The sequence below is a fragment of the Nocardia sp. NPDC102475 genome (assembly GCF_055584605.1).
Genome location: NZ_JBVJLS010000004.1, coordinates 115344 through 230686, shown reverse-complemented (window position 1 = coordinate 230686; position 115343 = coordinate 115344). Strand labels below are relative to the sequence as shown.

The 115343-nt window shown below is 65.9% G+C and carries 102 protein-coding genes and 1 pseudogene (1 of these 103 only partly in view); 43 read left to right on the top strand and 60 right to left on the bottom strand.

What is annotated here, in order from left to right; translation table 11 throughout:
• Positions 1-121 precede the first annotated feature (121 nt).
• On the bottom strand, positions 122-520 hold the full coding sequence (locus ACZ60G_RS09260) for a hypothetical protein (protein WP_465809160.1): 399 nt from the start codon (positions 518-520) through the stop codon (positions 122-124).
• Between the two features lie 199 nt (positions 521-719).
• Here ACZ60G_RS09260 and ACZ60G_RS09255 point away from each other — a divergent pair, with 199 nt between their 5' ends.
• Both ACZ60G_RS09255 and ACZ60G_RS09250 read left to right on the top strand, forming a co-directional pair.
• The gene (locus ACZ60G_RS09255) at positions 720-1163 is read left to right on the top strand and encodes a pyridoxamine 5'-phosphate oxidase family protein (RefSeq protein ID WP_465808730.1); all 444 of its coding nucleotides are present in this window, start codon (positions 720-722) and stop codon (positions 1161-1163) included.
• A gap of 828 nt (positions 1164-1991) precedes the next feature.
• A complete protein-coding gene (locus ACZ60G_RS09250; protein ID WP_465808729.1) occupies positions 1992-4508 on the top strand; it encodes a midas domain-containing protein in 2517 nt (838 codons plus the stop codon).
• On the opposite strand, the gene ACZ60G_RS09245 is transcribed toward ACZ60G_RS09250, so the two are convergent.
• Complete coding sequence (locus ACZ60G_RS09245; RefSeq protein ID WP_465808727.1) at positions 4495-4653, bottom strand: hypothetical protein; 159 nt, start codon at positions 4651-4653, stop codon at positions 4495-4497. The genes ACZ60G_RS09250 and ACZ60G_RS09245 overlap by 14 nt on opposite strands.
• Positions 4654-4956: 303 nt before the next feature.
• On the opposite strand from ACZ60G_RS09245, the gene ACZ60G_RS09240 reads away from it, so the two are divergent.
• Positions 4957-5397, top strand: a complete 441-nt coding sequence (locus ACZ60G_RS09240; protein ID WP_465808726.1) for a hypothetical protein — start codon at positions 4957-4959, stop codon at positions 5395-5397.
• 257 nt (positions 5398-5654) lie between these two features.
• Here the strand turns inward: ACZ60G_RS09240 and ACZ60G_RS09235 are convergent, their stop codons facing one another.
• Positions 5655-6032, bottom strand: coding sequence for a nitroreductase family deazaflavin-dependent oxidoreductase (locus ACZ60G_RS09235; RefSeq protein ID WP_465808725.1), 378 nt, complete (start codon positions 6030-6032; stop codon positions 5655-5657).
• A 77-nt stretch (positions 6033-6109) separates the two neighbouring features.
• Here ACZ60G_RS09235 and ACZ60G_RS09230 point away from each other — a divergent pair, with 77 nt between their 5' ends.
• On the top strand, positions 6110-6619 hold the full coding sequence (locus ACZ60G_RS09230; protein ID WP_465809158.1) for an NUDIX hydrolase: 510 nt from the start codon (positions 6110-6112) through the stop codon (positions 6617-6619).
• A gap of 214 nt (positions 6620-6833) precedes the next feature.
• Here the strand turns inward: ACZ60G_RS09230 and ACZ60G_RS09225 are convergent, their stop codons facing one another.
• The 11 genes from ACZ60G_RS09225 to ACZ60G_RS09175 form a co-directional block, all read right to left on the bottom strand.
• On the bottom strand, positions 6834-7514 hold the full coding sequence (locus tag ACZ60G_RS09225; RefSeq protein WP_063037160.1) for a TIGR00266 family protein: 681 nt from the start codon (positions 7512-7514) through the stop codon (positions 6834-6836).
• A gap of 27 nt (positions 7515-7541) precedes the next feature.
• Positions 7542-7916, bottom strand: coding sequence for an arsenate reductase family protein (locus ACZ60G_RS09220; RefSeq protein ID WP_465808723.1), 375 nt, complete (start codon positions 7914-7916; stop codon positions 7542-7544).
• A 13-nt stretch (positions 7917-7929) separates the two neighbouring features.
• The gene (locus ACZ60G_RS09215; protein ID WP_465808722.1) at positions 7930-9357 is read right to left on the bottom strand and encodes a glycosyltransferase family 39 protein; all 1428 of its coding nucleotides are present in this window, start codon (positions 9355-9357) and stop codon (positions 7930-7932) included.
• A gap of 70 nt (positions 9358-9427) precedes the next feature.
• The gene (locus ACZ60G_RS09210) at positions 9428-10735 is read right to left on the bottom strand and encodes an aminotransferase class III-fold pyridoxal phosphate-dependent enzyme (RefSeq protein WP_465808720.1); all 1308 of its coding nucleotides are present in this window, start codon (positions 10733-10735) and stop codon (positions 9428-9430) included.
• A complete protein-coding gene (locus ACZ60G_RS09205) occupies positions 10736-11878 on the bottom strand; it encodes an ABC transporter substrate-binding protein (RefSeq protein WP_465808718.1) in 1143 nt (380 codons plus the stop codon).
• A complete protein-coding gene (locus ACZ60G_RS09200; RefSeq protein WP_465808717.1) occupies positions 11875-12651 on the bottom strand; it encodes an ABC transporter permease in 777 nt (258 codons plus the stop codon). The genes ACZ60G_RS09205 and ACZ60G_RS09200 overlap by 4 nt, the downstream gene beginning before the upstream one ends.
• Positions 12648-13556, bottom strand: a complete 909-nt coding sequence (locus ACZ60G_RS09195) for an ABC transporter ATP-binding protein (RefSeq protein ID WP_465808715.1) — start codon at positions 13554-13556, stop codon at positions 12648-12650. The genes ACZ60G_RS09200 and ACZ60G_RS09195 overlap by 4 nt, the downstream gene beginning before the upstream one ends.
• Complete coding sequence (locus ACZ60G_RS09190) at positions 13553-14443, bottom strand: ABC transporter permease (RefSeq protein ID WP_465808713.1); 891 nt, start codon at positions 14441-14443, stop codon at positions 13553-13555. Before ACZ60G_RS09190 ends, ACZ60G_RS09195 begins: the two co-directional genes overlap by 4 nt.
• A gap of 79 nt (positions 14444-14522) precedes the next feature.
• Positions 14523-15560: a TIGR03842 family LLM class F420-dependent oxidoreductase gene (locus ACZ60G_RS09185; RefSeq protein ID WP_465808711.1), complete on the bottom strand. Its 1038-nt coding sequence runs from the start codon at positions 15558-15560 to the stop codon at positions 14523-14525.
• A gap of 57 nt (positions 15561-15617) precedes the next feature.
• The gene (hydA, locus tag ACZ60G_RS09180) at positions 15618-17039 is read right to left on the bottom strand and encodes a dihydropyrimidinase (protein WP_465808709.1); all 1422 of its coding nucleotides are present in this window, start codon (positions 17037-17039) and stop codon (positions 15618-15620) included.
• Positions 17040-17055: 16 nt separating this feature from the next.
• Positions 17056-17892: a nitrilase-related carbon-nitrogen hydrolase gene (locus ACZ60G_RS09175; RefSeq protein ID WP_357475590.1), complete on the bottom strand. Its 837-nt coding sequence runs from the start codon at positions 17890-17892 to the stop codon at positions 17056-17058.
• A gap of 123 nt (positions 17893-18015) precedes the next feature.
• Between ACZ60G_RS09175 and ACZ60G_RS09170 the strand changes: the two genes are divergently transcribed.
• Positions 18016-19467, top strand: a complete 1452-nt coding sequence (locus tag ACZ60G_RS09170) for an aminotransferase-like domain-containing protein (RefSeq protein WP_465808707.1) — start codon at positions 18016-18018, stop codon at positions 19465-19467.
• On the opposite strand, the gene ACZ60G_RS09165 is transcribed toward ACZ60G_RS09170, so the two are convergent.
• A complete protein-coding gene (locus ACZ60G_RS09165) occupies positions 19464-21206 on the bottom strand; it encodes a CocE/NonD family hydrolase (RefSeq protein WP_465809156.1) in 1743 nt (580 codons plus the stop codon). The two genes, ACZ60G_RS09170 and ACZ60G_RS09165, sit on opposite strands and share 4 nt — an antisense overlap.
• Before the next feature lie 404 nt (positions 21207-21610).
• On the opposite strand from ACZ60G_RS09165, the gene ACZ60G_RS09160 reads away from it, so the two are divergent.
• Positions 21611-22330 carry a peptidylprolyl isomerase gene (locus tag ACZ60G_RS09160; RefSeq protein WP_465808705.1) on the top strand — a complete coding sequence of 240 codons (720 nt, stop codon included), beginning with the start codon at positions 21611-21613 and terminating at the stop codon, positions 22328-22330.
• Between the two features lie 50 nt (positions 22331-22380).
• Here the strand turns inward: ACZ60G_RS09160 and bla are convergent, their stop codons facing one another.
• Entirely contained in the window at positions 22381-23283 is a 903-nt protein-coding gene (gene bla / locus ACZ60G_RS09155) for a class A beta-lactamase (RefSeq protein WP_465808703.1), read from the bottom strand.
• A 168-nt stretch (positions 23284-23451) separates the two neighbouring features.
• Here bla and ACZ60G_RS09150 point away from each other — a divergent pair, with 168 nt between their 5' ends.
• Positions 23452-24327: an LLM class F420-dependent oxidoreductase gene (locus tag ACZ60G_RS09150; RefSeq protein ID WP_465808701.1), complete on the top strand. Its 876-nt coding sequence runs from the start codon at positions 23452-23454 to the stop codon at positions 24325-24327.
• A gap of 142 nt (positions 24328-24469) precedes the next feature.
• Here ACZ60G_RS09150 and ACZ60G_RS09145 read toward each other — a convergent pair whose 3' ends face one another.
• The 4 genes from ACZ60G_RS09145 to arc all read right to left on the bottom strand — a co-directional run bounded on the left by ACZ60G_RS09145 (position 24470) and on the right by arc (position 29384).
• Positions 24470-24907 (bottom strand): VOC family protein, encoded by a 438-nt coding sequence (locus ACZ60G_RS09145; protein ID WP_465808699.1) that lies wholly within the window; start codon positions 24905-24907, stop codon positions 24470-24472.
• A 114-nt stretch (positions 24908-25021) separates the two neighbouring features.
• Positions 25022-26542: an ArnT family glycosyltransferase gene (locus tag ACZ60G_RS09140; RefSeq protein ID WP_465808697.1), complete on the bottom strand. Its 1521-nt coding sequence runs from the start codon at positions 26540-26542 to the stop codon at positions 25022-25024.
• Complete coding sequence (locus ACZ60G_RS09135; protein WP_465808695.1) at positions 26520-27170, bottom strand: TetR/AcrR family transcriptional regulator; 651 nt, start codon at positions 27168-27170, stop codon at positions 26520-26522. The genes ACZ60G_RS09140 and ACZ60G_RS09135 overlap by 23 nt, the downstream gene beginning before the upstream one ends.
• Positions 27171-27623: 453 nt before the next feature.
• Entirely contained in the window at positions 27624-29384 is a 1761-nt protein-coding gene (arc, locus tag ACZ60G_RS09130) for a proteasome ATPase (RefSeq protein WP_465808693.1), read from the bottom strand.
• A gap of 179 nt (positions 29385-29563) precedes the next feature.
• Here arc and ACZ60G_RS09125 point away from each other — a divergent pair, with 179 nt between their 5' ends.
• Complete coding sequence (locus ACZ60G_RS09125; protein ID WP_465808692.1) at positions 29564-30085, top strand: WKL family lipoprotein; 522 nt, start codon at positions 29564-29566, stop codon at positions 30083-30085.
• A gap of 1 nt (position 30086) precedes the next feature.
• Here ACZ60G_RS09125 and ACZ60G_RS09120 read toward each other — a convergent pair whose 3' ends face one another.
• Positions 30087-30920, bottom strand: a complete 834-nt coding sequence (locus tag ACZ60G_RS09120; RefSeq protein ID WP_465808691.1) for a tRNA (adenine-N1)-methyltransferase — start codon at positions 30918-30920, stop codon at positions 30087-30089.
• An 80-nt stretch (positions 30921-31000) separates the two neighbouring features.
• On the opposite strand from ACZ60G_RS09120, the gene ACZ60G_RS09115 reads away from it, so the two are divergent.
• Positions 31001-31900 carry a RecB family exonuclease gene (locus tag ACZ60G_RS09115; RefSeq protein WP_465808689.1) on the top strand — a complete coding sequence of 300 codons (900 nt, stop codon included), beginning with the start codon at positions 31001-31003 and terminating at the stop codon, positions 31898-31900.
• A gap of 2 nt (positions 31901-31902) precedes the next feature.
• Here the strand turns inward: ACZ60G_RS09115 and ACZ60G_RS09110 are convergent, their stop codons facing one another.
• The 11 genes from ACZ60G_RS09110 to metH all read right to left on the bottom strand — a co-directional run bounded on the left by ACZ60G_RS09110 (position 31903) and on the right by metH (position 45113).
• Positions 31903-32052, bottom strand: coding sequence for a hypothetical protein (locus ACZ60G_RS09110; RefSeq protein WP_465808687.1), 150 nt, complete (start codon positions 32050-32052; stop codon positions 31903-31905).
• Positions 32053-32250: 198 nt separating this feature from the next.
• A complete protein-coding gene (locus tag ACZ60G_RS09105; RefSeq protein WP_465808685.1) occupies positions 32251-33414 on the bottom strand; it encodes a YeiH family protein in 1164 nt (387 codons plus the stop codon).
• The gene (locus tag ACZ60G_RS09100; protein ID WP_465808684.1) at positions 33414-33548 is read right to left on the bottom strand and encodes a hypothetical protein; all 135 of its coding nucleotides are present in this window, start codon (positions 33546-33548) and stop codon (positions 33414-33416) included. The genes ACZ60G_RS09105 and ACZ60G_RS09100 overlap by 1 nt, the downstream gene beginning before the upstream one ends.
• A gap of 146 nt (positions 33549-33694) precedes the next feature.
• Positions 33695-34546 (bottom strand): ATP phosphoribosyltransferase, encoded by an 852-nt coding sequence (gene hisG / locus ACZ60G_RS09095; protein WP_063037213.1) that lies wholly within the window; start codon positions 34544-34546, stop codon positions 33695-33697.
• A 121-nt stretch (positions 34547-34667) separates the two neighbouring features.
• A complete protein-coding gene (locus ACZ60G_RS09090) occupies positions 34668-34949 on the bottom strand; it encodes a phosphoribosyl-ATP diphosphatase (protein ID WP_174415078.1) in 282 nt (93 codons plus the stop codon).
• 88 nt (positions 34950-35037) lie between these two features.
• Positions 35038-36849 carry a choline/carnitine O-acyltransferase gene (locus ACZ60G_RS09085; RefSeq protein ID WP_465808682.1) on the bottom strand — a complete coding sequence of 604 codons (1812 nt, stop codon included), beginning with the start codon at positions 36847-36849 and terminating at the stop codon, positions 35038-35040.
• Entirely contained in the window at positions 36846-37685 is an 840-nt protein-coding gene (locus tag ACZ60G_RS09080) for a class I SAM-dependent methyltransferase (protein ID WP_465808680.1), read from the bottom strand. The genes ACZ60G_RS09085 and ACZ60G_RS09080 overlap by 4 nt, the downstream gene beginning before the upstream one ends.
• Before the next feature lie 10 nt (positions 37686-37695).
• Positions 37696-38559 (bottom strand): HalD/BesD family halogenase, encoded by an 864-nt coding sequence (locus ACZ60G_RS09075; RefSeq protein WP_465808678.1) that lies wholly within the window; start codon positions 38557-38559, stop codon positions 37696-37698.
• A gap of 202 nt (positions 38560-38761) precedes the next feature.
• Positions 38762-39433: an HAD family hydrolase gene (locus tag ACZ60G_RS09070; RefSeq protein ID WP_465808676.1), complete on the bottom strand. Its 672-nt coding sequence runs from the start codon at positions 39431-39433 to the stop codon at positions 38762-38764.
• 18 nt (positions 39434-39451) lie between these two features.
• On the bottom strand, positions 39452-41092 hold the full coding sequence (locus ACZ60G_RS09065; RefSeq protein WP_465808674.1) for a serine/threonine-protein kinase: 1641 nt from the start codon (positions 41090-41092) through the stop codon (positions 39452-39454).
• Between the two features lie 424 nt (positions 41093-41516).
• Positions 41517-45113 carry a methionine synthase gene (metH, locus tag ACZ60G_RS09060; RefSeq protein WP_465808672.1) on the bottom strand — a complete coding sequence of 1199 codons (3597 nt, stop codon included), beginning with the start codon at positions 45111-45113 and terminating at the stop codon, positions 41517-41519.
• A 136-nt stretch (positions 45114-45249) separates the two neighbouring features.
• Here metH and ACZ60G_RS09055 point away from each other — a divergent pair, with 136 nt between their 5' ends.
• From ACZ60G_RS09055 to ACZ60G_RS09010, 10 genes are all read left to right on the top strand, one after another.
• Entirely contained in the window at positions 45250-46152 is a 903-nt protein-coding gene (locus ACZ60G_RS09055; RefSeq protein WP_387293241.1) for a PAC2 family protein, read from the top strand.
• Between the two features lie 99 nt (positions 46153-46251).
• Positions 46252-48858 carry an AMP-binding protein gene (locus tag ACZ60G_RS09050; RefSeq protein WP_465808670.1) on the top strand — a complete coding sequence of 869 codons (2607 nt, stop codon included), beginning with the start codon at positions 46252-46254 and terminating at the stop codon, positions 48856-48858.
• A 477-nt stretch (positions 48859-49335) separates the two neighbouring features.
• Positions 49336-50529 carry an XRE family transcriptional regulator gene (locus ACZ60G_RS09045; RefSeq protein WP_465808669.1) on the top strand — a complete coding sequence of 398 codons (1194 nt, stop codon included), beginning with the start codon at positions 49336-49338 and terminating at the stop codon, positions 50527-50529.
• A gap of 47 nt (positions 50530-50576) precedes the next feature.
• Entirely contained in the window at positions 50577-54518 is a 3942-nt protein-coding gene (locus ACZ60G_RS09040) for a CHAT domain-containing protein (RefSeq protein WP_465808667.1), read from the top strand.
• Between the two features lie 61 nt (positions 54519-54579).
• Positions 54580-54792, top strand: a complete 213-nt coding sequence (locus ACZ60G_RS09035; RefSeq protein WP_433520686.1) for a hypothetical protein — start codon at positions 54580-54582, stop codon at positions 54790-54792.
• Positions 54782-55105: a type II toxin-antitoxin system PemK/MazF family toxin gene (locus ACZ60G_RS09030; RefSeq protein ID WP_465808665.1), complete on the top strand. Its 324-nt coding sequence runs from the start codon at positions 54782-54784 to the stop codon at positions 55103-55105. The genes ACZ60G_RS09035 and ACZ60G_RS09030 overlap by 11 nt, the downstream gene beginning before the upstream one ends.
• Positions 55106-55258: 153 nt before the next feature.
• Positions 55259-56746 carry a TIGR02677 family protein gene (locus ACZ60G_RS09025; RefSeq protein ID WP_465809153.1) on the top strand — a complete coding sequence of 496 codons (1488 nt, stop codon included), beginning with the start codon at positions 55259-55261 and terminating at the stop codon, positions 56744-56746.
• Positions 56746-58161: a TIGR02678 family protein gene (locus ACZ60G_RS09020; protein ID WP_465809151.1), complete on the top strand. Its 1416-nt coding sequence runs from the start codon at positions 56746-56748 to the stop codon at positions 58159-58161. The genes ACZ60G_RS09025 and ACZ60G_RS09020 overlap by 1 nt, the downstream gene beginning before the upstream one ends.
• Positions 58162-58164: 3 nt before the next feature.
• Positions 58165-62376, top strand: a complete 4212-nt coding sequence (locus ACZ60G_RS09015; RefSeq protein ID WP_465808664.1) for a TIGR02680 family protein — start codon at positions 58165-58167, stop codon at positions 62374-62376.
• Positions 62377-62392: 16 nt separating this feature from the next.
• Positions 62393-63697 (top strand): MFS transporter, encoded by a 1305-nt coding sequence (locus tag ACZ60G_RS09010; RefSeq protein WP_465808662.1) that lies wholly within the window; start codon positions 62393-62395, stop codon positions 63695-63697.
• Here ACZ60G_RS09010 and ACZ60G_RS09005 read toward each other — a convergent pair whose 3' ends face one another.
• The 4 genes from ACZ60G_RS09005 to ACZ60G_RS08990 all read right to left on the bottom strand — a co-directional run bounded on the left by ACZ60G_RS09005 (position 63698) and on the right by ACZ60G_RS08990 (position 67205).
• Complete coding sequence (locus ACZ60G_RS09005; RefSeq protein WP_465808660.1) at positions 63698-64300, bottom strand: M15 family metallopeptidase; 603 nt, start codon at positions 64298-64300, stop codon at positions 63698-63700.
• 292 nt (positions 64301-64592) lie between these two features.
• Positions 64593-64793, bottom strand: coding sequence for a hypothetical protein (locus ACZ60G_RS09000; RefSeq protein ID WP_465808658.1), 201 nt, complete (start codon positions 64791-64793; stop codon positions 64593-64595).
• 128 nt (positions 64794-64921) lie between these two features.
• Entirely contained in the window at positions 64922-65323 is a 402-nt protein-coding gene (locus ACZ60G_RS08995; protein ID WP_465808656.1) for a hypothetical protein, read from the bottom strand.
• Positions 65324-65528: 205 nt separating this feature from the next.
• Complete coding sequence (locus ACZ60G_RS08990) at positions 65529-67205, bottom strand: fumarate hydratase (protein ID WP_465808654.1); 1677 nt, start codon at positions 67203-67205, stop codon at positions 65529-65531.
• A gap of 256 nt (positions 67206-67461) precedes the next feature.
• Between ACZ60G_RS08990 and ACZ60G_RS08985 the strand changes: the two genes are divergently transcribed.
• Positions 67462-67932: a MarR family winged helix-turn-helix transcriptional regulator gene (locus tag ACZ60G_RS08985; protein WP_063037244.1), complete on the top strand. Its 471-nt coding sequence runs from the start codon at positions 67462-67464 to the stop codon at positions 67930-67932.
• 9 nt (positions 67933-67941) lie between these two features.
• Here ACZ60G_RS08985 and mftD read toward each other — a convergent pair whose 3' ends face one another.
• Both mftD and mftE read right to left on the bottom strand, forming a co-directional pair.
• Positions 67942-69135 (bottom strand): pre-mycofactocin synthase MftD, encoded by a 1194-nt coding sequence (gene mftD / locus ACZ60G_RS08980; protein WP_465808652.1) that lies wholly within the window; start codon positions 69133-69135, stop codon positions 67942-67944.
• The gene (mftE, locus tag ACZ60G_RS08975; protein WP_465808650.1) at positions 69132-69860 is read right to left on the bottom strand and encodes a mycofactocin biosynthesis peptidyl-dipeptidase MftE; all 729 of its coding nucleotides are present in this window, start codon (positions 69858-69860) and stop codon (positions 69132-69134) included. The genes mftD and mftE overlap by 4 nt, the downstream gene beginning before the upstream one ends.
• 67 nt (positions 69861-69927) lie before the next feature.
• Between mftE and mftR the strand changes: the two genes are divergently transcribed.
• The 7 genes from mftR (at position 69928) to ACZ60G_RS08940 (ending at position 75826) form a co-directional block, all read left to right on the top strand.
• Complete coding sequence (gene mftR / locus ACZ60G_RS08970; RefSeq protein WP_465808648.1) at positions 69928-70545, top strand: mycofactocin system transcriptional regulator; 618 nt, start codon at positions 69928-69930, stop codon at positions 70543-70545.
• Between the two features lie 108 nt (positions 70546-70653).
• On the top strand, positions 70654-71562 hold the full coding sequence (locus tag ACZ60G_RS08965) for an STAS domain-containing protein (RefSeq protein WP_040691747.1): 909 nt from the start codon (positions 70654-70656) through the stop codon (positions 71560-71562).
• A 12-nt stretch (positions 71563-71574) separates the two neighbouring features.
• Positions 71575-71961 carry an STAS domain-containing protein gene (locus ACZ60G_RS08960; RefSeq protein ID WP_465808645.1) on the top strand — a complete coding sequence of 129 codons (387 nt, stop codon included), beginning with the start codon at positions 71575-71577 and terminating at the stop codon, positions 71959-71961.
• The gene (locus tag ACZ60G_RS08955; RefSeq protein ID WP_063037252.1) at positions 71939-72364 is read left to right on the top strand and encodes an ATP-binding protein; all 426 of its coding nucleotides are present in this window, start codon (positions 71939-71941) and stop codon (positions 72362-72364) included. The genes ACZ60G_RS08960 and ACZ60G_RS08955 overlap by 23 nt, the downstream gene beginning before the upstream one ends.
• Positions 72357-72995, top strand: a complete 639-nt coding sequence (locus ACZ60G_RS08950) for a SpoIIE family protein phosphatase (RefSeq protein WP_465808643.1) — start codon at positions 72357-72359, stop codon at positions 72993-72995. Before ACZ60G_RS08955 ends, ACZ60G_RS08950 begins: the two co-directional genes overlap by 8 nt.
• A gap of 85 nt (positions 72996-73080) precedes the next feature.
• Positions 73081-75408, top strand: coding sequence for a SpoIIE family protein phosphatase (locus ACZ60G_RS08945; protein WP_465808641.1), 2328 nt, complete (start codon positions 73081-73083; stop codon positions 75406-75408).
• An 85-nt stretch (positions 75409-75493) separates the two neighbouring features.
• Entirely contained in the window at positions 75494-75826 is a 333-nt protein-coding gene (locus ACZ60G_RS08940) for an STAS domain-containing protein (protein ID WP_063037258.1), read from the top strand.
• Positions 75827-76011: 185 nt separating this feature from the next.
• On the opposite strand, the gene ACZ60G_RS08935 is transcribed toward ACZ60G_RS08940, so the two are convergent.
• Complete coding sequence (locus tag ACZ60G_RS08935; protein WP_465808638.1) at positions 76012-77052, bottom strand: LLM class F420-dependent oxidoreductase; 1041 nt, start codon at positions 77050-77052, stop codon at positions 76012-76014.
• Positions 77053-77169: 117 nt separating this feature from the next.
• Here ACZ60G_RS08935 and ACZ60G_RS08930 point away from each other — a divergent pair, with 117 nt between their 5' ends.
• The 3 genes from ACZ60G_RS08930 to ACZ60G_RS08920 all read left to right on the top strand — a co-directional run bounded on the left by ACZ60G_RS08930 (position 77170) and on the right by ACZ60G_RS08920 (position 80295).
• Positions 77170-77802: a cyclodeaminase/cyclohydrolase family protein gene (locus tag ACZ60G_RS08930; RefSeq protein ID WP_465808637.1), complete on the top strand. Its 633-nt coding sequence runs from the start codon at positions 77170-77172 to the stop codon at positions 77800-77802.
• A 164-nt stretch (positions 77803-77966) separates the two neighbouring features.
• Positions 77967-78719, top strand: a complete 753-nt coding sequence (locus ACZ60G_RS08925; protein WP_465808635.1) for a L,D-transpeptidase — start codon at positions 77967-77969, stop codon at positions 78717-78719.
• 133 nt (positions 78720-78852) lie between these two features.
• Positions 78853-80295, top strand: coding sequence for a DUF8176 domain-containing protein (locus ACZ60G_RS08920; RefSeq protein WP_465808633.1), 1443 nt, complete (start codon positions 78853-78855; stop codon positions 80293-80295).
• 3 nt (positions 80296-80298) lie between these two features.
• Here the strand turns inward: ACZ60G_RS08920 and ACZ60G_RS08915 are convergent, their stop codons facing one another.
• Entirely contained in the window at positions 80299-81207 is a 909-nt protein-coding gene (locus ACZ60G_RS08915; protein ID WP_465808631.1) for an NADP-dependent oxidoreductase, read from the bottom strand.
• Positions 81208-81274: 67 nt separating this feature from the next.
• Here ACZ60G_RS08915 and ACZ60G_RS08910 point away from each other — a divergent pair, with 67 nt between their 5' ends.
• Positions 81275-81691 (top strand): winged helix-turn-helix transcriptional regulator, encoded by a 417-nt coding sequence (locus ACZ60G_RS08910; RefSeq protein ID WP_465808629.1) that lies wholly within the window; start codon positions 81275-81277, stop codon positions 81689-81691.
• A gap of 5 nt (positions 81692-81696) precedes the next feature.
• Here the strand turns inward: ACZ60G_RS08910 and ACZ60G_RS08905 are convergent, their stop codons facing one another.
• Positions 81697-83457, bottom strand: coding sequence for an ABC transporter ATP-binding protein (locus ACZ60G_RS08905; RefSeq protein ID WP_465808628.1), 1761 nt, complete (start codon positions 83455-83457; stop codon positions 81697-81699).
• A gap of 81 nt (positions 83458-83538) precedes the next feature.
• On the opposite strand from ACZ60G_RS08905, the gene ACZ60G_RS08900 reads away from it, so the two are divergent.
• Together ACZ60G_RS08900 and ACZ60G_RS08895 are read left to right on the top strand one after the other, a co-directional pair.
• Positions 83539-84021 carry a MarR family winged helix-turn-helix transcriptional regulator gene (locus ACZ60G_RS08900; protein ID WP_465808626.1) on the top strand — a complete coding sequence of 161 codons (483 nt, stop codon included), beginning with the start codon at positions 83539-83541 and terminating at the stop codon, positions 84019-84021.
• 148 nt (positions 84022-84169) lie between these two features.
• Entirely contained in the window at positions 84170-84388 is a 219-nt protein-coding gene (locus ACZ60G_RS08895) for a WD40 repeat domain-containing protein (RefSeq protein WP_465808624.1), read from the top strand.
• 23 nt (positions 84389-84411) lie between these two features.
• Here the strand turns inward: ACZ60G_RS08895 and ACZ60G_RS08890 are convergent, their stop codons facing one another.
• Entirely contained in the window at positions 84412-85269 is an 858-nt protein-coding gene (locus tag ACZ60G_RS08890; protein ID WP_465808622.1) for a bifunctional 5,10-methylenetetrahydrofolate dehydrogenase/5,10-methenyltetrahydrofolate cyclohydrolase, read from the bottom strand.
• Between the two features lie 206 nt (positions 85270-85475).
• On the opposite strand from ACZ60G_RS08890, the gene ACZ60G_RS08885 reads away from it, so the two are divergent.
• Entirely contained in the window at positions 85476-86348 is an 873-nt protein-coding gene (locus ACZ60G_RS08885) for an ElyC/SanA/YdcF family protein (RefSeq protein WP_465808620.1), read from the top strand.
• A gap of 93 nt (positions 86349-86441) precedes the next feature.
• Complete coding sequence (locus tag ACZ60G_RS08880) at positions 86442-87242, top strand: putative protein N(5)-glutamine methyltransferase (protein ID WP_465808618.1); 801 nt, start codon at positions 86442-86444, stop codon at positions 87240-87242.
• A gap of 59 nt (positions 87243-87301) precedes the next feature.
• Here ACZ60G_RS08880 and ACZ60G_RS08875 read toward each other — a convergent pair whose 3' ends face one another.
• Positions 87302-88132, bottom strand: a complete 831-nt coding sequence (locus ACZ60G_RS08875) for an SDR family NAD(P)-dependent oxidoreductase (protein ID WP_465808616.1) — start codon at positions 88130-88132, stop codon at positions 87302-87304.
• Positions 88133-88175: 43 nt separating this feature from the next.
• Positions 88176-89747 (bottom strand): succinic semialdehyde dehydrogenase, encoded by a 1572-nt coding sequence (locus ACZ60G_RS08870; protein ID WP_465808614.1) that lies wholly within the window; start codon positions 89745-89747, stop codon positions 88176-88178.
• Between the two features lie 165 nt (positions 89748-89912).
• Here ACZ60G_RS08870 and ACZ60G_RS08865 point away from each other — a divergent pair, with 165 nt between their 5' ends.
• Positions 89913-90608, top strand: coding sequence for a TetR/AcrR family transcriptional regulator (locus ACZ60G_RS08865; protein WP_465808612.1), 696 nt, complete (start codon positions 89913-89915; stop codon positions 90606-90608).
• A gap of 2 nt (positions 90609-90610) precedes the next feature.
• Here the strand turns inward: ACZ60G_RS08865 and ACZ60G_RS08860 are convergent, their stop codons facing one another.
• Both ACZ60G_RS08860 and ACZ60G_RS08855 read right to left on the bottom strand, forming a co-directional pair.
• Positions 90611-91681 carry a PDR/VanB family oxidoreductase gene (locus ACZ60G_RS08860; protein ID WP_465808610.1) on the bottom strand — a complete coding sequence of 357 codons (1071 nt, stop codon included), beginning with the start codon at positions 91679-91681 and terminating at the stop codon, positions 90611-90613.
• Complete coding sequence (locus ACZ60G_RS08855; protein ID WP_465808608.1) at positions 91678-92547, bottom strand: metal-dependent hydrolase; 870 nt, start codon at positions 92545-92547, stop codon at positions 91678-91680. The genes ACZ60G_RS08860 and ACZ60G_RS08855 overlap by 4 nt, the downstream gene beginning before the upstream one ends.
• A 104-nt stretch (positions 92548-92651) precedes the next feature.
• On the opposite strand from ACZ60G_RS08855, the gene ACZ60G_RS08850 reads away from it, so the two are divergent.
• The gene (locus ACZ60G_RS08850) at positions 92652-93326 is read left to right on the top strand and encodes a TetR/AcrR family transcriptional regulator (RefSeq protein WP_465808607.1); all 675 of its coding nucleotides are present in this window, start codon (positions 92652-92654) and stop codon (positions 93324-93326) included.
• A gap of 7 nt (positions 93327-93333) precedes the next feature.
• Here the strand turns inward: ACZ60G_RS08850 and ACZ60G_RS08845 are convergent, their stop codons facing one another.
• Positions 93334-94827 (bottom strand): flavin-containing monooxygenase, encoded by a 1494-nt coding sequence (locus tag ACZ60G_RS08845; protein ID WP_465808606.1) that lies wholly within the window; start codon positions 94825-94827, stop codon positions 93334-93336.
• A gap of 196 nt (positions 94828-95023) precedes the next feature.
• Here ACZ60G_RS08845 and ACZ60G_RS08840 point away from each other — a divergent pair, with 196 nt between their 5' ends.
• Together ACZ60G_RS08840 and ACZ60G_RS08835 are read left to right on the top strand one after the other, a co-directional pair.
• Positions 95024-95413 (top strand): hypothetical protein, encoded by a 390-nt coding sequence (locus ACZ60G_RS08840; protein ID WP_465808604.1) that lies wholly within the window; start codon positions 95024-95026, stop codon positions 95411-95413.
• Positions 95410-95988: a DUF3558 domain-containing protein gene (locus ACZ60G_RS08835; protein ID WP_465808602.1), complete on the top strand. Its 579-nt coding sequence runs from the start codon at positions 95410-95412 to the stop codon at positions 95986-95988. The genes ACZ60G_RS08840 and ACZ60G_RS08835 overlap by 4 nt, the downstream gene beginning before the upstream one ends.
• Before the next feature lie 40 nt (positions 95989-96028).
• Here ACZ60G_RS08835 and ACZ60G_RS08830 read toward each other — a convergent pair whose 3' ends face one another.
• The 9 genes and pseudogenes from ACZ60G_RS08830 to recC all read right to left on the bottom strand — a co-directional run bounded on the left by ACZ60G_RS08830 (position 96029) and on the right by recC (position 107990).
• On the bottom strand, positions 96029-96541 hold the full coding sequence (locus tag ACZ60G_RS08830) for a mycothiol transferase (RefSeq protein ID WP_397047279.1): 513 nt from the start codon (positions 96539-96541) through the stop codon (positions 96029-96031).
• Between the two features lie 47 nt (positions 96542-96588).
• A complete protein-coding gene (locus ACZ60G_RS08825; protein ID WP_465808600.1) occupies positions 96589-97101 on the bottom strand; it encodes a methylated-DNA--[protein]-cysteine S-methyltransferase in 513 nt (170 codons plus the stop codon).
• Between the two features lie 63 nt (positions 97102-97164).
• Positions 97165-97419: an Ada metal-binding domain-containing protein gene (locus ACZ60G_RS08820; protein WP_465808598.1), complete on the bottom strand. Its 255-nt coding sequence runs from the start codon at positions 97417-97419 to the stop codon at positions 97165-97167.
• A 1-nt stretch (position 97420) separates the two neighbouring features.
• Positions 97421-98139, bottom strand: a pseudogene (locus ACZ60G_RS08815) (2OG-Fe(II) oxygenase).
• Positions 98140-98150: 11 nt separating this feature from the next.
• Positions 98151-98765 carry a methylated-DNA--[protein]-cysteine S-methyltransferase gene (locus tag ACZ60G_RS08810; protein WP_465809149.1) on the bottom strand — a complete coding sequence of 205 codons (615 nt, stop codon included), beginning with the start codon at positions 98763-98765 and terminating at the stop codon, positions 98151-98153.
• Positions 98765-99244 (bottom strand): RNA polymerase sigma factor, encoded by a 480-nt coding sequence (locus ACZ60G_RS08805; protein ID WP_433621443.1) that lies wholly within the window; start codon positions 99242-99244, stop codon positions 98765-98767. The genes ACZ60G_RS08810 and ACZ60G_RS08805 overlap by 1 nt, the downstream gene beginning before the upstream one ends.
• A 49-nt stretch (positions 99245-99293) precedes the next feature.
• Positions 99294-101174 (bottom strand): exodeoxyribonuclease V subunit alpha, encoded by a 1881-nt coding sequence (recD, locus tag ACZ60G_RS08800; RefSeq protein WP_465808595.1) that lies wholly within the window; start codon positions 101172-101174, stop codon positions 99294-99296.
• A complete protein-coding gene (locus tag ACZ60G_RS08795) occupies positions 101171-104521 on the bottom strand; it encodes a UvrD-helicase domain-containing protein (protein ID WP_465808593.1) in 3351 nt (1116 codons plus the stop codon). The genes recD and ACZ60G_RS08795 overlap by 4 nt, the downstream gene beginning before the upstream one ends.
• Positions 104522-104642: 121 nt before the next feature.
• The gene (gene recC / locus ACZ60G_RS08790) at positions 104643-107990 is read right to left on the bottom strand and encodes an exodeoxyribonuclease V subunit gamma (protein ID WP_465808591.1); all 3348 of its coding nucleotides are present in this window, start codon (positions 107988-107990) and stop codon (positions 104643-104645) included.
• A 263-nt stretch (positions 107991-108253) separates the two neighbouring features.
• On the opposite strand from recC, the gene ACZ60G_RS08785 reads away from it, so the two are divergent.
• On the top strand, positions 108254-108451 hold the full coding sequence (locus tag ACZ60G_RS08785) for a hypothetical protein (RefSeq protein ID WP_387292870.1): 198 nt from the start codon (positions 108254-108256) through the stop codon (positions 108449-108451).
• 234 nt (positions 108452-108685) lie between these two features.
• On the top strand, positions 108686-109402 hold the full coding sequence (locus ACZ60G_RS08780) for a serine hydrolase (protein ID WP_465808590.1): 717 nt from the start codon (positions 108686-108688) through the stop codon (positions 109400-109402).
• Here the strand turns inward: ACZ60G_RS08780 and ACZ60G_RS08775 are convergent.
• The gene (locus ACZ60G_RS08775; RefSeq protein ID WP_465808588.1) at positions 109389-110891 is read right to left on the bottom strand and encodes a cytochrome P450; all 1503 of its coding nucleotides are present in this window, start codon (positions 110889-110891) and stop codon (positions 109389-109391) included. The two genes, ACZ60G_RS08780 and ACZ60G_RS08775, sit on opposite strands and share 14 nt — an antisense overlap.
• Before the next feature lie 178 nt (positions 110892-111069).
• Here ACZ60G_RS08775 and ACZ60G_RS08770 point away from each other — a divergent pair, with 178 nt between their 5' ends.
• Complete coding sequence (locus ACZ60G_RS08770; protein ID WP_465808586.1) at positions 111070-112509, top strand: NAD(P)/FAD-dependent oxidoreductase; 1440 nt, start codon at positions 111070-111072, stop codon at positions 112507-112509.
• A gap of 162 nt (positions 112510-112671) precedes the next feature.
• On the top strand, positions 112672-113388 hold the full coding sequence (locus ACZ60G_RS08765; protein ID WP_465808585.1) for a hypothetical protein: 717 nt from the start codon (positions 112672-112674) through the stop codon (positions 113386-113388).
• Positions 113389-113532: 144 nt separating this feature from the next.
• On the opposite strand, the gene ACZ60G_RS08760 is transcribed toward ACZ60G_RS08765, so the two are convergent.
• The 3 genes in view from ACZ60G_RS08760 to ACZ60G_RS08750 are tightly spaced (at most 40 nt apart) and all read right to left on the bottom strand, a layout consistent with a single transcriptional unit that may run on beyond the window.
• Positions 113533-114183 carry an urease accessory protein UreD gene (locus ACZ60G_RS08760; protein ID WP_465808583.1) on the bottom strand — a complete coding sequence of 217 codons (651 nt, stop codon included), beginning with the start codon at positions 114181-114183 and terminating at the stop codon, positions 113533-113535.
• Complete coding sequence (ureG, locus tag ACZ60G_RS08755) at positions 114173-114889, bottom strand: urease accessory protein UreG (RefSeq protein ID WP_465808581.1); 717 nt, start codon at positions 114887-114889, stop codon at positions 114173-114175. The genes ACZ60G_RS08760 and ureG overlap by 11 nt, the downstream gene beginning before the upstream one ends.
• Before the next feature lie 40 nt (positions 114890-114929).
• Positions 114930-115343, bottom strand: partial view of an urease accessory protein UreF gene (locus tag ACZ60G_RS08750; protein ID WP_465808579.1) — the 3' portion only. The gene runs 243 nt beyond the window's last position; 414 of the gene's 657 nt are visible here — the last part of the coding sequence; its start codon lies off the right edge, out of view — the gene reads right to left on this strand; it ends in the stop codon at positions 114930-114932.

The window sequence follows — 115343 nt, the reverse complement described above, 5'->3', positions numbered from 1 at the left end:
CATGCGCCGAGGCCTGAGTTCCCCGCTGGGGCAACGCCCGTGCGAGCCTGCCGACTTACGGTCCTGATACGGCTATATCCGCCAGCGATGTACGTGGGCCTGCTCGCCTATTGCGCTGCCGTCAATCTGAGTTAGGCACCTGGGTGCCCAGCGCGGTTGTGGGGACACCGTAGGGCAGGAACCGCACGCGACGGCGTTCGTGGGTATTGTCGCGATGCGCACGCAAGGCCTCGAGCTCGCTCGGAAAAACCTGCTCGACCCTGGCCTCGCCGGCGTCATCGATGCTGTAGATGACCCACACTCCACTGCCGGTCTCGCCGGTGGTCTCGCCCTCCGGCTTCGGTGGCCGCGTGCGCTCCGGCTGAACAAACTGGCCCAGCAGCGACGCCAGGGTACTCCCGCTCGTGCGATCGATGTATTCGCCGGCCTTTCCGAGCAGGTCACGGAACTCGACCCCCACCTCCCGCAACGCGCGCTCGAATTCTTCCGGATCGAACCCAAAAGGCCTGTCGGGTGCCATCACATTGCTCCTGGAGTCGACTTCGGCGCTACGCCTTCAGTGTCCTCGCGTAATTCCGACTTCGCCACGTCCGGCGATGATCACCGCGCGACGCGGCGAACTCGTCCACCGGATCGGCTGTGCCAGGCCGTGTGTTCGAGGTTGCACGGATTTGCATCGGCACGCCCGCATTTCCGCCCGCGCTCCGTAGACTTCGGCCGTGACCGATATCGCGGACTTTGCTCGGCTGATCGCCGGCGATCATGGCCTTTGCGTCGTCTCGACCTCGCGGGCCGATGGCACTGTTCAGTCCTCGCTCGTCAACGCAGGAGTGTTGGCGCACCCGCAGACCGGTGAGCCCGTGGTGGGCATGGTGATCCGCGGTGGTACGCGCAAATTGGACAACCTCCGTGTTCGGGCGCGGATGGCGGTTGTCGTCCGTGTCGGGTGGGCGTGGGCGACCGTTGAGGGATCGGTGTGGATCGCGGGTCCCGACGACCCGATGCCGGACATCGACGCCGAACGGCTGCGGCAGTTGCTGCGGGAGGTTTTCACTGCGGCAGGTGGCACCCACGACGACTGGGACGAATACGACCGGGTCATGGCTGCCGAGCGCCGCGCAGTCGTTCTCGTCGTCCCGGATCGCATCTACGGCAACGGCTGAGGCGCCGAACGGACGAGCGGCTATCCGCTGCCGCCTCGGTACCCCGTTGATGGTCGCGACCGCGGGCGGCCACGGGCTGGTATCGACGAATTTCCACCGCTGCGCTTGCCCCTCGTTCAGGTTGTCGATATCGAAGAGCATGTAGATATTCGCGTCGATCCTGATAGTCGACGCCATTGTTCGACCACGCGACGCTACATACATGGTGCCGCTCTGTGTCGCCCACACCAGTACCAACTTGTTGTTGTATACCGTCAACGCGGGCGCGGCGATCGGCTGATCAGACGGCCACAGTGTGCGTCCTGTGAACATGAGTTCCCCCAATACATTTCCGGAGTCCGACCTCTAATGGGGCAGCGCAGGTTCTGCTGCATGCGAAGTCAGGATTTCGTGTCGGCCAGCGGACCGCATTCATGGAGAGAACGGTCGACATCGACAATCCGTAACGTCGGTGCGGTCGGCGAGCAGCAGAGCCATCGCTCGGATCATTCAGTCATGAGCGCGACCTTGCGGCTTGCAGGGTTGACCATGATCGGGTGCGGCCAGTTCGCGCCGACCGAGTTTTGCCCTGCCGCAGCAACATTCCAGCATCATTGGTTTGCATGAGTCGCGCGCGTGTGGTCGCGTGACGAGGTGCGGCCGCTCGGAACAAGCCAGCGCGACGTCACCGGCATTTCGGGTCACAGATTGGTGTCGACTGTGTACTTCTGCTGAATTGCGTACCAGCACCGCCGGATTCGGAGGCAGCAACCTCGATGCCGTGCGACGCTGTAGGCCCCCGAGGCTCGAGCCGGGGAACTATCGCAGTGTTCGAAAGGGCAGACAATTATGACAACGACCGACGACCGGGCGCGGACCACCGATGACGCCGAGGAGGAGACGACAGCTACCGACGGCGAGGTGGCGGTGACCGAGCCGGAAACGGCCACTGCGGCCGAGGTCGAAGCGCCGGACGCAGTGGGCGAAACCGCGCTCGGTGAGAGCGAAGCGGCGGCTGAGAGCGAAGCGACGGTTGCTGAAGCTGAAGCAGCCGAGGAGATTTCGGTACCGGTGGCTGAGCACGATTCGGCGGCCGAGTGGCCCGCAGTTGCGACCGAGGGTGCCGAAGCGCCGCGGGCTGAATCCGTATTTGCTGAGAGTGAACTGACGGAGAGTGAGACCGTCGCCGACGCTGCGGCAGAACCCGTAGCTGAGGCACCCGACGCCAGTGAATCCTCCGCCGAGAGCGATCCGGTTGCTGAGGGTGAGGCGGTCACCGAAACTGCGGCGGTCGAGGGTGAGGCAGCCGCCGAAGACTCGCTTACAGCCGAAGATGAAGTGCCGCAACCCGAGTCGACAGGCGAGGGTGGAGTCGAGGTTTCCGACTCGGTCGAGGAAACGGAGGCGACCGCGCCCGAAGGCGCAGCCACCGCCGAGGCTCAACCTGACGCTGAGGTTGAAACTGCGGCGCCGGTCGCGGAAGCCGATGCTGTTGCCGCCGAGGCCGAGGCCGAAACAGCAGGCGAAAATGAAGTGCCGCAAGTCGAGGCCGACGGGGTCGAGGCCGCGGATGCGGCTGAGGAAACGGCGGGGGTGGACGCCGAAGACGAAGTCGCTGCCGAGAGTGAAGCTGGCGAGGCCCAACCTGACGCTGAAGCCGAAGGATCGGCCGAAGGTGCGGAGTCGGTCGCGGAGACCGCTGCCGTTGCTGCGACTGAGGCCGAAGCAGTCGCCGAAGGTGAAGTGCCGGAAGCCGAACCGGCGGTCGAGGCCGAAGCCGAAGCCGAAGCCGAGATCACGGAGAACACCGGCGAAGGCGGAGTGCCGGTGGCCGACGAGGAGATGGTCAGTGCCCCCGGCGAGGTAGCTGAAGGCGGTGCGGACGTCACGACCGAAACTCCGGCCGAGGTGGGCGTCGCCGCAGAAGACGGCGATGCGGTAGTCGCCGAGGCGGAACCGGCCGTTGCGGAGGACGCGGAGGCCGAAGTGGAGCAGGTCGCTGCGGCGGAGGTGGCCACTGAAAGCGAGGCCCCTGCACACGATGAAGAGCTGCTCGAAGCTGAAGCAGTTGTGGGCGAAGCAGCGGACGCAGAACATGCGGCCATCGCTCCCGAGGCGGAAGCGTCCGACGTGACAGAGCCGGCGGCCGAGGCAGCTGCGGCGGAGCCGCCCATTGCCGCAGCTACAGGGGTCTTCGAAGCGGTTGAACAGGGGCAGGTAGTAACCGAGGGTGAGGCACCAGCTGCGACCGAACCCGAAGCGGAATCTGCGGCGGCGGGCGCAGAAGCAGACGAGGAATACGCAGCAGCTGACGATGAGGACGACGTCGAAACCGAAGCCACCGCCGAGGTGACCGCCGCCGAAAGCGACGCGCCAACCGAGGACGAGACAGTGACCGAGATCGGTGACATCGAGGTAGCTGAAGAAGAGAGCGCGGCCCAGTCCCCCGCAGTGGACGTGACCGCCGAAATACTCGCGACAGCCGAGGAAGTACCCGCGGTTACGGAGGCAGCAGAGCCGCAGACCGAACCGGTTGCTGAGGCTGAACCCGCGACCGAGACCGAACCCGAAGCGGAATCTGCGGCGGCGGGCGCAGAAGCAGACGAGGAATACGCAGCAGCTGACGATGAGGACGACGTCGAAACCGAAGCCACCGCCGAGGTGACCGCCGCCGAAAGCGACGCGCCAACCGAGGACGAGACAGTGACCGAGATCGGTGACATCGAGGTAGCTGAAGAAGAGAGCGCGGCCCAGTCCCCCGCAGTGGACGTGACCGCCGAAATACCCCCGACAGCCGAGGAAGTACCCGCGGTTGCAGAGGCAGCAGAGCCGGAGACCGAACCGGTTGCTGAGGCTGAACCCGCGACTGAGACCGAACCCATGGCAGAAGCCGAACCCACGGCAGAGACCGAACCCGTGACCGAGGCAGAGGTCGCGGAACGTGAAGAGGTGGCCGAGGGCGAAACCGCTGGTGAGGTCGAGCAAGAAGGTGAGGACGAGGGCAGTCCCACCGAGAGTGACGTAGCCGAAGATGCGATAGCGACCGACGACGAGACAGGCGTCGAGTCCGAACAGGAAGTGGGATTAGTGGCGGTCGGCGCAGAGGACCTGGTGACCTATTCGAGTTCAGTCGTCCTGGCCACCGAGAAACCGGCATCCGCCGGTGAGGGTGCAGCGGCGAGAATCAGCGATCATGCAGCGATCATCAGCGATCAGGCGAGGATCATCGCGAAACTTCGACGAAGGGTGACGGTTCTCGAAACCATGGTCAAAGCGCAGGAGGCTCAAGCCCACTCACTGGTCGGACTCGCCGCGACCTACAAGAACGAATTATCCAGTCTCGCAGCTGATCTCATGGATCTCTGACCCACCACCACGAAACGCCGGGAAGCGCCTGCACGCCGGAAAGCCCAAGGCGCTTCTCGACCGATTCGGCGAGGGGCAACACGATCTCCGCGCACACCACGATCAGGTGCGCAGCCGCCACCGGAGCGACATCCGCGGTGCCCATGAACACGGAATCACGGGCACGAGTCGATCCCAGGCGGGGTCAGCGCGTAGCGGTCGCGCCCCTTCCGAACCCAGTTCGACACGAAAGCCGTTGCACTGCAACGGCTTTCGCTCATCTTCCGGCCCGCCCGATTGGAACCGGTCACCGAATCGGACCCGCCAGGACGATCATCAGCCCCGGGCCGACCGAACCGGCGTCCCGCATACGGATCGACCGCTGCCTCGACTCCACTATTCCGAGCGGATCAGCCGAGTTCGAACCGCAGTCTTCCCATAATCGTACGCGCATGCTTACTATATGCACATGCGTACTATTGAGATTCCCGAACAGCCTTTCGCGGACGGCATCGTCCTCATGCCGTGGAAACCCGGTCCGCGCCAGGATGTTTCCGGGCGTGTGTTCGTCAGTGTGACCGACTTCCTGGCCCGGTCCGAGGAGGAAGTCCGCAGCATCTACGAGATCGGGCTCGAGCTGGGGAACACCTGGCCGGTCATGCAGGGCGCTGTGGGCCTGTGGCTGTGGGGCAGGCCCACAGCGCAGCGCGGCGGATCAATCACAGTGTGGGAATCGGAAGAGGACATGCGCCGATTTGTGCGATGGCCGGTGCACGCCAAGATCGTGCGGGCCTGGCGCGGCAAGGTGGGCATCGGCACCGACTCTTGGCAGGCCGACCACTTCGAACCGCGACAGGTACTGGAACGCGCGCGGAACACACTCGAACGTCCACATCGCAACGCCGCATAACACTCCATGCGTCCGTGCACCCGAACGTGAAACCCGAGTCACCGATGACGCGAGGCCTGACCACACGCAAGCCGACGCGTCACAACCCGATCATCCCGAATTGCCCTCGCTACAAGGAACGCCGAGCATGAGAGCGCTGCGCGCCATCACAACGCGGCAATGCAGGCACGCAGGTGGTGTTCGACCCGCGCGAGCGCGCGTGAATTGAAACCCCCTGTCCACTCGGACAAGGGTTTCAGCGTCAGATAGCTGGAGTGCTACGCCGGACGCGCCTGCAGGTAGTCCGTCGCCGACATCACCTTCAGAGCCTGCCGAACGCCGAGGGGCGCCCACGCTGCCGACGCATCGTGCACAACCACCGGATCGATGAGCAGCACGACGGTACCCCTGGCCTCGAGCTCGAAACCGCCTGCGGCCGTGATGTTTTTGACCCAGTCGACATCGCGGCCGTAGGTGAGCGCGATACGGTATACGCCGTCGTTTTCGAACGCCCACACCGGAGTTCTATAGGCCCGCCCGGATTTTCGTCCCTTGTGGACGACCATGCTCATCGGGGGCACTTTCCCGGCCAACCGGCCGAGGATCGGGTTCGTCAGGTGCCGGTTCATTTTCGCCAGTGTGCGCGGAAGCACCATCTGGGGCGGTCCTCTCTCAGAGCGGCGTGCGGAGATCAGGTTACTCTCGATCGGTGTTCGTGCACCCTCAGTCGGAGATGATCGCGGTCTATGACACCGCGGGCCGCGAAATCGGCGCGGCCGACCGGGCCACCGTCTATCGCGACGGCATCTGGCATGCCAGTGCGGGTGTGCTCGTTCGCTCCGGCGACGGCGAACGCGTCTATGTGCACCGCCGCACCGATACCAAGATGGTCTTCGCCGGTATGCACGACTGCCTGGCCGGTGGTGTCGTCGATCCCGGCGAGACACCGGCGCAGACCGCGGTCCGTGAACTCGCCGAGGAACTCGGCATCGTCGTGCCCGCCGATGCGCCACCGCTCCCCCTGCGGGCCGGCGCGTCCTGGGACGGCATCTGGCAGGGGGCGCCGATGCGCTGCCATCTGTTCGCCTACGAGTTGCGCTACGACGGGCCCATCCGGCACCAGCCCGAGGAAATCATGGATGGCTGGTGGTGGACCGATGCCGAACTGCGCGCACATCTGGCCGACCCGGCCTGGCCGTTCGTTCCTGATACCCGCATCCTCACCGACCAGTTGCTGGCTTGAAACGCCATCGGCCCACCAGGTCGAGGACCTGATGGGCCGATGAGCCTGCGTTCTGTCAGGCGGCGCTACCGCTCATAGCACCCATGACCTGGGTGAAGAGGTTCGCGACGACTTCGAGGAGCTCCATGTATATTCCCTTGCTGGACCCGATATGAAAGTTGCATTCTGCATGAGCTAGGTGTCCAGCAGGTAAGAGGGTCGTGAAAACCGGTGACTAACCCGAGGACGCCACCGACCCCGCCCACGCCGCGAAGGCGCCCGGATTGCGGGTCTGCAGCAGCACTCGGCCAGGGCCGGTGAAGTCGAAGACGAAGCCCTCGCCCGACTTCAGCGACTGGATGGAACGCCCGGATACCGCGCGCCGGATGGTGAAGTTCATGGCCAGGTCATAGGCCACCACATGGCCGGTATCGATGGTGATCGGCTCGCCCGGCTGCAGATCGATCACATCGATCGCGCCGAATACACCGACGACCACCTCACCCTCGCCGTGCGCGCGCAGACCGAAGCCGCCCTCGCCGCCGAACAGATTCGCGAAACCGCCCCATTTGCCCTCGACCTGCACGCCGTGCGAGTTCGCGATCCAACCGCCGCGGCTGATGAAGAACGGCCGATCGGGGGTGATCTGCAGGTTCAGCATGTCGCCGGGCAGCGCGGGCGCCACATCCACCCAGCCGCCCTGCGGCGGTGCGGTGAAGGTCGAGACGAAAAATGATTCGCCCGCCAGCACCGAACGCTTCAGCCCGGCGAGAATGCCGCCTTCGGCCTTGGCCTGCAACGAAACTCCCGCCGAATGCGCGACCATGGCGCCGCTCTCGACCCGCATCGGCTCGCCACCGGCCAGGAAGCACCGCGCGACCGCGGAGGCCGGACTATGACGCAGTTGTACCTTCATAAATGCCGACCCTACCGGCTATTTCGGCTACGAAGGGTCCAGCGATTCCAAGGTCTGCTCATCGCGCGCGACGACCGCGCCACCGTCGGGTGTGAGCACGATCGGCCGCTGGATCAGCTGCGGATTCGCCGCCAGCGCCTCGATCCAGCGGTCCCGGTCCGCGGCGGTGCGTCCCCAGCCGGATAGGCCCAGATCCTTGGCGATCTGCTCACCGATGCGGGTGATATCCCACGGCTCGGCGCCCAGCCGCTTCAGCACGGTCCGCAATTCCGCCGCCGTAGGCGGATCGTCGAGGTAGCGCCGGACCGTGTATTCCACGCCCGCCTCGTCCAGGTGTGCGGTGGCATTGCGGCTCTTGCTGCACCGCGGGTTGTGCCAGATCTCGGTTTGCCCAGATGTCATGGTCGCAGCGTACCTACAGGTGCATCCAGGTCGGCCACACCTGCGACCACGGGTGGCGCAGGCCGATGCATTTCCACACGGTGACGTTCTGGGTGTTGCCCGGATAGCCGATTCGGCTGTCCACCTTGGCAACCGGTTCGACGTGGTCGAAATCCCAGTGTAGAAAGGCATCGTTCACGCCGACGGCAATGACAGCCGAGGCATTGTCGGGTGGCCAGCCGAAGTAGCCGAAACCGCGGCTCGGGCTGTAGATCGGTGGAAGGCGATCGCGGTCGAATTGGTCGAGGGCGCTGGCCTGCCAGTAGGTGTCGGTCACGATGACGGCGTCGGCGCGTTCGGCCGCGCTGAGCGATTCATAGGCCTGCCGGACGGCGGAAGTCAGTTCGGGCCAACCGAATTCGCCGTACACACCGATATTGATGGCGGCCTCGGCGTCATCGGCGGGTGGCTCGACGTGCGCGGCATCGCGCCATGGCGTCGACCACAGCACATAGCCCGTGGCCACGGCGGCAAGCATCACACCCGCCACCGAGACCAAGCGTCTCGGTGCGGGATTCAGCCGATCCGCGAGTTCGACGAGACCGACCGCACCCGCCGCGAGCACCGCCCCGAACATTCCGGCGACGTAGTAGATCCGGCCACCGATCACCAGGAACACGGCGACGAGTATCAGCAGAGTCACGCCGAGGAACCGGTACGGCCGCAGCGAGGCATCGCGCAGCAGTGCCCATACGCCATAGACCAACAGCACCGCTCCCAGATACCCCGCCAGCAGCACCGCGAGCGGTACGAACAGCACCCGGCCGCCGAGTATGCCCTGTTCACCGCTGATCACCTCGCCCATCGACAGCTGCGGCCAATCGTGGCGCGCCTGCCAGATCAGTGACGGCGCGGTCGCCGCGACCACGATGAGCCCGCCGAGCCACAGCAGCGGCCGCCGGACCAGCTCGCGCGGCCCGAAGATCAGCGAACTCACCGCGACGCCGATCCAGAAGAACGGAATCAGCCATTTCACCTGCATATCGACCGCGGTCACCAATGCAGCGCACAGCAGCAGGCGGTCGCGGCGAGTCCGCACCCAGCGCACCACCAGCCAGGTGATGATCACCCAGAGCACGGTGTCGACCGCATTGGTGGTCAGCATTTTGCCTTGGAGCAGCAGAAACGGTGAGGTTGCGTAGCCGAGGGCGGCCAGCACCTGGGCCGCTGCTCCGCCGCCGAGTTCGCGCGCGATCGCCGCGCACAGCAGGATGCCGAGGACGGTCAGCGCGATAACGGGCAGCCGCAGCACGAAGAAGTTTCCGGGTGCGATCGTGTCCATCAACCGCGCCAGCATCGGCAATACCGGACCTTGATCGGCATAGCCGAACGACGGCCGCCGACCCGCCGCCAGAAAGTAGAGCTCATCGCCGAAGTAGTCATAGCGGCTGGTCGAGAACACCAACACGGCCGCGGACGCGGCGGCGATGACAGCGGGAAACGGCCATTTCCCCCGCCGGCCAGCAGGCGATTCACCCCACGTATTCGTCGGCGACCTCCAACACCTCGTCGACGATCTCCAGCCCCGTGCGAAGCTCGTCGGCCGAGGTGGTCAGCGGCGGCGCGATCTGGAAGCGGTTGCCCGCATTGAACGGCCACAGCCCACGTTCCTTGGCGGCGGCGGTGACCCGGTTCATCGGTTCAGCGGCGGGACCAGCGGCCGCGAACGGGATGAGCGGCTCGCGAGTGCGTGGATCGCGCACCAACTCCAGCGCCCAGAAGAACCCGATGCCCCGCGCCTCGCCCACGCTCGGATGCCGAGACGCCAACTCCGCCAAGCCCTTTCCGAGGACATCCGCGCCGACCGTGCGCACATGGTCGAGAATGCCGTCGCGTTCGAAGACATTGATCGAGGCGATGCCCGCGGCACAGGCGAGGGGATGTCCGGCATAGGTGAGTCCGCCTGGATACACCGTATTGTCGTAGCGCTGCGCGATCCGCTCGGCCATCAGTACACCGCCGAGCGGAACATAACCGGAGTTCACGCCCTTGGCGAAGGTGATGATGTCGGGCGCGACATCGAAGGCCTGGACCGCGAACCACTCACCGACCCGGCCGAATCCGACCATCACCTCATCGGCGATATAGACGATGCCGAATTCGTCGCACAGTTCCCGGACACCGGCGAGATAGCCCGGCGGCGGCACGAGCACGCCGTTGGTGCCGACCACCGTCTCCATGATCAGGCCCGCAATGTGTTGCGGCCCTTCCAATTCGATGACCTGGCGCAAGTGGTTCAGTGCCGCCGTCGTCTCTTCCTCTGGAGTGCTCGAGCCCCATGGGGATCGGTAGGGGTAGGGCCCGAAGAAGCGGACCACGTCGACATTGGTCGGCTCGGCACCCCAGCGGCGCGGCTCACCGGTCAGCCCGATCGCGACGCCGGTGCCGCCGTGATAGGAGCGGTAGGCGGCGAGCATTTTGGTGCGGCCGGTGTAGCTGCGGGCCAGCCGCACCGCATGTTCGACGGCCTCCGCACCGCCGGTGGTGAACAGAATCCGGTTCAGCTCACCCGGTGCGCGTTCCACGATCAGCCGAGCCAGTTCGCTGCGCGCCTCGTTGCCGACGGTCGGCGAGATGGTCGCGAGTTTCTGTGCCTGATCAATAATTGCCGCGACAATATCCGGATGTTGGTGGCCGATATTGACATTCACCAGTTGGGAGGAGAAGTCGAGGTAGCGTTTGCCGCTCTCCTCCCAGAACCACGACCCCGACGCGCCGACGATCGGTACCGGATTCAGTGTCGCCTGGGCGCTCCACGGATAGAAGACGTGATCGACCACCTATTTACCGCCTTCGGTCAGTGTCACCTGCTGCGGCGCGAATCCCGTTCCGGTGACGTCGATTCCACCGGATTTCAGTAGGTCCATTGCCTTGGTGACGTATTCGTTGGTGAACGCGCCCGCATCGGGATCCTGCTTCAGCACCGTGACGCCCTCCTGGTTCTTGGTCTCCTTGGCGATCTTCACGGTGCGGTCCCATGCGGACTTGTCGATCATGCCGATCCCGTTGGGCGAGGGCCAGATCAGCTTGTTGACCTCGTTGATCTGCCACTGCTGGTGGCTGGCGCCGAGCGTGCTGCCCGCGGCGACGGTGATATCGCGGCATTTGTCGACATTGTCGCGGCAGAACGCCCAGCCCTTCAGCGAGGCCGCGATGAATTTGACGGTCTGGTCCTGGTATTTCGCATCCTTCAGCTTCTCCGAATTCGCCCAGATCGCGTCCTGCAGCATGGCCACGCCCTCGTCGTTCCAGTCGATGGTGGCGAAATCTTCTGCGGTGTAGAGCTTCCCGGTGCCCGGATTCTTCGTCTCCAGCAGTTGGGCGTATTCGTTGTAGGACATGGCCTGGGCGGCAGTGATGTCCCTGGCGAGGAAGGCGTTCATATCGAACTGCTGCTGGACCAGCTTGACGTCCTTGGACGGATCGATGCCCGCCTTGGTCATGCCCGCGAACAGCTCGAATTCGTTACCGTAGCCCCAGTTTCCGACGGTTTTACCGCGCAGCGCGGCCGGGCCTGTGATGTTGTCGGACTTGAACGACACCTGCTTGGTGCCCGAGCGCTGGAACACCTGCGCCACATCGGTGATACCCGCCCCGGCCTCGCGCGAGGCCAGCGCCTTGGGTACCCAGGCGATCGCGTAATCGGCCTGTCCCTGGGCCAGCACCGTCTGCGGCACGATATCGGTTCCGCCATCGAGGATTTCGACGGACAGGCCCTGCTCCTTGTAGAAGCCTTGATCCACGGCGGCCAGATAACCCGCGAACTGCCCCTGCTTGAACCACTGCAACTGCAGGCGGACCTTGGTCAGGCCGTCCGCGGTGGTTCCTGAGCCACTGTCGGTGGTGCTGCAGCCGGTCAGCGTGGCCGCCGCCAACGCCGCCAGCGCGAGACAAGCGCGTAAACGCCCTGTGGCAGTTCTCATTTCGATCTCCCAAAGATGTCGCGGATCAGGATGGTCCGGGGTCGGCGGGTCAGTTGTTCGAGAATCAGGACGACGGTGAGGAAGAGCAGGCCGACGATCATGGCGCCGACCACATAGGCCCACGCCCGCGGATAAGCGGTATTCGCCGCGGCGGAGGTGATTCGGCTGCCGAGGCCGTTCTGCAGGCCGCCGAAGTATTCGGCGATAATGGCCGCGATCACCGCGCCCGGCGCCGCGATGCGCAGCCCGGTGAACAGGTAGGGCAGTGCCGCGGGCAACCGCACCGTGCGGGTGATCTGCCAGCCGCCCGCCGCATACGAAGTCATCAGATCGGCGTGCACCTGCGGCACTTGACGCAGGCCACGGGCGGTACTCACGAACATCGGGAAGAACACCACGATGGCCACGACCATGCGACGCGGGGTATCGGTGGTGGTCGAATACATCGAATTCAGCAGCGGGGCGAGCGCAACGATCGGCACCGCGGCGGCCGCGGCGGCCATCGGCGTCAACAGCCCCTCGACCAGCCGGAACCGAACCGCGACCATGGCCGCCACAATGCCGAGGACCGCACCGATCAGCAGGCCGATGAGAGCGTTCGTACCGGTCGCGGTGGCGGCATCGACGATGCGGTCGAAGTTCTCGGTGAACTGTTTCGCGATCGCGGTCGGCGCGGGCAGCAGGAAGGACGGCACACCCGCCACGACGGTCAGCACCTGCCACAGCGCCAATCCGCCGACGCCGAATATCACCGGTGGTAGCCACGTCTTCATTGCAGATCCTGTCTCGCCACGATGATGTCGGCGGTCTCGTGTCCGCCGCGCAGCGCGGTGCGGACGGCGGCGACGGCCTCGAAAAACGCCTCGCTGGACCGGATATCGTCACCGCTGACGCCCGCCTCACGGCCCCAGCCGCCGGTCGGCACGATCTCGGTGATGCGGCCGGGCCGCGGTGACATGACCACCACGCGATCGGACAGGAACACCGCCTCCGGAATGGAGTGCGTCACAAAAACCACTGCGGCACCGGTCTCTCCGGCGATGCGTAGTAACTCGCCCTGCATGCGTTCGCGGGTCATCTCGTCCAGCGCCCCGAATGGTTCGTCCATGAGCAGCAGCGAAGGCTTACGGGCCAATGCCCTGGCAATCGCCACGCGCTGTTGCATACCGCCGGACAGTTCCGCCGGATAGCGGTGTGCGAAATCGGTGAGGCCGGCCATCTCGAGGAGCTCAGCACTGCGAGAGCGTCTTTCGGCCTTCCGGACCTTGTGCAACTCGAGTGGCAGTTCGACATTGGCCGCAACGGTGCGCCAGTCCAGGAGTCCCGCCTGTTGGAACGCGATGCCGTAGTCCTGGTCGATTCTGGCCTGCCGCGCGGACTTGCCGTGCACGGTCACGGTGCCGCTGCTCGGTCGTTCCAGATCGGCGATGATGCGCAGCAGAGTGGATTTGCCGCAGCCCGAGGGACCGATCAGCGAGACGAACTCCCCCGCAAGGACTTTCAGCGAGACACCCGTGAGCGCGGTCACCGAACCCGCGTCGAAGATTTTGCCGACATCGGTGAGGTCGACCGCCGCCACGTCTTCGACCTTCGCCGCGACGAGACCCGGATCCGGCGCCTGGATCTGCTCGTCGGACGCATCGCTACCCGTGGTGGCCGATTCCACTTTCCCGGTCAACGGGTACCTCCTGAAGAACCGCGCGCCCCGGCGGGACGGCTGTAACGACGTAGTGCCAGTTCTGCCAAGCCGACGACGGCGGTCACGGCGACACCGAGCAGCGCGGCGGCGAGAACAGCCGCATAGAGCCGGGCCGCGTCGCCGGTGGCCTGCTGGGAGAAGACGATGATCTGGCGGCCGATGCCACCCGCGGTGCCGGTCGAGATCTCCGCGACCACGGCACCGATCACCGATGCCGCGGCAGCCAAGCGCAGGGCGGGCAGAAAGTGCGGCACTGCGGCGGGAAACCGTAAGTGCACCAACGTCTCCCACCAATTCGCGGAGTAGCTGTGCAGCAATTCCACCGATGCCTTGGACGGCGCCTGCAATCCGCGCAACATCCCGACCGCCACCGGGAAGAAGGCCAGATACGACGCGATGACCGCGATACTCATCCACGGCCGCCACGGCTCACCGGCAATGACGATCTTCCCACCCCACCCGGCCACCAGCGGCGCCAAGGCGATCAACGGAACCGTCTGCGAGACAACGATGTAGGGCAGTAATCCGCGTTCGACGAAGGAGAAACGCTGCATCACCACCGCGAGCGCGATACCGACTACCGTGCCGATCGCCAATGCCAGCAGCGCGAGCCCGAAGGTGAATCCCGCTGTGCGCAGCAGTGTTCCGCCGACCGTGCCTGCGCCGTCCTTGTCACCGAGCACGGTGATGACCGACCAGACGTGCGGTAACGCGGCGTCGCTCGTGCGCGGCAGAATCCGGGTGTCGCCGACACTCACCCCGCGCTCGGGCACGAAGTACTTGACGAGTTCCCAGACCGCGACCACCAGCACCAGCGCACCGACCGCGTAGCCGATCTGCCGCGCCCGCATAGCTCCCGCTCTCATCGATCACCCACCGAGACCGGAACCGGCTCCCAGAGACGCCTCTCGACCAGCTCATAGCACCCCGCCGCTGCCGAGGCGATCACTCGACACCCGCCGTCGCCGTGACCGGATGCGCCAGCCTGGGCAGCACCGACTCTCCGTACGCGTCCAATGTGGCGGTCTTGGCATCGTGCTGGAGATAGACCGCGAACTGGTCGACACCCAACTTCTCCAGCTCGTGCAGCCGAGCCAACTGCTCATCGGGCGTGCCGATGACACAGAAGCGGTCCACGATGGCGTCCGGCACGAATTCGGCATGCGTATTGCCCGCACGGCCGTGCTCGTTGTAGTCGTAGCCCTGACGGCCCGCGATGTAGTCGGTGAGCGCGGCCGGAATATCGCCGTCGATACCGTATTTCGCGACGATATCGGCGACGTGATTGCCGACCATGCCGCCGAACCAGCGGCACTGTTCCCGGGCATGCGCTGTCGCGGCATCGGATCCGTCGGTGACGTAGGCCGGTGCCGCCACACAGATTTTCACCGATCCGGGTGCGCGCCCCGCCTTCTCCGCGGCCGCCCGCACCCGGGCGATCGTCCACGCGGCGATATCCGGGTCGGCGAGTTGCAGGATGAATCCGTCGGCGACCTCGCCGGTCAGATCGAGTGCGCGCGGACCGTATCCGGCCACCCACACCTCGAGCCGCGACGCGCTCGCCCACGGGAAGCGCACCATGGTATCGCCGATGCGGGCACTGCGACCGTTGCCGAGTTCCCTGATCACCTCGATGGACTCCCGCAATGTCGCCAGCGTGGTCGGTTTGCCGCCGAGGGTGCGCACCGCGGAGTCACCGCGGCCGATACCGCAGATGGTGCGATTGCCGAACATATCGTTGAGCGTCGCGAAGGTCGACGCGGTCACCGTCCAGTCCCTGGTGGCCGGGTTGGTGACCATCGGGCCGACGACCACCTTGCGGGTGGCGGCCAGAATCTGGCTGTGGATGACGTAGGGCTCCTGCCACAGCAGGTGCGAATCGAAGGTCCATACATGCGAAAAGCCGTGTGTCTCCGCCTGTCTGGCCAGTTCGACCACCCGCGAGGCGGGCGGTGTGCATTGCAGCACCACACCGATATCCATGCGGCACTCTCCAATCAGGTCACATCAGGCCAATCAGGTCACATCAGGGCAGTCGGGTCAGATCAGGTTCTGCGACAGTTCGCGGGCGATGAACCGGCCGTGACCGGCAGTGCCCAGATACGAGCCGTCGTCGATGATCACTCGGCCGCGCGAGAGCACCGTGTCGACGTGTCCGTCGATCTCGAAGCCTTCCCAGGCCGAATGATCCATATTCATGTGGTGGGTCTTGCCGAACCCGATGCTGGTGTGCCCGTTCGGGTCATAGATGACGATGTCGGCGTCGGCGCCCGGACTGATGACGCCCTTGCGTGGATACATGCCGAACATGCGTGCCGGGGTGGTGCAGCAGACCTCGACCCAGCGCTCCAGTGAGATCAGCCCGTTTTTGACGCCCTGGAACATCAGATCCATCCGATGTTCGACACCGCCGATCCCATTGGGGATCTTGCTGAAGTCGCCGAGCCCCAACTCTTTCTGATCCTTCATGCAGAAGGGACAGTGGTCGGTGCTCACCGATGTGACATCACCTGTGCGGATATAGCGCCACAGCTCGTCATGATGCCCCTCCGCCTTCGATCGCAGCGGCGTCGAGCACACCCACTTCGCGCCCTCGAAACCCGGTGCGCCCAAATGCTCTTCGAGTGACAGATACAGATACTGCGGACAGGTCTCACCGAAGACGTTCTGCCCGTTACCCCGCGCGGCGGCGATCTGTTCCATAGCCTGCTTGGCCGAGACATGCACGACATACAGCGGCGCATTCGTCAACTGCGCCAACATGATCGCGCGATGGGTGGCCTCCTCTTCCATCTGCCACGGCCGGGAGACACCGTGGTAATAGGGCGAGGTCTCACCGCGGGCCAGTGCCTGCTCGACCAGCACATCGATGGCGATGCCGTTCTCCGCGTGCATCATCATCAGTGCGCCCAGATCGCCCGCCGATTGCATGGCCCGCAGGATCTGACCGTCATCGGAGTAGAAGACACCCGGATAGGCCATGAACAACTTGAAGCTGGTGACTCCCTCGGCCACCAATTCGCTCATCCCCTTGAGGGATTCGTCGTTCACCTCACCGATGATCTGGTGGAATCCGTAGTCGATCGCGCAGTTGCCCGCGGCCTTCTCGTGCCACAGACCGAGGGTGTCCTGCACCCGCTCCCCCGGCTTCTGCACCGCGAAGTCGACAATGGTCGTGGTGCCGCCCCAGGCGGCAGCGCGGGTGCCGGTCTCGAAGGTATCGGAGGCCTCGGTGCCGCCGAAGGGCAGCTGCATATGGGTGTGGCCGTCCACGCCGCCGGGAATTACATATTTTCCGGTCGCGTCGATGACCACATCGGCGGACTCGGCGAGATCCGCGCCCAATGCGGTGGCGCCGGGCTGCAGGACCGCGACGATGGTCTCGCCGTCGACGAGCACATCGAGCAATTGCGATCCGGTGGCCGAGACCACCGTGCCGCCGTGAATGAATGTCTTCGTCATATCGATATCACCAGCCTCAGGGAGCCACCATCGGTCCGTAGGCGTCGGGGCGGCGATCGCGATAGAACGCCCAGCGGTCGCGCACCACCTTGATCAGATCCATATCGAGGTCACGGATCACCAGCTCCGGATCGGTGTCCGAGGCGACGTCTCCGACGAATTTACCTTCCGGATCCACGAAATAGCTGGTTCCGTAGAAATCGTCATCGCCGTATTCCTCGATGCCGACCCGGTTGATGGCGCCGATGAAGTATTCGTTGGCGACCGCGGAGGCCGGTTGCTCCAGCTTCCACAGGTAGCCGGACAGGCCACGCGAGGTCGCGGAGGGGTTGAAGACGATTTCCGCACCGGCCAGGCCCAGGGCGCGCCAGCCCTCCGGGAAATGCCGGTCGTAACAGATGTAGACGCCGACCTTGCCGACCGCGGTATCGAAGACCGGCCAGCCCACATTTCCGGGCCGGAAGTAGAACTTCTCCCAGAATCCGTTGACGTGCGGAATATGGTGTTTGCGGTACTTGCCGAGGTAGCTGCCGTCCGCATCGATGACCGCCGCGGTGTTGTAGAGCAGCCCGGGCTGTTCCTGCTCGTATACCGGCAGGATCATTACCAAGCCCAATTCCTTTGCCAGGGCGGCGAATCGCTCCGTAGTCGGCCCCGGCACCGATTCCGCGTAGTCGTAGAACTTCGTGTCCTGCAACTGGCAGAAGTACGGGCCGTAGAACAACTCCTGGAAGCAGATCACCTTGGCGCCCTGTGCGGCTGCCTGGCGTGCGTAGTCCTCGTGCGCCTTGATCATGGACTCTTTATCACCCGTCCAGTTCGTCTGGACGAGCGCCGCTCGAACGATTCCCATGCTTTGTTATACTTCACCGAGATCCAATTCGGTTGTGTTACAAGATTGCGGAAACAGTTTCGTAGCCGTAAACCCTTGGGGCCGGTTTTCGTTCCGGCGCTGTGCCCGACGCAGAATGACGCTGTGAACTTCGATCCGACGACCGCGCCACAGGTGCCCGCAGACGACCTGCGAGACACCGCGCCCGCCACCGGCGCGGCCCGGTCCGGCCTGTTCAACGCGAATCTCGAAGATCGCACCCCCGCCGGAATCGCGGCCGCGGTGAGCCGCCGGATACGTTCCGGAGCAATCGAGCCCGGATCGCGGCTGCCGACCGTGCGTGAGGTCGCCCGCGAGTTGCGGGTGTCCCCCGCTACCGTCAACCAGGCTTGGCGCGCGCTGGCCGCCACCGGCGCGATAGTGGCGCGTGGGCGTGCCGGAACGTTTGTCGGCGAACGCAACGCCACCTTCGCCACCACGCCTACGGGCCGCTATCAGCGCCTGCACCCGCCTTCTAACAGCGCCTTCCGCATCGATCTGTCCCGCGGCACCCCTGATCCGCAACTCCTACCGGATCTGGTCGCCGCACTGCGCGCGATCACCGAGCACGGACGCGGCAACGATCTCGCGGCGGACTATCTCGGTGAGGCCGTCCTGCCGGAACTGGCCGCCAAGGTGCGCACCGATTGGCCCTTCCGCGCGGAACGGCTCGCGGTCGTCGACGGGGCGCTCGACGCCATCGATCGACTACTCACCACACATGTGCGGCTCGGTGATGCGGTGGCTGTCGAGGATCCCTGCTTCCCACCTTTTCTCGACCTGCTCGCCCGGATCGGCGCTCGGCCTATTCCGGTTCGCATGGATGAATCCGGTTTACTGCCGGACGATCTCGAGCGGGCACATGGCGCCGCGGCGCTGATCCTGCAGCCGCGCGCACAGAATCCGACGGGCGTCTCGCTCACCGCCGCACGTACCCGCGAACTGACCGAAATCCTGACCGGCACCGACACTCTCGTCATCGAGGACGATCACTCCGCTGGCATCGCATCCACGACGCTGCGCTCCCTCGGCTCCCGACTGCCGAGCCGAACGGTACATATCCGCTCCTACTCCAAATCCCACGGCGCGGACCTGCGCCTCGCGGTGGTCGGCGGCCCCGGCGAACTCCTCGATCCGATGATCGAACGGCGCATGCTCGGCCCCGGCTGGACCAGCCGACTGCTACAACGCTTGCTGCTCACCATGCTCGAAGACGACAGCGCTGTGCGCGCCGTGGCCGCCGCCCGTGCCGAATACCGCAGGCGCTCAACCGAACTCCGCCAGGCGCTGGCTCGCAAGGGCGTCGCCGTCGCCCGTGGCGACGGCATCAACCTGTGGCTCCCCGTCGCCGACGAGAACGCGGCCATGATCTCCCTGGCCGCCGCGGGCATCAAGGCCGCACCCGGCCGTCCCTTCGAGGTCGAGGACCACCCGCCCGGCGACCACCTGCGAATCACCGTCGCCGCGATCACCGACAGCGAGCTGGACTGGCTCATCAGCGAGCTCGCCGCCGCGACCACCGCGGCCCCCACCTATCGCCGCGTTCGCCGTGCTTAGGATCCGGGCTCGATATCGAAGCTGGTGGCGCCGTCGTGACCGGCCGGGATGACGGGCACGAGCACCGATGACGGGTGCTCGGCATCCTTGTAGATCGTCTGCGTCGAGGGCTGCGTGCGGGCGCTTTCGCCGAAGGGTTCGCCGGTATTCGGGTTCGGCGCGTACTGCGGGTAGTCGCTGCTGCTGATGGCCACCCGGATTCGATCGCCCACCTTGAACTGGTAGCTGGTCGGCCAGATCTTGATGGTGAACGCATAGGCCTGGCCGGGCACCAGCGGGGTCGGATCCGATAACGAATCCCGGAACGCGGCACGGATGACGCCATTGTTGAGGTTGACGGCCGAACCATCGGGTGCGACGACTTCCAGCCGCGCGACGAAGTCGGTATCCGGCGCGGTGGAGGAGGCCCACAGTTTCACGGTAATCGGGCCGGTCACCTCGGTCTCGGCGCCGAGCGGGTCGGTGGTGTAGGTGAGCACATCCGAACGCTGCTCGACCGCGGTCTGGTCGAACGGGCCCTGCGGACCCGATCCGACCGAGCAGCACGAATGTCCGCCGATGCTCGGTGCGGGTGCGGCCGGGTCGTAGACATACCGGTCGACCGCCGCGGGCCCGCCCGGCGCGTGATCCACGAGTTTTCCGACCCGGCCGACAACACCGTTGGCGCCGCTGTCGGTGAAGAAGTATTCCTTCCATTGTGTTTGCGGCAGTGGCCAACTCGGTGCCGACTTCCATCGATTGGCACCCATGAGGAAGTAGTCGACACGAGGCTTGCCCGCGACGCCGTTGTCCGCGGCCTTGAGGAAGTGGTCGAACCACGCCAGCATCAGCTCGTTGATCGGGCTGTCACCGACCGGCCCGAGCTGCTCGAGCCGGGGCGCGATCATCGAGGTGGGTCGTCCCCAGCCGAGGTGGTCCCAGGGACCGATCACCAATCGCTGGTCCTGCCGTGCCGGTGCGGCGCCGCGCTCGACCATGCCGGTGAAGTTCTCGATGCCGCCCGCGAGGAATGCGTCGTACCAGCCCTCGATATCGAGCACTGGCACCTGCACATTCGGATAGCGGTCGCGGATGCTCCACTGCTTCCAGTAGTCGTTGCGTGTCGAGTTGCGGATCCAGTCGAAGTACCACGGCGCGACAGCCGGATTATTCGGCTGCAGCGGCGGAAAGTCTTTGTAGGGGCGGTAATTCAGCCACGAGGTGATGTTCTGCAGATCCGCGCGCAGCTGGTTGGCGGTGGCCTTGTCGTCACGTCGGTCGGCGGATTCCGCGCCGATGGTGCCCATGGCCCATGGTTCGACGAAGCCGAGGCGGAAGGCGCCGCCCTCGTAGGTCCAGCCATCATAGTAGTCGGAGGCAGTATTCGCGGGCACGATCGTGGTCAGATGCGGCGGCGTCTCGATGGCGGCCAGCCATTGTGTCGCACCGACATACGAGGAGCCGTACATGCCGACCTTGCCGTTCGAACCGGGCAGTCGCGCGGCCCATTCCACAGTGTCGTAGCCGTCGTGGGTGTCATTGCCGAATTCGGTGAATATGCCGTCGGAGCTGCCGATACCGCGAATATCCTGGATGACCACCAGGTAGCAGTGTGAGGCGAACCAGTCGGGTGTGCGATAGCGCGACGGCTGGATCTGCGCGGCGGCCTTGCCGTACTGGGTGCGCATCAGGATCACCGGCACCGGATCGGTGGTCTGCGGGCGGTACACATCGGCGCGCAGCACCGTGCCGTCGCGCATCGTTGCCGGGACGTCGGCCTGCTTGTCGACCGCACACGTGCCACGGTCATCGCTCGGTGGCCAGGCACCCGTTTGCGAGGTCGATTTGGTCTCGGCGCCGGCCGTGCATCCGCCCACCAGTGCGGCTACACACACCACCGCGGTACACCAGCGAAATACGTATCCGGACAAGCTGATACACCTCCCGTGGAGGCGATGTCATCGGAGAGTCGATGCGTGCCGAACCAGTTAGCCGATCAGATGCGCCTCCGTCGCAGCCATGCTATCCGACCACTCGCCGCATATCCGCTGATTTCTATTGCCACACAGTCGCAATACGCATCTCGTTCCGCTGGAAGCGTCGAGATGGAATGATCCGCTCAGCATCACCCGATGCGATACACAACAGAAGGAGATCCTGACCGGTGAGCAGCGAAGTGCAGGTGCGGCAATTCGACCACCATCAGCCCATCAGGCAGCATCGCAGAGTCGGGACTGCCCTGTTACGGGGCCTCGGGGTACTCGCCGTCGGCACCACCCTCGCGACCTTCGCCGCGGGCGGGGTCTCGGCGGATCCGGGCACACCGGTCGCCGGATGCGTGGCCCCCGATTCTGCCAAGCCCGAGAACAAGCAGTGGGCCAGCGAGCCCGCGATGGCGATCGACACGGGCGCGAAGTACACCGCGCAGCTGCAAACCACCTGCGGCACAGTCGATATCGCCCTGGAGGCCGCCCGCGCACCCCGCACGGTGAACTCCTTCGTATTCCTGGCCGGGCAGAAATATTTCGACCACACCCAGTGCCACCGCTTGACCACCGCGGGCATCTTCGTCCTGCAGTGCGGTGATCCCACCGCCACCGGCACGGGCGGACCGGGCTACCAGTTCCCGAACGAGAACCTGGACGGCGCCACCTATCCGGCCGGTACGGTCGCCATGGCCAACGCCGGTCCCGACACCAATGGCAGCCAGTTCTTCCTGGTCTACAAGGATTCGCAGCTGCCGCCGAACTACACTCCGTTCGGCAAGATCACCGGCGGTATGGATGTTCTGGCGCGGGTCGCCAATGCGGGCGCCGCGGACGGCGAAGACGGTCGCCCGAACGCCGATGTCGTCCTGAATTCGGTGACCACCGCTCAGGGCTGATCGACATAGCCTGATGGCGGTGTCGTCTCCGGCGACACCGCCATCGCCGCTCAGCCGAGTGTGGCGACGACGTATGCGGCGGCCTCGGCAATCAAAGCCTGGTTGTACTCGGCGTCCCTGGTGGACTTGCTGGACATGATCGCGATAACAAGCGGAGCAGCGTTCGGCGGCCACACGATCGCTATGTCGTTGAGCGTGCCGTAGTCGCCCGTCCCCGTCTTATCAGCAACGATCCAACCCTGTGGTACCCCGGCTCGAATGCGTTGGGCGCCAGCGCCGGTCGCATTGCGTTCGAGCAGACCGCGCAGAAAGGCGCGCTTATCCTGCGGTAGGGCGTCGCCGAGCACGATCTTCTGATAGTCGGTGCCGAATGCCCTCGGTGAGGTGGTATCTCGTGGGTCACCCGGGGTAGCTTCGGTGATCGCGGGTTCGATTCGGTCCATTCGGGTGACGGTGTCGCCGAGGCTTTGCGCGTACGCGGTGAGTTCGGCCGGTCCGCCGATATCACGGAGCAGAAGATTGCCCGCGGTACCGTCGCTGTACCGGACGGCGGCGTCGCACAACTCGCGGATCGTCATGCCCGATGCCACATGCTGCGGCGTGATGGCAGCATTCTTCAGGAGATCGGCCTCGGTGTAGGTGACGATAGTATCCAAGTGCGACAATGGATTACGCTGCAGGACGGCTGCCGCCGCCAGACCCTTGAAGGTCGAGCAGAATGCGAAACGCTCATCCGCGCGGTAGGCGATGGTTGTGCCCGTCCCAGTGGCCAACGCGTAGACGCCGAGACGTGCGTCGAACTTTCGCTCCAGCTCGGTCAGGCGATCGTGGCGATCATCGGTAGGGGCGATGGACTCGGGTGGCGAAGCACCGCCGCCGGTCGCGCATCCGACCAACGGCAGCAACGCTGCCGCGCCGAATAACGTGCGGCGCCTGATAGTTGGTCGTGTCATCGCCTTCCTTCCGCTGCTACTAAGGCGCTCAGCCCGCTACCGTGGTCATCCCATCAATACCCGAGAAACCTGCGTCGACACCACTCCGTGCTGCCAGACTTGACTTGGAGTGCACTCCAGGTCATAGCGTTGGCAGTGCAAAATCGTCTAGTACCAGGGGATCACTTCATGGAACTCGGTTTTCACCTACCGATATTCGATATCGACGGCGGCACCACCGCCATTGCCGGTGAATTGGCCAGGGTCGGCGCCGCGGCAGAGGCATCCGGTGCGACCTGGCTGTCGTTCATGGACCATTACTTCCAGATCGAGCCGACCGGCCTCCCGGCCGAGTCCAATATGTTGGAGGGCTACACCACCCTCGGCTATCTGGCCGCGCACACCTCCCGCATCAACCTCGGCCTGCTCGTCACCGGCGTGACCTACCGGCATCCCGGTCTGCTCGCCAAGATCGTCACCACCCTCGATGTCCTGTCGGGCGGCCGCGCGGTGCTCGGCCTCGGCGCCGCCTGGTTCGAACGTGAGCATCGCGGGCTCGGTGTGCCGTTCCCGCCGATCGCCGAACGGTTCGAACGCCTCGAGGAGACGCTGCGCATCTGTCAGCAGATGTGGGACCCGCAGAACAACGGCCCCTTCGACGGCAAGCACTACCAGTTGGCCGAGACGCTGTGCTCGCCGCAGCCGATCAACCGGCCCAAGGTGCTCATCGGCGGTGGCGGCGAACGCAAGACGCTGCGATTGGTCGCGCAGTACGGCGACGCATGCAATCTCTTCGGTTCCGCCCCCGAGGATGTCGGCCACAAACTCGACGTCCTGCGCCGCCATTGCGACGATGTCGGGCGCGATTTCGACGGTATCCGCATCACCATCATGGCCAATAATCCGCGGCCGAATCCGGACAATCGCGACGAATTCGTCCGCCAGATGGCCGATTACGCCAAGCTCGGCGTGCACACCGTGATCATCATCCCGACCACCGGATCCCCGGCGGCATGGATCGAGCGCATGGCGCCGGTGGTACCCCAACTCGCCGAACTCGGTTAGCGCCCCACGGCACCTGCTCTTTCGCAACGAAACAATGCGAAAGGGCATGTGTCGTATCCGATCTCGTCACGGGCGCGCGACTCGAGTTCGCCTACCGTCGATGGCGGGTTCACTACCGAATAGCACGGTGGCACAACGGATATCAATCCGAAACACCGTTCACGAAGTACACCGCTTCCCACAGGTGACCGTCGGGGTCGGCGAAGTAGCCCGCATAGATACCCCATGGGCGGGTCAAGGGCAGGCGGACGATGGTCCCGCCTGCTTGTTGGGCCTGTTGCAGGATGCGATCGACGTCCTCGCGGGAGTCGGCGAAGAAGCCGAGGCTCATCGGCGAGCCGGTGACTCGGTCGAGGGCGATGCCCGCGTCCATCGCCAGGTCGGTGCGCGAGTAGAGGGACAGAATCAGGCCGTTGTCGAGGGTGAACATGGCGACCGACCCACCGGGGTTCCGCTCGTCGCGGACGAACTCGGTGCCGATAATGCCCGGTGAGGAGAGGCCGAGGCCGTCGCGGTAGAAGCGCAGCGACCGTTCGAGGTCGCTTACGGCCAAGGTGATCGCGCCGATATTCGTTTTCATACCGATCCTCCTGATCCTAGAACCATGGCCTGGGGCGCGGTTCGGCCCCCGGCCATGGTTCAGTCAACGCGGGTGGTGTTCGGATGTATTGAACGAATCGGACAATACGGCTGGTCAGTCGAGGCGAAGCAGATCGGGCCAGACCTGTGACCAGTGCTGACGTGGGGTGCAGCGCCAGATGGTGACATCGCGGGTGACGTCCGGGTAGCCCAGGCGTGCGTCGACGCGACCGACCGGGGTCAATTCACCACAGGTGGCACGCATTTCGTCTTCGGCATTGCCGACCCACAGCACCGTTGTCGCGGAATCCGGTGGGGTGCCGAAGTATCCGAAACCGCGATTGGGGCTGTAGACGGCGGGCAGGCCGAAGCGATTCCGGTCGACATCCAAAGCGCTTGCCTGCCAATAGGAATCGGTGACGATCACCGCGTTCGCACGCTCAGCCGGTGGGAGAGCCTGGTATGCGTCGGCGGTCGCCTCGCGCAGCTCGGGCCAGCCGAACTTGCCGTACAGGCCGATTTCGATCCCGGCCTCGGCCTGACTGTCGACCGGATCGATGGACGACTCGGATTGCCACGGCATCGTGAACACCGCGATCGCCACCGAAATCGCGACCAGTGGGACAGTCGCATAGATTCGCCATCGTCGGGTGTACTCGGTCCAGCGCACCGCGCCCGCCGCCATGATCGCCGCGTAGCAGCCGGCCGCGTAATAGGGGCGACCGTTGGTCGCGATGAATGCCACGGCCAGCAGCAGTGGCAGCGGCGCGAGGAATCGGTACGGCCGCAACGCCTCCGAGCGGAACAGCGCCCAGATTCCCACGACCAACAGCACACCGCCGAACAGCCCGGCCGCGATCAGCGCCAGCGGCAGCCAGGTGTAGCGGCCACCGATCGTCGCCTGCTCCGCCGCGACCACCGCACCCAATCGCAGCTGCGGCCAGTCGTGCCGGGCCTGCCAGATCAGTGTCGGCACCATGACCAGGACAACGAAAACCGCGCCCACCCACAGCACCGGCCGCCGCAGCAGCTCGCGCGGACCGTAGATCGCCACTCCGAGGGCGACGGCGATCCAGAAAAATGGAATCAGCCACTTCACCTGCATATCCAGCGCCGTGACCAGCGCGGCCCACAGCAACAGGCTGTCCTGGCGGGTGCGAACCCACCGGATCAGCAGCCAGCTGATCACCACCCACAATGCGGTATCAATCGTATTGGTGGCCAACTGAGTTCCCTGCACGAGCAGGAACGGCGAGGTCGCGTACGCGGTCGCGCTCAGTACCTGCGCGGTCCGCGACCCACCGAACTCCCGGGCGATCTGGGCGCTTATCAACACCGCCGCAACCGTGACCAGTGCAGCCGGAATCCGCAGTGCCACCAGCGATCCCGGTGCCAGCACATCCATCAGCCGGGCGATCGCGGGCAGCAGCGGGCCCTGATCGGCATAGCCGAATCCGAGCCGACGCCCGGCCGACAGGAAATACAGTTCGTCACCGAAGTATCCGTATCGTCCGAGCGATGCGAACAGCATGATCGCCGACGCCACGGCGACCGCGCCCACACCGAGCCACGCGAACGGCGGTGTCGCTGCGGCGTTACCTTCCTGCCGCACTTCACTTTCCACCACGGTGGTCATCACGTCCCCCCTTCCGGGTCGCCGAATCGAATAGTTGGCACACATGCGCCGTGTACGTCGTCATATCGAAGTCCTTCTCCCGAATCGCCCGTCCGGCCGCGCCATCGATGGCATCGCGAATCGACTTGGCCATGACCGCCGGATCGAATTCGCCGAAATCGCCGGTGCGCTGGCCTTCCCGCATGATGTCGATGAGCGGTTGGATGATCTCCTGCTCCCCCTCCGCCGAGGCGAACCGTGGCTTTCCATCCGCATCACGCAGATTCAGCACCACATCGGTCAGCGCCGCGACATACTTCTTGTTCGCATCGATGAAGCCGAGATTCGCCCCGATATAGGCGAGCAACTGATTGCGGGGCCCGTCCGCTGCCATCACCGCGGGCGCGATGTGCTCGCCACCGGACACATACAGCTGGATCACCAACTGCTCCATCAGCTCGTCCTTCCCCGCGAAGTGATACGAAATGACACCTTTGGAGATCCCGGCGTGCTTCGCGATCCGCGCCAGCGAAGCACGCCCGTACCCCACCTCCGAAATCACCTCCACCGCCGAGGCAATGATCTGCCGTCGCCGCGCCTCCTCGATGAACGACCGTTGCCGACCATCCGTCCCATTTTCTGGCCGCATGGCCAAATTTTAACCCGTCCGCCCAAACCCCCACATCAACCCCAAGAATGACCCCGCCTACCCCACGAGGATGATCCCGAAAACGCCGAAGGGCCGTGCTCCCAGCTGGAAGCACGGCCCTCGAAGTCAACCGACCTACAGGTACTGCCCGGTATTCGACTCGGTATCGATCGAGCGGCCGGCACCGGCGTTCTTGCCGGTGAAATAGACGCAGCCGGATGTAGACGATCCGCTCGCCCGAACAGTCGAAGGCCGTGCCCCCAGCTGGAAGCACAGCCCTCGAAGTCAACCGACCTACAGGTACTGCCCGGTACTCGACTCCGTATCGATCGAGCGGCTGGCACCGGCGTTCTTGCCGGTGAAATAGACGCAGCCGGATGTAGACGATCCGCTCGCCCGAACAGTCGAAGGCCGTGCCCCCAGCTGGAAGCACGGCCCTCGAAGTCAACCGACCTACAGGTACTGCCCGGTATTCGACTCGGTATCGATCGAGCGGCTGGCACTGGCGTTCTTGCCGGTGACCAGGGTGCGGATGTAGACGATCCGCTCGCCCTTCTTACCCGAAATGCGGGCCCAGTCATCGGGATTCGTGGTGTTGGGCAGGTCCTCGTTTTCGGAGAACTCGTCCACGATCGAATCGTAGAGATGCTGGATGCGCAGGCCCGGGTTGCCGGTGTCGAGTACGGCCTTGATGGCGTACTTCTTGGAGCGGTCCACGATGTTCTGGATCATGGCGCCGGAGTTGAAGTCCTTGAAGTACAGGACTTCCTTGTCACCGTTGGCGTAGGTGACCTCCAGGAAGCGGTTGTCCTCGCTCTCGGCGTACATCCGGTCGACGACCCGTTCGATCATCGCGCGGATGCACAGACCCTTGTCGCCACCGAACTCTTCGAGATCGTCAGCGTGCAACGGCAAATCCTCGACCAGGTACTTCGAGAAGATATCCTGTGCCGATTCCGCGTCCGGCCGCTCGATCTTGATCTTCACATCGAGACGGCCCGGCCGCAGGATCGCGGGGTCGATCATGTCCTCGCGGTTGGACGCACCGATCACGATCACATTCTCGAGACCCTCGACACCGTCGATCTCCGAGAGCAGCTGCGGCACGACCGTGGTCTCCACGTCGGAGGACACGCCCGAACCACGGGTGCGGAAGATCGAATCCATCTCATCGAAGAACACGATCACCGGCGTACCCTCGGACGCCTTCTCCCGTGCGCGCTGGAAGATGATCCGGATGTGGCGCTCGGTCTCACCCACGAACTTGTTCAGCAGCTCGGGACCCTTGATGTTCAGGAAGAACGACTTGGCTTCCTTGGCATCCTCACCGCGCGCCTCGGCGATCTTCTTCGCCAGCGAGTTGGCAACGGCCTTGGCGATCAACGTCTTACCGCAACCGGGTGGACCGTAGAGCAGCACGCCCTTGGGCGGGCGCAGCGCGTATTCGCGGAACAGATCCTTGTGCAGGAACGGCAATTCCACCGCATCGCGGATCTGCTCGATCTGCCGGCCGAGACCACCGATATCGCCGTAGTCGACATCGGGAACTTCCTCGAGCACGAGATCCTCGACCTCGGCCTTGGGAATCCGCTCGAAGGCGAAACCGGCCTTGGTGTCGACGAGCAGCGAATCACCCGGCCGCAGCTTGCGGATCGGCGAATCGGGATCGTCGAGATCATCGACCTCGGCGACTTTGGCCAGCGGACCCGCCAACCACACCACGCGCTCCTCGTCGGCATGCCCGACGACCAGCGCCCGGCGTCCGTCGTCGAGGATCTCGCGCAGGGTCCCGATCTCACCGACAGCGTCGAAGATTCCGGCCTCCACGACCGTGAGCGCCTCGTTGAGACGGACGGTCTGACCGTATTCGAGGGTCGTGGCGTCGATATTGGGTGAACACGTCAAGCGCATCTTGCGGCCCGAAGTGAACACATCGACCGTCTGATCCTCGTACACACCGATCAGAATTCCGTACCCGCTCGGTGGCTGACCCAGCCGATCGACCTCCTCGCGCAAAGCCACCAGCTGCTGGCGCGCCTCCTTGAGAGTGTCCATCAGCTTGGTGTTGCGAATGGTCAGCGAATCGATACGGGCTTCCAATTCCCGTGCGCGATCCGGCGAATCGGCCAGTTGCCTTCGGAGAGCAGCCGCTTCGGCGCGTACCGCCTCGAGCTCTCTCCAGGCCGCCGAATCCGAATTCTCGATGGGGCTCATGTGCTGCTCCTCCCAGTCCCGGTCTATTAACGCTACCGGGCGCGAACCGTTCTCGCTTTCCGACATGGTTTCGTCGTGATCACATCTGGGCTGCGGTCGACGCCGGATACACCATGTTAGCCTGCCCTAACCAGTCCACGGCGACGCGCTTCGCCGACCGAACCGAAAGGTTGCTGACGATGCTCCTTCCCGCCAGGACGCTGCGTACGTCCATGGTTATCGCCGCGGCGGCGATGGCCGCTACCGTCGGGCTCACCGGCTGCGGCTCCGACGACAAATCCGATGCCAAGGCCACGAGTACCACTTCCGCCGCCGCGTCCACCAGCGCCGCAGGTCACGGCGACCACGGCAACGCCGCCGCACCCACCGCCGAAACGCTCACCGCCGTCCTGGATGCCCTTTCCGACCCGGCGAAACCCACCTCCGAGAAGACCAAGCTGATCGTCGATGGCGAAAAGCGCGCCGCCAATATCGACCAGATGAACCAGGCGCTGGGCAGCTACGGCAAGCTCACCTACGCGGTCGCCGATATCACCACCAGCGGCAATTCCGCGACCGCCCAGGTGACCATCACCTCACCGCACGGCACCGCCCCCGCCATGCCCCTGACCTGGGAACATGTCGACGGTGCCTGGAAGCTTTCGGACGCCAGCGGCTGCCTGATGCTCGGCTTCGCGCAGGCGCCCTGCGTGCCGGCCTGATTCAGCCCTTCGACGGGCGACGCTGCGGCTTCGGGGTGACCGTCCCCTCGGCAAGCCGCCGCGCGCTGACCAGGAAGGCGGTGTGGCCCTGCATGCGATGTTCGGGCCGCACCGCCAGACCGACCACATGCCAGCCGCGCACCATCGATTCCCACGAACGCGGCTCGGTCCAGCACTCCTGCTCGCGCAGCGCCTCGACCACTTTCGACAATTGTGTGACGGTCGCCACATAGACGATCAGCACACCGCCGGGGACCAGCGCTTTGGACACGACGGGTAGCGCGTCCCACGGGGCGAGCATGTCCAGGACGACGCGATCGACCGGCGGGCCGTCGTAAGCGGCGACATCCGCGACGGTGATCGACCAGTTGTCCGGCCGCTCGCCGAAGAAGGTCTCCACATTGCGGATCGCGTGTTCGGCGTGATCCTCGCGGATCTCGTAGGAGACCACCTGGCCCTGCGGGCCGACCGCGCGCAGCAGCGAGCACGTCAGCGCGCCGGAGCCCGCACCGGCCTCCAGTACGCGCGCGCCGGGGAACATATCGCCCTCGTGCACGATCTGGGCGGCGTCCTTGGGGTAGATAACCGCCGCACCGCGCGGCATGGAGAGCACGTAATCGATCAGCAACGGCCGCAACGCCAAATACGGTGTGCCATTGGTGGATTGCACGACACTGCCCTCATCGGCGCCGATCAGGTTGTCGTGTTTGATACCGCCGCGATGCGTGTGGAATTCCTTACCCGGTTCCAGCACCACGGTGTAGAGGCGCCCCTTGGCATCGGTCAGCTGTACCCGGTCCCCGATGGTGAATGGCCCGGTCCGTCTGGCCGTCATGTATCTCCGTTCGCTGGTCGTCGCTGCTGTCCGCACTGAGTGACACCGGCGTGTCGGTGCGCCCGGATAGCCTGCCAGGTATGCATCCGCCGGTATCCACGCCCCCTGCCGACAACGCGCGGGAGGTCGCACCGGACCGTCCGCGTCCGGCGCTGTCACCCTCGCGGGCAATGGATTTCAAGCAGTGCCCGCTCAAGTACCGGTTTCGTGCGATCGATCGGATTCCGGAGCCACCGACCCGGATCGCGGTGCGCGGCACGGTGGTGCACGCGGTACTGGAGGATCTGTACGGACTGCCTGCCGGGGAACGCCGGTTCGAACGGGCTGCTGAGCTTGTCGAGCCCGCATGGGCCCGGGTGCTGGCCGATAGACCGGAGAGCGCCGATGTGGTCGCAGCGGACGAACTGGCGGGCTTTCTCGGCGAGGTGCGCGCCTTCGTCGAGACGTACTACCGGCTGGAGGATCCGACCCGGTTCGATCCGGAGTCGTGTGAGTCGCGGGTGGAGGTCGAACTCGACGACGGTGTGCTGTTGCGCGGGTTCGTCGACCGCATCGATGTCGCGCCGACCGGGGAGCTGCGCGTCGTCGATTACAAGACCGGCCGGGCGCCCGGACTTGCCCAGGAGACCAAGGCGCTGTTCCAGCTGAAGTTCTACGCGCTGGTGGTGCTACGGACCCGCGGCATCCTGCCCACCCAGTTGCGGCTGATCTACCTGGCCGACGAACAGATCCTCACCTATGCCCCCGACGAGGACGAACTGCTGCGCTTCGAACGCACTCTCTCGGCCCTGTGGCAGGCCATTCTGGCGGCGGGCCGGACCGGCGAGTTCCTGCCGAGCACCAGCTGGCTGTGCGGGCATTGCAGCTACAAGAGTCTGTGCCCCGCATTCGGCGGCACACCACCGGTCTATCCGGGCTGGCCGGACAGTGGCACCGGTGAGTCACCGGACGAAACCCTCGCCGAAGCGGTCGCCGACTGAGCTCAGCCGACGAACAGATTCAGATCGAGGCCGTGCGAGCCGAGCGCGGCGATAACGCCGATGAGCACAACTACGCCGACGGCATCACCGACCACGATGAGCACATTGCGAATCCGCCACCACGACCCGACCGACTCGACACTCTGTTTCACTGGGTCCTCCCCTCTCCGTGCTCGAACGGCACTGCCCTCCGAGGTGTTCCATAGTTGTTTCGCCCGACACGCCCCCAGTGTTGACGGCGAAGCATGAATTTTTCGTGAGTTCGGTCCTGAACTGAACGCACACAATGCCGCTGTGAGGCTCGCCGGGGTGATCGGCGAGCACCGAAACGGCAGGTTGCCGATGCGGATCTACGCGGTGAAGTTGTGGAACAGCAGCACGGACAGGCCCAAGCCGACGGCCAGATTGACGACAGCCGCGGATCCGAAGACCACGACCGGACGCCAGCCTGCCTCGCGCAGGCCGCGCAGCGAGAACTCCAGACCGATGGAGACGAATGCGAAGATCAGAAACCACGTGCGCAGATCGTTGACGATCGCGATATGCGCCGCGCCGGTCTTCTTGTCCACCGACTGCAGATACAGCGTGCCGATGACGGACGCGGCGACGAAGCCGATCACGAACTTCGGGAACCGCTCCCAGAACTGGCGCACCGAGGGCCGGGCCGCACCGGGAATGCGCTCGACCCGGATAGTGAAGTAGGCGGTGAGCGCGATGGCGACAATGCCGATGAGCGCATTCTGGGTGGTCTTCACGATGGTGGCGATCTGCAGCGCCTTCTCCCCTGCGATCGCACCGGAGGCCGCAACCGCCGCGGTCGTATCGATATTGCCGCCGATCCACGCGCCCGCGACCGCGTCGGAAAGATCGAAAACATCGGCGAGCCAAGGCAATACGAAGATCGACGGCAATGCGAAGATGATAACCAGCGATGCCGCATACGCGATCTGCTCGCGTTTGGCCTGCACCGCACCCGCGGCCGCGATGGCGGCGCTGACACCGCAGATCGAGACAGCCGAGGACAGCAGCGCGCGCAGCTTATCGTCGAGGCCGAGTCGACCGCCCAGCCACCATGTGAAACCGAAAACCGCAGTGATCAACAGCAGCGCCTGCACGATCGACGGGCCCGCCGCGGTCACCAGGATCTTCAGATTGATCGATGCGCCGAGCAGCACCACACCGGTCTTGATGAAGAATTCGGTGCGGAAACCGGCCGAAAGGCGTTCCCGGAGATCGAGTTTCGCGAGTACGACATTGCCGATCAGGCCGATGGCAATGGCGTACACCGGGAATTCGATCGACTTGGCGATCCGGTTGAACGGTGTACCGGCGGCCCACTGCGGCACGTGGGTGTCGAAATAGCGGGTCAGCGCGCCGAGCAGGACGACGGCTGCGATGCCGGCTCCGATCTCGGCTACCGTGGGGCGTGAAATCGACTGCAGTGCAGTGGTTTCGGATCGGACCGCCGCCTCATCGACTGCGTCCGTCTCGGTCCTGGCGCCACTCTCCGACATCACGGCACCAACCAATCCGGGATTGCGCCGATCAGGACGAGGGCGATGAGAACCAGGCCGACGATCGCGGCCAGCCAGTCCTCATTCCATGCGAATGTGCTGCCCGAAGGTTTCACGGGCGGTGTCTGCGACACGGTAGTACTCCTTGCATTTCCTCATCGAGGCCGCAACGTACCAATCAATCGCAGGTCAGCACACCGATTGCAATCGCAATGAATCGATCACTCGCACCAAACAACTCGGCCCCGCCGGACGACGGGGCCGAGTGGACGAAATCAGGTCAGAAGGCGCGGCAGGACCGGATATCGAAGGCCAGGATCGCCTTTGCGCCGAGTTCGGCGAGCTGGTCCATCACCTCATTGCCCTGCTTGCGCGGCACCATGGCACGGATGGCGACCCAGTTCGAATCGGCGAGCGGGGATACCGTCGGCGACTCGAGGCCGGGCGTGATCTTGACCGCCTCCTCCAGGAGCTCCTTCGGGCAGTCGTAATCCAACATGATGTACTGCTGACCGAATACGACGCCCTGGATGCGCGCGATGAGCTGATTGCGGGCCCGTTCGTTCTGATCGGAACCGGTGCGCTCGATGAGCACGCCCTCCGAATCGCACAGGGTCTCGCCGAAAGCGACCAGATTGTGCTGGCGCAGCGTGCGGCCCGAGCCGACCACATCGGCGATGGCATCGGCCACACCGAGCTGGATGGAGATCTCGACGGCGCCGTCGAGGCGGATCACCTCGGCCTCGATGCCACGCCGCTGCAGATCGCTCAGGACCAGATTCGGGTACGAGGTGGCGATGCGCTTGTCGTAGAGGTCCTCGACCTTCCATTCGCGCCCGGCCGGGGCGGCGTAGCGGAAGGTGGAGCGGCCGAAGCCGAGTGCGAGCCGTTCCTGAACCGGCGCACCGGAATCCAGCGCCAGATCGCGGCCGGTGATGCCGAGGTCGAGCTCACCGGAGCCGACGTAGATGGCGATGTCCTTGGGCCGCAGGAAGAAGAACTCGACCTGGTTGGCCGGATCGAGGACGGTCAGGTCGCGGGAATCGGTGCGCTTGCGGTAACCGGCCTCGGCGAGGATCGAGGTGGCCGATTCGGAGAGTGCGCCTTTATTGGGGACTGCGACGCGCAGCATGGGAGGGTCCTTTCGAGGAGGAGAACTAGGGATCGACGCCGCGGCGCGAGCGACGGCCCCGGAGGCGGTAGCGGAGCGTAACCACGCAGGGGCCGCGAGTGCCGCAAATTCAACACCGCCGTCACAGATGTCGGTACACGTCTTCCAGCTTCAGCCCGCGGCCCACCATCAGCACCTGGACCCAGTACAGCAGTTGCGAAATCTCCTCGGCGAGCGCCTCGTCGCCCTCGTGCTCGGCGGCCAACCAGATCTCACCGGCCTCCTCGAGCACCTTCTTGCCCTGGAAATGCACGCCCGCGTCCAATGCCGCCACGGTCCCGGACCCCTCGGGGCGGGTGACCGCACGATCTTGCAGCTCGGCGAACAGGGTTTCGAAGTTCTTCACGGTGAGCCATTGTTTCAGACGGGTATGCGGACCCGTTGCTCCGGCCACCCATCCTGCGCACTATTCGTGCCCCTTGTGGCAGCCACAAGGGGCACGAAGCCATGCGTCAGCCCTCGGTGAGGAGGGCCTCCAGGTCCGCCACGGCGGTGCGCAGGTGGTCGGCGAAGGCGTACATCTCGTCGGCGACAGGTTTCGGGGTGGCCAGGTAGATGTTCCAGCGGTCCGGCAGCAGGACGTAGGCGATGCCGATGCACTTCTGGCTGGTGGAGCCGAAACCGAAGTAGCGGATATTCACCGACGGGGCCGAACTGGTGCTCAGGTAGTCGTCGCGCATGATCGTCCAGCCGGGACTGGTGTAGAGCGGGATCGGTTCGGTGACGCCGAGTTCTGTGCCGCGCCGCCGCTGGATCCACTCGAGTTCCCAGAGATGCTGCTCAGGCGCATCGCCCGCCTGACACTGCTTGGCACGTTCGACATGCGCGCTCGCCGCGGTCCGCGCGGCGGCGAGCCGGTCGGCCTGCGCGACCGCCGGATCCTGCATGGCATCGACGAAGGCCACCATCTCCGGTGTCACCACCCGCATGGCCTCGGTGCGACCGTTGCGGTACTGCCTGGTGGCAATGGATTCGTAGGTGGCCCCGGTCAATCCCTTGCTGCGCCGGTGCGCCAGCTGATAGCTCAGCTGCGCGAACGCATCCGGTGAGATGCCGAGCTGCTTGGCGTGGGTGGTGCCGAACTCGAAAGATACTGTCGCGGTGGCGTTCTCGGCCGCATACCGGGAGAACGCCGCTCCAGCAGCCGCGATATCGGCGCGCTGCGCCGGATCGAGCACGAATTCGATCGGCTCGACCGGAGGCAACCCCTGCGGCTGCGCACCGGCCCGTTCGGCGTGTTCGGCAGCCGGAGCCTGCAGCAGCGTGTCGACAAAGGACAGGATGGTGGTGCCGTCGAGACCGCAGTGCTCGATATTGATGCCGGCCTGACCATCGGCGAAGACGATGAACGATACCGACTTGTCGAACCAGCGGTTGGCGCTGTCACCGTGCAGCAGCTGATCACAGGCATGCAGTTCGTCGCGCGGCGTGAAATCCTCCAGGCACAGGCCGAACAGCGCGGTCTCGATGGTGTCCAAGGCCGCGACATTGGCGGGTTCGGCCAGCAATCCCTGTCGGCTGACGGCCCATTCGGCCCGCGCCTTGGTGGTCAGATGGCCGACGGCGGTATCGGTGCGGGCCGAGCGCGCCCCCGCCTTGAGCACCGCGCGCAGTCCGTCGGCGAGATCCTCCATCGAGTAGGGCACACCGTCCGGACCGATCACCTCCATCCGGAACATGCTGCCGTGGAAGAACACGACGATATGCCTCGCAGCCGAGGGTCCGGGCCATTCGTCGCTGTAGGGCACCCGCACGGAATCCTGTGCCTCCCCCGGAATCCGGGTCTCGGAGAACAGGTACTTGTTCTGCCACATCGACAGCTGCTGTCCACGCTGGGTCACCGGCGGGATCGCCTCGATATCGAGCGCCAGCTTGTAATCGACCGCGGCCGTGATGATTCCGGCCGCCCGCTCCACCTGCGACGCACCGGTCGAGGCGGCCAGTGCGGTGTCATCGCGGAACAGGAAGAAGAAGTTGGCATTCAATGCGATGCGATCGCGACGGCCCAGGTAGCGCGACGGCCAGAACAGATCCAGCCAGCTTCCGACACTGGGGGTGGCGTCGTATTCGGCCAGTGCCGCGTGCAGCTTTCGGCCCGGACCATCGGGGCGAAGCAGGTCGGCTACCGCGGCTTCGGTGGTGGCGAATTCGTCGGCGGTCAGCAGTGGCGCACACCACTGCAGCAACCGCTCGCCGCTTTCCTCCAGCGTCGGCAGGGGCACCCTTGGCAGGTGGACGTCGGCGGCGAAGGTGCGTTCGGTCAATGCGGGTCCTCGGGGTCGGCGTGTTTCGGTAGCGGTCGCGAGATGTACAGGTTGGCGAGCAGCCAACCTGTGCTTTCCTGGCCAGCGGTGTCGATTCCGTTGGCGGCCAAGGCGTTCAGCACCTGGGTGCGTTCATTATCGGATGCGAACTTGCGTTGTTCGAACACCCCGGGGGCTCGCTCGGTGCGGTAGCCGAGCGCGGCCAACTCCGCGGCGATCGGTTCGAAACTGAACATGCGTAGTACGAAGTGTGCCATCCACGGCCGGCGACGTGGGTGCGCCGTTGCCACCCGCGCCAGCGTCTTCTCGGTGACGTATCCGACGCAACCGGTCGAGATGACGATATCCGCGTCCGCCAGCGTACGGCGTTGCGCCTCGGTCGGGTCGGTGGCCTCGAGATCCGCGTGCACCGTGTCGTGCAGGAATCCGGCTTCCTGGGCGTAGGCCAGCGCCGGTCGGGCGGCATCCATGCCGATGAAGCGGACGCCTGGGAGTTGGTCGCGAGAGCCCAAGCGGGCCCGGTCGCGGGCGATGAGCGTGGCCTGGTCGGCGTCGTCCTCGGCGCCGCCGTAGTGTTCGGCGAGTTCGCTCACGGTGGTGTCGAAGCGCAGCAGGGCCGCGTTGACGCCGTAGGAGCAACCGATATCGAGCACGGTCGGGGTGTCCACGCGCGCGGAGGCGCGGTATTCCCGAATCTGCTGCTGGAAGTACGGTTTCGCCAGTTCCGGTATGCGGTAATCCAATTCGGCCATCCGGGCGTAATAATCGCGCGGATCGGGACGGTCGTAGATATCGTCGAAGGAAGCTTTCCCGGTCGTATGCAACGGCACTGGCATGTCGTCCCTCTCAGTCGAGCAACCGATCGCCGCGGACGGCGTCGGCCGCGGCGGTTAGGTGATCGGGCAGCACCCGCCCGAACAATTGGCGGGTACGTTCCACGGTGCCGATGACACCGGGCCGATCGGTATAGGCGAAAATCGCCGAATGCCGTGCGGTGCCGCCCTCGACCGGTGAAACCCGGTGCAGCGAGAAGCGGCCCTGGAACAGTTGCAGATCGCCGGGCCGCAGATCGAGGCGCCGGATCAGCTGCGCACCGGATCCGGTGAGCACATCCCGCACATCGTCGAGGTTCTCGGCGTGGGGTGAGCGAATATTGGGGCAGTACTCGAAGATTCCACCGGTCTCGGCGGGCTGGGTCAACATACTGACGGTGAATTCATTGGTATCGAAATGCCAGGGATGCGACATTCCGGGCGCCACCACATTCAGGCACAGTCCGGCCAAAGGGTCTGCGAATTCGTGCAATTCGATCAGTCCGAAGCAGTCCGCGACGAAACGTTGGAACACCGTGCTGGTGTAGAGCCGGTGGATCAGAGCCTCGGCCGGAATGCGGTCGCGCGGGACGAAGGCATTGCCGCGTTCCAGCACGATGCGTCCCGGATGGCCTTGTGGCAGTTCGGTATTCAGCGGAATGTTGTAGGCGTTGACGCGCTCGACCTCGTAATGCGCATCCGGGGCCATCACCTCGCCCTGTGCGCGCAAGGTGTCGATCAGCTCCGGACGGATGAACTCCCGCAGTACGGTGCAGCCACTTTCGGCAAGCTCCGCCCGCGCCCGAGCCACCGCTTCCCCCCACGCCGCGCCGGTCGGATCCCCCAGCGGATACCGTGCCGTATCGACGATCTCGTCCAGGACATCCGTCGCTGCCATGGCGTCATTTTGGTAGAGCAATCGGCGACACGCCCGGGATTCGACAAAGTTGCCGGTGACTACGGTCACACCTATCAACTGCGCGCACTTGCGTTGCGGCACAGTAACTCTCACTATGCCGAGGTCGGGAGTGGCGGCTCACGAACGGCGGGACTCGCGATCATGTTCCGTCCCGAAAGCGCCCGGTGCTCGGGTGCGCGCTTCAACCTCTGACGCGTAGCGCGTCTTCCAGATCCTGCCGGGTCAATCCCACCAATGAACTACGGAATACCCGCCCCGGTGCCGCCGAAACCGGTATCTCACACGGGATCACGATGACCGCACAGCCCGCCGCACCGGCCGCGGCGGCACCGGTCGGCGAATCCTCCAGTGCCACACAGTCTCGCGGGCGCACGCCGAGCAGTTCGGCAGCGCGCAGATAGATCTCGGGGTCGGGCTTGCCGTGCGCGACTTCGTCACCGCAAATCGAGACGTCGAAGAAATCGCGGCCGAGCGTATCCAATCCGAATTCCGTAAGCGACCGCTTGGTATTGGTGACCAGTGCAGTTGCGAGGCCCGTGGTGCGGACCAATGAGAGCGCATCCTTCGCGCCGGGCCGCCATGGGATCGGGCCCGCCATCAATTCGGTCACCCGCCGCTCGATGAATTCACCGGCGGCCCGCACCACCTCGGGTGTCGCCTCGATACCCAAACCATCGAAAATGAGCCGCAAGGCGTTCGGGCCGGACGCACCGATCAACGCGTGCCGCAGTTCATCGGTCATCTCGTGGCCGTGCGCACGCGCCAGTTCGCGCACGGCGACATCCCACAGCTTCTCCGAATCGAGCAGGGTGCCGTCCATATCCCACAGCACCCCGGCAAGTCCCGCCGTCACCCGATTCGTCTCCCTTTCCTATACGCCCGAAGCGGCGATCAGCAGTCGGCCGTTGTCCGACGCGACCTGGATCCATCGGTTCTCCGACGAGGTCGAGCCGTTCTTCAAGTTATAGGTAAGCGAAACGACCGCCCGGTTCTCACCGTTCGGTGTGACGCCGCCCACGCTCACCGAACGAATGGTGGACCAGAACTGTGAGTAGGAGCCGAAGCCACCGGTCTGGGCCTGGTACGACGGTGTCAGCTCAGACCACCCGCCCTGCACATTGCCCGGCAGCATCCCGTAGTAGCCGTAGACGAATTGCGAGATCCGATCCGGGGTGGCCGGACCGAACGGCGTGGTGACGGTCGTCGGTGGTGCGGTGGTCGACGGCTTGGCCGACGGGGTCGGCGTGGTGCTCGGCTGGGTGGTCGGCGCCGTGGTCGTCGGCGCCTGCGGCTCGGGCTGACCCGGTTGGATCGCGATCGTTGACTCCGGTCCGGTCTCCGAACTGCTGGTCGCGGGTGTCGGCGTCGTCGAGCCGCCCGCCGCACCGCCCTTGTCGTCGTTGTTCAGTGACGACACGATGACCGCGACCAGCACCAGCACCGCGACCGCGGCAGCCGCGGCCACCGCGATCAGTCGGCCACGACTCTGCTCACCGCCGCCGCCGGGCAGGGTGCCGCCGGACTTCGGCGGTGTGGGCGGCGGGACGGGCACGGCCGGTGCGGCCGGAGGCCCGAGCGCGACGACCTGCGTAGCGTCTTCCGAGTCACCCGACTTGTTCAGAACGGTGGTCGCATCCGCGCCGGGCGCGGGCAGCACCTTGGTCACTGTCGGCGTGGTCACCAGTGCCGGAGTCCGGCCCGCCGCGACGGCTTCCAGCGCCTCCTTGGCTTCGCGCATATTCGGGCGACCGTCGATCGAGGCCGCCAGTAGCCGCATCAGCACCGGCCCGAGTTCCCCGGCGTGCCGCGGCGGCGGAATCTGCGCCCGCGCCGCGGCGTGCAGGACCGCGAGGGCGTTATCACCCTCACCGAACGGCGGGCTGCCCTCGACCGCCGCATACAGCGTGGAGCCGAGCGCGAAGACATCCGAGGCCGGTTCCGGATTCTCGCCGCGCGCCACCTCCGGCGCGAGGTAGGCGGGGGTGCCCGCCAGGAATCCGGTCGCGGTGACCGTCACGTCGCCGACGGCGCGGGAGATGCCGAAGTCGGTGATCTTCACCGTGCCGTCGTCACCGACGAGCAGATTCGCCGGTTTCACATCCCGGTGCATGATGCCGGCATCGTGTGCGGCAGCCAGCGCGCCCGCGGCCTGGGCCCCGATGCGGGCCACCTCGGTCGGTGCGAGGGTCCGCTTGCCCGCCAGTTTCACGGCCAGGCTCGGCGCGTTCATGTACTCCATGACCAGCCACGGCTGGCCGTCCTCCTCGGCGACATCGAAGACGGTGATCGCGTTGGGATGGTGTAGTCGCGCGGCGATGCGGCCCTCCCGCATGGCCCGCAGCTTGGCCTCCAGGGCCTGGGACCGGGACAGACCGGGCGCGAGCAGCAACTGCTTCACGGCGACAGTGCGGCGTAACCGGACGTCGGTCGCCCGCCACACCACACCCATGGCACCGGTGCCGATCGGATCCGTCAGCCGATACCGTCCAGCGATCAACCGGTCCGCCGTCATGGTGTTGTGCCCCTCCTGCTTGCCGCCGAGTCAATTCCGCACTCCGCGCGTAAGCGGAAATCCTTGAAAATGCTACGCGCCGAAGTCCTTTGCACCCGAATTGCCGCAGGACGTTCACATCCGCCGACTGCCCCGGATGCAGTTGCAACAGTTCCGACTTTGTCATACCCGACCGACATCCATCCACCGACGCGCGAACCCGGAGGCGATACCCCAGGTCAGAGGCGCGTGGCCGATCGGATACGCCCGCGCGTCGCAAGCCCTCGTGTCGTCGGCGTCCGCATTCGATCTCACATATCACGAGGTAATCAAGGCCGTCACCGCACCGGAAACGCACCGATCGAACCGATTCCGATGGGGTGAGAATCACAACGACCGGACCGGTCGGATAACAAATCCTGACCGGAAACAGACTGGTCGGCGCTTACGCGTTGAAGTACTTGGCCTCCGGATGCAGCAGCACGAACGCATCGGTCGACTGTTCCGGGTGCAGCTGCAACTCCTCCGACAGTACGACGCCGATGCGCTCGGCATCGAGCAGGTCGACCAATTTCGCCCGGTCCTCCAGTTCCGGGCAGGCGCCGTAACCGAAGGAGTAGCGGGCGCCGCGGTAGCCGAGTTTGAAGTACTCCTGCACATCCGAGGGGTCTGAGTCGGCGATCGAATGCCCTTCCAGCACCAACTCTTCGCGGACCCGGCGGTGCCAGTATTCGGCGAGCGCCTCGGTGAGCTGGACGCCGATGCCGTGCACCTCGAGGTAGTCGCGGTAGTTGTCCGCCGCGAACAGTTCATTGGCGAAGTCGGCGATCGGCTGCCCCATGGTGACCAATTGGAACGGCAGCACATCGACCTGACCGGTTTCGCGAGCGCGTTCGCGCGAGCGGATGAAGTCGGCGATGCACAGGAACCGGTCGCGCTGCTGGCGCGGGAAGGTGAACCGGTAGCGTTGCGGCGCATCGGGATTCGGCTCGCCCAGCACGATGACGTCATCACCCTCGGAGACCGCGGGGAAGTACCCGTAGACCAGGGCCGCATGTTGCAGTACACCTTCGGTGGACAGCCGGTCCAGCCAGTACCGCAGCCGCGGTCGACCCTCGGTCTCCACCAACTCCTCGTAGCTCGGGCCCTCACCGCCGCGCTGACCGCGCAGACCCCACTGACCGAGGAATAGCGCGCGCTCGTCGAGCAATCCCGAATACTCGTGCAGCGAAACGCCTTTCACCACTCGAGTGCCCCAGAACGGCGGCACCGCGACCGGCAGGTCCGCGGCCACATCGGAGCGCGCGGGCACCTCGATCGGCACCTCGATCGCCTTGCGCTGTTCGGCGATCCGTTTGGAACGCTCGTGCCGCGCCTTGCGCTCGGCCGCCTTCTCGCGTTCAGCGATCGCCTCCGGGCTGTCCGGATCGATGCCGCCGCCGCGCTTGCGGGTCATGATGTCGTCCATCAGCCGCAGGCCCTCGAAGGCGTCGCGGGCGTAGTGCACATCGCCGTGGTAGACCTCGGTGAGATCGTTCTCGACGTAGGCGCGGGTCAGCGCCGCACCGCCGAGCAGCACGGGGAACTGGTCGGCGACGCCCTTGGTGTTGAGCTCCTCCAGATTCTCCTTCATCACCACGGTCGATTTCACCAGCAGACCGGACATGCCGATCACATCGGCCTTCTTGTCGACGGCGGCGTCGAGAATGGTCGCGATCGGCTGCTTGATGCCGAGGTTGACGACCTCGTAGCCGTTATTGGACAGGATGATGTCGACGAGATTCTTGCCGATATCGTGCACATCGCCCTTGACGGTGGCCAGCACGATGCGACCCTTACCACTGTCGTCGGTGGCTTCCATATGCGGCTCGAGGAAGGCGACCGCCGCCTTCATCACCTCGGCCGACTGCAGTACGAACGGCAGCTGCATCTGGCCGGAGCCGAACAGCTCACCAACCGTCTTCATGCCCGACAGCAGCGTTTCATTGATGATCTGCAGCGGCGGCACCTCGGTCATGGCGGCATCGAGGTCGGCCTCCATCCCGGCCTTCTCACCGTCGACGATCCGGCGTTCGAGCCGCTCGAACAGCGGCAGCGCCGCCAACTCCTCCGCACGCGAGGCCCGCGACGACGAGGCCGACACACCCTCGAACAGCGACATGAGCGTCTGCAGCGGGTCGTAACCGTCACGACGGCGGTCGTAGACCAGGTCCAGTGCGGTCTCGCGCTGTTCCTCCGGAATGCGGGCGATCGGCAGGATCTTGGAGGCGTGCACGATCGCGGAATCCAGTCCGGCCTGGACGCATTCGTGCATGAAGACCGAATTCAGCACCTGGCGCGCGGCCGGATTGAGGCCGAAGGAGATATTCGACAGACCGAGGGTGGTCTGCACCTCGGGATGCTTCTGCTTGAGCAGCCGGATGGCCTCGATGGTTTCGACACCGTCGCGCCGCGACTCCTCCTGGCCGGTGCCCAGGGTGAATGTCAGCGTGTCGATGATGATGTCGCTTTCACGCAAACCCCAGTTGCCGGTGATATCGGCAATAAGCCGCTCGGCGATCTCCACCTTCTTCTCGGCCGTGCGGGCTTGGCCCTCCTCATCGATGGTCAGCGCGACCACCGCGGCGCCGTGTTCGGCGACCAGCTTCATCGTCTGCTGGAACCGGGATTCGGGACCGTCACCGTCCTCATAGTTCACCGAGTTGACGGCGCAGCGACCACCGAGATGTTCCAAACCGGCCTGCAGGACCGGGGTTTCGGTGGAGTCGAGCATGATCGGCAGGGTCGACGCGGTCGCCAGTCGCGATGCCAGCGCCGACATATCCGTGGTGCCGTCGCGTCCGACGTAGTCGACGCACAGGTCGAGCATATGCGCGCCGTCGCGGGTCTGATCCTTGGCGATATCGAGGCATTTCTGCCAGTCCTCGGCGAGCATGGCCTCGCGGAATGCCTTGGAGCCGTTGGCATTCGTGCGCTCGCCGATCATCAGGACGGAGGCATCCTGTTCGAACGGCACCGCGGTGTACATGCTCGATACGCTCGGCTCGTGCACCGGTTCGCGGCGCGCCTCCAGCGGCGGCAGCGTCGGTTCCACCTCGCGCACCGCCGCGGTGACCTGACGAATATGTTCCGGCGTCGTACCGCAGCAGCCGCCGACCAGCGCGAGCCCGAATTCGGATACGAAGCCGCGCAACGCGATTGCCAGCTCTTCGGGGGTCAGCGGGTACTCCGCTCCATTCGCGCCGAGCACCGGCAGACCGGCATTCGGCATGACCGACACCGGAACCGTCGCGTGCCGGGACAGATGGCGCAGGTGCTCGCTCATCTCGGCCGGGCCGGTGGCGCAGTTCAAGCCGATCATGTCGATACCGAGCGGCTCCAGCGCGGTGAGCGCCGCGCCGATCTCACTGCCGACCAGCATGGTGCCGGTTGTCTCCACCGTGACGTGGGTGATGATCGGAATACGCCGACCCAGCTGGACCATCGCGCGCTGACTTCCGGTCACCGCGGCTTTGACCTGCAAAAGGTCCTGGCAGGTCTCGATCAGGATGGCGTCCGCACCGGCCTCGAGCATGCCCAGTGCCGCCTCGGTGTAAGCATCGCGCAGCGCGGTAAAGGGGGCATGACCCAGTGTCGGCAGTTTGGTGCCCGGTCCCATCGAACCCAGCACGTACCGCGGGGTGCCATCCGCGCTCGGGCCCATCTCGTCGGCGACCTCGCGGGCCAGGCGGGTGCCGCGCTCGGACAGATCGCGAATCCGGTCGGCGATGTCGTAGTCCGCGAGGTTCGGCAGATTGCAGCCGAAGGTATTGGTCTCGACCGCGTCCGCACCGGCCTCGAAGTACGCGCGATGGATATTGCGCAGTACATCCGGGCGGGTGTCGTTGAGGATTTCGTTGCAGCCCTCCAGACCACGGAAGTCGTCCAGGGTCAGTTCGGCCGCCTGCAACATCGTGCCCATCGCACCGTCGCCGATCACGACACGCCGACGGAGCGTGTCGAGAAGGGTGGTATCGAAGGCGACTGGGCTGGACTCAGACATGTGATCAAGCGTAGTGGGCCGCTACGACATGCCGAACCACCCTACCGGTGTCGGGCGCCACACCTGCCCAGACAGATGAACCGACGGTGCCGCGCCGACTGCGCAAATTCAACACCGCGTGCTCACACGCCGTAGGCTGACCGGGGTGAACTCCAGTGAATCTCCGGTGTCACCCGAGCCGGAACTGCCGACATTGCGGGAACCTGTGCTGGTCGCCGCCTTCGAAGGCTGGAACGACGCGGGTGATGCGGCAAGTGGTGCCGTCGAGCATCTGGAACTGATCTGGGATGCCGAGCCGCTGGCCGAACTCGACTCCGAGGACTATTACGACTACCAGGTCAATCGGCCGACGGTACGTCAGGTCGACGGTGTGACCAGGGAAATCCAGTGGCCCTCCACCATGCTCTCGGTCTGCTCGCCGCCCGGCAGCGATCGCGATGTGGTGCTGCTGCGCGGTATCGAACCCAATATGCGCTGGCGCAGCTTCTGCGCGGATCTGCTCGAGTTCATCGAACAACTCGGCGTGCAGACCGTCGTCATTCTCGGCGCGCTGCTCGCCGACACCCCGCACACTCGCCCGGTACCGGTCACCGGATCGGCCTATAGCAAGGAAGCCGCCGAGCGGTTCAGCCTGGAGCAGACCCGCTACGAGGGACCGACCGGCATCACCGGCGTGCTGCAGGATCAATGTGTGAAGGCGGGCGTACCCGCCGTCTCGTTCTGGGCGGCCGTGCCGCATTACGTCTCGCAGCCGCCGAATCCGAAGGCGACCATCGCGCTGCTGCACCGCGTCGAGGACGTGCTCGATATCGAGGTGCCACTCGGTGAACTGCCCAAACAGGCCGAGGACTGGGAGACCGCCGTCAACGAGATGACCGTCGGCGACGACGAGATCAGCGAGTACGTGCGCTCGCTCGAGGAACGCGGCGACGCGGCCGTCGATCTCAATGACGCGATGGCCAAGATCGATGGCGACGCGATCGCGGCCGAATTCGAAAAGTACCTGCGCAGACGGGGTCCGGGCAGCTTCGGGCTGTAATCGGTTCGCGCCGTTGCGGTCCGGGTCCGGACAATTCACCGAAAGTTCGCCATGGGGCCACGCGTAGGTATGGAAAGGCTTGCCATCTAGACTTCCCGGGTGACTATTCACCGGATCGTCGCGCACCTTCGCAGTTTCGACGACCGGATCGCCGTCCTCTGCTCTCGATCTCCTTCGGCGGCCGTCACAGCAGCGGAATCGGTGCCGGATGGTTTGGAGCGGATCACCTATGCGCAGCTGGCGGCACGTGTCGAGGAGTACGCGCGGCAGCTCGGAGCGACCCGGCGCCTCGTCGCGCTCGCAGCGCGCAACGATATCGACTCGCTCGTCGCGTATCTCGGCGCGCTGAGTGCGGGCTGCGTTGTTCTGCTCACCGCGGAGGTCACCAGAGAATTGCTGGATACCTACGATCCCGATGTCGTGATCGATGCGGGCCCGCCTGATATCCGGCGGGTCCGCTCCGCACATCGCCTGCATCCGGAGTTGGCGCTGCTGCTGAGTACCTCGGGCTCGACCGGTTCACCGAAGCTGGTGCGGTTGTCCGCGGCCAATCTGATGTCGAATGCGGATGCCATTGCCGAATATCTGGCCATCGACGCCGACGATCGCGCCGCGACGACCCTGCCGATGTTCTATTGCTACGGACTGTCGGTGGTGCACAGCCATCTGCTGCGCGGCGCGAGCCTGCTGCTCACCGACCGATCGGTCCTCGACGACGAATTCTGGGTCCAGTTCCGTCGCTACGGCGCAACATCTTTCGCGGCGGTGCCGTACACGATCGATCTTCTCGAACGCGTCGGCTTCGCCGAGATGACACTGCCGAGCCTGCGCTACCTCACCCAGGCCGGCGGCCGCCTGGCACCCGAGCGGGTCCGCGACTACGCCCGGCTCGGCAAGCGGGCGGGCTGGGACTTCGTCGTCATGTACGGCCAGACCGAGGCGACCGCGCGAATGGCCTATCTGCCACCGGAACTGGCCGCCGAACATCCGGACTGCGTCGGCAAGCCGATTCCCGGCGGCCGATTCACCCTGGAGCCGGTGCCGGATACCGATGACAAGGAGCTGGTCTATCACGGGCCCAACGTGATGCTCGGCTATGCCGACGGCCCACGCGATCTCACCCTCGGCCGCACGGTCGAATCGCTGCGCACCGGCGATCTGGCCAGGTGCACGCCCGAGGGCCTGTACCAGGTGGTCGGCAGGCGCAGCCGGTTCGCCAAGATCTTCGGCCTGCGCATCGATCTGCAACGGCTCGAATCCGGTTTGGCCGCAGCCGGTTTCACGGTGTGCTGCACCGATGGTGACGACCAGTTGGTCGTCGCCGCCGAATCTCCGGCGGAATCGCTCGCCGCGACCGCCGCCGAACTGTCCGGCCTGCCGGCCGCGGCGATTCGCGCCTGCGCGGTCGAGGACATCCCGCGCCTGCCCAATGGCAAGCCCGACTATCCCGCGATCCGCCGACTCGCCGCACCCGAACTCGACCTGCCGCCACGCGATATCCGCGCGCTCTATGCCATCGCCCTCGGCATCGATCCCGCCCGGGTCCGGCCCGACAGCACCTTCGTCGATCTCGGCGGCAACTCACTGACCTACATCACCACCTCGACCCGCCTCGAGCGCGCACTCGGGCGACTGCCCGCGAACTGGCCGGACCTGACCGTCGCCGAACTCGAGCGAGTTCCGGACGGCCGCCGGACATTCGGTCGCACGGTGGACACGCCGACCTTGTTGCGCGCCGCCGGAATCGTGCTCATCGCCAGCTCTCATATCGGCATGTTCGTGCACTGGGGCGCAGCACATATCCTGCTCGGTGTCGCCGGATTCAACTTCGCCCGCTTCACGGTCACCATGTCCCCGCGCGCCGAGCGGCTGCGGCACGCGCTGCACACGGTGGCGCTCATCGCGATTCCGACCGCCGCCTGGGTGGCGCTCACACTGCTGTTCACCGACTATTACAGCTGGCAGAACGTGTTGCTGCTCAACAAGATTCTCGGACCGCGCAACAGTGACACCGCTGGGCACCTGTGGTTCATCGAGGTGCTTGTGCTGTTCATGGTCGTCTCCGCGCTGTTGGTGCGGGTGCCGTTCATCGATGCCGTGCAGCGGCGCGAACCGTTCTGGTTCGCCATGGGGCTGGTCGGCCTCACCATGGTGTTCCGGCTCTGGTCGTTCGGGCTCTACCCGGCCAAGGATGTGCCGTTCTCGCCGCTGGCCTGCTGGTTCTTCGCTCTAGGATGGGCGGCCGCGAAGGCTACGGCGATCTGGCAGCGGCTGCTGGTGAGCGCGGTGCTGCTGATCTCGGTGCACGGCTACTTCGGGGTTCCCGATCGGGAGCGGCTGGTGATGTCCGGACTGCTGTTGTTGATCTGGCTGCCCGCGGTCCGCGTGCCCGCCCTGGTTGCCGGGGTCGCCGCGCTGCTGGCCGACAGCTCGTTGTTCGTCTATCTGCTGCACTGGCAGGTCTATCCGCCATTCGGGCAACACCATGTCGCGGCGCTGCTCGCATCCCTCGCGGCCGGTGCGGTCGCGACCTGGCTGGTGGCGAACCTGCGACGCAGGTCAGTCCTGGTGCACAGCTTCTTCGCCAAGAGCCTCGTCTGGAAGCGCACAGCTCTCGACGGTCCACACCTGCGCCGCCGCGTCCTGGGCCAGCTTCGCGAGCAGAATGTCTCGCGGAATCGTCTGGCCGGCAAAGTGATCGAGTGACGGCACCACCACGTGGTGCGCGTCCGCCCGCTTGAGCTCCTGGGTCAACTCGGCGAATGCCGTGCCGTCACCGGAAGTCGATTCATGGAAAGTTGCGGCGAAGCAAAGCCCTTCCTCACGGGCGAGGCTGCTCATCGCATCCTCGAGCTCTGCACTGTGGCCATCGGCCAGATCGTCACGCAAGTATCCATAGATCAACGCTTCCACCCGAACCTCCGTTGGATTGGGGATCTCGCTGTTCTCTTATGTGGATCACCCCCGTCGCCGAGGGGTATTGCGCACTTGCAAGAGCAGATGTTCTGACATCTGAAGCGTGGCAAATCTTCCGCGCCCATATCCATCATGTAGGACGCAAAACTGCGAGTGCAGGTGTCAACCCAATGACATCTGTATGCCCTATCCGGGCCACTGAGCGTTAACTGGTGCGATACTACAGACGTGGCCGCTGGAGACGATCGACCCGTCTGGGCTGTCCGAATGCGCTCCGAACGCGATGCGCGGGGGTGGTCACAAGCCGACGCCGTCCGTGTGATGCGCGCGAAGTCTTCGCACAACCTGCCGACGGACAGTACCCTGCTGCGTAACTGGCGACGCTGGGAGTCGGGTGAGTCGCGTCCGGACGATTTCTACGCTCCTATCATCGCGGCCGCATTCGATACGGTGACGGCCGCGTTCTTCCCGAAAAATCGTCCCAATCGCGACGATGAACTGCTCTCGGCAACCGGGATGGACACCCTCGAATTCATTGGCAGGCTACGGATGTCCGACGTCTCCACGGCCACACTCGATGCCATCCGCATCACCGCGGAGCGGCTGTGCTGCGAATATCCATTCGCCGATCCGCACGATCTGCATACCGAAGGCACATCCTGGTTGCGCCGCATCACCTCACTGCTGGACGGCCGACTGACCCTGGCACAGCATCGCGAAATTCTCGTACTGGCCGGTTGGGTGGCTCTGCTGGTCGGTTGCGTGGACTACGACCTCGGTCGGCGCACCACCGCGGAAGCCACTCGCCGCGCGGCCTATTCGCTCGGCCAGGAAGCCGAGAATGCCGAGATCACCGGCTGGAGTGCGGAAATGGCGGCCTGGTTCGCGCTGACCCAGGGCAATTATCGGGGTGCGATCGAGGCGGTCGACCCGGCGCTGACAACCAGCGGCAAACTGGGTGTCGGTGTCCAGTTATGCGCACAACGTGCGAAGGCCTGGGCCCGCCTGGGTGATCGGCGCGAGGTGGAGGCATCACTGAACCGGGGGCGAGCTATTCTCGAGCGACTCGACCATCCGACCAATCTGGACAACCATTTCGTGGTCGATCCGCAGAAGTTCGACTTCTACGCCATGGACTGCTGCCGGGTCGCGGGTGAGGATCCGCTCGCGGAATCCTATGCGCGCGAGGTCATCCGCCACTCGACCCGCGCCGACGGCACGGTACGCAATCCTATGCGGGTGTCGGAGGCACATCTGACCCTCGCGGTGGTCGCGGTCCGCGACCGCGATCTGGAGCTCGCGCTGGACGAGGGCATGCGGGCCTTCGCGGGCAAGCGCCGGTCGCTGCCATCGCTGATGTGGATCGCGGGCGAGGCGGCGCGCGAAATCATCGAGCGCTTTCCGGGCGATCCGCGCACCCGGGTGTATCTGGATCAGTTGCGGACCTTGTCCTGCGAGTGATCATTTCGGCGTAGGTTTGACTCATCGCCAGCGGTAAGGGGTGGGCGATGAATAGGGTTCGCGTCATTGTGCGTCGCGATGCGAACGAATCGCTACGCACCACAGTGTTCGAGGCGGGTGCGCCCATCGGTGAACGGGTAGCGCCACGGCCTGATCTGGTGGCGTGCGCGTGGGATGTGGTGGGCGGTCAACCGGAAACGGTGCGTCGAGCGGTCGTTCAGATCGGTACTGCTCTGCGTGACGCACTGTTCGAGCCACACACGACCCGGCAGCTGACGCGACTCGTCGACGGCTCCGATACCGAGGTCGTCTTCGATGTCGACGACGAGACGATGCTGCTCCCCTACGAGATGCTCGTACTCGCCGACGATATGCCCCTGGCTCTGCGGCCGACCGTAGCCATCTCCCGCAGGCATTCGGGTAACGGGCAGCCCACCCGTGTGCCGGCACCGGGGCCGTTGAAAGTCCTCGCCGCGGTCGCCGCGCCGACCGAGACTCGCACGGCCAATATGGCATTGGATGTGGAAGCCGAGATGCAGGCGATCCTCGACGCGGTCGCACAGGTGCCGACCGCGGATGGGGGCGGCGTGCGCATTCTGGAAGTCGCTTCGCTGCAACAGATCACCGCGGCGCTGCGGGCCGAGGAGTTCCACGTTCTGCATCTGAGTGCGCACGGGTCGGCGACGATTCTGGAATTGGAGGATGAGGACGGCGATCCGGATGTGATCGAGGCCGCGGATCTCATTGCCGCGCTGCGTGCTTCGGAGCGGGCGCTGCCGCTGGTGGTGTTGTCGAGTTGTGGCGGTGTCGACGGTGGGCCTGCCGGGTTGGCGCGCACGCTGATCAGCGGGGGTGTCGAACGGGTGCTGGTCATGCAGACGCGGGTGTCGGACCGGTATGCCACGCTGTTGGCGAAGTCGTTCTACGCCATGCTGTCCGCGCATCCGGCCGGGTCGGTCGCCTTCGCATTGGGGCAGGCACGCCGTGCCCTCGAGCAGGAGCGCCTCGCCGATGGCGCATCAATTCCGCCCGAATGGTTCGTGCCGACGCTGCTCACCGGCGTCGCGGACCGGCCGCTCTGGCATGCGACGGCGCCACCGCGGCCGCTCGGGCGCCGGACGCAAGCGCCGAGCGGTGCGACGGTGCGCGAGTTGCCGGTCGGATATCTGATCGGTCGTCGTGGGCCGGTGCGCGATATCGTCCGGATGCTCGATTCGTCGCGTGGGCGACCGGGTGTGGTGATCACAGGCATGGGCGGGCTCGGGAAGACGGCGGTGGCCGGTCGCGTGGCCGCGCGCATGCGCGAGCGCGGCTGGCGTATCGCCGAACATGTGGGGCAATGGAATCCGTCCGCATTATGCGACGCGGTCCGCACGGTGATCGAGGACGACCCGGCATTGCGCACGGTGTCCGATGCGCTCGCCCGCGACAGCGGGGAGCAGGCGCTGAAGCATGTCCATCGGTTGTTGGCGGGGAGCCGAGTGTTGTTGCTGTTCGATGATTTCGAACAGAATCTGACCCGACCGGGCGGTGCCGAATTCCTCGATCCCGGTTTCGCCGAACAGTTTTCGCAGTTGTGCCGGGTCGCCGGAACAGGCCGATTGCTGGTCACCTGTCGCTATCCGGTTCCCGGTGGTCTCACCGAGGTCGGCCTGACTCCGCTGAGCCCCGCGGAGTTGAAGCGAATGTTCCTGCGGCTGCCGCAGATCAGCGGTTTGCGCGTGCAGGAGCAGCGGCTGGTCGCGCGGACGATCGGTGGACACCCGCGGCTCATCGAATTCGTCGACGCGCTGTTGCGTGGTGGCGACGGCACTTTGCGGCCGGTCGGTGAACGGCTGCGCCGGTTGGCCGACGAACACGCCGTCGATCTCGGCCGGGACCGGACGCTGTCCGAAAGCCTCGATACCGCGGTGGTGCTCGGCACCCGCGACATCCTCGTCGACGCACTGCTCGACCTGCTCGATGCATCCGAACGCGAACTGCTGCTACAGGTTTCGCTCTCGCGGACGCCGCTGCGCGATCTGGATATCTCCCATGCCCGCTTCGGTGCCGACGCGACGCGAGACCAGCGCCGCGAAGTGATGGCGGCCATCGATACGTTACTCAGGCTGGCGCTGCTGACCACCGACGACGACCGATATCTCGTGCACCCGTGGGTCGCCCAAGCCCTCGATGCCCACCAGGGCACTGATCGTATTCGCCGTCACAACCGAGCCCACGGGATGCGGATGGCCCGAATCTCGGCTGGCTTCCGGGACTTCGACGACTACAGCGAAGCATGCGGACATCTCCTCGCCGCAGGTCGGTACGCGGAACTCACCGAACTCGCCATCCCGTTCTGCCGCGAGTTGGACCAATTGCAGGTCGCCGCCCTGCTCGGCGAGATCATGCCCACCCTGCCGACCGACACTCCCGGCTATCTCGAGCTCGGCGAGCGCGAGGTGCGCGCACTGCGCCGGACCGGGAACCTCGGTGCCGCAACCGATCGCCAGTGCGCGCTGGTCGAGGTGCTGCGGGCCAGGGTGCAATCGGCCTCGGGCAGTGCCGATGCCCGACGTGCGTTGGTCATCGGGCTGGACACCCTCGGTGAACTCGCCATGCTGGCCGGAAATCTCGGCACGGCGCGCGAGCACTACAGCCGATCTCTGCGCACCGCACGGCATCTCACGAATACCGACCCGCACAACATCGATATGCAACAGGTCCTCAGCCGCGCGCTGGAGAGCCTCGGCGATATCGCCGTGCGCACCGGCGATCTCACAGCGGCCCTCGCCCACCACACCGAAGCACTGGCCATCCGACGCTCCCTCGCCGACAACGACCCCTCCCGCGTGGACCTGCGCCGTGATCTCGCTAATGCCTGCGCCCGACTCGGCGACCTGGCGGTGCTGACCGCCGATCTCGACGGCGCACATTACCTCTACACCGAATCGCTCACGCTGCACAGCGGTCTCATCGAATCCGGCCCCGACGCCGCCGAATCCCGGCGTGGCCTGGCCATCGCGCACGGCAAACTCGGTGATCTCGCCATGCGCGCGGGGCACGGCGAGACCGCGAGCAGGCACTATTTCGAAAAGCTGCGCATCAGTGCCGAACTCTCGATGGCCGATCCGGGCGATACCGAGATCACCCGCGATGTCGCCATTGCCATGCAGCAGATCGGCGACACCTCATTGCTCTACGAAACTCCCGAGGAAGCATTCACCTTCTTCACCGAATCCCTCGCCATCCACCGCGAACTCGCCGATAAGGATCCCGGCAATGCCGAATACCGACGCGATCTCGCCATCGCACTCAACCGATCCGGCGATGTGGCACTGCGACTCGGCGAACTCACCACGGCCTCGACCCACTACGCCCAAGCCCTCGCCATCCACCGCGGCTTCGCCGACGCCGACCCGGGCAATGCCCGAAATCAGCGCGACCTCAGCATCTCCCATGACAAACTCGGCGACTTGGCCGTCCGCACCGGCGATTATCTGGCCGCCGACCACCACTACACCCAATCCCTCACCCTCGCAAAACAACTCGCGGCGGCCGACCCCACCAACACCGAGAAGCAGCGCGACCTGAGCATCTCGCACCACCAACTCGCCAGGGTCGCCGCCGCGACCGGCGCCTTCACTCTCGCCTTCCGCCACAACACCGAGGCACTCACCATCGCCCGCCGCTTGGCCACCGCCGACCCGGAGAATCCGCAACTGCACCGCGATGTCGGTCTGATCCTCTGGGCGATCGGGGATGCCGCCGAACGCGAACACGACTACGACACCGCCGTCGAGGTCTATCGGGAGGCCCTCGCGATCGCCCAGGACGTCCTCGAAACCGATCCGGCCAGCCCCCGCGCCCTGCGCGATATGGAATTCGCCTTGACCAACCTGGGTCGCGTGGTCGACATCGTCGACCAGAACCCGCTCGGGTCGACCCGCATCGACGCCCTGCTGGAACAGGGGAAGACCTTCCTCCGGCGTCTGCTGCCGCCGATGTAATTCCGCAGGTAGCGCCCATCTCTGTAGCATTATGTGCGGTGTCCGCTGTAAAGTCTGCTGTATGACGGTGCGCCTGAATATCTCGATGGACGACGATCTCGCGGCCCGTCTCCGTGCGGCATCCGCCGATAAGCTGAGCGACTACATCGCCAAGGCCGTGCGCAGGCAGTTGCTCGAGGATGAACTCAGGGCATTGCCGGACAGCACCGGGACCGAATGGGTGAAGGACGCCGAGCAGACCGCCGAACAAGTATTGTTCGGCCGTGCCAGCTGAACCTACGCACCAAGGCCAGATTTGGAATCTCGTCAGCCGGATCTCCGGGCGCCGCGCGACGGTAGTGATCGTGGATTCCGATGTGGTGATTCGGCAGCGGCCGATGTTGGTCGCCGCGCCGGTGCGCGAGGCTCGCGAAGTTCCGTCGCGCCATCAATTGCTCACCGTCGCAATGCCGGAGAGTTCGCAGGTGATCGCGCTGTACGACATCGCCATCGTGCCGAAGGACAGTCTCACCGAGCAGATCGGTGACCTCACCTCGGAGGTGCTCGAGCAGGTAAAGATCGGGCTGCGGGCCCGATTCGACCTGTGAGTCACCGGGTGGCGAACAGGTGCAAACCGGACGCGGCCACGCCGAATGGGGGTCGGTCTCGACACCCGCGACCGACCCGCTACTACCCTGTTCCCGGTGACCGACTCCGTTGACGGCCTGCCGTATGCCGCGCCCGCGCTATGGGATGAGCGGTTGCGGCTGTTCTCCTTCGCCACGGCCGAGAAGCGCGCGGAGTATCTGTGGGTGCTGCGGGCGTTCGACAATGCGCGCGCGGCGTATGTGGTGTTGCTGCACGCCGACGATGTCGCGACCTGGATCGAACGCAGTGCGGCCGATGCCCCGCAGCTGACCGGCGGGGAGATCGGGCCGCTGTTGGACCAACTGCATCAGTGGGGTGTGGTCGAGCGCAGCTATGACGGCACGCGCGCCGCGACGCTCGCGGAATATCGGAATCGGCACTACGTCTATCAGCTGACACAAGCCGGATTCAAGGCATATCGGGCGGTCGCGAGTATGCTCGAGGCACGGCTGGACGAAGCCGCGCTGTCGCGACTGGTGCTGCCCGAACTACTCGCGGATCTCAATACCCTCGCCGAGGCGAATAAGGCCGGTGATGCGGAGCGCGTGTACCGGACGCTGCGCCGGCTGGATGCCGCACTCTCGGATATGGCGGCGCGGGCCGCGCACTTCTACCTCTCGCTCGGCGATATGGTCCGCACCACCGAGATCACCCCGGAGTCGTTCCTGGCACACAAGGACGCGCTGCTCGCGCATATGCGCGAATTCAGCATGGATCTGGCTCGTTTCGCGCCGCGCCTGGCCGCCGCGATCGGTGAGATCGAGCAGACCGGCGTCGAGGAACTCATCGAGCGGGCGGCGCGCTGTGACGAACGGGTGCTGCTGAGTCCGGCCGAGCGGCAAGCGGATTGGCGGGCGCGCTGGCAGGGGCTACGGACCTGGTTCGTCGCCACGGCCTCCGATATTCCCGGCGAATCGTCCTCCACCGAGGCGGATCGGCTGCGGGAGGCGACCATGAGCGCCATTGCCGCGGTGCTGTCACTGCTGCGTCGGGTCACCGATTCACGTAAGGGCGGGGTGAGTCGCGAATCGGCGCTGCGGCATCTCGCGGGCTGGTTTACCGCCGCACCGACCGCCGACAGCGCGCATGCACTATTCGATGCCGTCTTCGGTCTCGGCAGGCCCCGCCACATTTCGCTGGAACATCCGGATGCGGACCTGATTCCGGCGATCCGTTCCTGGTGGGAGGCACCGCCATTGGAGATCTCACGCACCCTCGCCGAAACGGGCAGGCCGCCACAAGCCGGTGCCCCCGCCCGAATTCAACGCAATGACGCGGGAATTCGCCGACTCCGCGAGGCGCAGCTGGACGCACAGCGCGCCCGCGCCGAGGCCGCCAAATCCCTGGCCGCCGCCTCGGTGCACGAACGCGTCCTCGACGAACGGGAGACCGAGGTGCTGCTGCGCCTGCTCGATGCCGCGTCCACCGCCTGGGTTCCGGTGAGCGGCCGCGTCGACGGCACCAGCGGGTCGGATAGCGGCGTCACCCTCACCGTCTCCGAACATCCGGGTTCGACGGTGATCCGCACCGCACGCGGGCTACTGCATTTGAACAACCGCCGCCTCGAGGTGAAGCAGTCGACCCGCGGGCGGCGCGCATGATCAACGCCCGCCGCATCGATTCGCTCGCACTCGACAACTACCAGCGCGCCGCGCGCGTTATCCTCGCCAACCACCTGGTCACCCGGACCTATCCGGACCGGATCGCGCTGCCGCTGATCCGGCGCTGGGCCACCGAACTCCGCGAGGATCTGGCCGAATTGTTCGGCTACCGGCTCGAGGTCACCGAAACGACGGCCCGGGTCTTCCCGGTGATCGATCGACTCGATTCGGGCAAACCGGCCCGCTCCGTCACCGAGCGCGTCTTCGACCGCCGCCGCTACGCCTATCTGGCCTTGGCGCTGGCAGCGCTCGGCCGCGCCGGGGATCAGATCACATTGTCGGAGTTGGCCGATCAGGTCGCCGCCTATACCGGACGGGTCGACGGCCTCGAACTTTCACCCGATCGCGCCGCCGATCGCGATGCCTTCGTCGATGCCGTCGGCTGGCTCGCACATCGGGGTGCGCTCACCCTGGCCGACGGCGATGCGGGTGGCTGGGCTGCCGATCCGGAGGCGGGTGAGGCGCTCTACGACATCGACCGGCCGGTGGTTTTCGCGCTGTTCCGACCGCCGCGCGCGCTGCAGCATCTGCACAGTGTCCGTGGTCTGCTGACCGAGGACGCGCTCGCGCACGGTCCGGCCGCGAATGCGCAGGCCGCCGATGCGGCGCGGCGGGTGCGGCGCAGTCTCGTGGAGCGTCCGGTGGTGTACGCCGAGGATCTGGCCTACCACGAACGATCGCTGCTGTTGCAGGATCGGATCGTCGCGGATGTCGAACAGTTCACCGGGTTGCGGGCCGAACGCCGCGCGGAGGGCGTCGCATTGATCGATGTCTCGGGTCGTCTCTCCGATGTCCGTTTTCCGGGCACCGGCACATTGGCGCAGGTGGCGCTGCTGCTGGTCGGTGAGATCGCCGATCGTGTCCTCGATATCGACAATCCGGTACCGGTGCGTCCCGGCGCACCTGATCCGGCCGTCGCCCTTGCCGAGCAGCTCGACGGCGCCATCCCGGAGTCCACCGTATTCGTGCCGCTCGCTGATCTCCCATCGACCGATCCCGAAGTGGGGGAAGAGGTTTCGGATCCCGATTCGGAGGCGATGGCGTATGTGCGCGCGACGTACCCGTTCGTCGAAGCGAGCTGGGTCGGCGAGACCGTGCAGGCGCTGACCGACCGCTACGGTGTCACCTTCGCCGCGCAGTGGCAGGCGGATGTGCCCGGGCTGGCCAGGGAGGTTACCGCCCTGTTGGAACGGCTGCGGCTGGTCCAAGTGCTCGAGGACGGTTTGATAATCCTGCCCGCACTGGCTCGCTACCGCGGCGCGGTCGTCACCGTCCGCACCAAGCGCGCCGCCGAATTGTTCGTTACCGCCTCCGACACGCTCGGGGCCGACAGCGTTGGTACGGAAGGGATTTAAACCATGTCGCTCATCCATGGCGGAGTGCGGTTCGTCCCGACCCGCGCCGGCATCATCAACCTGTGGGACTACCGCGACCAGGAATACTGCTTCGCCGACGGCAGGCTGGTACTGCGCGGACCCAACGGCTCCGGTAAAACAAAGGCGCTCGAGGTGCTGTTCCCGTTCGTGCTCGACGGCCGGATCGAACCGCGCAGGCTCAATCCATTCGCGGGTGAAGAGCGCACCATGAAGTCGAACCTGTTGTACCGCAAGCAGGAATCCGCGTATTCGTATGTGTGGATGGAGTTCGCGCGCGGTAAATGGGACGACCCCGAGGTCGTCACCATCGGCATCGGTATGCGCGCCAGCCGGTCCTCGGACAAGGTGACCCGCTGGTACTTTGTCGCCGACGGCCGTGCGGGCGTCGACTTTTCACTCATCGGCCCCGACGATCGGCCGCTGACCCGCAAGCAGCTGGCCGAGCAGATCGGCACCGACGCCATCGTCGATCGACCGGTCGAGTACCGCAATGCGATCGACGCACGCATGTTCGGTCTGGGCACCCAGCGCTACGACCAGCTGATCAATCTCATCCTCACATTGCGCCGTCCCCAGCTCGCGAAAAACCTTGATCCACGCGGACTTTCGCAGGCACTCACCGATGGTCTGCGCCCGCTCGACGAGCAGCTGATCCTGGACGCCGCGCGTTCGTTCAGCGATATGGAGGAGGTCGGGCGCACCCTGGAGGGGCTGGTCCACGCCGATACCGCCACCAGGTCGTTCGTCGATGTGTACCGCAAATACCTTGCGGTACAGGCGAAGACCGATGTCGATCAGGTACGGACCCGGCTCGATGCGGTGACCCACGCCAGCACCGCACTGTTCGCCGCCACCGCACTGCGCGAACGTCGCGAGGGCGAACGGACCGCCGCCGAGGCGCGCGCAGACGATGCCGACCGCGCCTACGAACAAGCGCTCTCCGACCGGGAAACCCTGCAGCGCTCCAGCGCCTACGAGGGCAAACAGCAACTCGACGATCTCGCCGACGCGGTGCGCCGCCTGGAGACCTCGGCGGGTGTGCACAAGGACAAGGCGCTCAAGGCCAGGCAAACCCTCGATCAGCGCGGTCAGGAGGCCGAACGCGCCAAGGCAGGCGTACAGAACGCGGCCGCCGCGCTGGCCCGCGGCGAGGACGAATTGCGTGCCGCCGCCGAAGAGGCGGGCATCACCTGGGCCGGATCGGCCGACCAGGCCCGTGGCGATCAACTGACCGCCGCGGTCCGCGGACACGCCGAGGAACGCGACGCCGACGTGCGCGCGGTCCGCAAGGCGCTCGGCCTGATGGATTCCGCTACGGCCGAACGCAATCGGGCCGAACAGCTCGCCGAACGGGCTCGTGCGCTGCGCGAATCGGCCGCAGCCGAGGTCTCGGCTGCCGAGGCGGCCGTTGTGCTGGCGCGCACCGAAGCCGCGGGCGCACTGCGCACTTGGTGGGATGCGCATCGAGAGGTTTACTCCCCCATTCAGAAAGGCCTGTTCGAAGCGCTCGACACCGCACTGGCCGATGCGGGCTCCGATGAGGCGGCCGGTGTCGCCGAGGTTTTGGCCGAACGCGCCGAATCGCTGCTCGAGGACATCCGGACCCGCCGTCAGGAAGTGCGCGCCACCGCCGCGCTGGCCGGTGACCGGCTGGTCGAACTAGGTGCCGAACGCGATGAGGTCGCGGCCCAACGTGACGAGGCCCCACCGGTTTCGGCCGCTCGTGCGCGGAATGCGGAAGACCGTCCGGGTGCGCCGCTGTGGCGACTGGTCCGTTTCGCCGATTCCGTGACACCAGCGCAGGCCGCGGGCATCGAGGCCGCTCTGCACGCCGCGGACCTGCTCGACGGTTGGGTCTGCGCGGAATCCGAACGGCCGGAATACACCTCCGACCAGTTCCTGGTTCCATTGCCTACCTCGGCACGGCCGTCCGGGCGCACGCTCGCCGATGTCCTTGTCGTGGAGGATGATTCGGCCGACCTAACGGTGCCGAAACACGTCATCGCAGACGTGCTGGCCTCCATCGCCCTGTACGACAACGACTCCGACCTCAGCACCGAAGTCGGCGTGAGCACCACCGGCGGATTCCGCCAGGGCGTTCAGGTGGGCCGCCACCACAAACCCGATGCCGAATTCATCGGCGCGACCGCCCGCGCGAAGCGCCGGGAAATCCGGCTCGCCGAGTTGGCCGCCGCAATCGAGTCCGCCGAGCAGACACAGCGGCAGGCTCAGGCCGCCGAGTCGGCAGCGAGCGCCGAACTGGCGCGAATCTCCGCCGCCGCCAAGGCATTACCGCGCCCCGCGGCCGTCACCGCCGCCCTGCGCGCGGTTTCGGAAGCCGCTGGCATGATGCGCTCGCGCTCCGAGGCCGTCGCACAGGCCGAACGCGACCTCGACCAAGCGGTAACTGAGGCATCGGCCGTCGAGAAGAAGCTGCGCTCGGTCGCCCAGGCGCACCGCACACCGCGCGATGCCCGCGAGATCGATGCCCTCGCCGCCGCCATCCGTCACTTCGAGAACACCGGAACGGGCCTGCTGCGCCTGCGCGCCGACCACGAACGGGAGCGCGAACGCGAACGCGAGGGTTCGGACCGCTTCGACGAGGCCCGCGATCTGGCCGAGGCCTTCGCCGAAGAGGCCGAGGCCGCCAATGCGGGCTACCAGGAGCAGCTGCGCAAACTCGAAACCCTGCGCGAGGCACTCGGCGCGGGTGCCGCCGATATCGATCGCGAACTCGAACAGGCGCGCGCGAAGATCGAGGCGACCCGGGCCGAGCAGAAGGCCGCTCGCAAGGCCGCAAATGAGGCGATCGAGGCGGTCGGTGATGCGGAGGCGGCCTACCGCACCGCGCACGAGTCGCTCGGTACCGCGCTCACCGAGGTCCTGGCCGATGTGAAAGCCCTGGCGCCCTATGCCCAGCCGGATCTGCTCACCCTGCTCGGCGCATCTGCCGATAGCCGCTGGCCGAGCAGCGACGCCGCCTGGTCGACGCCCGAACAACTGCTCTACCGCATTTCGGCGGCCGGGCCTGAGGTCGAACCCCAGGTGCTGCCGGACGAGGTAGCCGAACTCTTCGTCGACCTGACCGCCGCAACGTCTTCCGTGCGAGCGGGCGAGGCGGCCCGCAAATCCACGCGCAGTGCGGTGACCTCGGCACTCCAGGAATTCGACGCCGCGCTGGCCGCTTCCGGCCGCGATTACCGGCTGCAATGGGATGCCGCGGACGGCCTGACAGTCGTTCAGGTACAGGACGACAACGGGCTATCGGCCCTCGCGGATTTCGCCACCCGCATCGACACCGCCCGCCGCGATCAGGAATTGCTGCTCACCGACGCCGAACGCCGGATCCTCGAGGACGCACTGCTCACCGGCCTGGCACAGCAGATCTATGAACGCACCAGCGATGCGCGCGATCTCATCGCCCGCATGGGTGCGGAAATGAAGCAGCGTCGCATGTCCTCGGGCAATACCATCGGCGTGCACTGGGTGCTCTCCGATTCGCTCTCGGACGCGGCCCGGGCCATGTGCAAGCTGTTGGATCGCGACGCCTCCTCCCTCGTCGCCGATGATCTGGCGGCCATCCGCGCCCACTTCGCCGCCGAGATCCGGGCCGCGCGCGCCGCGCATCCGGAGCGTTCCTACCCCGAAATCCTAGGTGCGACATTGGATTACCGGACCTGGCGGGTGTTCTCCTTCACTCTCATCTCCGCCGACGGCAGCGAGGACAAGCTGACGGTGGCCAGGCACAGTGCGCTCTCCGGCGGTGAACAGTCGGTCTCGCTGCATCTACCGCTCTTCGCCGCCGCGCACGTCATGCTCGACTCGGCCGATCCGCAGGCGCCGCGTCTGCTCGCGCTGGACGAGGCGTTCGCCGGTGTCGACGACAACGGCCGCAGCGAATTGCTCGGCCTGAGTGTGCAATTCGACCTCGACCTGTTCATGACCGGCTACGACCTGTGGATCACCTACCCGCACGTCCCCGGCTGCGCGCATTACGATCTCGCGCATTCGGCCGCCGAGAACGCCGTCAGCGCAACGCTGCTGGTGTGGGACAGCGGCGACCTGCTCGCCGAACACGATGGAACCGACCTCACCGCCGCGCTCGGCTCCCCCAACCGCCGCCGCGTCCCGAACTCGATCGAGGGCGGCCTGGCACTGGACAATATGCCGGGCAGCCCGGCACCGGTCAGCTGAATGTGAATGGATAGCAGTGTCTTCGAGCTCCACCCCGCCCCACCACAAGGTCGCCATCGCCACGCTGGTCGGCACCACCCTCGAGTGGTACGACTTCATGCTCTACGGCACGGCATCGGCGCTGATCTTCAGTAAACAGTTCTTCCCGACGCTGAGCCCCGCCGCCGGAACGCTGGCGGCATTCAGCACTTTCGCGGTCGGCTTCGGCGCGCGACCGATCGGCGGCCTGCTCTTCGGCCACTTCGGCGATCGGATCGGTCGCAAGACCACCCTCGTGGTCTCGCTGTTTCTGATGGGCGTGAGCACCATGCTCATCGGGGTGATCCCGAGCTACGAGAGCATCGGATTCTGGGCTCCCGGACTGCTCGTCGCGCTGCGAATGCTGCAGGGCGTCGGACTCGGTGGTGAAGGTGCGGGCGCGGTGGTGCTGTCGATGGAGCATGCGCCACCGGGACGACTCAACCGTTATGCCAGCTTTCCGCAGATGGGCACACCGGCCGGGCTGATCCTGGCGAATGGCATCTTCCTCGGCACCAGCGCGCAGCTGCCGGATACGGCCTTCCTGAGCTGGGGTTGGCGAATTCCGTTCCTGCTCAGCGCGATTCTCGTCATTGTCGGGCTCTGGGTGCGACTCGGGATCACCGAATCCGTCGACTACGCCGAACTCGTCCAACGCGGCGAGGTCGCCTCGTTCCCGCTTCGCGACGCACTTCGGGTAGGACCTGTGCGGCTGGGCCTGATTCTGTTCGCCGCTATCGCGACCTCGGCCGTCGTCTATATCTTCATGGTGTTCACGTTGACCTACGGCACCAAGGCGCTCGGGTTCAGCCGAAACTTCCTCCTGCTCGGCGTCATCGTTTCCGCCGTTTTCTGGTGTGCCGCAATGCCCTTTTGGGGCTCGCTCGCCGACCGCTACGGCACGCGTCGCATATTCCTCGCGGGTACTGCCGCGCTGACGGTGTGGTGCGCGGTGTACTTCCCCCTGCTGAACACCGGCAACAAGGCCGTCGTCTTCCTCGCACTGCTCGGCATGGGCGTGACACTGCCGATCGGCCACAGCGTCGGCGGCATCATCATCGCCGAACTCTTCCCACCATCGGTCCGCTACTCCGGCACGTCGCTGATCGTGCAGATCTCGGTCGTCCTCGGCGGCGGCCTCGCCCCGCTCATCGCAACCGCACTGTGGACCGCGGGCTCGACCTCGGCAGCAGTGACCTGCTATATCGTCGCCGTCTGCGCGTTGAGCACGATCAGCACGGCGGTGCTGATCCGGGCGGCCGAGGCGAACGCAGAGATTCCGGTGCCCGTACCGGTCGGCTGACTACAGCCCGAAGGAGCCGCTCGACCACGGCGGGAGGGGGATGGACGGCAATCCCGGGAGGACGGGCGGGATCGGCGACGACGGAGCCGGGGCGGTACCGCCCTCGCTCGCGTCCGCGCGCAACGCCGGGCAGGCTCCGCTCGGGGCGGTGGCGAGTTCGAAATGCCACCATTCGTTCTGATAGATCCGGCACAGGCCCCAGCGATTCCCATTCGCCTCCAGCCACTGCGCCCCGGCCTGCGGCCCCACGTCGATCGCCCGGCCCTGCACATGGGTCGACTCGTTGGGCGGCAGCACCCACCGCCGCGCCTCCTCGGGACTGCCGTAGGTCCGCACCCCGTCGTCCCACAGCGCCTGCTGCTCGGCGGGCGTGCGGTAGCCGGAGTTGATGTACAACCCGACCCCTTCGGCATGCGCCTGGTTCTCGGCCTGCGTGTACGCCGCGGCGAGCCCCGGCTCCAGCCCCTCGGTCCCGCTGGCATTGCCGGCCACCTGCACGACGGGTGCGGCCGTGGCGGCGGGCATGGACAGCCCGGCCGCGACGATCACCGGGAACAGTGCGGATACGCCCAGCAGGGTCCGGGTACGAAGCGTGAGCGACATGTCAGCGATAGTAACGACCCCGCGGCCGCGGACCCCGCATCTACTCCCCTACGGCTCACACCCCGGCGTCGATCACCGTTAGCAACACCCCGGCGAACGCGAGGACATCACCCTGTCCGAACGGACGTCATTCACATAGCTTTCCACATACTCACAGCACAATAAATCACCAATGTCCGAAACATCCTGTGCCACGCCCGATTTGTCTCAGCGGAAATCCCCCTGTCCACAATCTATTCCAGTGTTGTGGATCACGATCAACAATCCCCAGCAACCCCCGAGAAACCGGAAACTACCGCGCCTTCACGAGTTTCACGACCTCGCCGGAATCCTCACCGTCGACGAATTCCAGCCACACGCGGTCCCCCGTATGCAGTGGCGCATCGGACTCGATCACCGCATCGCGCACCACATACTCCTCGCACGACTCGGTCGTCACGACCCCGAAGCCGCCGTCCCGATCGGCAACCCAGCGCCCCACGATCGCCCACATGCGACGCAACCCTATTGCATCGCAACCCTTTCCGCTGCGTCACCGGCGCTCCGCAGACGCAGAACGGGCGGCTATCGCACACTGAATGAGTGCGATAGCCACCCGCTATGATTTTGGTCGGCTACGGGTCAGGGACGCACGTAGTCCGAACCGCGGATCGCTTCGGCCGCTTCACGATTGCGGTCGATGCGCTCGATGATCTCCGGGCCGTGCGCCCGCGCGTAGGCGATGGCGATCTTGATTCTTCGGGAGTGCAGATCCGATTGCTGGCTCAGGACAGCGATGCGGCGTTCCTCCGGACCGTCCAGTTCCTGTAGGCGCGCAACGACTTCCCACACCTCCGGTCCCGCAGCCAATGCCGCGCGACGGTCGGAGATGGGACCGCGGAAAACGATCCCGGGATGGTCGAGTTGATCGAAACCCTCCCGGATCAGGCGGTCGAGTAGTGCGGTCGAACTGGTTCCCTCACGAGCGGCGCGTTCGGCCAACCGACGGCTGGCGGATTCCGAGATACGAAACGACGTACTCATTGCCCTCCTCGACCTCCATCGACACCGGTGCAGCGATGTACCCCTAATCAAGAGTGCATCGCTTCGGCGGGATTGTTACCCCGGCGAACGGGGTGACAATCCGGTGTCCGGACATGTGCCCTGATGGCTGACCATTTCGAGCGACCTGCAAGCAGTCGCTAACGGCCCACTTCGAGCGACCTGCAAGCAGTCGCCAGCGGCCCGTTCAGACGCGTTCCTTCGAGCGGGTGCGCACCCGCAACGCAATCGGCTTCTGCGTTTCCGCGAAGAAGTCGTTGCCCTTGTCGTCCACCACGATGAATGCCGGAAAATCTTCGACCTCGATCTTCCAGACCGCCTCCATGCCCAGCTCCGGATACTCCAGTACCTCGACGGATTTGATGCAATCCAGTGCCAGTCGCGCCGCGGGCCCGCCGATGGAACCCAGGTAGAAACCGCCGTGTTCCTTACACGCCTTGGTCACCTGGGCCGAGCGATTGCCCTTGGCCAGCATGACGAACGACCCGCCCGCAGCCTGGAACTGATCGACGTAGGAGTCCATCCGGCCCGCGGTGGTCGGACCGAACGAACCGGAGGCGTAGCCCTCGGGCGTCTTCGCCGGGCCCGCGTAGTACACGGCCATCTCGCGCAGGTATTCCGGCATCGACTCGCCCGCGTCGAGGCGCTCCTTGATCTTGGCGTGTGCGATGTCGCGGGCGACGACCAGCGGACCGGTGAGCGAGAGCCGGGTCTTCACCGGGTATTTCGACAGTTCGGCGCGAATCTCCGACATCGGCCGGTTCAGGTCGACCTTGACCACATCGCCGCCGAGGATTGAGTCGGTCTGCTCGGGCAGGTAGTGCGCGGGCTCGCGCTCGAGCTGCTCCAGGAACACACCCTCCGGTGTGATCTTGGCCAGCGCCTGCCGGTCGGCCGAGCAGGACACCGCGATGGCGACCGGGCAGCTGGCGCCGTGCCGGGGCAGGCGCACCACGCGCACGTCGTGGCAGAAGTACTTACCGCCGAATTGCGCGCCGATACCGAAGGACTGGGTGAGCTTGAAGACCTCTTCCTCCAGCTCCAGATCACGGAAGGCGTGTGCCGCGAGCGAACCCTCGGTGGGCAAGGTGTCCAGATAGTGCGCGGACGCGTATTTGGCCGTTTTCAACGCGAATTCCGCACTGGTGCCGCCGATTACCACCGCGAGATGGTACGGCGGGCAGGCGGCGGTGCCGAGCGAGCGGATCTTCTCGTCCAGGAACTCCAGCATGCGCGTGGGATTCAGCACGGCCTTGGTCTCCTGGTACAGGAACGACTTGTTCGCCGAACCGCCGCCCTTGGCCATGAACAGGAACTTGTAGGACGGATGCGCGGGATCGCCCGCCGTGGAGTACAACTCGATCTGCGCGGGCAGATTGGTGCCGGTGTTCTTCTCGTCCCACATCGTGATGGGCGCGAGCTGCGAGTAGCGCAGATTTAACTTGGTGTAGGCGTCGAATACGCCGCGGCTGATCCATTCGGCATCGTCCACGCCGGTGAGCACGCCCTCGGATTTCTTGCCCATCACGATGGCGGTGCCGGTGTCCTGACACATCGGCAGGATGCCGCCCGCGGAAATGTTGACGTTCTTGAGCAGGTCCAGCGCGACGAAGCGGTCGTTACCGCTGGCCTCGGGATCATCGATGATCCGACGCAGCTGCGACAGATGCGCGGGCCGCAGGTAGTGGCTGATGTCGTGCATCGCCTCGGCGGTGAGCAGGCGCAATGCCTCGGGTTCGACCTGCAGGAAGGTACGGCCGTTGTGTTCGAAGGTGCTGACGCCCTCGGTGGTGATCAACCGGTACGGGGTGTCGTCGGCGCCGATCGGCAGCAGATCTGAATAGCGGAAATCCGGCGCGGTCACGGACGCACTCCTTATTCGGTCTCAGGGCTGACGCACCGCCGGGGCCTCGAAAGGTCTTTTCGGCAGGCTGGTCACGAGCACAAGGAGCGTATCCAGTATTAGGAGGCCGACCGTGCTTAGGCAACCCTCACTCGGTGCATACCGCCAAAAGGTTGCACGTTCAACCCCAGCAGTGCTACCTCTCAGATCTGGCAGTTGTCGCGCGACATCATGCGGCGAGACAATTCAATGACATGTCAGAGTTTGGAGCGCTCTCGTGACCGATCCCCACTGGCTCGATGACATCGAAATGCGCGCATGGGTGGGATATGTGCGCACCAGGGACCTCATCGCCGCCGCGGTCGGGCGCGACTCATCCCGCGAGTCGAACCTCACCTACGTCGAATACTCGGTGCTGGCCTACCTGGCCGACGCACCGGATCATCGACTCACCTTCGCCGATCTCGCGGCCAAACTCGAATGGTCGCAGAGCAGGCTGTCGCATCAGATCACCCGCATGGAGAAGCGCGCGCTGGTCGCCAGGGAACCGATCCCGGACGACGCCCGCCGCACCGCCGCACGGCTCACCCCGCGCGGCGCCGACGTGCTGGCCACGGCCGCGCCCGCACATGTGCAGAGCGTGCGCAAACATATGGTCGACGTACTCGACCGCCAGCAATTGGCGGCCCTCGCCGATATCTACGACACGCTGCTCGCCCATCATCGAAGAGCCGCGGCTACCGAATAATCCGCCAGGTCAAGCCGACTGCACGGCCGGGTCCGGCACTCCCAATGCCCGCTCGAACCCGTCCGGCACCACCAGATCGCCCCGATCGAGATCGCCGATGCTGGTCTTGCGCAGTCCCAGCAGCGCCGAATCGATACCGCCACGCAGGATGTCGAGCACATTCTCGACACCGGCCTGCCCGTTCGCGGCGAGGCCCCACAGGTAGGCCCGCCCGATCATCACCGCGCGAGCGCCCAGCGCCACCGCCTTCACCACATCGCTACCGCGCCGGATGCCACCATCGAGCACCACCTCGATCTGCGATCCGACCGCCTCGGCCACCACGGGCAATGCCCGAATCGCGGCGGGCGTGCCGTCCAGATTGTTCCCGCCGTGATTGGACACCGAGATGGCAGCGACACCGGCGTCGATCGCACGCAGCGCATCGTCGACGCGCATCACGCCCTTGAGCATGACCGGACCGTCCCACTGTTCGCAGATCCACGCAACATCCGCCCAATCCGGTGCGGGAGTGCCCATCCACTCGCCGTAAGCGCCGAAGAAGCCGGGCGCCGGACCGCCGCCGACGGCCATATTCGGTGCGGTGAGATCCGGAATACGGCCGGAGCGAACATAAGTGGCGAGCCAGCGCGGCCGCGCCAGGGTCTGCGGCGCGAATGTCAGCATGGTCTTGAAATCCAGCTTCTCCGGGATCACCGGGCTGCCCCAGTCGCGCCCGTGCGAGAAGGACCAGTCCAGGGTCAGGATCAGACCGACCGCGCCCGCCGCCTTGGCGCGCGACATCCGCTGCAGGATCTCATCTTTCGAACCGCACCAGTACAGCTGGAAGAATGTCGCGGGATTCGCCGCGATGACCTCCTCGATGGGCTTGCTCGCGAAGGAACTGAGCCCCATCGCGATCCCGCGTGCCGCCGCCGCACGCGCCACGGCCACTTCACCGTCCGGATGCACGGCCTGCACGCCGGTCGGCGAGATCAGCACCGGCATCGAGAGCTGCTGTCCCAGCACGGTTGTCGACTGGTCGCGATCGCCGATCGGGCCCGCGCAGTGCGGTGCGAAGCCGAGTTCGGTGAAGGCCTGCTGATTTTCGTCGATGGTCTGGCCGCGCTCGGATCCGGCGATCAATGCGCCGTACACCGACTTCGGCAGTCGTTTCTTTGCCCGCCGCTGCGCCTCGGCAACGGTTTCGAACCACGGGTTCACGTGAGGGATCCTTTCGGGGAAGCCACCGGCCACCACAGCCGGATCTGTTCATGCAGGTCAGTGGTCAGTTGGGTGAGCAGTGCAGTGCCTTCGTCGGCATTGGCGCCCGTCGGGTCGCCGAGGACCCCGTTGGCGCTCACCGCGCGCACTCCTCCGGCGCGCAGCAGCGGCAAGAGTTCGGCGAGTGGCCTGGTGTCACCGGCCACGGCGAGTTCGGTCCGCACCGCCTCCGGACGCAGCGCCAGCTGCATCGAGGTCTCGGCGCGGCCCGCGTGCGGATCACCCGGATAGCGCGGCATGAACACCCGCACGTCCCGGGATTCGGTACGCAGCAACGCCTCAGCCTCGCGCAGCGGTTCGAGATTGCCGCCGTGCCCGTTGACGAGCACGATGCGGTCGAAAGTATCGGTGGCCGAACGGCACAACTCGACGATCAGCAACTCCAGCGCGGCCTGTCCGATCGACAGCGTGCCCGCGAAACCCGCGTGCTCACCGCTGGCTCCATACGGGATCGCGGGTGCGACGAGCACATCCGACCGCAACTCGGCCAGCCGCGCGCACAATGCCACCGCGATATCGGTGTCTGTGGACAACGGCAGATGCGGTCCGTGCTGTTCGGTCGCACCCACCGGCACGGCAAGGATCGCGCCCGCAGCCGCGCGCGACCCGGCCTCCGGCCATGTCAGTCGCGCGGCCACGGTGTGTTCCGCGACACTTTCCACCATGCCGCGAGATTATCGTCAGTCACTGACATAATCAAGATCCGGCGATCGACGCCCATAATCGACAACCGTGACAGATGCCAAGGTGCGGGGCCGTCCACGCGGCACAACCAAGCGCGAACTCGAACTGATCGCCATGCGACTGTTCACCGAACAGGGCTTCGACGAAACCACCGTCGAGCAGATCGCCGCGGCGGCAGGTATCAGCGGGCGCACCTTCTTCCGTTACTTCCCCACCAAGGCGGAGGTGCTCTGGTACCAGTTCGACGCCGAGGTCGAGGCGCTGCGCGCGGCCTTCGCCACCGTGCCCGACGAGGTGCCGATGATGACGGCCGTACGCCGAGTTGTGGTGAACGCCAACCGATATCGCGCCGAAGACGTGCCCGAACTACGCGTTCGCATGCAGCTCCTCGGCGGCGATCCAGCACTGTCCGCCACCGCGGGCGCGCATTACGACGCATGGGAACGAGCTGTCAGCGCTTTCGCCGCACACCGACTCGGCGTACCGCAGGACAACCTGGTCGCGATGGCGGTCGGCCGTACCACCCTGGCCGCCGCACGCGCCGCCTTCGATGCCTGGCTGACCCGTGCCGATGCCGACCTCACCGTCTATCTCGACGAGGCGCTCGCGGCGCTGGCGCGCGGATTCGCGCCGCCGAGCGAGGATCCGGATCTACCATCGAGCTAACGGCAGGTTTCACCGGCGACCGGGATGGGGTATGACTAGGCTCGGTATCGGCGCGCAGCCGAATGCACGACTATCCCGACAATCCCGTCGAAAGGGGCTGGAATTTCCATGTCCGAGGTGTCCATGAGCCTTTCGGCGGATTCCCTGCCCGTAGGACCGGTCGACAACCTGCTTCCGCAGCTGGTCGAACACCTGCGGCAGAACCGAACCGGGCTGCGTGAAGAGTGGGCAAGGCGCATTACCGAGGCCCAGCTGCTGACCGCGATGACCCCGGAGGAAATCTTCTCCGAGGCGACCTCCATGTACGACAACTACGTCGAGGTGCTCGTCACCGGTAGTGTCGAGGCGCTGCAGGCCTACGCACGCGATCTGTCCGAGCGCATCATTCCGAGAGGCGTCGAAACCGACGAGGTCCTCGGCATCGTGCTGCTGCTGCGCGACGTGCTGGCCCGCTCGCTGTTCGAGAAATACCAGGCCGATTTCGAAATGCTCAACGCGGTACTGGACGCGTACGAGCCCGCCGCGAACCGCATCGCGAGCACCGTGGCCATCTCGTTCGTGCAGGAGCGCGAACGCGTCATCCGCCAGCAGCAGGAAGCCATTCGCGAGCTGTCGACCCCGGTGCTCCAGGTGCGTGAGCAGCTGCTCATCCTGCCGATCATCGGTGTGCTCGACTCTCAGCGCGCCCGTCAGCTCACCGAACAGCTACTGCGCGCCATCCGCGCCAACCGCGCGAAGGTGGTCGTCATCGACATCACCGGTGTGCCCGCGATCGACTCCACGGTGGCCAACCACCTGGTGCAGACCGTCGACGCATCCGGCCTGATGGGCGCCAATGTGATCATCACCGGCCTGTCCTCCGAGATCGCCCTCACCCTGGTGACCATCGGCCTCGACCTGTCCAAGATGAACGCGGTCGGCGACCTCCAGGGAGGTATCGAAGAGGCCGAACGCTTACTCGGCTATGAGGTGACCCGCGTCACGGATCGAATGCTCACCGAGCGCGACGGGCGCTGATCGGGCCCCCCTATGCCGGTTCCGATCCTCAAACAAGGTACCTATCTGATCGCGTCGGTCCAGTCAGCTCTGACCGACGCGGATACCGAGCGTCTCCAGGACGACCTGATGAAACAGGTCAGCAGATACCGGGCGCACGGGATCATCGTCGACGTCACCGCGATCGATGTCATGGATTCGTTCGCGGCCAGATCGCTGCGTACCATCGCGCACATGACGCAGCTCCGCGGTGCCGAAACGGTCATCGTCGGATTGCAACCCGAAGTCGCGTTCGCCATGGTGCAGTTGGGCCTCACCTTCGAGGACATGCACACCGCCCTCGACCTGGAAGAGGGCTTGGCGTGGCTGAACCGCATGACTCCCCGCCGCCAGCGAGATGGTCGTGACAGTGGCCGCTGAGAACTTGGTGATCGCGGTCAGGGTGTCGGGTGACATCGTGATCGCACGTCAAGCCGGACGTGAGCTGGCGGCCAAGCTCGGATTTTCTCTGACAGATATGACCATGATCTCGACGGCGATCTCCGAGATCGCCCGCAACATAACCAGTTACGCGGGCAGTGGTGAAATACGTTTGCTGGTCGATGACCGGGAGGGTCGCCAGGCGTTGGTCGTCCAGGCCGAGGACCAGGGCCCCGGCATCATCGATATCGCCCGCGCGCTCGACGACGGGTACTCCACCGGCCGCGGTCTCGGACTCGGGCTGCCCGGCGCGCGTCGGCTGATGGACCGGCTCACCGTTGATTCGGCACCCGGTCGCGGCACGTTGGTGGAGATGTGGAAGTGGGTACCCAACGGTGCATGAGGACGGGATCATCGGCCGGATCGAATGGGCGGTGGCCGGCCGTGCCCTGCCCGGTCAGCGGGTCTCCGGTGATCGCGGCGTGGTCCTCGACGCGGGCGGCGGCGCGGTGCTCTTCGCCGTGCTCGACGGACTCGGCCACGGATCGGCCGCCGCGGACGCCGCCGATCGCGCAGCGCAGGTGCTCTCGGAGAACCGTGCAGAACCGCTGGACGTCCTGATGGTGCTGTGTCATCGGGCCATGGCCGACACCCGAGGTGCGGCAGTCTCCTTGGCGCTGTTCGGCGCATCCGATACGGTGCACTGGCTCGGCGTCGGCAATGTCGATTCCCGGATTCTGACCGCGGGTCCGGTCGGGCTCGCCATGCGCGCGACGGTCCTGATGACCGGTGGCATCGTCGGCTATCGGCTACCCCAGAACCTACAGGTGCAGACCGTTCCGGTGCGTCCAGGCGATCTACTGCTGATGTCGACCGACGGGATCGTCACCGAATCCGCCGACAGCGGCATCGATCCGTCCAAATCCACCGCCGAGATCACCGCCGAAATCCTGGCCAGGCACGCCAAGGACACCGACGACGCATTGGTGCTCGCGGCCCGCCACCGGGGCGGCGTACTGGAGGCATCAGCGTGAGCGGCGGAATGCAGCAGAGCGAGCGAACAAAAGGCGCAGCCGCCATCGCGGTGATGGCGGAGCCGAGCGCCGGCGAGGCGGAGACATGAGCGCGGCATTGGCCGCATTTCTCGACGCCTACTCGGATGCGCTACGGCGGCATCTGAACTCACCGACGCAGGCGAGTCTCGGTGAGGGCTACGAACTAGGCCGCCGCGCCCTCATCGAGGGCATCAGCCTGCTCGATCTCACCGAAAACCATTACCGCGTAGTACAAGCCGCGGAATCGAGCACCGCGGACGCTAAACACGCCGAGACCGCACTGGAATTCCTGCTGCAGACTCTCGCCGCCCTGGACATCGCCACCCGCGGGTATATCGACGGCACCCGCCGCGCCGAACAACAGCGTTCGCGCATCGACGATCTCGCCGGGCGCGACGCCTTCCGCACCGCCCTGGTGGAGTCGCTGCAGGACGGATTCTTCGTGGCCGACGCGCGCGGCACCATCATCGAGGTCAACTCCGCCTTCGGCGCGCTGACCGGTTACGGCGCGTCGGAATTGCCGTTCCCGCTGCCGCATCCGTGGTCGACGCCGGAAGGTCCGCGCTATCCCGATCTCGGTAGCGAGGCACAACGTTTCGTGATTCCGGTCAAGCATCGCGACGGCCGCACGGTCTGGCTCGCGGTGAGTACCAGCGCGATGGTCGAACCGGAGAAATACGAGCAGATCTTCGTCGGCACCATCCGCGATGTCACCGCCGAACACGATGCGCAGGCCCGCGATCAGGCCGCGTCACGACTGGCCACCGCGGTCGGCGCGGCCACCAGTGTGGTCGAGGTGCTCGCCGTCGGACTGGACGAACTGCGACGCACCGTCGGCGCGGAAAACGCGGTAGTGATGGTGTGGCCCAACCGCAATACCGGGCCGGAGACGTATGTCTCGGGGGCCGAGGGTGTTCCGGAGGGCTCGGTACTCGACGCCCGCGCGCGGGCGCTGCTGGATCGGGCCCGGCGTCGTCCGGCGCGCAGCCTGTTCGCGATTCCGGAGGGCACCGAGAGTTCCGAGGGCATCGTCGCCCCGCTCGGTGAGACCGGTGATGCGGCATTGTGGCTGCGCTTCGCCGCGCCGCGCGCCATCAGCGCCGCCGACTGGACACTGTTCTCGCTGCTCATCGGACATCTGAGTCTGGCGGTGCAGCGGGCGCGCAACTTCGATCAGGCGCGTTCGACCTCGCTGACGCTGCAGCGCGCCATGCTCGGTCCGATCGAACTGCCGCCGCGGTTCTCGGTGCATTACGAGCCCGCGCTGCCGCCGCTGGAGATCGGCGGCGACTGGTACGACGTGGTCCCGCTGCGCGACGGCACCATCGGCGTCGTGGTCGGCGACTGTGTCGGACGTGGTCTGTCCGCGGCCGTCGTGATGGGCCAATTGCGTACGGCCGCACGGGCTCTCCTGCTGCGCGGCGCGGGCCCGGCGCAACTGCTCGCGGAACTCGATACCGTCGCGGGCCGGATTCCCGGCGCGATGTGCACGACGGTCTGCGCCGCCGTCCTCGATCCGGTGCGCGGACTGGTCCGCTACAGCAGCGCCGGACATATGCCACCGATTCTGGCCGATGTCGGTCAGCCGGGCCGATTGCTCGAGGGCGGCCGCGCGGTACCGCTGGCTACTTTCGATACGCCACGGCGTCCCGAGGCCACCACGGCGCTCACACCGGGTTCGACGCTGGTGCTGTTCACCGACGGCCTGGTCGAACAGCGCGGTGTCGATATCGATGACAGTTTCGCGAAGATCTCGGGGGTGCTCGCCGATACCGCGGGCAAACTGCCGCGTGAGGTCGCCGATGCCGTGCTCTCCAGGCTGCGTCCGGCAGCGGGCTACGACGATGACGTCGCCATGGTTGTGTACCGGCAACCCCCGGCACAGCTGCGGCTCGAGATCCCGGCCAATCCGGATCAGCTCTCGGCCATGCGCAAGCGGCTCAAGGCTTGGCTCGCCGCCGCCGCGGTACCGCACGATCTCGCCTCCGACCTCATCGCCGCGGCCAACGAGGCCTGTAGCAACAGCATCGAACACGCCTACCGCAACGGCGGCGGGCCGGTCACCCGCGCGATCAACTCCACGGCCGAACTGCTCGGCCGTGCCACCAGCGCCGCGGCGGCCGGCACCGATCCTGGACTCGTCGAATTGACCGCCGAATGTGATACCCAAAAGGTCGTCATTCTGGTCGCCGACACCGGAACGTGGAAACCACGCTCCGCCGATCCGGGGCCGCGCGGACGCGGCATCGACATGATGCGGGCTTTGACGGAAGAATTGGAGATAGACCACAGCGGGCTGGGCACCCGCGTCCGCATGTCGGTAACGTTGCCCGCGATCAAATCCCCCGTAGCGAACCCACTGCGTGGCACGAACCGCCAGGTTTCTGGCTGAGGAATGCAGCGCGAGAGGCGGGTTCATGGCAGATTGTGATGATGTGACAAACAACTCCGGAGACGCGTATCCCCTGGCGGACACGATGACCACCACAGTCGAGGCACACGATGGCGCGACCGTGCTCACGGTTTCCGGCGAGGTCGATCTGGCGACCGCGCCAGCGCTGGAGAACACCATCGAGGCCATCCTCACCGGCAAACCGGCGGTCCTGATCATCGACCTGACCGGTGTCAGCTTCCTCGCCTCGGCGGGTATGGCGACCCTGGTCGCGGCGCATCAGCGGGCAGGCGACACGACGACCATCGTGGTGGTCGCGGACGGTCCGGCCACCAGTCGGCAGCTCAAGATGACAAGTCTGGATCAGGTGTTCGCACTGCACACCACCCTGGCCGAGGCGCTCGCCGCGCTCCGGTAGCGCGGTCTGATTTCAACCGGAACCTTCCGATCACCTGACCGCCACGGAGCGAGCCTTACGAGCGACGTTCGCGGCCCGTCTCGCGGCCGAGTGGTCGAAGCGCATGCGACGAAGTCGCGAGTCTCGACCGCTCGGCCGCGAGACATCATGGGGCCGCGAACACGCAGCGCCGAAGGCGCTGCGAATTAGACACAGAGTTCGCGCAGTTGCTCGATCAGCTTGACCCGCTCGGCCGGGGTCGCCGCCATCGGCGCCACATTCAGTACCGTGACACCCGCGGCACGGAATGCGGCGATCCGCTCCTTCACGAATCCGGCCGGGCCGACCAGTGAGATATCCCGAACCAGATCGTCCGGGACCACCTTGACGGCCTCTTCCTTCTTGCCCGCCAGATACAGCTCCTGGATCCGGTCCGCCTCGGCGCCGTAGCCGTACTTGGTGGCCAGCGTGTGATAGAAGTTCTTGCCCTTCGCGCCCATGCCGCCGATGTAGAGGGCCAGATGCGGTTTCACGAATTCCAGTAGCGGCGTGACATTCTCACCGATGGCCAGCGCGGGCCCGGCGTAGACGTCCAGCTCGCCGAGGATCGGGTCACGCTTGGCCAGACCGGCATCCAGCGATTCGCCCCAGATCTCCTTGGCCTTCTCCGGTACGAAGAAGATCGGCTGCCAGCCCTCGGCGATCTCCGCGGCCAGCTCCACATTCTTCGGGCCGAGCGCGGCCAGCAGCACCGGAATGCGTTCGCGCACCGGATGATTGATCAGCTTGAGCGGCTTGCCCAGGCCGGTGCCCCGGTCGGCGGGCAGCGGGATCTGGTAGTACTTGCCCTGGTACTCCAGCCGCTCGCGACGCCATACCTTGCGGCAGATCTCCACCAGTTCCCTGGTGCGGCCGATGGGCGCGTCATAGGGGACGCCGTGGAAGCCCTCGATCACCTGCGGGCCCGAGGCGCCGAGGCCGAGCACATAGCGACCGTCGGAGACGAAGTCCAGGCCGGCGGCGGTCATGGCGGTCAGGCTGGGCGTGCGGGTGTAGATCTGCAGGATGCCCGAGGCCAGCTGCAGCCGAGTGGTCTTGGCCGCCAGATATCCGAGCGCGCTCACCGCGTCGAACGAGTAGGCCTCCGGCACGAACACGATGTCGAGTCCAGCCTTTTCGAGGTCGGCCACCTCGGCGGCCGCCTCTTTGAAGCCGCCCGAGTAGTTGATGCTCAATCCGATCCGCATAGCACTCAACCTAACCGCAGCGACGCACCGGCCGCGCACCGGCCACCCCGGCGCGAGCGGTAGCGTATTCGCCGTAGTTCTCCACTGTCGTCGCAGGAAAACGAAAGGCCACCCGCCGTGTCGCAGCCCGCCTTCGCTGAGGCCACCCTCGCGCAGTACCTGACCGACCTGGCCGCGAAGGTACCCGCACCAGGTGGCGGCGCCGTCGCCGCGTTGCACGCCGCACAGGGCGCCGCACTGGTCGCGATGGTCGCGCGCTACACCACCCGGGCCAAGGATGCCGAACACCGGCCGGTCATCGACCGGATCATCGAGGCGGCCGATGCGGCTCGCGAGCGCGCACTGGCCCTGGCCGACGCCGATGCGGCGGCCTTCACCGCCGTCGGCAACGCCTACAAGTTGCCGAAGGATTCCTCCGCACAGGCCGCCGCGCGGACTGATGCCATTACCGCCGCGCTGCTCGAGGCCGCCCGGGTGCCCGCCGCGGTCGTCGACGAGGCCGACGAGGTGCTCTCACTCGCCACCGAACTGCTGCCGATCGGCAATCCCAATGTGGTCACCGATATCGGCGCCGCCGCCGATGCCGCACGGGCCGCGGCCACCAGTTCGCAGCTCAATATCGAGATCAATGTCCGCTCGCTCAGCGCCGAACAGGGTGATAAGTTCGCGGCCGTGCTGATCCGCATCGACGAGATCACCGCCCGCGCGGACGCACTGCACGCCGAAGTATTGCACGCCGTACGCGGCTGAATTCGACCGAACGGTCGGATTGTTTGTTCGGTGTTATGCCGGGTATGTCGGCCCTATATATGAAACTGTGGACTCGGACGGCCGTTACAGAACCGGTACGTCGAGTTGATCATGAAGTCCTAGAATGGATTTCTGCGTCCCACACCAGCGTGAAGGGGTGGACCATGCGGAACGCACTCAGATACCTGTTCCTCGCGACCACGGTCGTCGCCTTGGCGGCATTCGGGTCCGGAGCGGCAATCGCCACAACAATTCTGAAACCCAACGTCGACGCGGTCGCGACGATTACCCCGTCGGCAGGCCAGGAAGTCGGTATCGCGGCACCGGTGACGATTCGATTCGCGAATCCGGTCGCCAACCGCGACCGAGCCGAACGACTGGTCGATATCCGAGCCACCGAGCCGCTGCCGGGCGCCTTCTCCTGGGCGAGTGATCGTGAATTGACTTGGACGCCAACGAGTTTCCTGCCGACCCGGGCGCCGATCTCGGTGCAGGTCGGTAACGCGCGCACGGAGTTCCGCACCAATGCGGGCGTGGTGGCCGACGCCGATATGTCGGCGCATACCTTCACCGTGAGCATCGGCGGGGCGGTCGCGCGGTCGGTGCCCGCATCCATGGGCAAGCCTGGCTACGAGACACCGACAGGCACCTTCCCGATACTGGAAAAGTTCCGTTCGGTCGTCTTCGACTCGCGCACCATCGGGATCCCGCTGAGCTCGCCCGAGGGCTACGTCATCAACGGCGAGTACGCCGAACGCCTCACGTGGGGTGGCGTTTTCGTGCACTCCGCACCGTGGTCGGTGGATTCACAGGGCTATGCCAATGTCAGCCACGGCTGCATCAACCTGGCTCCCGATGACGCCGCCTGGTACTACCAGACCGTCGGCGTCGGTGATCCGGTCACCGTGCACTGGTAAGCCGTAAACAATCCGTTTTCCTTCGCGACACCTCCCCTCAATTTCGTCACGGGCAGCAAACCTGGCAGTATCCTGCCGAGGTTGATACAACTGCGGGACACACGTGATCGTATGACCTGATGAAGGTGGGGCGATGGATCGACCGGATATGACCTCGCGGGCGAATTCCGGCCCGCAGCCGGGCGCTGCGCCACAACAGCCGCTCGGTGCGCCGAGGGCATACCAGCCTCCGACACCGCCGAACCCGTTCCATCGGATCGGCTTCACGGAGGACAACGCGCCGACCGGGCCGATTCCGCGGATCCCGATCGACGGTGCACCCATCGACACCGGTCCACTACGCCGCGTGCCGATCGACCGCGCCGCAACACAATCCGGACCGCTGCCCCGAGTTCCGGTCGACCGTGCGCCGACCGATACGGACCCGTTCCGGCGCATTCGCGGTCCGCAAGTTCCCGGCGGCCAGGCTCCGAATCCCCAGGCTCCGAATCGCCAGGGCCCGAGGCAGACCGGGCCGATACCGCGGATTCCGATCCAGGAGGTTCCCCCGCGTCAGCCCCCGGTTCCGCACGTCTCGATGCACCAGGCGCCGAGTGTGCAGGACGGCGAGCAGGGATCGCTGACGTTGCCGGAACCGATCCGTCAGGTGCCCGTCAACCGGAACCCGAGTCCTCCTGCGCCTGCCGTGCCGCGTCCGCCTGCCCCACAAGATCCCAATTGGTATGCGCCTGCTGCCCGAGACATGGACCAGCGCGGGCCGGTTCAGCGAGACCCCATGCGCCAGAACCCCATTCACCCAGGGGCTTTCGACACGGCACACACTCGGCAAGACCCGAACCAGTACGCACCGGACCCATACGAGCAGGATCTGGCGCGGCACAACCCGATTCAGGCAGCGGATGGAGAATCCGCGCAGTATGAGCTCGACTATGGAAGCGACTGGTCCGAATGGGTCGAGGAACTTCCCGAGGAGCCGGAACCGACTGCACCGGACTATTTCCGGCATGAGGAGGCCTTGGCGGCAATGATCGATCGGTCCGGCCGGAATCGGTCGAAGCGCCGATGGATGCCGGTGCTGGTCGGGTCGGTCGCGGCGGCCGGACTACTCGTGGTGGCGTTCGTGCAGATTCGGCCGGAGCCGCAACCTGCGACGGTGGCCTCGTCCACGCCCAGCCAGATCGCGGTCTCCGGATCCACGTCCGCGGCACAGTGCCCGGCCGAGCGGGTCGGGGACACCATTACCGGCAATGGCGCGGGCGGGCTGGATTCCGGACCGGGTGTCATATTCGCGTTCCAGTACGCCTACTACGTCACCCGATCCGGTGTCGCGACCCGAGAGTTCGTGGCGCCCAACGCATCCGTCTCCCCCGCCGGGACGATTCAACAGGGCATCGATGGCATTCCGGCCGGCACCACCCACTGCATCAGCATTACGCCGGGAGCTTTCGTCGGCCAGTACCTGGTGCAGGTAACCGAGCATCGACCCGATTCGACATCGATCACCTACAAACCCCAGGTCGTTACGACGGCGCGGGTGGGCAACCAGACCCTCATCACCGGAATCGGCGCGGCCTGACCCTCACACCGGCGAATTCCACGGCACCAGCACGATTTTCCCGCGGACGCGCCCGGATTCGCTCAGCTGATGGGCCTTGACCACCTCGGCCATCGGCAGCACCTGATCGATCTCCACGTGCAGCCGGCCCGCCTCGAACAGGGCCGCCAGCTCGCCCAGATCGCGGCCGGACGGTTCGACATAGAGTCGCTCGTACCGCGGATCGTCCTCGGCATCATTGCCCTGCGCATCGATCAGGCGACCATCTGCGGCGAGCATCGGCAGCGACCGCGATCCGTAGTCACCGCCGACGAGATCGAAAACGATATCGACATCACGCACCGCCTCCGCGAAATCGGTTGTCGTGTAATCGATCACCTCATCCGCGCCGATCTCCCGCAGGAATTCGTGGTTGGCGGCGCGAGCCGTGCCGATCACATACGCGCCGCGGTCCTTGGCGATCTGCACCGCGAAATGTCCGACACCACCGGCCGCGGCATGTACCAGCACGCGTTGTCCGGCAACAACTTCGGTGAGCCCTTGCCAGGCGGTCAGCACTGCGGTCGGCACGGCGGCCGCGTGGATGTGATCCAGGATCGCCGGTTTCGGCGCGAGGATATCCGCCTGCGCCACAACGTATTCCGCATAACCGCCGGACCGGCTGAGCACCATGCCGTAGACCTCGTCGCCGACCCGGAATTGCTCGACACCGGCGCCGACCGCAGCGACGATCCCGGACACATCGAAGCCCAGGGTGAACGGCGGATCCCCGAGTTTACGGACCAACCCGGACCGCAACTTCCAGTCCGCCGCATTCATACCGGTGGCGGCGACTTGCACCACCACCTCGCCCGGTCCGGCGCTCGGCCGATCGACCTCGACGATTTCCAGGACCTCGGGACCACCGAATGTTTGTTGCGTGATTGCGAGCATGCCACCGATTCTGCGGTCCCTTAGTATCCAAGGGAAAGAAGGCACTTCAATGATCCCGAGGTACCCAATGGATACCATCGTCGACTGGTCCGGCTCCGACGACCTGGTCAAGAGCTATCTGACCAACTGCCCGGCGCGCGAAGTGCTGACGGTGCTCGCCGACAAATGGGTGCTGCTGGTTCTCGGCGTACTGCGCATGGCGGGCGGGCCGGTGCGCTTCAACGATCTGCGCCGTCGACTCGACGGCATCACCCAGAAGATGCTCACCCGCACCCTGCGCAACCTGGAGCGCGACGGACTGGTCCGCCGCGCCGTCTACCCCACCGTCCCGCCGCGCGTCGAGTACTCGCTGACCGATCTGGGTGCCAGTCTCGGCGAGCTCAGCCACGCGATGGGTGTCTGGTCGGTGCGTCACCACAGCGAAATCCGGATCGCCCGTGACGAATTCGACACCCGCGCCGCAACCGACCCGGAACCCGTCTGAACACCTCAGGCGGCCTGAAGGAGGTCGCCACCGGAGGCCAGGGCGGCGTAGCGGCCGTCGGCGTCCATGAGCTCGCGGTGGGTCCCGCGTTCGACGATCTGGCCGCGGTCGAGTACGACGATCTGGTCGGCGTCGCGGATGGTGGAGAGCCGGTGCGCGATGGTGATGGTGGTTCGGCCTTCGGACAGCGCGTCGATGGCGGCCTGCACCTCCTGCTCGGTCCGGTTGTCCAGGGCACTGGTGGCCTCGTCGAGCACCAGGATCGGCGGATTGCGCAGGATCACCCGCGCCACCGCCAAACGCTGCTTCTCACCGCCGGAGAACCGGTAGCCGCGCTCGCCGACCAGCGTGTCGTAACCGTCCGGCAGGCTCGCGATATGGTCGTGGATCTGCGCGGCCCGCGCCGCGGCGTACAACTCCTCGTCGGTCGCATCGGGTTTGGCGAAGCGTAGATTGTCCGCGACCGAAGCGTGGAACAGGTAGGTCTCCTGCGAGACCACACCAACGGCGGCGGCGAGATCGGCAAAGGACATGTCCCGCACATCGATTCCGTCGATCTCGACCCGCCCGGATGTCACATCGTAGAGTCGCGCCACCAGGTAGCCGAGTGTGGTTTTGCCCGAACCGGTTTCGCCGACAATGGCCAGACTGGACCCGGCGGGCACGGAGATGTCGATGTCCTGCAATACATCCCGCGTCCCGGATCCGTACGTGAAGCGCACATGCTCGAAGCGGACCGCGCCCTTGACGCCCGAATCCGGTACCGGCACAGGCGTTATCGGTTCCTCGATATCCGGCTTCAGGTCCAGGTATTCGAAGATCCGACCGAACAGCGACATGGAACTCTGCACCTCGACACCGGTGTAGAGCAGCTGCACCATCGGCCGCAACAGGCTGGTCTGCAAGGTCGTGAAGGCGACAAGGGTGCCGATCGACACCAGCGGATGCCCCGCCGCCACGGTCGATCCCGCCGCCCAGTAGACGATCGCGGGCATGGCCGCCATGACGATCTGAATCGTCGACTGCCGCCACCGTCCGGCCATGCCGGACCGGATCTCCAGATCCACCAGCCCGCGTGACTCCTGCGCGAAATCGTCGACCAGCGCGGGCGAGCGGCCCATCGTGCGCCCGAGCAGAATGCCGCTCACCGAGAGCGATTCCTCCACGATCGCCGACATGCCCGCCAGTTTCTGCTGCCGCTGCGCGGTGATCTTCCTGCGTTCGTCGCCGACGCGGCGGCTGATCCAGACGAAGAACGGCAGCATGATCAGTGAAACCAAGGTGAGCCGCCAGTCGAGGGCGATCATGGCGATCACCGAGGCGGTCACGGTGGTGAAGTTCGAGACCAGTGAGGTCGCGGTCGAGGTGACCGTCGATTGCATGCCGCCGATATCGTTGGCGATCCGCGACTGCACTTCGCCGGTGCGGGTGGTCGTGAAGAACGACAACGGCATTCGCTGCAACTGCGCATACACCGCGGAGCGCAGATCGTGCATGACCTCTTGTCCGACCGCGGTGGAAATGTAGGTCTGGAGCACGCCGAAGATGCTCGTGAGTGCGGCGACCGCGACCATGCCTGCCGCGAGTGCGGTCAGCAGCCCGGTGCGGCCGTGCGGCAAGGCGTCGTCGAGGATGCCGCGCAGCATGAACGGCGATGCCAGCGCGACCAGTGACGACAAACCGACGAGCGCGGCGACCAGTGCCAGGCGCGCGCGATACGGGCGAAACAGCCTGACGATCCGGCGAAGTTGATGTGGGGGCTGCATAGGCGCCTCCTTCCGAGGACTACGTCATTAAACTGAGCATGACTCATAATTGTTCCCAAAACAATGAGTTATGCTCAACAAATGGATACCACGCTCGATCCCGATCTCCCCGAGCTGTTCCTGCGCACCGCGAAACGCATCCGCCGCAACCAGGTCGCGCGACTCGCTCCGCTCGGCATCACCCCAGGTCAGGCCCGCGCTCTCCGCATTTTCGGCCACCACGACGAGCCCTTGCGCATGGCGGCAATCGCCGAGCACCTCGGCATCGTGCCGCGATCCGCCACCACCGTCGTCGATGCGCTCGAAACCGCAGGCCTGGTCTCGCGCGCGCCCGACCCGACCAACCGCCGCTCGACCCTGGTGACGCTGACCGACTCCGGCCGAGCCGCGCTTTCCCAGATGGCCGCTGCCCGCCGTGCGGCCGCCGAGGAGGTCTTCGCCGGCCTGAGCACCGAGCAGCGCACAACGCTTCGTGAATTGCTTGCGGCACTCGATTCGGAGGCCTCGGTCGGGGAATCCACTGGGACGAACATCTCGTTGACTTCCCCGCGGCCCCGGTGCTGAATTGGGGCATATTGGACTTGCCTGCCGGTCCGATTGCGAAGGTGCAGACCGGCATTGCCGCCGGAGCTATCTCCACGACAGCACCGAGTTCGACAGCGGACACACCCGCTTCTATGTCAGCGGCGAACCGTGTGCCGCCACACTAGGCATGGTCCGGCCCGAGACCGGAACCATCGTGGTCTTCGACCATCTCATCGCCGGCGGAGGCGAGGACGGTGCCGTACGAATATGGCGCACAGCCGATCTCACCGAACTCGAGGTGTTCCACCACAACGATTTCGTCCGCAGCCTCGCCGCACTCCCGGATGGCCGTTCAGCCAGCGCCTCATACGACGGAACCGTGCGCCTTTGGCGGATCCGTCCGTAAACCAACCACCGGCGCAACCGAACTCAGGAACCGGGGTGGGTGTTTTCGGCGGCGGTTACTACGTGGCGCATGAGGAGGGCGGTGGTTACGGGGCCGATGCCGCCGGGGACGGGGCTGAGGGCGGCGGCTTTGCCGCGGACGGTTTCCGCGGCTACGTCGCCGACGATTTTGCCGTCGGGGGCTTCGTTGGTGCCCACGTCGATGACGGTGGCGCCCTCGCGGATGTGTTTGCCGGTGACCAGGCCGATGCGGCCGGCGGCGGCTACGACGATATCGGCGGCGGAGGTGACAGCGGGGAGGTCGGTGGTGCGGGAATGGCAGATGGTGACGGTGGCGTTTTCGGCGAGCAGGAGTTGAGCAAGGGGCTTGCCGACGATATTGGAGCGGCCGACGACGGCGACATGCCGTCCGGTAAGCGGGATTTCGTGATGCTTCAGTAGTTCGACGACGGCCTCGGAGGTGGCGGGCACGAAGCCGTCCAGGCCGGAGGCCAGTAATCCGAGCGAGAGCGGGCTGACGCCGTCGACGTCCTTGCCTGCGGCGATGGCGGAGCTGACATCGTCGAGGGTGACACCGGCGGGCAGCGGGGTCTGCAGCATGATCGCGTCGATGGCGGTGTCCGCGCTGCGGGCGGTGAGTTCGCCGCGGATCCGCTCGATGCTCGCATCGGCGCCGAGTTCGATGGTGTCGCACGCGATTCCGAGACGTTCGGCGGACTTGCGCAGCGAGTTCACGTACCACGCGCTGGCCGGATCGTCATTGGCCACGATCAGGGCCAGGCGCGGCGCGGTTCCGCTCGCGGTGAGCGCGGCGGCGCGCTGCTTGGTGTCGGCGTTGATGGCGGCGGCGAGTTCCTTGCCGGACAGCGAAACGGTATCCACGTTGTCACACCTTATCGGCTGCACCGCACGGCCGGTTTCGGCGGGCACCCCGCGCGCCGCTCGGTTTGCCCGGATGCCGGAAATAACGCATGGCAATTACCCGATTATGGCCGTTACCAGTCGTATCGTGGTTGTGCTTGTCCATGGCTAACTGTCAGCTCACCTACCGAAAGCCCCGTTTCACGCGTGGAAAGGTGTCGACTGTAGTGAAGATCTCGAGGCATTGGAAACTATGGGTCGCGACCGCGTTCGCGGCCGCGACCATCACCGGGGTATCCGGCGCACCCGCCATCGCGGCGCCGGAAAACGACGCCCTCTACAACTCCGCCCAGCGCGCCTTCACCGATGGCGACGATGCCGCCGGACGCGCCGAACTCCGACAGCTGATCGCAGCCGACCCGGCCGATGCCGAGGCCCTTTCGCTGCAGGCGATCTGGTCGCATTACGCCGGTGATTTGCCCGCCATGGCCGATGCACTGGTCCGCCTCAATGCCGTCGACCCGGCAATGGCCCAGGGCACCAATAATGTGCTCGGCGCGATCGGCGCCGCGGTCGCCACCCTGCCGAATCCGCTGCCCTCGATCGTCGGACCGCAGACCGGAATCGTGGTGCTCGGCTACGGCCTGCTCCCGGACGGTTCGCTGCGCCCTGAACTGGTGAACCGGCTGACCGCGGCGTGGTTGCAGGCGGTCGCCTCACCACTTTCCCCGATCGTCGTCACCGGCGGAAACCCGCAGAACGGGATCACCGAGGCCGAGGCCATGCGGGCCTGGCTGGTCGGCACGGGGCTGCCCGCATCCCGGATCTATGTCGAGAGCCGAGCCGGATCGACGGTGCAGAACGCACTGTTCAGCACCGAGATGCTGCGCGATGTCGGCGCGAACAGCGCGGTCGTGGTGACCTCGCCGAACCACATCCGGCGCGCGGTCGCCGATTTCATTGTCGCGGGCACTCAGGTGGTCGGGGCGACCACCTCACTGGAGCAGCTGGTATCGCAGTTGCCGCCGCCCGGCAGGCAGGCGCAGCGCGGCATCTACCTGGACGCGACGCGGACGTTCCAGCTCGCCACCGCACGCTGAACGCGACGGGTCCGAGCGTGCTGAACTGACATAATTCGCGCAAATGCGCACGCTCAGACCCACCGCACCCCGTCCACACGGCACCATATCCCCATGACACCAACCGGAGATGTGGTCGCGCAGCTGCGCGCGGCCGGCTGTGTATTCGCCGAGGACGAGGCGCGGTTGCTCATCGCCGCGGCGGCGGAGACCGGTGCCGATCTCAGCGACTTGATCGCACAACGGGTTTCCGGAACACCGCTGGAATACCTGCTGGGCTGGACCGAATTCCACGGCATGCGCGTCGCGGTCGCGCCGGGCGTCTTCGTACCGCGCCAGCGCACCGCCTTCCTCGTCGACGAGGCCGCCGAACTCGCCCGCGCCATGCCCGCGCACCCTGTTGTCGTCGATATATGTTGCGGCTCGGGCGCATTGGGTCTCGCGCTGGCACACACTCTTGCCACCGAAGGCCGCACGATAGAACTCGCCGCCACCGATATCGAACCCGCGGCGGTCGAATGCGCCCGCCGCAACCTCACCCCGATCGGCGCGCCCGTCTACGCAGGCGACCTTTTCGAGCCGCTCCCGCGTGAATTGTGCGGCCGAATCAATATCCTGCTCGCCAACACCCCTTATGTACCATCCGAGATGATCGCCAAGATGCCGCCGGAGGCACGCGATTACGAACCGCGCACCGCCCTCGACGGTGGATCCGACGGCCTGGATATCTTCCGCCGCGTCGTCGCCGCCGCCCGCACCTGGCTCGCGCCGGGCGGCCACCTGCTGGTCGAATCCACCGAAGCCCAGGCCCTGCCCTCGATCACCGTCCTCGCCGCGCACGGTTTAACCGGCCGCATTGCCGAATCCCGCGAGCTCTACTCCACCGTCGTCATCGGCACCAAACCGGACGCGTGATTCAGATCACCGCCCGACGCCGCCTGAGGCGCGCGGCGCACCACGACGTTCTGAGGCCGCTACTTCTTGCGACCGGTGAACTCGTCCATCGAGTGGTACACGCCAACCGAATTCAGGAACAGATCGCGCAGCTTGATCGGCAGCAGACCGGAGAGCGCCTTGTTGAGCCGGGATGTCCACGGCAGGATCACCAGCGGAGTGCCCGCCTTCATTTCCCGCCATGAGGTATCGATGACAGCGTCCTGTTCGAGAATCGGCGTGAACAGGAAACCCTTTGCACCATCGAACATTCCGGTATTGATGTAGGTCGGGCAGACCGTGGTGATCCGAACATGGTCGTGGCCCGCCTGTTCCAGTTCGATGCGTACCGAATCCGACCAGCCCAGCGCCGCCCATTTCGACGCCGCGTACACGCTCATGCGTGGATTGGAAACCAGACCCGCCGAGGAAGCGATGGTCATGACCCGTGCCGTACCCGCACCGCGCACCATCGCGGGCAGGAATTCGAGCGTAATGTACATCGGCGCAAGGGAATTGATCGCCATCGTCTTATCGATATCGGCGCGATCGGTGGTCTCCCAGAAGTAGCTGTTGCCGCGCACGATGCCGGCATTGTTGATCAGGATGTCCATATCGCCGACGTCGGCGCGCACCGCTGCGGCGGCCTCGCCGATGGCGTCCTGTGCGGACACGTCGACCACATAGTGATGGATGGCGACGCCGCGACCGGACAACTCGACCGCAGTCTCCTTCAGCGCGGATTCGTTGATATCCCACAGCACCACCGCGGCCGCACCCTCACGCACCGCACGCTCGGCGAACAGCTTGCCCAGGCCCATTGCTGCGCCCGTGACCAGGACCTTCTTATCGGCTACCGTGTCCAGTTTCATTCGTCCTCATCTTGATTTCGTCCTGAAATAGCTTTTCGCGCAATCACTTTTGGCGCAGCGCCTTCATGACGCCGAAATACAGCGTCATGGTCTTCGCCCACAGTTCCTCGGACATGCCGGGCAGCGGTGCGATCGGGAGCATCCGCTGCACCGCGATCGTCTGGGTGTCGATGTACTTCAACAAGCCCTCTGGACCGTGCCGACGCCCGGTACCCGAAATGCCGAGCCCGCCCGATGGCGCGTCCGCACTGCCCCAGGCCGCGATGAAGCCCTCGTTCACATTCACCGAACCCGCATTGATGCGCGCGGCTACCTGACGACCTCGATCGACATCCTTGGTCCAGACACTCGCATTGAGCCCGTATGCGGTGTCATTGGCCTGTTCGACGGCCTCCTCGTCGCTGCCGACCCGATAGATCGACACCACCGGCCCGAAGGTCTCCTCGCGATACACCGTCATCCCCGGCCGCACCCCGGTCAGCACGGTCGGCTCGTAGAAGTACGGTCCGAGATCGGGACGCGCCTTACCGCCCGCCAGCACCTTCGCACCCTTCGCGACCGCATCATCGACATGCGCACTGACGGTGTCCAATTGGCGCTGGAACGTCAAAGACCCCATATCACTGGCGTAGTCGAGCGCACCGCCCAATTCGATCGCCCGCACATGCTCGATGAATTCGCGGACGAACTGGTCATAGACCTTGTCGTGCACATAGATTCGCTCCATCGACTCGCACAGCTGCCCCGCCGAGGCGAAGCAGGCCCGAATCGCGATCTTGGCCGCCCTGGGCACGTCCGCATCGGCCAGCACCAGCAGCGGGTTCTTGCCGCCGAGTTCGAGCGAATAGCCGATGAGCCGCTCCCCGGCCTGCTGCGCGATGGTCCGGCCGGTCGCACTGGACCCGGTGTAGTCGACATAATCGGCGCGCGCGATCACCTCACCGCCGATCACCGAACCACGGCCGAGCACCGCCTGCCAGAGTCCGCGCGGCAGCCCGGCGCGCTCGGCGGCATCGATGGCCCACAGTGCGGTCAGTGCGGTCTGGTTATCCGGTCGCGCGACCACGGCATTTCCGGCGACCAATGCGGGCAGGGCGTCGGAGACGGCCAAGGCCAGCGGATAGTTCCACGGCGAGATCACCGCGACCACACCCTTGGGCCGATGCCGCACATCGACCTGCGTCAATACCGGCAGCACACCACGCGGCTTGCGGGTGGCCAACAGCTTGTTCGCGACCGACGCGTAATACCTGGCATTGACCGCCACATCCCCGACCTCGTCGAAGGCATGCGCCCGGGACTTGCCGGTCTCGGTCTGCACGATATCGAGGATGGTTTCCTGTTCGGCCAGCACGATGTCGTGGAATTTCCGCAGCACCGCGACCCGCTCACGGACCGAGCGCCGCGCCCATTCCCGCTGCGCGGTGCGCGCGGTCGCGAAGGCGGTCTCGATATCGCCGGTGGAGGACTGCGGCAGGTCCGCGATCTTGCACCCGGTCGCGGGTGCGAAGACCTCGACCGCGGGGGCAGCACCCGCGATCGCACGATCTAGCAGGGGTTGCACCAGGGCCGCGGGCAGGGCCGTCGGTTCGGTCAGCTGGCGGGCGGTCGTCATTGTCGGCCCTCTCCTGGGTCGGGCGCCTGTGCTGGACGAGGCGGTAAAGCCGGGTTCGACTATTTCCTGAACACTAGTGTTAGATTAATGCCGGTGCCGCACCTCGTGTCAAGCTGTCGGGTGTGGCACACAATCGGGTCAGGCTTCGAGTTGTGAGGCATCACCATGTCCACTGACACTTCCCAGACGAATGGCGCGGCCCGCCGGGGCCGACCACCGCAGACCCAGGAGCAGGCCGAGGAGGTCCGCGCCCGCATCGTGCTCGCCACCGCGGCGGTATTCACCCGCGGCGGTTCGCGCGGACTCAGCGTCGCCCAGATCATCGAACAGGCCCGACTGGCCCGACCCACCTTCTACCGCTATTTCGGCAATGCCACCGAACCGCTGCACGTCGTACTGGAGGCATCCAACGACGGCCTCGTCGAGGGCATCCGCACGGCACTGACCGGTCCCGACGAGCCCGTCGAACTCGGCATTCGTCTCATCGATGCCTACCTCGGCTGGGCCCGCGGCCACGGTGCGATGCTGCGTCCACTGTTCGCCGAACTGCACGATCCGGCCTCACCGGTATCGGCCTATCGCGAACGGGCATTGGACGATATCCGCGCGCTGGTGCGCGAAACGTTCACCGAATTGGGCCGCCCCGTCCCCTCGCCGCTGGATCTCGATGCGGCCCTGCATGTTTGTGAGTACGTGGTCTATCGCATTTCGGCGGGTACCGCGCCCGGCGCCGAGCCGGACGCGGAAACCGTTGCCGCCGGACGGCTCACCATGATCCGCGTGCTGCTCACCACGCTCGGCACCCGTGCCGATCTCGAATACGCCATGACACTGCCGGGCATCTTCCCGGCAGCGGAGTGAATCTACAGATCGAGTTCGAGTTCGCCACCGCGAGAACGCGATACGCAGGTGAGCATCGCATTGTTCCGATCGCCGGGCAGTAGCGCCCGATCCCGGTGCTCGACCTCACCGGCGAGCACACTCGCCCGGCACGTCCCGCAGAAACCCTGCTGACACGAATACGCGACACCGGGCACCGCCCGCCGGATCGCGCTCAGCGCGGACTCATCGGCCGCGACATCGACATCGGTTCCACTGCGGCGCAATCGAATACGGAACGGCGCGCCGTCGCTGACCGGTACCGCCGAAAAGCGCTCGGTATGCAGCGAGGCCGTCGGATCGTGCAACAGCAACACCTTGCGCGCGGCTTCCGCCAATGCCGGTGGTCCACAGACATATACCGCGGCACCGGTCGGCGTCTGTTCGAAGATCATCCGCGGATCCGGCACCCCGAACTCGTCATCGGGTCGGACCACCACATCACCACCGGTGAAGTGGGCGAGCTCGTACAGGAACGGCATCCGCGCCCGCGAGCGTCCGAAATACATGAGCCGCCACGGTATTCCGGCACGTTCGGTGGCGGTGACCATCGGCAGAATCGGCGTGATCCCGATACCGCCCGCCACGAAGAAATACTCCGGTGCGTCGATGAGTGGGAACGCATTGCGCGGACCCCGCACCCACAGCCGGTCGCCGACGCGCAGTTGCTCGTGGATCTCGCGGGAACCACCATCGCCATCGGCGATGTACCGCACCGCGATTCGGTAGCAACTGCGATCCTCCGGGTCGCTGTTCAGCGAATACTGCCGCTGCCGACCCGAAGGCAGGAATACATCGATATGGGCGCCCGGCGTCCAGGCGGGCAGGTCCGCGCCGCCTGGATCGCACAGGGTCAGGCTGACCACCTCGTCGGCCTCGGCCTCGATTCCCAAGATCGCCAGCTCGAAATCGTAGCCGGTGCGCCGCACCGGCTGTGGCCGCGAAAGCAGCTGCGCCGCTTTCCCTTCGGTGAACACCCGCTTGTAGGTGTCCACCGCTGACGCGATCATCCGCAGCCCGGCTCCCGGCCGGAACTGCTCCTCAACGGCGGTCATCCGCGTGCCCGTGCCGCCGGCGACTGCGCGAGGTAGCGCAGTGCATTATCCATCGGACCGAGTTGGGAGGGATGGAATCCCGGCCGCAGGTACCGCGGAATCTCGGTCAAGAAGGTGGTGAAGTTCGGGACCACACCGCGTAGCGAGGCGCTGGCCATCTGTAGTGGCCACCATCGGCCCTTATTCGGCGATGGGTCCTGCTGGAAGAGGTACGCACTCGAAATCACGAACAGCGCGAGCAATCCCGAACTGGCGATCAATGCCTGACGCGCTTTGCGGGCATAGCCGCCGTCGAGATGCATGTACGCGTCGTAGACCACGCTGCGATGTTCGACCTCCTCGGCGCCGTGCCAGCGGACGAGATCCAGCATTGCCGGATGCATCCCCTTGGCCGCCAATTTGTCATTGGTGAGCAGCCATTCGCCGATGACGGCGGTGTAGTGCTCCATCCCCGCGAACAGGGCCAGTCGCTCGCACAGCCATTCGCGTTTGGCCCGGCCGGACAGTCCGTGGTCGCCGAGCAGCCGATCGATCAGCCAGGCGACGCGATCCACCATCGGCCCGACCTCGAGCCCGAGGCGTTCCAATTGGTGGCGGGCCTTTTCGTGGGAACCGGCGTGCATCGTCTCCTGACCGATGAAGCCGCGGACCTCTTCCCGCAATCGCTCATCATCGATCAGCGGTAAGGCCTCGGCCAGCGCCTGCGCCATGGCCCGCTCGCCTTCGGGGAGCACCAGGTGCATCACATTGATGATGTGGGTGGCCATGACTTCGCCAGGGATGTAGTGCATCGGCACCGAATCGAAATCGAAGCTGACGTCCCGCGCGTTGATGGCATGAGCCTGATCGGCGTAAGCAGTGCCCATCTGATGGTCCTCACGTCTGGTCCCTGGACGATCAATGTATTGCCGACATCAAATGCTGTCAACATCACATGATGTCAACTTCCCGACTGTGGGAGGATCGGGCCATGAACGACGCCGTTTCCGATGGATCGATACCGGGGATGCGCCGCTGGCGCGGCACGCCCCCGGCCGACCGAATCGCCGCGCGCCGCGAACAACTCGTCGAGGCCGCCATCGAGTTGATGGCCACGATCGGCGCCTCCGATATCTCCATGCGCGGGGTCTGCAGGCAGGCCGGACTCACCGAGCGCTACTTCTACGAGAGCTTCCCGAATCTGGACAAACTGCTCACCGCGGCATTGGAAGCCGTGGTCCTCGGCGCACAGGAACGCCTGCTCGCGGCGCTTGCTACCGCACCACCCGAACCGCAAAAACTATTTCGCCATGCCATTTCGGCATTCACCGATTATCTGGTCGAGGATCGCCGGCGCGGCCAGATCATGTTCGTGGAATCGCAGGCCACCCGGGTACTCGGCGACCGAGGCAACGAGCTCATCGAATTGTTCACCGCGCCGATCGCGCTCACGATCGGATTGGGTGACGACGGACCGCAGACCCCACCGGATCAGTACGAGAACAGCCTCAACTCGAACGCCATTTTCGGCGCGATGGCGTATATGTACCGCCCGTGGCTGGACGGCACCATCGATATTCCACGCGAACGATTCGACGACCACGCGACCAGCGTGTTGCGCAACATCTCGGCCGCGCGGTCGTCCGAGCCGCCGGAGGCGCACTGACCCGCCGTTACCCCTGCGTGGATACCGGATCCCGATCCTGCGACCGTTCGAACACCATCGCGCGATCGGTGATCTTGCCGTGGCGCAGCGTGACCAGATCGCGTAGGTAATTCATGCGTAGTCGCCACGGTGCCTTGGTGCCCTGGATCGGGAATTGGCTGGCGGCGCGCTGGACATAACCCGGATTGAAATTCAGGAATAGCGACGCCGCGCCAACGGACGGATCGCGCACCGGTGTGCAGCGGTCGTATCCGTTGCGGTACATGTGGCGTAGCAGCCGAACGACATACTCGCACACCAGATCCGCCTTCAGCGTCCAGGAGGCGTTGGTGTATCCGATGATGTACGCGAAATTCGGCACATCCGACAGCATCATGGCCTTGTAGGCCATATGTTCCGCGAGGTGCACCTGCTGTCCGTCGACGGCGAGTTCGATGCCGCCGAAGGCGAGCAGATTCAAACCCGTTGCGGTGATGACGATGTCGGCCTCGAGGGTCGCACCGGAGGCGAGGGCCAGGCCCGTCTCGGTGAATGTCTGGACCTTATCGGTCACGACATCCAATCGACCCTTGCGGATCGCGCGGAAGAAATCGCCATCGGGTGCCAAGCACAGTCGCTGATCCCAGGGATCGTAGATCGGGGTGAAATGGGTATCGATGTCGTAGCCCTCGGGCAGCCAGCGCCGCTGCCAGCCCTTGATCCGCTTGCGCATGTATTGCGGATACCGTTGGCTCAGTTGGTAAATCGCGGTTGCCAGTGCCACATTTTCGCCCCTGGCCACCGCGTAGGCGGCGCGGGTCGGCAGGAATTTGCGGGCCTTGACGGCGAGGTCGTCGCGGGCAGGTGCGGAGATGATGTAGCTCGGTGAGCGTTGCAGCATCGTCACATGCGCCCCCTGGTCGGTCAGTGCCGGTCCCAGCGTGACCGCGGTCGCGCCGCTGCCGATCAGCACCACGCGCTTGCCCGCGACATCCAGATCGCGCGGCCAGTGCTGCGGGTGGATGATCGGCCCGGCGAAACGCTCGGTACCCGCGAATTCCGGGGTGTAGCCCTCGTCATAGCGGTAGTAACCGGAGCAGCAGAACAGGAATCCGGCTGTGAGAATGACGGTTTCGCCGGTATCGGTACGTTCCGCGCGCACCGTCCACCGGTTTTCCCGCGACGACCATTCGGCGCCGACGACCCGATGGTGGAAGCGGATATGGCGGTCGATCCCGCTCTCGGCGGCCGTGGCGCGCACATAGTCGAGGATGTCCGCGCCATCTGCGATCGAATACTCCCCCAACCACGGACGGAAGCGGTAGCCGAGGGTGTACATATCGGAATCGGAGCGAATTCCCGGATAGCGGAACAGGTCCCAGGTGCCGCCGATCGCGTCGCGGCTCTCCAGAATCGTGAAGCTCTTCTCCGGGAAAGCCCGCCGCAGGTGATACGCCGCGCCGATGCCGGACAGTCCGGCACCGACAATGAGCACATCTACATGCTCACCAGCGATCCTCATCGATCTCGTCCTCCGATATTCGGCGGTGCGATTCGCACCGGCTTCACCCCCAGCCTATCCGTTGCGATTCGGTCGAGGACCGTGCCGCGGGAGGAGGCGAGAACGCCCGGCTTCGGGGATCTGTGTCTCGATGGAACCGTTTCGTCGGCGCGTGCGTCTCTATGATCAGACGGGACTAGTTGAAGGGGCGATCGCTATGGCTGTTGACAGCGCGTTCGGCGGGTATATCGAGGATGCGAAGACCGGGGCGCTGAAGGTGCGGATGGAACCGCAGGCGTTTCTGGATATCGACGCGGCCTGCCAGAACTTGATCATCGACCTGTCCACGGTCCAGAATGACGCGCGTGCACTCGGCGAACGGTCGACCTGGGGACTCGGTGAGGACAACCCGCGCCTGACCTCGGCCGTCGAGCTGGTGAAATTGTTCAGGGAGAAGGCATTCGGCGGCCCGAACAACGCTTACGACACAATAGGCGACTACATCGCGGTCGCCACGGAGATCCAGACCCTGTTCAAGACCATCTGTGACGCCTATGAGCGCACCGATGAAGACTTCGCCCGCCGGATACGGCAGATCCGCGTATGAGGATCCGCGCCGAGCGCTCGGCGATAGCGGCGCTGCTGATCACGGCTGCGGCCATCGTCCTCGCGGCATGCGGCGGCGGAAGCAACTCCACGTCGACCTCGACGTCCGCCACACCAGTCACTTCCGATACCTCGGCCACGCCGTCCAGCACACCGAACGCAGCATTCGATCCCTGCACCGCGCTGACCCCCCAGTTCCTCTCCGAACACCAATGGAATGCCCGCACCCCCACGCCCAAGCAGGATTCGACGGGCAACTTCCAGTGGAAAGGCTGCCTGTACGTCACGCAGAGCACGTACACATTCCGCGTCCAGACGACCAATGGAACTCTCGCCCAGGTTCGCGAAAAGTTCCCCACCGCAACCGAACTCACCATCGACGGCCGCAAGGCCCTACGCTACGAGGCCCGCCCCGACGTCCCCGGCGGCTGCACCATCAATATCGATATGAAATCCGGCTCCCTCTACATCCTCGTGGACGACCCCCGCGGCCTCCACCCCCGCAAACTCTCCCCCTGCGATAACGTCACCGAAATCGCCCGAGCCGTCGTCCCCTTCCTCCCTCGAGACAGCTGACGATCTCGCGGCGTGGATTTTGCGGTTCAGCCAGGCCCAACTACCGGCGGCGCAGCAGAACTCCGCGAATGAAGGCTGCCTGGCCGGCGTGCTGGATATCGTCGTCCACGACGCTGATCAGCCGCACACCCAGAGTGACCGGCGGATCCCAGCGGGTGTCGACGATGCGGGGCAGGTCGGCATCGGTGAGTCCGGTTACGTAGTCGATCGTCTGCGTGTGCACCGCGTCGTAATAACCCAACAGCAGTTCGGCGGAGATCCCGCCGAGTTCGGCGACCTCCCCGTCGCGGTGCCCGTAGCCGGTCGCCTCGTCGGCGAAGGGCAGGTCGAACCGTTTGGCCCAGCCCGCCGCCGTCCACACCTGTTCCAGTCCTGCCACGTCCGCGATGTGGTCGTCCTGCACCCGGGTCAGATGCCAGATCAGCCAGGCGATGGAGTTGGCGTCCGGATCGATCTGCGCCGCCAACTCGTCCTGTCCGAGCCCCTCGACCGCGCCGTGCACATTCTCCCGCACCCGTCCGAAGGCATCGACCAACAACTCAGCGCTCGTCATGACCTCATGCAAGCACAGAGTCGCCGCCGATATTCCCGATCGCGCCGTCATCCGCCCAGCGGCAGCAGCAGTTCGGCCGATTCGAGGTCGAGCAGGGCCCGTTTGGCGGGTAGCCCGCCCGCGTAACCGGTCAGGGATCCGTCGGCCCCGAGCACGCGGTGGCATGGGAGCAGGATCAGCAGGCGGTTACGAGCCAGCGCGCCGCCGATCTTGCGGGCGTCGGCGGGAGTGCGGCCGAGTTGCCGGGTCAAGGCACCGTAGGTGGTTGTCCGGCCGTATCCCGTGGTCGCCTCGAGCGTCTGCAGAACTTCTCGATCGAACGCGCTCATATCCGTCAGGTCCATCGGTACTGTGAACTGCCGGCGTTCGCCGGTGAGGTATTCGTCGAGTTGGTCTGCGGCGGTTTCCAAATGCTCACGCGCCGTGGTGTTTTCGCCAGTTGGTCCGGTCGGCAGCTCATCGGTGAACACGACCAGGGTGACACCGGTCTGGTTCGCTTCGATCAGCAGATTGCCCAGTGTCGAGCCGTGCACCAGTCGTGCGATGGCGGTATCGGACATGATGTTGCTCCCTCTCTATCGAGCTTTCATCAGGTAGACGCTCCCCAGCGCCGAAACGTGAGATCACCTGCCGGAGTCGGCTTTCCATGCCGCATACGCGGCGGGCAGGCAGACCGCACACGGACGGTAACCGGCGGCGATGGCGGTTTGTTCGTCGGCGAAGAAGACACGGTGGGCGCGGTAGTGGCCGCGCGCCAAGGCTCGCAAGGCCGACGGGCAGTCGAGGCGGCCGTACAGCTTCCCGCGCCGATGACCGCCGTACCGGCCCGGGGTGGGGCTGGGATACGGGCGGCCGTCGGCATCGGTCAGGGTGTACATCTCATTCGGCGTCGTGCAGAACTAGACCCAGGGTGTGTCGGTGGCCGCTGCGAATTCGACTCACGCCGTGTCGAATCGGAGCGCGGGACCAACCGCGCGACGATGGGGTCGGCCGATCTCGGGTGGTGAAGACGAGTGCGTGGCCCTGTTCCAGGATGGTGACCGTCGGCTTGGACTGCGCGCGCGGGCGTTGTTCGACCAGGAGGAATTCGCCGCCGGTGTGGTCGATGCCGGGGCGGTCCAGGCCGATCACGACTTGCAGCGGGAAGACGAGCTCGCCGTAGAGATCACGGTGCAGCGCGTTCCAGTCACCTTCGGTGTAGCGCAACAGAATTGGCGTCGGCTTAGCTGCCCTGCGGCATGGCAGGCGTCGAGCCAATCGTCGAAATCGTCGGGCCATGGCGTAGGGTCGCCGAGTCGGTCGGCCCACGCGCGGGCGATGGGCAGTAATTTGCGGTAGAAGGCCCTGCGCAGCCGCATGATCGGTGCGGGGACCGGATCGGCGAAGTACCGGTAGGTGCCCTGGCCGAATCGATAGCGGGCCATATCGATCGTCGACCGGAAGCGGCTCAGATCCGCCCACATGGCGGCGAATTCGGCGCACTCGTCCGGGCTCAGCAGCGGGCCGGTCTGGGCGCAACCAAAGGCGTCGATCTCCTCGGTCAGATCGTGCCACTGCTGCGCTTCGACTCGTTCTTCCAGTGCGGCAAGGGTTTTCATTGCGTCTCCTTTCACGCCGCTTCGAGCGTGAGCAGGGTGGTCTTGGCGGTCACGCCGCCGACGTACTGGCCGATCGAACCGTCGCTGCGCACCACGCGATGGCACGGGATGACCACCGGCAGCGGATTGTGCGCGCAGGCCGAGCCGACTGCGCGAACCGCACGCGGATTGCCGACGGCCGCAGCGACATCGGCGTAGCTCTCGCGATGCCCGTAGCCGATATCGCTCAGGTGCTCGATCACCTGGCGGCGGAATCCGACGGTCAAACGCAGATCGAGTGGCAGATCGAATTGTGTTCGCGCACCGGCGAAGTACTCGTCGATCTCGCGTGCCGCGGCGTCCAGACGCGCCGGGGCGGCCAGGACGCGCGGGCTGATGCGCTCGGCGAGTGCGGCGAGCACGGTGTCGTGGTTCTCGTTGGGGTAGGCGACCCGCACCAGGCCCGCAGGGGTGGCCGCGATCAGCAAGGTGCCGACGGGAGTGTCCAGCGTGCGGTAGGCGACGTCGAGCAGGCCCGCGGCCTGGGCGTCGGCGGCCAGCCGCCGACGCAATCGGGACAGGATCTCGGCGGAGTTCGGGTTCAGGCCGTCGAAGAGGCCGTCCGGATCCCGGTCGATAGTGGCCATCATGTTCGATCCTTCGGGTAGAGCTTGCGCAATGTTTTGAGGCCGTCGGCGGCGGCGCGACGGGCGGCATCGGTCGAATTACCCAGCAACTGAGCGATTTCGGCGTGCGGTAGACCCGCCAGGTAGTGGTAGGCCACCGCTTGGCGCTGTTTGGTCGGCAGCGACGCGAGTGCGTGCCACAGATCGGGGTCGTAATCAGCCGGATCGGCATCGGGTGCCGTGCGTTCGGGCAGCGTTTCGGCGGGAACGGGTGCGCGGGTCAGTGCGCGCCCCACATCGATCGCGCGCCGGTGCGCGATGGTGACCAGCCATGCCTCGATATTCGTCTTCGGGTCGAGGTCGGGATAGGCTCGCAGGGCCGACAGAAAGGTCTCCGACCAGGCATCGGCGGCATCCGTCGGACCGAGCACGGCCCGGCACACGCGCAGCACCATCGGGCCGTATTCGGCCACCACATCCTCGAACGGAGGCAATCTCACGCTGGGTAGACGTCGGGGACACTGAAAACGTGAGATTCCCAGGTCAGGCTCACTGTGACTCCGGGGTGCGCGACAGGCCGCTGGCACGCAGGACGCGGCGGTCGATGGCGGCGCGGATCGAGTCGTCGGTACCGATGATGCGCACGTGGCGACGGGCCCGAGTGATGGCCGTGTACAGCAGTTCCCTGGTGAGCAGGGTGGATTCGGGTTCGGGCAGGACGACCGAGACGGTGTCGTACTGGCTGCCCTGGCTGCGGTGGATGGTCATAGCGAAGACGGTGACCACGGCCGGAAATTGGGTCGGATGCACCAGATGGGGTTCGCTGCCGCGCTGCAGGGCCGCACGCAATGAACCGTCGGGCATCCGCACGATCACGCCGGTATCGCCGTTGTAGATGCGCGCCTCGTGGTCGTTGGCGGTGACCAGCAGGGGTTGGCCCGGGTACCACGGCGCCTGATGCGAGTCCGGCCCCGCGCCACCGGCAGCGGCCCATTCACCGGCCATCCGGTCCCAGCGTTCGACGCCGAAGGGACCTTGGCGGTGTGCGCAGAGGAGGCGGTGGGATTCGAGGGCGGTCAGCGCGGCCGCCGCATCGCCGTCGAGGGCGGCTGCGGCGACCTCGCGGGCGGCGCGCACCACATCGGCGCGGACGGATGCGGTGTCCTCAGGGGTACAGAGCGAGAGTTCGTCACCGCCGGCCCGCAGCAGTGCGAGTGCGGTCTCGGCATCACCCGCGCGGACCGCGACGGCGAGTTCGGCGATCTTGCCGCCGAAGCGGCGGCCACGGGTCAGCCGGACGATGCCGCCGCGCAGCCGCGTCCGCTCGAGATCGGTCAGCGCCTCCGGATTATCATCGGCCACAATGGATTCCGCACCGAGCACCTGTTCGAGAACCGGATTCGGTTCGCCGACAACAGGTCCGGCCACGAGATCGGCGAGTACCGCACCCGCGTCGACCGAGGCGAGCTGATCGGGATCGCCGACGAGCACCAGGCGGGTATCCGGGCGCAGCGCGGCCAGCAGGCTGCTCATCATGGTCAGCGACACCATGGAGGTTTCGTCGACGACGATGACGTCATAGGGCAATCGGTTGAATTCGTGATACCGGAACCGGGTCGCCCGGCCGCGCTGCCAACCGAGCAGACGGTGCAGGGTTGCGGCGGTCAGCTCCGGCAGCGCGAGCGATTCAGCCTGTTCGCGCACGGCTTCCTGCAGTCGCGCGGCCGCTTTGCCGGTGGGCGCGGCCATGGCGATGCGTAGTGTGGGCAACTTCGGATGCGCCTGCTGATGCGCGTCGAGCAGGGCCAGGATGCGGGCGATGGTGTGGGTCTTGCCGGTACCCGGCCCGCCCGCCACCACCGTGGTCCAGTGCGTCGCGGCGAGTGCGGCGGCGATCCGCTGGCGGTCCGGGGCCGCACCGACCGAGGCGTCGAAGAGCCGGTCGAGTTCGCGGCGCACGATGGCCGGATCCACCTTCGGATGGTCTCCGGAGCGCTCGGTGAGGACGCGGCGGATCGTCTGTTCCTGCTGGTAATAGCGGTCCAGATAGAGCAATGGCCCCGTGACCAGCCGCAACGGCTGTAACGGACCAGCCGGTCCCCCACACACCAATGGACTGACCCGCAGTGCGGCGACAACCGCATCGATATCCGGCCACGGCAACGTCGCCGGATCGATACCCGCACCCGCATCCCAGGTTTCGTCGGCATCGACGCCGATTTCGCGCATCCGGTGCAGTTCCAGACAGACCGAACCCGAACGCACCGCCCGCACCGCGAGCGCAGCCGCGAACAGCACCTCTTCCGAGGTTTCCCGGCCCATCCGGCCCAATCGAAGAGCGACGTGCACGTCGGCGGCGGAGAGCACACCGGCTTCGTTGAACGTGCGCAGCAGCCCGGTTCCTCGCTGCGCCAACTGGATCGACGTCATCGGGCAGCATCCCCCGCCAGTAGATCGGACAGGGCGACGATCAGCGCGGCCGGTGGATTCCAGTCGAAAACACCACAGCCCGACGGAGTTTCGGGACCGATCATGCCGCGGACGAAAAGGTAGCGGGCACCACCGAGATGGCGCGTCGGATCGTAACCGGGCAGCCGCCACCGCAGATAGCGGTGCAGGGCGACCGCGTAGAGGAGGGCCTGCAGCGGGTAGTGCGAGCGCAGCATTTCGGCGGCCATGCGGTCGTGGGTGTAGTGGTCGACGGTGAGATCGCCGGTGCCGAGGCGGTTGGTTTTGTAGTCGACGATGACGAATCGTGGTTCCGCGCCCGGGTTTTCGGTAATGCGCAGCACCGCGTCGATACTGCCGGTGAGGTAGCCGCGCAGCGGGGTGTCGTCCAGGGACGCGAGGTGCTCGGCATAGCTGGACAAAGAATCGTCGGCCAGGAGATGGGTCCGCAGCAGATCGGCGATCCGGCGCAGCGTGACCGTATGCGCACCCGGAAGGTCACCGCCGGCGAGCGGGAGCTCGAAATCGAGTTCGTTGAGCCGGTCGCGGGTGGAAATGTCAGCGAGACAACCGAATCCGAGCGGGGTGCGCAGCACGGACAGCAGGGCGTTGCCGAGTACCACCGGATCGGCCTCGGCCATCAGCTCTTCGGTGGCCGCATGGCAGCGAGTGTGCACCTCGGTGGCCAGATCCGGTGCGTCGGTATCGATTCGCTCGAGCACGCCGTGCACCAGGGTGCCGAATTCGGCGCCGTAGGGCAGCGAGTTCATCAGGGACGGGGCCGCATCGGCGATCGCGGGTTCGGTTTCGGCGAGCAGGGGCGTACCGGGTTCGTCGGACGGGCCGCGGTCGTCCTCGGGTTCGGCCTCGGGAATGGCGGCATCGTGCGCACCTGCCGTCAGTGCCGAATAGGAAGTGCGACGCCACTGCAGGTCCATGCTGCGGGCGAAGTGCGCCGCGGCGATGGCTCCGGTCGGGAGTTCGCTGCGCACGCGGCGGATCTCGACCGTATCGGTGTGCTCGACACCTTCTACTGAAATGGCCTCCGGGGCACCGGCGGCCCAGGCCGAAAGCATCGACACCGCAACGGCATCCGCGGGCACCGCCGCCTTACTCGGCACGAGATCCCCACCGTCCGGGCGGCCGAGGACCATCCGATGCAGCGGCGCGTTGGCCGTGGTGATCGCGGGTGCCCACCAGGCGACGATCTGACACATCGCGCGGGTGAGTGCGACGTACAGCAGGCGCAGTTCCTCACCCGCCTCCTCGGATTCACTGCGCAGCTTGCGCTCGCCGTAACCGGACGCGTCCTGGCCGCCGACATCGAGTACACGGGCGCCGTCGTCGGTGTGGATGAGCAGGGTCTGCGGGTACGGGTTCTTCGCGTTGTCCCACGCGAAAGGCAGGTAGACGATGGGGAATTCGAGTCCCTTGCTGGCATGCACGGTGGCAATCTGCACGGCCGCGGCATCGCGATCGAGGCGACGGCTGCGGTCGGCGACCGATCCGGAGGCGGGATCGCGCACGCGGTCGGCGAGCCAGCGGGTCAGCGCGGTGAGACCGAGACCTTCGCTCAGCGCGACCTGATCCAGCAGCTGCGCGATATGCCGCAGATCGGTCAGTTCGCGTTCGCCGTTCTCGACCGAGAGCAGTCGCTGAGCCAGATTCGCTTCGGCGGAGATCTTTTCGAAGACCGCGGCAAAACCCGCGCGCGCGAACAGCCGGGCCGCCTCCCGCAGTTGCGCGGAGATACGGCCGACAAGATCCGCACCGCCGCTGTCGATTTCGACCGCGGTCACGCCGAGTAGTGGTGTGCAGGCGGCGAGGCGGACACGGTCCGAGCGATGGGGCTGTTCGAGCGCGCGCAACAGCCAGAGCCAGTCCGTCGCACTGCTGGTGGCGAAGACGCTGGTGCCACCCGCGAGTACGGAGGCAACCCCGACCCGATCCAAAGCGGTTCGCACCACGTCGATTTGAGATCGAGTCCGCACCAGTACCGCGATATCGCCGGGCCCGATCGGACGCGGTCCGGTCTTCGCCTCGAACAGCGCACCGGACTCGAGCAGTCGCACGATGTCCGCCGCGAGATCATCGGCGACCTTCGCCCGCATGCGCCCGACCGCCGGAAATCCCGATTTGTTCAACGGGCCCGCACCGGTGCGCGGCAGACACCGCATCCGCAGCGGCGTCGTAAGTTCGTCGGGTCCGGACAGTCGCGACCAGCCGCGGGTCGCGGTGACCGGGTAAACCGTGATCTCCCTGTGCCCCAATGCCGCACCACCCTGCAGATGATCCAGTGCGGCGAGCAGTCCCGCATCGCTGCGCCAGTTGTCGGTGAGCTCCTTGCGCGTATCGGCGTGTGCGACGGCATCGAGATAGCTGAGCACCTCGGCGCCGCGGAACGCATAGATGGCCTGCTTCGGATCGCCGACGAGCACCAGGGTCGAATGCCCGTGGAATGCCAGCCGCAAAATGTCCCACTGCAGCGGATCGGTGTCCTGGAATTCGTCGACCAGGGCGACCCGATACCGGTCACGGATGCGGCGACAGGCCCGCGGACCATGCTCCGGATCGGCGAGCACATCGTGCAGCAGCACCAGCAGATCGTCGAAATCGCGCAGTCCGGCGAGGCGTTTGCGGCGCTCGGTCTCCGCGCGCACGGCGGCGGCGAAGGCGACCCGCTCCCCCGCTGGTCCCTCCCCCTTCGGTACCAATACGGCGTGGCGATCCTGGACCGCCGCCAGCGCCAGCGTATGCGCCTCCTTCAGCGAAAACGGCGGCTCCGCACGGGCATATCGGTTCAGGTACAGGTCATCGGCGACCGTGCCGATCAGATCATCGATCGTCTCGACCAAGCGCGACCCGGGATCATGTTCGCCCGCCAACCCGAGCTCATCGAGCATTCGCTGGCAGAAACTGTGCGTCGTCGCGATGGTCCCGGCATCGAAATCCGAAAGCGCGTTGAGCAATCGACGCCGCCGCAGCAGTATCTCGGCCGAATCCGCCTGCGCCAGTAGCCGAATCAGCTCATCGGCATGGGCCCGAGCCATCTCGGGATCGGCCAGTGCCGCCGCCACCGCGACGAACCGGTCACGCGTCCGTTCCCGCAGTTCCTGTGTGGCGGCACGACTGAACGTCACCAGCAACAGCTGCGAAATATCGATCCCGATCTCGGCGACATACCGCACCGCCAACCCGACGATCGCATGCGTCTTTCCGGTACCGGCGCTCGCCTCGAGCACGGTGGTTCCGGTCGGCAGCGGCCCGTTGGGATCGAATCGGTCGGCGTCCAGCGAGGGCGTGGCGAATGCGGTGTCCTCGATGGTCATCCCCGCCGCCCCTTTCCGTGCCTGGCAAATCCGGTGCTCGCCTCCACCGTCCACCCGACGCGCGCCCGTATCCGGGAGGCGCGCCGAATGAGGTGCTGGCTCGTTCGACGAGTAGGCCGGCTCATGGCTGGCCCTGATTCTCGGCGGCCAACAGCGGTGCCCACATGCGACGAGCCAGTGACCCGAAGCGGGTGGTTTCCCCGGGCTCGCCCGCGGGCGCGGGTGCAGCCATGAGGTGTTCCAGGCGAGGGGCAGGCCCCCAGATGTAGCGCAGGTGACGGTCGGTGTGGTCACCGAACGGCCCGGGACCGTTGGGCCCGCCATTGAATTCGCGTTCGGCGGCGCTCACCGCTTCGTCGGCGTTCGAGCCGCGGAAGCGACGTTCGGCGTAAACCGCGCTAGCGGAGGGGGCGATCGGGAGCGGTTCGGTCAAACCGGCATCACGTAGCCGCACCAGTTCACGCAGGATCGGCAGCGCGGCAGGTGGTTCCGGTGCCATGATTTCGGAACGCCATGCGGGACGGCCGAATTGGCCGCGACCAGTGGTGACCGCCCGCCACGAACGGTCCTCCGTGACAGCCAATGCCAGCAACGAAACCCAAGCGGCAATGCGGTGTTTCGGGGCGAGTCGAGAGAATGTGGTGCGGACCAAGGATTCACCGCGCACCTCGGGCACCGTGCCGGTGAGCCGACGGCCGTTGCCGAGATCCACCGCGATATCGACCGCGCGCGGCGCGCCCTCGTAGTCCGGCAGCGCCGCCCGCACCAGCTTGTCCACCGTCGATTCGACCTCGTCGAGCACCGCACCACCGAAACCGAACGGCGGCAATGTCCCGCGCCGCCACTCCGCCGCGCGCAGTGTCGATGGATCCGCACCGGTGAGCCGCGCGGACAGCAGTCGTTCGCCCAGCTCCCATTTCGCGAGACCGTCGAGTTCGATGGGCAACCGGTCGGCAATGTCGTCTTCGTGTTCGGGAACGCGCAGCCCGAGGCGCTGCCACAGGAATGCCCGCACCGGGTGCTCGACGAACGAAATCAAGTCGGCCAGTGCGACATCCGCGGGTTCGAGTGCGGGCAGCGGTTCGGGCAGGAATACGGGACGCGGCTGTGCGGGTTGTCCGGCGGCCTGCGCGCCGGCGAGGGCGACGGTATCGAAGCTGAACGGGCGCTCGGCCGCGAAATTGCGACGGTCGAAGCCCTGCAGCGGATGTCGGGTCACCACCGCGTCCATACCTGCCGCGCCGACGTGCGCGCGCAATGCATCGAGCAGTTCGGCGACCGGGATGGCGGGCGGGCGATGTGCACCGGTCACCGGGTCGGCGCCGGTGTGGAAGATCAGCAGTTGCTCGGTGGCCGCGAGCACCGCATCCAGCAGCAGCTGGCGATCCTCGCTGCGCGCATCCCGTTCGCCCAGCAGTGGATTGCGTGCGAGCACATCGTCGCCGTCCACGCCGCTGGTGCGCGGGAAGATCTCGTCGTCGAGACCGAGCAACACCACCACCCGATGCGGCACCGAACGCATCGGCACCATCGTGCACACCGTCAGTTCGCCGGTCCGGAAATTCGCCCTGGTCGGTCGCGCCGCGAGCCGACTCGACAGCAGCACACCGACATCCGCCAACCGCAACGGCACATCACTCGCATGCTCGGTGGCGGCGGCCAGCTCACGGCGGGCCTCGGTGCGCACCCACGCCTGACTGTCGGGCACATCGGTGAGCAGTTCGAGGCAGCGCCCGAGCACCGCCGCCCACTCGTGCGCCGGACGGGGTCCGCGCAGGTCGCGCAGGCAGACCGCGAGCCGGTCGATGAATTCCGCGAACCGGCCGGCCAGGTCCACATCATTGCTGTCCACATCGTCGAGCGGCAGCGCGAGATCCAGCCAGTCCTCGGAAGATTCGTCCGCGGTGACACCGAGCAGGATGCGGTCGACCGCGCTATTGAGCGTGTTCTGCGCGAAGTCGGCCAGCCCGAATGCCTGCCGCTGGCGCTGCCCGATACCCCACCGCGCGCCGGATTCGGCCGCCCACTCGCGCAACCGCTCGATATCGTCGTCGTCGAAACCGCAACGGCGACGGACGGTTTCGGACGCCGCCAGATCCAGCACCTGCGTCACCGTCACCCGCCCGTCGGCGAGCTCGAGCAATACCGCGATCACCGCGAGCATCGGATTGGTCACCCCGCGCCCCCGATCGGCGAGCCGCACCCGCAGCAGATGCGCGGGATGCGCCGAATCCCCCACCGACTCGACCGATCCCACCATCTTCTGCCCGAACGCCGCCCGCACCAGCGGTGCGTACGCTTCCACCTCGGGACACATGATCAGCACATCACGCGGTTCCAGCGTGTGATCGGCCGCGAACAAGCCGAGCAGGCATTCGCGCAACACCTCGACCTGTCGCGCCGGTCCATGACACGAATGCACCTGCACGGAGCGGTCAGGAAAGCTCGCGGGTTCGGGCGGCCACACATCGTCGCGAATCCCGGATTGCAGGGCGGTCAACAGTGTCGGGCCCGAAACTTCCTGACGGCCATCCTGATTCGACCCGACAGCCGCATGGTGCCGATCCACGGCACCGACCAGCCGCTGCTGGAGCTCGCGCACATCCCTGCCGAGCCCCGCGAGCAACGGATGCCGCACCACCGTCGCACTGACATCATCGGCCCGCGCGACCGCCGCGGGCAGTCCACTCAACTGCGTCCACATCGCCGGGCTCGGATGCGCGAGCCACAGGTGCACATCCCGCCGCTCCCCCAGCGCGGATAACACCGCCAGCTGATCGCTCGGCAGCCGCGTCACCCCGAACAGCGACAAACGCCCAGGCAGATCCACCAGATCCGGCGCGTCCCGCAACCGCGCACAGGCCGCGTCCAACCGCTCGGCCGGACTCGGCGCCCCGACCTCGGCCCGCAACCGCCGCCACAATTCCGGTTGCCACCGCAGATCATCCGGGACCGCACGGCCGGCACCGTCGGTATCCGAACCCGCCGCCCACTCCTTGATGAGCCCCGGCCGCTGCGCCGCATAACTGTCGAACAGCGCCGCCACATGCGCGGCGGTCGCATACCGCCGACCGACCCGATGTCCGGCGGGTTCCCCGACCCCGAGATGTCGCGCGAGCACCGCACTCCACGGTTCGCCCAGCGACGCATCGATCACCCGCAGCAATGTCCACACGACCTGCTCCGACGCCCACGGATCCGCCTCTGCCCGCACGCCACTCGCCGCCGCCGATATTTCGGCGACCAACGCACCGGGAGACGGGAATTCGATATTCGCGGCAACACCGTCGCAGCGACCGGACACGCCGAGCACCGTCGACAGACGCTGCGTCAACCACCGCTCGACACCCTTCGCGGGCACCGCGACCACCTCGGCCGCGAAGGCATCCGGCAACGGTTCCGCAAGCAGCGCGGCCAATGCCTCCGCCAACGCATCGGCGCGCTCGGCACGATGTATGTGCAGCGGCATCTGCGCCCTCTCGTCGGTTGGTCCGGTATGTCCGCACTGCGCGTCAAGTCGCCTATCCGCACGGCTCGACGCTTCCGCACGTTTATACGCCCAGCGACCAGCACGCAACCTCCCGGCCCCATTCCCGCGGGAGTGAAATAAGCCACACGCGAACGATTTACTTCGTCGTGTCATGTCGGATCGTGGGCGTCGATGTGCAACAGTGCTCAACCGGGGAGGAACGGGATAGCTGCACGAAAGGCTGGTTCGCGTTCATGATGGCGATGGTGATTCCCCTGATGCCGAGAGGCGGATTCACGGTCCGCCGGGTCGGTGACAGATGGGAGCTGGTCAACTCGCGCTCCTATGGTCGCACCGTCGTCCTACACTCCTGGCCGCGCGATCAGCATGCCGAGGCCTTCGCCCACTGCTACCGCCTCAACGGTCGCACCGTCGAGGAATTGCACGCCGCATTCCACTAGGGCGAAAGACGCTGCGGTACAACCACGCAACGCCGCCTACCACAGCGTCGCGCAGAGCTCAAGACGTGCGTCCGGCCCGCCGATGTGCGATCGTGTTGCCTCGTGCGTCACGCCTCCGTCTCTGTCCTCGCCGCTGCGGCGATCCTGGTCCCCACTACCACCGCGCTGATTCCGTCGGCTTACGCGGCGCCTCCAGCCCATACGCAGGGCTGCATCGCCGGTTTCGATTGCGATATGAGCAGCCGAATCGCCGCTGTCGACGCGTATTTGAAGAGTCGACCCGGCGTGACCGGCTACGTGGTCCGTGACCGAGTCAGCGGCGGCGTGTACGCGAACGAGAATGCGGAGAACTCGGTCTGGACCGCCTCCACCATCAAACTGGCGATCGCCGCCGATCTGCTCAACCGAGCGCGGGCGGGCGTGATCGGTCTCGGTCCCGACGACCGCGGCCTGATGGAATCGATGCTCGCCACCTCCAATGACCAGGCCGCCGACATCCTCTGGAACAAGTACGCCGGCCTCGATCGGATGGCCTATAACAATGCCTTCCGCGCCAGCGGCATGGTGAACCTGGTTCCGCAGCCGACGAATACCGCGATGTTCCCGGACTGGTCGTTCCAGAAATGCACCCCCGCCGACCTGGATCGGCTGATGGATTCGATCTTCAGCAATATGCACCCGGACGACCGGAACTACCTGTTCGACCGTATGCGCGCGGTCGACAGCAACCAGCACTGGGGTGTGTGGGGCGCGGGCGCCGCAATGCGGCCCGGCCTCAAGAACGGCTGGTCCGAGGAGCAGGGCGGCTGGGTGGTGAACTCGGTCGGCTTCGCGGGCCCCGGCGAGCGCTACACCCTGGCCATCATGAGCTCGCTCGGCAGCGACGGCGGCTACACCGAAGGCGCCGCGACCGACACCAAGGTCGCCGAACTCCTGTTCAGCGGACGCTGAGGGGACGCAAAGACACGGGTGCACCATCCCGGGGGAACGGAATCGTCGTGAATCCCCACGGCATTCGGTAATCCCCCGGGAGTTCCCATTCGTAATCGCGCACCAGCGCGGCAATGATCGTCTTCACCTCGAAGGTCCCGAAGTGCATCCCGATGCATTTGTGCGCACCCGCGCCGAAGGGCACCCAGGCGAGTCGATGCGATTTGTCCTCGCGCCGCGCTTCGCCGAAGCGTTCCGGATCGAACACTTCCGGCCGGGTCCACAGCTCCGGCAGGAAGTGATTGACCGTATACGCGCAATCGATCGGCGTGCCCGCCGGAATATAATGCCCGAGAATTTCGGTGTCGCGCACCGCCCGTCGCGGCAGTCCTGGCACCGGCGGCATCAAGCGCAAACTCTCCTTGATCACCAGATCCAGTTCGCGCATCCGGTCCAGAGCGGCGATTGTCGGTGCCGCGCCGCCGTTTTCAGCGTCCATTGCGCGCACCTCGGCGCGCACCCGCCGCTGCCATTCGGGATGTTTGCCGAGGTAGTAGGCCACGGCGGTGGCGGTGGTCGTCGTGGTGTCGTGCGCGGCCATGATCAGGAAGATCATGTGGTTGACCACATCCGCGTCGCTGAATTCGGCGCCGTCCTCGGTGCGCGCATGACACAGTCCGGAGAAGAAATCCGCCGACTCGGTCCGGCGCTTGCTCGGCAGCATGTCGGTGAAATACTGCTCGAGCACCTTGCGGCCGCGCAGCCCGGCACGCCAATTGCCGCCGGGCACCGGATGTCGAATAACCGATAGTCCGGCATGGGTACAGTCGATGAACGCATCTATGAGCTTGCGGCGCTGCATACCGACATCGACGGCCATGAACGTCTCGCCCGCGATCTCCAGCGTCAATTCCTTGATCGTCGGATAGAGCCGGACGGTGCCGCCGGTCCGCGGCGCCCACCGATCGATTGCGGCCCGCGCCACCGGCGTCAACGCCGCGAGATGCGCCTCCAGCCGCTCCCTGGTGAACGCCTGCTGCATGATCCGGCGATGGAACATGTGCTCGTCGAATTCCAGGAGCAGCAGTCCGCGCCGGAAGAACGGACCGATGAAGTAGTCCCAGCCCTGGCCGAAATCGCGACGCCGCTTACCGAGCACCTCATCGATCGCCTCCGGACCGCAGACCAGCACGCGATCCAAGCCCAGCGACGAATTCAGCGATACCGGACCGTAGCGGCGATACCGCTGCATCATTTCCGCCGGACCCCAGCGCAGGTAGTGCAGACCCCGGCCGAAATACGGAAGTCCGGCATCTCCTGTCACCGCGATCGCGGTGCTGCCGCGCGGCGGTGAGGCCAGCACATGGGGACGCTCGGGAACCCGGCGTAGCAGTCGATCGATCAGGTGGTCGTCCGGGACGTCGATGAGCGACGCATTCTCGGATTCGTGCCGCACGCTGGGCTTTCCATTCCCGCTGCGGATGTCGGCGACACGGCCACCAGCGACCATGACAAACCTCCCTGAACGACAGGATCTATCGTATTCTCTTTTTCACATTCGTTCGCTCGAAAAGAATCGGCACATCAACAACCGGGATCTCGCCGCGACGGCCAGCAGAGCGCCGACTACCGTAAGTCGGGTCAACACCGTTCGAGGGGCCGCACCCCAGGTTTGAGGAGCACCGACGATGAGCACTCAGTCTGTCCAGGAGAACCATCGCCCCCGGGTGGTGGTGATCGGCTCCGGATTCGGCGGCTTGTTCGGTACCAAGCACCTCAAACATGCCGACGTCGACGTCACTCTGATCTCCAAGACCTCGACCCACCTGTTCCAGCCGCTGCTCTACCAGGTGGCCACCGGCATCCTGTCGGTCGGTGAGATCGCCCCCGCGACCCGGCTGGTGCTGCGCAAGCAGAAGAACGCCCAGGTGCTGCTCGGCGATGTCATCGATATCGACCTCGAGCACAAGACGGTTACCTCGCAGCTGCTCAACCAGAACACCGTCACCCCCTTCGACAGTCTGATCGTGGCGACCGGAGCGCAGCAGTCCTACTTCGGGAACGACCAGTTCGCCACCTACGCCCCCGGCATGAAAACCATCGACGACGCGCTGGAGCTACGCGCGCGCATCCTCGGCTCATTCGAAGGCGCCGAACTGGCCACCACCCAGGAAGTGCGGGACCGACTGCTCACCTTCGTGGTGATCGGCGCCGGACCCACCGGTGTCGAATTGGCCGGTCAGATCGCCGAACTGGCCGATCGCACCCTGGAGGGCACCTTCCACAACATCGATCCGCGCGATGCCAGGGTGATCCTGGTCGAGGGCGCGGGCGCGGTGCTGGGCCCGATGGGTCCGAAGCTGGGCGGTAAGGCCAAGCGGCGGCTGGAGAAGATGGGGGTGGAGATCCAGCTCAACGCCATGGTCACCAATGTCGACGCGCACGGTGTCACCGTGAAGGATGCCGACGGCACGGTGCGCCGGATCGAATCCTCGTGCAAGGTGTGGTCGGCCGGTGTGCAGGCCAGCCCGCTGGGCAAGATGCTCGCCGAACGCTCCGACGGCACCGAGACCGACCGCGCCGGACGCGTGATCGTCGAACCCGATCTGACCATCAAGGGCCACCCGAATGTGTTCGTCGTCGGCGACCTGATGTCGGTGCCGAATGTGCCCGGTCAGGCACAGGGGGCGATCCAGGGCGCGACCTATGCGGCCAAGCAGATCAAGGCCGGACTGAAAGGCGAAGCGCCGCAGGACCGCAAGCCGTTCAAGTACTTCAACAAGGGCAGTATGGCGACGGTGTCGCGGTTCAGCGCCGTCTGCCAGGTCGGCAAGCTGGAGTTCGGCGGATTCATCGCCTGGCTGGCCTGGCTCGCGCTGCACCTGTACTACCTGGTCGGCTACCGCAGCCGGATCATCACCGTCATCCAGTGGTTCGTGACCTTCCTCGGCCGCACCCGCGGGCAGATGGCGGCCACCGAGCAGTGGGTCTTCGCCCGGCTCGCGGTGGAGGCGGTGCAGGCCGATCAGCAGGAGGCCGACGAACTCGCGGCCGCGCTGGGGGCTCCGCCCGCGGAGAACGGGAAGGCCGCGCGCACCGAGAAGGCGGCCGACCGCAAAGTGGGCTAGCCGTCAGCTAATGGTTAGCAATATCGCCGCCTCACCCAATTTTGCACCCATCCGAGACTCCCTCGAATCCGAATGTGGGATGACATTTCTCCGGATGAAAGGCGATGTATGGGGACAGGCAAGCACAGAGCTCCTAACCCGCAGCGGCAGAAGATGGGGACGATGGTCGCGGCAGGTGCAGTACCGCTCGTTCTGGCGCTGGTGGGCACCGGCACCGCGAATGCCGATCCCGCACAGTCGAATACAGCCACTCAGGAGCAGAAGCCGCAGTGGCCCGCGGCCGACGCCCCGAACGCGATGCCGTACGAGGGTCTGCAAATCCCGGACGACACCAAGAGCTCGCTGCAGTGGTCGCGTCCCGCGCCGGATAAGAAGTACCTCGCGCCCGTCGGTGTGCTGCACGCGCCCGGCCCCGTAGCTCCGGTGCCGCCGATCGCGCCGCCGCCCGGCAAGTTCCGCTTCGGTGACGTCACCATCGACGCACCGGATTGGATCAACCAGGAGCAGGCGATCCAGATCAACGACAACTCCGCAATGGCCGAGGCCAATCTGGCGACATTCCTCGATTCGATCGGCATGGAGCGCAGCCGCTCGGACCGGATCGCCGGACAGACCATCGGCACCGCCGCGATGGGTGCGGTGGCGGGGGCCGGGGCGGCGGTCCCGGTCGCGGCGACCTCCGCGCTGGTCGGCGGTGCGCTGGGACTGGTCTTCGGACTCGCGTTCGTGCCGGTGGGCGTGGTCGCGGGTCCGATGCTCGGAGCGGGCTTCGGCGCGGCCGTGATCACTGCCCCCGCGGCTGTGATCGGGGCGGCGGCCGGTGCGGCTGTCGGCGCGGTCAATGCGTTCAACGCGCCCTCGCGGGTCGTCGGCGACTGATCGAGCGCCGAACCAGGGTGGGAACCTGACGACGTTGTCGGGTTCCCACCTCTTTTCATTCCCCCGCCCGGCGCATCGCTACACCGTCTCGGTCCGGGCAAAAGCCCGCTGTGATGGATGACACATTGTGGGGCGAATCGGGAGCTATCGCTTACTGACGAGTAGCGGTCCCGTTCGGGTGGACAGGGTGCCGCCCAAAGCGAGCGGGAGACAGGCCGCGACCAGACCGTCGGTTTCCACGGGGCGGTCGTCCGGATAGACGAGTTCGCTGTCCAATGCCCTCGGTGCTGCGAGATTGTCATCGGTGGCACTACCCGCACCCAGTTCGAGTCGATGCCGCAACAGCGGTAGGGCGCCGATATCGGCGATCAGGTCACCGCGCCAACCGCCGCCGTCTTCGCCCGTGCGCCCGATCTGAACGCGTTCGCGCAACCGTAGCCGGGCGTCGGAGGTCAATCGCACCTCGGTCACCGCGTGGTGGTGCGCACCGCCCGCCACGATCGTCGGCTCCGGATCGAAATCCAGCTCGCCCGCGACGTCGAAATGCCAGTGCGCCAACGACAATGGCGTGCGCGTGCTCGGTAGCGCGATGGTGGCCGCGACCGAGCGCACCACCAGACGTGCGCCCGCGCCGACCACGATCTCGATATCGAGTTCATCGCCGCCGAGCGGAGTGGCCGCGGTGCCGATCAGGTGAACGGTGTCCGGACCGGTGCGCCGGGCCGCCAGCCCGCCGCTCGCGTGGATCTCGGGCAGCGTGCCGACGGCCGCGATAATGCGAACCTCAGTGCGCAACAGCGGATTCGGTGACGGATTTCTCCTGTTCGGCGATGGTTCGCAGCTGCTCGCGCACCCAGGCGAGCACCGCGGTGGCGGCCGGATCCTCGGTCAGCGAGATCATCGCCGTGCGGCGACCCTCGCGTACCTTCGCGGCATCGCGTGCCATGACGTCGAGGTCGGCACCGACCAGCGGGGCCAGATCGGTTTTGTTGATCACCAGCAGATCCGAGAACGTCACGCCGGGACCGCCCTTGCGCGGCACCTTGTCGCCGCCCGCGACATCGATGACGAAGATCTGCACATCGATCAGGCCGGAGGAGAACGTGGCGGTGAGATTGTCGCCGCCGGATTCGACCAGGATCAGATCCAGGGGCGGGTTGGCCGCGATCAAATCGTCGATGGCATCGAGGTTCGCGGTGATGTCGTCGCGAATGGCGGTATGCGGGCAGCCACCGGTCTGCACGGCGGTGATCCGCTCATCCGGCAGCACCGCGTGCCTGCGCAGGAAGTCGGCGTCCTCGGTGGTGTAGATGTCGTTGGTCAGCACCGCGAGCGACAGTTCGTCACGCAACTGTCGGCACAGGGCGGCCACCAGGGCGGTCTTGCCCGAACCGACCGGGCCGCCGATACCGATGCGCAGCGCCTCGCCGGGCGTGCGCTCGCGCTTGGGCCGGTCGTGCGAGTGATCGTGCGGTTCGCCGTCGATCAGGTGGGGTGGCATATCGTGCTCCTTTCCGCCTTCATCTTTACCGATTGCGCGCCTAGGACGCGAACAGGGGCATATCGCGTACGAGGTGTCGCTGTGCGAGTGCGTCCTGTAGCGGATCCGAGAGCGCGGCTAGTTCGGTCGCGGCGGCGGCGGCGGTCCGATCGCAGAGTTCGCCGAGCCGGATCGTGCAGGCGGCGACAGCCGCGGGATCCAGCGCCAGCAACCGCTGTGCCGCAGTCGCCGCGCCGGTCATGGTCGTGTAGACGACGACCGCGGCGGCCTGCTCCGGAGTCGCACCGCAGATCTGCCCGACCACACCGAAGGCCGTCGACAGATGCGGCCGCATACCGAGAATCGTCCAATCCGCCCCCGGCCAAACCTGTTTCGCCAACCGCACCAAACCACGTCCCTGAGCCCGCGACGCCGCCCGTGCAGCCGGAGCCGGTGTCCGCGCATCGGCCTCCGC

Bases quoted from the DNA above. Each gene is read 5' to 3' on its own strand.
- ACZ60G_RS08780 (WP_465808590.1), top strand. From the start codon at position 108,686: ATGAGCAGCCGAATCGCCGCTGTCGACGCGTATTTGAAGAGTCGACCC.
- ACZ60G_RS08865 (WP_465808612.1), top strand. From the start codon at position 89,913: ATGTCCACTGACACTTCCCAGACGAATGGCGCGGCCCGCCGGGGCCGA.
- ACZ60G_RS08775 (WP_465808588.1), bottom strand. From the start codon at position 110,891: ATGGTCGCTGGTGGCCGTGTCGCCGACATCCGCAGCGGGAATGGAAAG.
- arc (WP_465808693.1), bottom strand. From the start codon at position 29,384: ATGAGCCCCATCGAGAATTCGGATTCGGCGGCCTGGAGAGAGCTCGAG.
- ACZ60G_RS08995 (WP_465808656.1), bottom strand. From the start codon at position 65,323: ATGAGTACGTCGTTTCGTATCTCGGAATCCGCCAGCCGTCGGTTGGCC.
- ACZ60G_RS09245 (WP_465808727.1), bottom strand. From the start codon at position 4,653: ATGGGCACCGCGGATGTCGCTCCGGTGGCGGCTGCGCACCTGATCGTG.
- bla (WP_465808703.1), bottom strand. From the start codon at position 23,283: ATGACACGACCAACTATCAGGCGCCGCACGTTATTCGGCGCGGCAGCG.
- ACZ60G_RS08845 (WP_465808606.1), bottom strand. From the start codon at position 94,827: ATGAGGATCGCTGGTGAGCATGTAGATGTGCTCATTGTCGGTGCCGGA.
- ACZ60G_RS08795 (WP_465808593.1), bottom strand. From the start codon at position 104,521: ATGACCATCGAGGACACCGCATTCGCCACGCCCTCGCTGGACGCCGAC.
- ACZ60G_RS08850 (WP_465808607.1), top strand. From the start codon at position 92,652: ATGAACGACGCCGTTTCCGATGGATCGATACCGGGGATGCGCCGCTGG.
- ACZ60G_RS08965 (WP_040691747.1), top strand. From the start codon at position 70,654: ATGTCCGAGGTGTCCATGAGCCTTTCGGCGGATTCCCTGCCCGTAGGA.
- ACZ60G_RS08960 (WP_465808645.1), top strand. From the start codon at position 71,575: ATGCCGGTTCCGATCCTCAAACAAGGTACCTATCTGATCGCGTCGGTC.
- ACZ60G_RS09150 (WP_465808701.1), top strand. From the start codon at position 23,452: ATGGAACTCGGTTTTCACCTACCGATATTCGATATCGACGGCGGCACC.
- ACZ60G_RS09260 (WP_465809160.1), bottom strand. From the start codon at position 520: ATGGCACCCGACAGGCCTTTTGGGTTCGATCCGGAAGAATTCGAGCGC.
- ACZ60G_RS09005 (WP_465808660.1), bottom strand. From the start codon at position 64,300: ATGTCGCTCACGCTTCGTACCCGGACCCTGCTGGGCGTATCCGCACTG.
- ACZ60G_RS08915 (WP_465808631.1), bottom strand. From the start codon at position 81,207: ATGCTCGCAATCACGCAACAAACATTCGGTGGTCCCGAGGTCCTGGAA.
- ACZ60G_RS09185 (WP_465808711.1), bottom strand. From the start codon at position 15,560: ATGGATATCGGTGTGGTGCTGCAATGCACACCGCCCGCCTCGCGGGTG.
- ACZ60G_RS08770 (WP_465808586.1), top strand. From the start codon at position 111,070: ATGAGCACTCAGTCTGTCCAGGAGAACCATCGCCCCCGGGTGGTGGTG.
- ACZ60G_RS09035 (WP_433520686.1), top strand. From the start codon at position 54,580: ATGACGGTGCGCCTGAATATCTCGATGGACGACGATCTCGCGGCCCGT.
- ACZ60G_RS09200 (WP_465808717.1), bottom strand. From the start codon at position 12,651: ATGAAGACGTGGCTACCACCGGTGATATTCGGCGTCGGCGGATTGGCG.
- ACZ60G_RS08920 (WP_465808633.1), top strand. From the start codon at position 78,853: ATGGATCGACCGGATATGACCTCGCGGGCGAATTCCGGCCCGCAGCCG.
- ACZ60G_RS09105 (WP_465808685.1), bottom strand. From the start codon at position 33,414: ATGTCGGAGAGTGGCGCCAGGACCGAGACGGACGCAGTCGATGAGGCG.
- ACZ60G_RS08935 (WP_465808638.1), bottom strand. From the start codon at position 77,052: ATGCGGATCGGATTGAGCATCAACTACTCGGGCGGCTTCAAAGAGGCG.
- ACZ60G_RS08840 (WP_465808604.1), top strand. From the start codon at position 95,024: ATGGCTGTTGACAGCGCGTTCGGCGGGTATATCGAGGATGCGAAGACC.
- ACZ60G_RS09235 (WP_465808725.1), bottom strand. From the start codon at position 6,032: ATGGTGCTTCCGCGCACACTGGCGAAAATGAACCGGCACCTGACGAAC.
- ACZ60G_RS08880 (WP_465808618.1), top strand. From the start codon at position 86,442: ATGACACCAACCGGAGATGTGGTCGCGCAGCTGCGCGCGGCCGGCTGT.
- ACZ60G_RS08835 (WP_465808602.1), top strand. From the start codon at position 95,410: ATGAGGATCCGCGCCGAGCGCTCGGCGATAGCGGCGCTGCTGATCACG.
- ACZ60G_RS09000 (WP_465808658.1), bottom strand. From the start codon at position 64,793: ATGTGGGCGATCGTGGGGCGCTGGGTTGCCGATCGGGACGGCGGCTTC.
- ACZ60G_RS08875 (WP_465808616.1), bottom strand. From the start codon at position 88,132: ATGAAACTGGACACGGTAGCCGATAAGAAGGTCCTGGTCACGGGCGCA.
- ACZ60G_RS08945 (WP_465808641.1), top strand. From the start codon at position 73,081: ATGAGCGCGGCATTGGCCGCATTTCTCGACGCCTACTCGGATGCGCTA.
- ACZ60G_RS08905 (WP_465808628.1), bottom strand. From the start codon at position 83,457: ATGCAGCCCCCACATCAACTTCGCCGGATCGTCAGGCTGTTTCGCCCG.
- ACZ60G_RS08855 (WP_465808608.1), bottom strand. From the start codon at position 92,547: ATGGGCACTGCTTACGCCGATCAGGCTCATGCCATCAACGCGCGGGAC.
- ACZ60G_RS09140 (WP_465808697.1), bottom strand. From the start codon at position 26,542: ATGACCACCGTGGTGGAAAGTGAAGTGCGGCAGGAAGGTAACGCCGCA.
- mftE (WP_465808650.1), bottom strand. From the start codon at position 69,860: ATGGTGGAAAGTGTCGCGGAACACACCGTGGCCGCGCGACTGACATGG.
- ACZ60G_RS09045 (WP_465808669.1), top strand. From the start codon at position 49,336: ATGCGCTCCGAACGCGATGCGCGGGGGTGGTCACAAGCCGACGCCGTC.
- ACZ60G_RS08810 (WP_465809149.1), bottom strand. From the start codon at position 98,765: ATGGCCACTATCGACCGGGATCCGGACGGCCTCTTCGACGGCCTGAAC.
- hydA (WP_465808709.1), bottom strand. From the start codon at position 17,039: ATGACGAAGACATTCATTCACGGCGGCACGGTGGTCTCGGCCACCGGA.
- ACZ60G_RS09080 (WP_465808680.1), bottom strand. From the start codon at position 37,685: ATGCCAGTGCCGTTGCATACGACCGGGAAAGCTTCCTTCGACGATATC.
- ACZ60G_RS08870 (WP_465808614.1), bottom strand. From the start codon at position 89,747: ATGACGACCGCCCGCCAGCTGACCGAACCGACGGCCCTGCCCGCGGCC.
- ACZ60G_RS09145 (WP_465808699.1), bottom strand. From the start codon at position 24,907: ATGAAAACGAATATCGGCGCGATCACCTTGGCCGTAAGCGACCTCGAA.
- hisG (WP_063037213.1), bottom strand. From the start codon at position 34,546: ATGCTGCGCGTCGCAGTCCCCAATAAAGGCGCACTCTCCGAATCGGCC.
- ACZ60G_RS08925 (WP_465808635.1), top strand. From the start codon at position 77,967: ATGCGGAACGCACTCAGATACCTGTTCCTCGCGACCACGGTCGTCGCC.
- ACZ60G_RS09015 (WP_465808664.1), top strand. From the start codon at position 58,165: ATGTCGCTCATCCATGGCGGAGTGCGGTTCGTCCCGACCCGCGCCGGC.
- ACZ60G_RS09230 (WP_465809158.1), top strand. From the start codon at position 6,110: ATGATCGCGGTCTATGACACCGCGGGCCGCGAAATCGGCGCGGCCGAC.
- ACZ60G_RS08860 (WP_465808610.1), bottom strand. From the start codon at position 91,681: ATGACCGCCGTTGAGGAGCAGTTCCGGCCGGGAGCCGGGCTGCGGATG.
- ACZ60G_RS09165 (WP_465809156.1), bottom strand. From the start codon at position 21,206: ATGCGCGACGGCACGGTGCTGCGCGCCGATGTGTACCGCCCGCAGACC.
- ACZ60G_RS09175 (WP_357475590.1), bottom strand. From the start codon at position 17,892: ATGGGAATCGTTCGAGCGGCGCTCGTCCAGACGAACTGGACGGGTGAT.
- ACZ60G_RS09205 (WP_465808718.1), bottom strand. From the start codon at position 11,878: ATGAGAACTGCCACAGGGCGTTTACGCGCTTGTCTCGCGCTGGCGGCG.
- recD (WP_465808595.1), bottom strand. From the start codon at position 101,174: ATGACGTCGATCCAGTTGGCGCAGCGAGGAACCGGGCTGCTGCGCACG.
- ACZ60G_RS08955 (WP_063037252.1), top strand. From the start codon at position 71,939: ATGGTCGTGACAGTGGCCGCTGAGAACTTGGTGATCGCGGTCAGGGTG.
- ACZ60G_RS09225 (WP_063037160.1), bottom strand. From the start codon at position 7,514: ATGAAGGTACAACTGCGTCATAGTCCGGCCTCCGCGGTCGCGCGGTGC.
- ACZ60G_RS09220 (WP_465808723.1), bottom strand. From the start codon at position 7,916: ATGACATCTGGGCAAACCGAGATCTGGCACAACCCGCGGTGCAGCAAG.
- ACZ60G_RS08765 (WP_465808585.1), top strand. From the start codon at position 112,672: ATGGTCGCGGCAGGTGCAGTACCGCTCGTTCTGGCGCTGGTGGGCACC.
- ACZ60G_RS09250 (WP_465808729.1), top strand. From the start codon at position 1,992: ATGACAACGACCGACGACCGGGCGCGGACCACCGATGACGCCGAGGAG.
- recC (WP_465808591.1), bottom strand. From the start codon at position 107,990: ATGCCGCTGCACATACATCGTGCCGAGCGCGCCGATGCGTTGGCGGAG.
- ACZ60G_RS08910 (WP_465808629.1), top strand. From the start codon at position 81,275: ATGGATACCATCGTCGACTGGTCCGGCTCCGACGACCTGGTCAAGAGC.
- ACZ60G_RS09120 (WP_465808691.1), bottom strand. From the start codon at position 30,920: ATGACGGCCAGACGGACCGGGCCATTCACCATCGGGGACCGGGTACAG.
- ACZ60G_RS09135 (WP_465808695.1), bottom strand. From the start codon at position 27,170: ATGCGGCCAGAAAATGGGACGGATGGTCGGCAACGGTCGTTCATCGAG.
- ACZ60G_RS09240 (WP_465808726.1), top strand. From the start codon at position 4,957: ATGCGTACTATTGAGATTCCCGAACAGCCTTTCGCGGACGGCATCGTC.
- ACZ60G_RS09075 (WP_465808678.1), bottom strand. From the start codon at position 38,559: ATGGCAGCGACGGATGTCCTGGACGAGATCGTCGATACGGCACGGTAT.
- ACZ60G_RS08820 (WP_465808598.1), bottom strand. From the start codon at position 97,419: ATGTACACCCTGACCGATGCCGACGGCCGCCCGTATCCCAGCCCCACC.
- ACZ60G_RS09125 (WP_465808692.1), top strand. From the start codon at position 29,564: ATGCTCCTTCCCGCCAGGACGCTGCGTACGTCCATGGTTATCGCCGCG.
- ACZ60G_RS08895 (WP_465808624.1), top strand. From the start codon at position 84,170: ATGGTCCGGCCCGAGACCGGAACCATCGTGGTCTTCGACCATCTCATC.
- ACZ60G_RS09065 (WP_465808674.1), bottom strand. From the start codon at position 41,092: ATGACGGCGGACCGGTTGATCGCTGGACGGTATCGGCTGACGGATCCG.
- ureG (WP_465808581.1), bottom strand. From the start codon at position 114,889: ATGCCACCCCACCTGATCGACGGCGAACCGCACGATCACTCGCACGAC.
- ACZ60G_RS08825 (WP_465808600.1), bottom strand. From the start codon at position 97,101: ATGTCCGATACCGCCATCGCACGACTGGTGCACGGCTCGACACTGGGC.
- ACZ60G_RS08785 (WP_387292870.1), top strand. From the start codon at position 108,254: ATGGTGATTCCCCTGATGCCGAGAGGCGGATTCACGGTCCGCCGGGTC.
- ACZ60G_RS09115 (WP_465808689.1), top strand. From the start codon at position 31,001: ATGCATCCGCCGGTATCCACGCCCCCTGCCGACAACGCGCGGGAGGTC.
- ACZ60G_RS08900 (WP_465808626.1), top strand. From the start codon at position 83,539: ATGGATACCACGCTCGATCCCGATCTCCCCGAGCTGTTCCTGCGCACC.
- ACZ60G_RS09190 (WP_465808713.1), bottom strand. From the start codon at position 14,443: ATGAGAGCGGGAGCTATGCGGGCGCGGCAGATCGGCTACGCGGTCGGT.
- ACZ60G_RS08940 (WP_063037258.1), top strand. From the start codon at position 75,494: ATGACCACCACAGTCGAGGCACACGATGGCGCGACCGTGCTCACGGTT.
- metH (WP_465808672.1), bottom strand. From the start codon at position 45,113: ATGTCTGAGTCCAGCCCAGTCGCCTTCGATACCACCCTTCTCGACACG.
- ACZ60G_RS09040 (WP_465808667.1), top strand. From the start codon at position 50,577: ATGAATAGGGTTCGCGTCATTGTGCGTCGCGATGCGAACGAATCGCTA.
- ACZ60G_RS08830 (WP_397047279.1), bottom strand. From the start codon at position 96,541: ATGACGAGCGCTGAGTTGTTGGTCGATGCCTTCGGACGGGTGCGGGAG.